Genomic DNA, 115,343 nt, shown 5'->3' with positions numbered 1-115,343 from the left:
GGTTTTTTGCACCAAAACCACGTATTCTGCTATTAAATTTTGCTCTAATTTTAATATAGATTATAAAATGAACAATATCAGATGAATTTTTGTAAATAAATTATAAAATAATCATCAAAAAATAAAATTATTATTTGAATTTTCAATATACAATGAATGTTAAATAACGAGGAGGTCCATCAAAATGAAAGCGGATACAATAAATAGAATAATGATTTTATAAAGGAACAGGATTGCATACAAAAGACAGTACTTCCCATATTAATGAAAAATCGGAATATAGCTGAGCCCCAGATGGAGGGTATATGGCGGGATTGGAAAGCGGCACATAACTGGGAGTGTTTTGCTTCGAATCCTCAATAAGAGCTGGAAGAGGGTGAAAGCTCTGGGGAATCCTAACGATGCACCACGGGCAATGGCATTTGTGAAACAGGATTGGCCCAATAATAAATAAAGTTCCAAGGCTTTTCTTCCCGTATTCTGCTGGTTAGGCTAGGGGGCGTGCCGAATTTTAATTTTAAACGATATGGCGGCAAGCGGAGAACTAAAAGCCCTATCGTAATCGAACTTTGTATTCTGGTCCTGTTGCCTTACCAAATCGTGAGACAGGAGCGATGAGAGGATCGGATGTGGGTATGACGCCAAGAATTTACCCAGCATGCAATTATATAATAGGGGGAATAATTATGGGATCACCAAATGTGGCGACAAATACGAAACAAGAGAAGCCGCAAATTCAATCAACTACTAATATACTGAAGTTTATCATATATAGTTTAATAGGAAGTTTTATGTTTTTTATTCCTATTACCATAAATGGTGTTTCAAGCATACCAATTGATCATATAGTAACATGGATCAAAGTAACCTTGCCGTCAGCCGTTCCTATTTATGCTCTTATTGTCATTCTATTAGGAGCTGTCTATCCATTTATTTCAAAAAGTTGGAGCAAGGATAAGGTATCAATAGTTTTTTCTTTCTTAAAAGTAATAGGTGCTGTTGTTGCGATCTTAATATATTTCAAGATTGGGCCCGAATGGTTAATGGCCCCAAGTATGGGTCCTTTCCTCTTCGAAAAACTTGTCATACCTGTAGGACTTGTCGTTCCTTTTGGTGCTCTATTTTTGGCGCTTCTCATTGGATACGGGCTTCTTGAATTTTTGGGTGTACTGATGCAGCCAATCATGAGGCCGATATTTAAAACGCCGGGGCGTTCAGCAGTTGATATGGTCGCTGATTTAGCAGGAAGCTACTCCATTGGTATGCTTATTACGAATCGACTATATAAAGAAGGAAAATATACGCTTAAAGAAGCCGCTATTATTGCAACTGGTTTTTCAACCGTTTCAGCAACGTTCATGATTGTTGTAGCAAAGACTCTCGGGCTTATGGACATATGGTCCCTTTTCTTTTGGGTTTCTTTAGGGATAACGTACCTTGTCACTGCCATTACCGTACGTATTTGGCCATTAAATAAAATGAGCGACGATTATTATTCGGATAATGCCGATCCAGAAGAGGTTATCAAAGAAGGACTTCTCAAAAACGCCTGGTATAGTGCGATGGTGGGAGCAAACAATTCGGTAAGTCTTGGCAGAAATTTATGGGATAACTTAAAGGACGGTTTTCTTATGACAATGAGCATTCTGCCGTCCATTTTATCCGTTGGTCTCATTAGCCTTGTGTTAGCGGAGTATACTCCAGTATTTAATTTACTTGGCTATCTTTTTTACCCATTTACTTGGGCATTGCAAATACCTGAACCATTTTTGGCTGCAAAAGCTTCAGCTATAGGAATTGCAGAAATGTTCCTGCCGGCGCTTCTCGTAGTTGATGCACCTCTGGTAACTAAGTTCATTATTGCCGTGGTATCTGTATCATCCATATTGTTCTTTTCAGCGACGATACCTTGTATCCTATCAACCGAAATCCCAATCAGCATTACGAAGTTGATTGTAATCTGGTTTGAACGGACGCTCATCACGTTAATTATTACTGCACCTATCGCAATATTGCTGCTTTAGTACGAATCAACGAATCTTAATTCGATCACAAATCGTACGGGTGCGTTCGTATTATAAGGTCGACCAGTAAAATTACTGGTTGACCTTTTTTAATAGAATCTTTTATATCAGTAGGCATGGTAGAACGTACAGGTGCGCGGGGCATTTGAAGGCTTGTAGGGACGTAGAATAAATTATTTGGAACAGCATCATCAAAGAAAAGGATGTTGAGTTAATATGTTTCTAACAAAACAAATTTATATCTTTCGAGAATTTCGACATTATATTGACAATAATATAGTTACTCATTAGAATTGATAAAGATTCTCAATATGGTACTGGGAGGCACCAATGTCATGTCAAAAAGAAGAAACAGCAAACAAGTGTTATTTATATCCGCAATCGTTTTAATTTTATCAACGCTTTTACTTGGATGTACAAATGAATCAAAAGAAAATTCAACTTCAAATAAAGACAGTAAAGACATGCTTACTATGGCTTGGCCGAGGGATATAGGTGAAATGAATCCGCATGTCTATAATCCTTCTCAATTATTCGCTACATCAATGATATATGAGCCTTTGGTCAGCTACCAAGATGGAGGCGAGCTGAAACCGCATTTAGCTGAATCTTGGGAAATTTCCAAGGATGGGAAGGAATATACGTTCAACCTCCGTCATGATGTGAAATTTTCTGACGGTACGAGCTTTAATGCTGAAATTGTGAAAAAGAACTTTGATACAATATTGAAAAATGTTGATTTACATAGTTGGTTGGGCTTTATTCCGAAAGTGGATCAAACGGAAGTAATTGACCAATACACATTTAAACTAACATTAAAGGAGCCGTATTATCCTACTATTCAAGAGTTAGCCGTCGTTCGTCCAGTCCGATTCTTAGGTGATGCTGGATTCCCTAAAGATGGTGACACTTCAAAAGGTGTTACAAAACCAGTCGGTACAGGCCCATGGGTTTTGGAAGAACATAAAGCAGATGAATATGCTATTTTCAAACGCAATGAAAATTATTGGGGTGAACTCCCTAAAGTAAAGAAAATCAAAGTCAAGATCATTCCTGATGCGGAAACCCGTGTTCTTGCTTTTGAAAAAGGTGACCTAGACCTAATTTATGGTGAAGGTGCTATCAGTCTGGATGCTTTCAAACAATTAGAAACAACAGGTAACTATGAGACTAGTATTTCTGATCCGGTTGCGACAAGACAACTAGTTATGAATACGAAGAAAGAACAACTTTCAGATTTACGTGTTCGTCAAGCATTACAATATGGATTTAATAAAAAAGCAATGGTTGACGGAGTTACTTCTGGGTTGGAAGAGAAGGCAGATTTCATTTTACCCACAAACTTCCCGTATACTTCAGACATTGATGTAAAAGCGATTGATTATAATGTCGAAAAAGCAAAAGCTTTATTAGATGAAGCAGGATGGAAGCTTCCAAAAGGAAAAAACGTTCGTGAGAAAGACGGAAAGCCGCTTGAAATCGAGTTAATGTACGACTCTGCAGAATCGATTCAAAAAGCAATGGCCGAAACATTACAATCTGAGTGGGCGGCACTAGGTGTTAAATTAAATATCGTTGGAGTTGAGCTTACGGTACAAATTGAAAGATTCAAAGCTAATGATTTTGAATTGAATTTCTTTAGTAACTATGGCGCTCCATATGATCCACATACTTTCGTAAATGTCGTTGGTTCAGAAGGATTTGGTTTTAACGAAGCCATTTCATCTTATCCGAACAGAGATGAGTTGTTAAAACAAATTGCAGATGTTCCTGGAACAACAGATGAAAAAGAACGTCAAGAACTTTACTCATCTATTTTGGAATCACTGCAAGACCAAGGAGCGATTGTGCCTATTTCTTATATTAAGAAAATAGCTGTTTACCAAAAAGATGTATCTAATTTTACATTCCCTGCTAACCGGGATGAACATCCATTCACAGGAATTAGCATCGAGAAGTAAGTTACAGGAGGGTTTTCATGGGCACTTATATCTTGAAACGAATTATGGCCATTATTCCTATCTTTCTTTTGGCCACTCTTCTAACGTTTGGAATGATTCACCTTTCACCCGTGGACCCAGCTGAGGCATATTTATCTGCAGCACATATCCAATCTACAGATGAGATATTGGCTCAGAAAAGACATGAGTTCGGCTTAGATCAACCCCTCCATGTTCAATATGTAAATTCTATTATTAAGATATGCCAATTTGATTTTGGCATATCTTATCTTTCGAATAAACCTGTTTGGGAAGAGGTTACCTATCGAATGCCAGCGACCATTCAGTTAGCTTTAGGTAGCATCATATTAGCTATCCTGGTCAGTGTCCCTCTTGGGTTTTTGGCAGGCATAAAGAAAAACAGTGGTATTGACCATTTTAGTCGCCTTCTCTCTTTTTTCGGGGCGTCCATCCCTTCTTTTTGGCTTGGTTATTTATTGATTTTTTTCTTTTCTGTTAAACTCGACCTATTTCCTGTCGAAGGAATCGGGACTTGGCAACATCTGGTTCTTCCTTCCGTTACTTTAGCTTTGCCATTAATAGCTTTGTATACTCGACTATTACGTGCTAGCGTTCTTGAAAATTTACAGGAACCTTATGTCCTTTTTGCACGCACAAGAGGGATTCATAAAAAAGTCATTATGGGAAAACATGTATTGAGAATAGCCATATCCCCTATGATTACTGGACTGGGGATGAATTTAGGAAAGCTGCTGACTGGAACCATTATCGTCGAAGCGGTTTTTTCCTGGCCAGGATTTGGTCGTTATTTCATTGAAGCTATTTTTAATCGGGATGTTCCTGTCATTCAATGCTATGTGCTTTTAGCTGCGGGACTATTCATTTTTAGCAACTTGATTGTTGACCTAATCCAAATGTGTATCGACCCACGCATCTCCAGAAAAGGAGGGCAACGTCAATGATAACAAGTCTTCGTATTATGATGAGAAGTCAGAAAGTGATTGTCCTTTGTTCAATAATATTATGCTTCCTATTTATCATCACCATCTTGGCTCCATGGATTGCACCTAATGATCCTATTGCTGTCAATTTAGCTAATAAACTACAGCCATCTTCCTTTGAGTATCCATTGGGAACGGATCATTTAGGACGATGTACATTATCACGCATCTTATATGGAGCTCGCATTTCGTTAGGATTTGCTACATTAATCTTTATTTCATCTTTAGGCATAGGTTTGATTGTCGGAACCATTGCTGGTTATAAAGGTGGATGGGTGGACCAGGTGCTAATGAGACTGTGTGATGGTGTTATGGCATTTCCGAATCTTTTGCTCATTCTTGGCCTTGTTGGTATATTGGGACCTGGCCTTAAACAGGTCATCATAGCATTGATGCTTGTGCAATGGGTGTATTATGCAAGAATTTTCCGAGGAATGGTGCTTAGTCTAAAAGAACAAAACTATATAGCGGCAGCTAAAATAAGCGGTTCTTCTCAATGGAAGATAATAAAGAAACATATTGTTCCAAATGTTCTTCCTCCGCTCGCTGTTATGGGTACATTAGAAATGGGTTGGGCAATCATGGATATATCGGCCATGTCGTTTCTAGGTTTGGGCGTGCAACCCCCTACACCAGAATGGGGAGCAATGATTCATGAAGGGAAATCCTATATTCGGACGAATCCAGAATTAATGCTATATCCAGGTTTGATGATTATGCTTGTTGTCGTCACCTTCAATTTATTAGGCGAAGCGCTATCAGAACGTTTTGGAGTCAAACGTCGTTAATAAAAAGGAATGAGAAGATTGAGAACAGAAAGGTCGAATGTATTAACAGTGAGCGATCTACATGTACAGGTACAAACAAAGGAAGGTGCTTCCACCCTCGTTCAGGATATTAATTTTGAACTGGAAAAAGGGAAGGTATTGGGTCTTGTTGGGGAAAGTGGGAGTGGTAAAACAGTTACGAGTATGTCCATTCTACAGCTTCTTGACCGGAAAACAACGACAATTAAAGGCAGCATTACCCTCCAAGGACGAGAATTGAATGGTTTGGACGATAAAGAAATACGTGAAATCCGTGGCAAGGATATTGCCTTTATTATGCAAAATCCGATGAATGCATTTACGCCTGTTTTTACAATTGGCAATCAATTTATCGAAACGATTAGGTCTCATACCTCATTGAATAAAAAACAAGCAAAAGAGCTTGCCATCGATGCGATGCAAAATGTAAACCTGCCAGATCCCGCGAAACTATTAAAAAGCTATCCTTTTCAATTGAGTGGAGGTATGCTTCAACGCGTGATGATTGCGATGGCCGCATGTTTAAATCCTACCGTTATTATTGCTGATGAGCCGACAACTGCACTCGACGTTCATAACCAATTACAAGTACTTCGCCACTTGGATAAAATTCGTTCTGAATATGGAACATCCATTTTACTCATTTCTCATGATTTAGGAGTAATTTCTGAAATGGCAGATGATGTAGTCGTTATGCAACATGGCAGAATTGTAGAAACTGCAAATGTATTTGAATTATTTGATAATCCGCAGCATGAGTATACCAAGAAACTGCTAAATGCCCGCCTTAGCATTAAACATGAAGAACCTATCACCCATATGTTGTGATATATGGACTGCATTCTTTTGGGGGGTGAATAAATGAGTTTATTACAAGTAAAAGCAGTAACTCATAGCTATAATTCTCATACGTTTTTAAAATGGAAAGAGCATTCTAAAAAAGTACTCACTGACATTTCCCTCTCTATAGACGAAGGAACATGTTTAGGGCTACTTGGCACGAGTGGAGCTGGAAAAAGTACATTAGGAAAAGTGATCCTTGGCTTAGAACGTCCACAGCAAGGACAGGTTCTGTTTCAAGGGCATGATATCTATACTGCTGATAAGCTTACCCGACAAAAGATACGCCGAGATCTACAAGTCGTCTTTCAGGATTCATATTCAGCTGTCAATCCACGAATGACAGCCGAAAGTATTATAGGCGAGCCATTAGAAAACTATGAAAAACTAACCGTAGCCGAACAAAAAAGAACGGTTATTGAGTTATTGGAAAGAGTGGGCCTAAGTGAGAAGGATTTGAAAAAATACCCACACCAATTTAGCGGTGGACAATTGCAAAGGATTAATATTGCTAGAGCAATCTCTCTTAAGCCACTGCTAATCGTCTTGGACGAATCCGTAAGCAGTCTGGATATGGTTAATCAAACACTGATTTTAGAATTATTAAGTGAGTTGAAAAAAGACTTCGGCTTATCTTATCTATTTATTACACATGATATTAAAGCGGCTTATTCAATCTCTGATACTTTGGGTGTACTGGAAAAAGGAGAATTAATCGAGCATTACAATTCTAAAGATCAGTTTTTTTCGTCAGAACATCCTGTCGTTAAACAGATGAGAAGTTCTATACTCGCTGAGCATCCGCGTTTTCGTTCTCTTCCGACGAGGACTAACTAGACTTAGTCTAGAAGGATATTTATTGATTAGAAGGCCTCGATTTCAGTTTGATAATCGGGGCTCTTGTTTATATTGCTTCTGAAGCACATATTGTAGGGCATAAAAGGAACCATAATGGTTCCTTTTATTTGTTGCATCGATAATCAATCTTCCAATGATCTTAAATGGGTGTCTCCTATTAGGGATTTCAAAAACTGACCTGGTAAACCATATCCTTTTTCTATTTTCCATAACTGAAACAATATTAGGAAAAACATCCATAAAAATTATTTGGAGAAAATAATATTTATTCTAAAAATTCATATTATAATACTTTATTCTTATGCTATATTATAGGGAGAATTATTTATTATCACGTATAATTTAAGAATTGGAGTGATTTGAATGAAGAAACTTGGTTTACTTAGTATGTTTTTGATTCTAACTATCTTTATCTCGGCTTGTGGAACCAATGAAGAAAAAAATGCAGGTGAGGAAAAGAAACCTGAAAAGGTATATAAAGTTGGTGTGGATACGACTTATCCTCCTTTTGAATTTAAAGAGGGGAACGACTATAAAGGTATTGATATTGAATTAATCAATGCAATCGCAAAAGACCAGGATTTTAAAATCAAATTGTCTCCAATGGATTTCGGTGGAATCATCCCGGCTATGCAAGCCAATCAGCTTGATGTGGCCATTGCGGGAATGAGCATTACAGAGGAAAGAAAAAAGGTAGTGGATTTCTCGACTCCGTATTTTGATGCAGGATTAACGATTGTTGTTAAAAAAGAGAATACAAGCACTAAAACTGTTAAAGATCTTAAAGGAAAAACCATTGCAGTGAAAAAAGGAACAACAGGTGCTAAATATGCACAGGATAATGCTACGAAACTAGGAATTAAAGTTGTTCAATTCAATGATAGTCCAGCGATGTTCCAGGAAGTGGCCAACGGCAACGCAGATGCCCTTATAGAAGATTACCCGGTAATCTCCTATGCGATCGCCCAAAAAGATCTTGGGTTGAAAATCGTAGGTGACCGTTTGAATGGTGACCAATATGGAATTGCTGTATTGAAAGGGCAAAACGAGGATCTATTGAAGAAAATAAATGATGGACTTGCCAATCTTAAAAAAGACGGCACGTATGATGAAATAATAAAAACGTATCTTGGTGAATAAACAATAGATTAAAGCTCAATAAGCGCGCTTATGGCGCGCTTTCTTTTTCAAAGGGGTGAAAGAAATGGATATAATTGTTGCGGCATTGCCTATTTTATTAAAAGGACTTCAGGTGACACTTTATATCTTTGTGATTGCCATTATCCTAGGTTTTTTGATTGGTTTACTTGTCGCGTTGCTGCGACTTGCCCCCATCAAAATCTTGAACTGGATTGCAAAGGTTTATGTGGATGCGATACGAGGGACACCGTTCATCGTTCAGTTATTTTTTATCTATTTTGGTGTGAATTCACTGAATTTGATTTCTTTGGACAGTACAACAGCTGGTATAATTACCGTTGCAATCAATGCAGGGGCATATTTTGCTGAAATAATAAGGGCTGGGATACAATCCATCGATAAAGGACAAACGGAAGCGGCAAGATCCATCGGGTTCACTGGAACTCAAACAATGAGATATGTCGTGCTTCCGCAAGCCTTCAGAAGGATGCTCCCTACCATTACGAACCAATCGATCATCAGCTTGAAAGACACTTCTCTATTATCCGTCATTGGTATAGCCGATTTAACCCAGCAAGGTCAGATTCAAGCTTCGGCAACCTTTGAAGCGTTCAAGATTTGGCTGGCCGTTGGTGTGATTTACTTTATCATCATCTATTTGTTAACCCTAATTGCTAATTTCATAGAAAGGAGGGTACAAGTTCGATGAGCATCATTACTGTAAAAAACCTGAGAAAATCATTTGGAACTGTCGAGGTTTTAAAAGATATCAACGCAGAAGTGCAGGAAAAGGAAGTAATTTGCGTAATAGGCCCTTCTGGATCTGGAAAGAGTACCTTCCTGCGTTGCCTGAATCTCCTTGAGGAAGTTACGGGCGGTGAGGTGGTCATTAACGGACATGATATAACCGATCCTAAAAGGAAAATCAATATAAACAAAGTCCGGCAAGAGGTTGGAATGGTTTTTCAACATTTCAATCTATTTCCCCATAAAACCGTTTTGGAGAACATAACCTTGGGTCCTATTAAAATTCGTGCCACCGATAAAGCGGAAGCGAGAAGGTTAGCGCTTGAGTTATTGGATAAGGTTGGTCTAAAGGAAAAAGCAAATAGCTATCCAGGGGAACTTTCCGGCGGACAAAAACAGCGGGTCGCGATCGCAAGGGCATTGGCGATGAATCCGAAGATCATGCTATTTGATGAACCGACTTCGGCCCTTGACCCTGAAATGGTCGGCGATGTTTTGGAGGTAATGAAACAACTTGCAAAAGAAGGCATGACAATGGTCGTTGTTACGCATGAAATGGGCTTTGCCCGGGAAGTCGGGGACAGGGTGATATTCATGGATGGAGGGTATATCGTGGAAGAAAATGAGCCGAATGAATTATTCGGTAACCCTCAGCACGAAAGAACGAAAGCATTCTTGAGCAAAGTGCTTTAACGGAAAGCACTATAAGAGATGATGTAAATCATGAATGAAGTTGTGCATGAAGTGTGGACAAAGGAATGCGGGAAATGAGGGGAAACCCAAACGCATGGAGCCTTTCCTTCATCTTTGTGCATAACTTTTTTTGTTTTTAGAGCAGGAATCAGTGAGGCGATGGCTTCAATTGGTAAACATCAAAAAAAGAAAAACCTATGCATTCGACACATGCATAGGTTTCTTCTTTTTTTACTTGGCACCATAACTAATCAAGTTCGTCATGATTCGATATCCGCCTGGAACTTGGCCTTGAATTTGCCTATATAGCACAAGGTTGGTGTAGAGGTAGGTGCCATTACCGTATTTAGCCATGAGAATTCCGCCATCAAATGGTTCTTCATTTGGATCAGCCATGGAAATGAATGTTTCATATCGTTCATCCCATTCCATTGGGAAATACAATCCTCTTTCTTGGACCCAATTGCTCCAGTCATCACTTGTTATTTTATTTGGATAGTTAAAAAGCGCTGATTCTGGCTTCGACACGTTTACCGTGGCTTTTTCATCGGTTACCCGCCAGCGAATGGAAGGATTCCCGAGGGTAAGAGGATATGGAGCAGTCTTCATTGCATCCCATCCATCACCCGGTTTATGGTATTGCACGACGAGATGGCCGCCATTTTCCACATATTCAAGTAAGCGCGCGTTATTTGCCTTTAAATCTTCCCTCGATAGATAGGCACGGATGCCTGTAACGATCGTGTCATATTGACTTAAATCACCTTCAGCTAAATCAGCTGCAGTTAACTTCGTAATGTTCAGACCTGCATTGCTTAAGTAATCTGCCACTTTATCGAATCCGCTTTCAATGTACCCCACTTTTAATGAAGCTGGCTTCAAAAGCTCAAATGCAACGGTATTGATAGCTGCTGGGTATTGGTAATAGAATGTTCCGATATGGTCATAGGAAATTTCCTGAATGGTCGAATCAAAGGTTTTCCCATTGACAGTAGCAGCTGCCTTCACCTGATATTCGCCATTTTGTATTGCCTTAGGCGGTCTTAGGGTGAACTTCACTTGTCTTTCTTCTGATTTTTCTTTAAATGATACAGTGGCATTTTTGGGATGAACTCCCCAATTTTCAGGGACTTTTAAAGCGACCTTTGCCGATGCTTTTCCTTCTGTATAGTTTTTCAAGGTTACCGTCACTGGGACTTCCTCTTTTACATCTGCTGTATTTACGACGATATCTTCGGGAGATAGGGTAAGGCCAACGTCGGGAAGGACAGCGATCGTTCCATCCACTTCCTCCTTGATGGAAGTTTTTGTGCTGCCGTATTTATAAGAAATGCTGGTCGTAATGGTTGATTCATCATAGGCATGGTAATAGGCTGCATCTTCAGGGACTTCAACCAGATAGGTCATTGTCGCTGATTTATTTGGTGCTAGATTGACATCTTTAGCTTTAGTTTTGATCTTCCATCCTTTAGGTAAGTTCAATGCAGCAGCGACTTTTTTCAAGGTTTGTTTCCCGTTATTCTTCACGGTTACGGTTACGTACGTTTTTTGGCCTTTCGTCAGGATCTTTGAAGCTGCTTTAGCTTGAACTTCGAGTCCTGAGGAGACATAACTGACGTTTTGCAATTGCTCTTCTTTTAATGAGAGCTTATGAAGCAAGTCGTTCTTAATGGCAGGGCTTAGCTTTGCCTTTTTGACTTGCGCAGTAATTGACCGAACATTTGAAAGAGCATTTTGGGATATTGAAAAAACACGTTTTTCATTGGGATAAGCCGTAATAACAGCGTCCAAATTCCGTTGCAGGTATTTAAATTCACCTTTTAATTTTGAAGCTGAGCGGGGGAGTTTTTCTGCCCATTCAGTAAAATTGTAAGGTACACCTGCAAAAAGGTCCGACTGGTTTTTTGTATCAACGGCGCTTTGCTTCAAATCCAGATGGATCTGGCGGGGTGCTGCCGGGATATCAGAACCCATGCCTTGGCTTTTATGCAGATAGCGGGATTGTTCTCCCAGCTGTGGATAAGTCATATTGTATATTGGGTCATATTTACCGATTTCAATCGAAGTGGTTGCTTGATCTGCCGATGAAACGGGCAAATATAACTTTTTCACTTGCCATACCGATAGCCCTTGTTTCAATTGTTGCGGAAACACAGTTGGGTCGGACGCATCCTTAAAGGCACGTTCACTTAAGATTGTCATTGTTCGATGATGTCCATGCTGGGTATCATCATTTTGAAAGGATGGCATCAATATATCCGGCTGATAGGTCCGAATAAAGCGGATAAGCCGTTCATAGGTGAGTTCTTCGCCCCACTTTTCTAATGTTTCCTCTGGTGTTTTAGAGAAGCCGAAATCATAAATGGGATCTGAGGTAGTTTCACTTAGATGATAGGCCTTAACCCCGGTTATTTTCGCAGCTTCAATCATTTCCCTCGAACGGATGATTCCAAGAGCATTGTCCAGTTCATCCCCAATTTCATTTTGTCCTCCTTCACCATGGTTTGCAATCAGGCTGGATGTCTTTACCCCTAACCCTCTCGATAGATAAGCGAGAAAGTCACTGCGTTCATCATCTGGATGGGCACCGCTGTTCAAGAATGTCACGGTCGTCTCGAGCGGCTTGACCGCATTCCATAACTCAACGTTGGCTTCCTCAGGATTTGCAGCGCTGCCTCCAAGTGGCAATAATGCAAGAACCAACAAAAGGGAAAGCAGCGATAACAGAGCTTTTTTCATTAATCTTTTAACCCCCTTCAACTTTTTAAGACACCTAAAAAAAATGTAGGTTAGTAATATTTTCTAACTAACCAGATGGAAAAAACTTATCTAATAAATAGCATTAATGGTTATAAATGTAAATGATTCGAAGTAACTATTAAAAGTTGAACATTTTAAATGTTCAGAAAAATAACTTGTGTACTGAATTTATTTAAGTTATATTTTTACTTAATTAGGAAGATTTACTAACTAAATGATGTAAGGCCGTGATGTGATGAGTTTTAAAAGACCACCCAGTCATCAAAAATATGTCAATAAAAAAAGAATCATTCAATGCATCCAGGAATGCTCGCCCATTTCAAGAGCTGAAATCGCCGTTAAGCTTCAGCTAAGTAAACCAACTGTTTCTCTGGCTGTGGATGAACTTATACAGGAGAAATGGGTATTTGAGAAAGGAATAGGAGAATCCTCCTCTCAAGGCGGGAGAAGGCCCATCCAGCTCTTTTTTAATGAAAAGGCAGCCTATATCATTGGGGTCGATATAGGCGGGACGAAAGTGAAAATCGTTTTAAGTGATTTAAGCGGCAACATCCTTGCCGACACTAGCTTTTCAACCAACACCTATTTAAAATCAGGGCTTCTTAAACAAATGGCGATTGAAACGGAACGGTTAATTGCCAAGAATCAGATTGCGAAGGGCAGGATATTGGGGATGGGAGTCGGGATCCCTGGTATAACGCAAACGGCAAGCGGATTAGTAATAGAGGCACCGAGTTTAGGCTGGGTACAATATCCGTTCATAGCCGAAGCGAAGCGGTATTTTGATTTCCCCATTTTTCTGGATAATGATGTAAACGCGGCTGCACTAGGTGAACAGTGGCTGGGTAATGCACAAAATAAGCGGAATTTGCTGTTCATTGCGGTTGGCACGGGGATAGGAAGCGGAATCATCTTGAACAACCAGTTATACAGAGGGGCTTCCAGTGCAGCTGGGGAAATGGGATATATGGTAACGGACAAAGAGGATATGAAGCGTGAATTCAAGCCGATTTTCCATAGATACGGCTATTTGGAAAGTGTCGCAGGAGGAAAGTCGATAGGCAGCCATTTTACCAGGGAGGTCCTCAAGGATCCTCATCATCTTTTATTCGAACGGGCCAAATCTTCCGAACTATCGGGGGAGGATGCCTTTTTGTCAGCAAAAAAAGGAGACACGACTGCAATGGCCGTCATAAATGAAGCCATCGAACATTTAGCGTGCGGAATTGTCAATGCGGCCAGTTTGCTGAATCCAGAAGTAATCATTTTAGGAGGTGGTGTATTAAATTCATCTGAATACATTTTACCTAGAATTCGGGAGATCGTTGATCGATATCTTCCTAGTTTAGTAGAAATGAAAACTTCACAATTGGGAGAAAACGCAGGAGTACTAGGCGCGGTTTCCTTATTCTTAAGGGAGCATGATGGCATTTTGAATTTTCGGGATGAGGGGGAGTATTAATGAAAAGTAGGAAAAAGTCGTTTGTTTCAGTAATGGCCTTATCGGCAGCACTATTGATTTCAGGATGTAACGGTACAGATACGAAAACGAATTCGGATGCTGGCGGTGCCAACGGAAAAAAGGGTGAGCTGGAAGATAAGATCGTTGTTTATTCACCGCATGGCAAAGATATTTTATCAAAATTCGAAAAGCAGTTCGAAGATGAGTATGGTATTGATGTTGAGTGGCTTGATATGGGGTCCCAGGAAATCCTTGACCGCGTTCGATCAGAGAAAAGTAATCCGCAGGCAGACGTTTGGTGGGGGGCACCTTCCACGAACTTCAATCAAGCGAAGGCTGATGGGCTGCTGGCTGCTTATAAGCCTAGCTATTCCGATAGTCTTGATGAAGGATTCCACGATCCGGAATGGTATTGGACGGGAACGAGCCAGACACCGGAAGTCATCATGTACAACAGCAAAGAACTATCGAAGGATGAGGTACCGAAAGATTGGGATGAGCTGCTTGATCCGAAGTGGAAAGACGAAATCATCATCCGCTATCCGTTAGCCTCCGGAACGATGAGGACAATTTTTTCTGCGATGATCTATCGTACGTATAAGGATACAAATGATCCAAAAGAAGGGTATGACTGGTTAAAGAAGCTCGATCAAAACACAAAGGAATATTCAGCAAACCCGGAAATGATGTATAACAAGGTAGCCAAAGGAGAGGGCTCACTTTCCGTTTGGGCAATGCCGGATGTTGTCATGCTGAAGGAAAATAAAAATTATCCGTTCGAGTTTGTCATTCCGAAGAGCGGAACACCTGTATTGACAGAAGGTATCGCCATCGTTGAAGGTGCCAAGCATCCAAAAGCGGCTGAAGCCTTTTATGAGTTCGTGAATTCACCTGAAGCCGCAAAAACTTTGGCAGAGGAGTTTTACAGGATTCCGACCAGAAGTGATGTGAAGGATTTACCTGAATGGATCACGGAAACGGAAATTAAAGCGATGGATATTGATTGGAATGCATTCGAGGAAAAAGGTGACGAGTGGATGAAATATTGGGACGAAAATATTAAAAGTGGAGATAAAGAAATTAAAGAATAAGGAAGTGTCGTTGGGATGGCGTCAATAAAAATAGAGAATGTCCAAAAAGCCTTCGGGAAAACGATAGCTGTTGACCATTTAAATCTGGACATCAAAGAAGGTGAGTTTTTTACCTTTCTTGGTCCAAGCGGCTGCGGTAAAACGACAACGCTTCGGATGATTGCCGGTTTTTATTATCCAACAAAAGGTGTCGTCCGATTTGGCGACAAAGATATGACGCGTGTACCTCCGGAGAAAAGAAATACAGGCATGGTTTTTCAAAACTATGCCCTCTTTCCCCACATGACTGTTTTTGAAAATGTAGCGTTTGGCTTGCGTGTGAGAAAGGTTTCTTCTGTTGACTTAAAGAGGAGAGTGCTGGATGCCCTCCAAAAGGTAAGGCTGGAGAGCTACTCGAATCGTCAAGTGAGCCAGTTAAGCGGAGGGCAGCAGCAGCGGGTGGCCCTTGCGAGAGCACTGGTCATTGAACCGGAGATATTACTGCTGGATGAACCATTAAGTAATCTGGATGCCAAGCTTCGTGATGAAATGAGAGTGGAAATCTTAAGGCTGCAGCGTGACTATAAGATTACCACCATATATGTCACACATGATCAGGCTGAGGCTTTATCCATGAGTGATCGGATCGCTGTGTTCAATTATGGTGTATGTCACCAGGTCGGGACGCCGGCAGAAATTTATAATCGGCCGGCCAATGATTTTGTGGCGAGTTTTATAGGCGAGATTAATCTATTGCCCGTTCAAGTTGAAAAAGTTCAACAAGATAATATAGAGGTTACCCTTAAGAATAGTGAAAAACCGATTAAATTGAAGGTGGAAAATCAAGCTAGGGACGGAATTTCAATCATACAGAGTGATGTTGACCTTGCTGTTTCGATACGTCCTGAAGCAATCAGAATTCTGGATGTAATCGAGGAAGGAAAGAATATCTTTAAAGGTAAAATAAATTCCGTCCAATTCTTTGGATCTGTTGTGAATGTCATGGTGGATGTTCAAGACGTGTTACTAAGGGCCGACGTATTTAACACTTATGATTTTGGATACTTTTATCAAGGAAAGGAAGTGTATGTCCAGCTTCCTGAAAAACAGCTGCGTCTTATTCCCATCATAAGTGGTGATGCTCCATGATTAAAAATCGTGATACGAGATTGACGGTTTGGCTCCTTATACCAGTTTTATTGGTGCTAGTAGCTTATGTACTCTACCCATCGTTGAGGACCTTTATAGAAAGTCTGCAAAAAGACGGAACGATATCCCTTGGAAATTATCAGGACTTCTTCGTACAGGAATCGAAAACGAACTTAGAGGCTCTATGGAATTCTGTTTATATATCCTTATTGAGTGTATTGGTCAGTGCCTTGATTGGCATTCCGCTCGCATTCATTTTTAACCGTTACGATTTTCCCTGCAGAAGCTTCTTTTCATCAGCAGCGATTTTGCCGATTGTCCTTCCATCATTGGTAGGGGTCATGGCCTTTATGTTTTTATATGGAGAATCGGGATTGATTCCAAATGCCATCAAGGACCTGTTTGGTCTCGAGAAGGTTCCATTCAAGATTGGCGGGGTATCGGGAATCCTTATCGTGCATGCCTATACGATGTATGTTTATTTTTATATGACCGTATCCGCTGCAATCAACAAAATAGATCCTTCCCTTGAAGAAGCGGCTTATAACTTAGGGGCAAATAAAATCAAGGTTTTTTGGAAGGTGACATTTCCATTATTGACACCTGCCATCGTAGCCGCTTCTCTACTTGTTTTCATGATATCGATGGCTTCTTTCAGTGCCCCGTTTTTATTAGCTGGCGGATATAGGGTGTTGAGCCTGCAAATTTATTTTTCAAAAATTAATGGTGATATGGAAATTGCCGCTACTCAATCCGTCATTCTATCCATCGTTTCGATTTCATTTCTATTATTCATGCGTTGGTATCAAAATAGGAAGGATTATCGCATGGCTTCGAAAGGAATTGGCGCACACAGGAGTGAAGTGAGAAACCCGCTTATGAAATGGGTGATGGTCTTAACGGGTATCATCGGCGTAATTATTCTGCTATTACCGCACTTTACGATTCTATTGCTTTCACTTGTGCCGGATGGAACCTGGACATTTCAAACATATCCAACAGTATTTAATATGGAAAATTACCGGCTTTTGTTTGAAGACCCTAATATCTTCAAACCGTTACGAAATAGTTTACTGATGGCGGTTATTGCTACGTTGGCAAATCTGGTGTTTGGGGTCATAGCGTCCTATGTACTTGTCAAACGGAAATTCGTCGGGAAAAGCTTTGTCGATATTCTAGTCATGATTCCTTGGGCGTTGCCTGCAACGGTCATAGGGATGAACTTGATATTCGCATTCAATGAACCTAGCGTTTTTTCCTTTGGTCAAATTTTGGTAGGAACATTTTGGATTTTGCCGCTTGCATATTTCATCAGGCATATTCCGCTCGTTGTCCGTTCGACTAACGCCGTTCTGGAGCAGCTGGATGACTCGATTGAAGAAGCAGCCAGAAACTTGGGGGCAAAGTGGTTTTATACCTTCAGAAAAGTCATATTTCCGATTATTATGCCTGGTGTTTTATCAGGGACATTATTGGCATTTATCGAATCTGTGGGGGAATTCCCGACGTCGGTCCTGTTGTACACAATTTCTAACAGGCCCATATCCATTGAAATCATGAATCAGCTTCGGATGTTCAATATGGGGCAGGCAGCTGCCTATGGGATGATTCAAATCACGCTGATTGTAATCGTTCTCTTTATTTCGAACAAGTTTTTTGGAATCAAAGCGGAAAGAGCTTTATAAATCGGAGGTTAAAAGATGAGCAGGCTTGAAGAATTTATCAAAAATGAAGGTAGTGCCTTTCCCGGAAAAACATATGCTAGAGAGCTTCTGATGCCTGTTTTTAATGATCAAAGAGATTACTTATTTCATGCAATGTTCGATATTCATCGGGCACATGTCATCATGCTTTCGGAACAAAAGATCATTAAAGAAGAAGAGGCGAAGACCATGCTTGATGGGATTCGGAAAGTGGCTCAAACTGATCTAGCGCAGTTGACCTATCAGCCCCAGTTCGAAGACTTATTTTTCATGATGGAGGCAAAGATCGGTGAGGAAATCGGTCATGAACTTGCAGGGAAGGTTCATATCGGCCGCAGTCGTAATGATATGGGAGTCGCCATGTACCGGCTTGTTTTAAGAGGTCATCTACTCCAATTGATCGGCAATGCAAACCAATTGAGTGAAGCATTCTTGGTGCAGGCTGAAAAACATACAGAAACCTATATAACTGGTTACACGCATACCCAACCGGCTCAGCCGACTACGATAGGACATTACTTTTTGGCAATATATGATGTGCTTCAAAGGGATATTGGCCGGTTATGGGCAGCCTATGAAACGGTTAACCAATCCCCTTTGGGCGCGGCCGCGTTAACGACCACCGGTTTTCCGATCAGCCGGAACCGTACGGCTGAACTGCTTGGATTTGATTCGGTGATTGAGAATTCCTATGACTCGATTGGCGGGGCGGATTATTTATTGGAAACCGCAACTGCCATCATGACGTGCATGGTCAATACAGGAAGATGGATTCAAGACTTCCTGCAGCATGTGACAAGGGAGTTTGGAACCTTTCATGTGGCGGACCCTTATGTTCAAGTGAGCAGCATCATGCCGCAAAAAAGAAATCCAGTCTCCATTGAACATTCCCGTTCGATTGCAAGCAGTGCGTATGGTGATGCACTTGCTGCAATGAATATGATCCACAATACACCATTTGGTGATATCGTCGATACGGAAGATGATTTACAGCCGCATTTATATCGGGCTTTTTCGAATGCAGGACGTGTCATGAAACTAATGTATGCCGTCATGTCAACCTTGAAAGTAAATGAAGAACACACAAAGAAAATGGCCGCGAAATCCAGTATAACGGTTACTGAATTAGCGGATACCCTATCAAGAGATTACGACATATCCTTTAGAAAAGCCCACTCCATAGCCAGTCATATTGCAAAACGGTCAATTAGTGAAGGGAAAGAGCTATATGATTGGGACACAAAAGAAATCAACAAGATCATCAATGAATTCATTTCAGTGAACATAGCAGAAGATGAATGGAAAAAAATAATCTCTCCCGAATATTTTGTGGAAATCAGAAGCATTCAAGGCGGGCCCTCCCCAAAAGAGGTTACGAGAATGATTGTAAATAGAAAACAAAAACTGGAACAAGATTTGCAGGAATATAAGGAAATGGTCAAAGCATTGAATGATGGCAGGAAGGCTTTAGTGGATTACTAAAGGTATGTTGTTAAAGGGAAATGAGTCTTGACGCGCATGAAACTCACGAGTAAAAGCATGAACCTTCTGAAGAGAGTATTTTTTGTTGGCTCGGAAGCAATACGATGCATTTTACTGAGAAAGCTTCATATTTTATGATATATAGTCATTCTTTATCAGGGTGGCTATTTATTTTGGATTTTTATTGCAACTGAGATATCCCTAGTGACAATGAATGTAGATTATTCCTAAAAACAATGCTATTATTTGGAAAATATATAATATAAGGCGGAATGTTAATGTCAAATAGATCTCAGTTCGGTGTTATCCTGATTTTAATAGCTTTCGTAATATCGATTACTTTTTGTTTGAATCCGGAAGTTTTATTAAGAGGTGGATATGATTTAGCTATTGATGGTCTGGTAGTATCCAGAACCTTGATGATTATTTTTTCGTTGTATTTATTAGTTAAAATAGGGGATTTGTTTATAAACAGAAAAGATTAATAGTCTAAAATGAGGTTTCCTATAAACAATATTGAGAAAAAGGACAATATGCTTGGATGCCGATAATAAGGAAGGCTCAGTCTTTTGACTGAGCCTTCCGATGTTTATTTATCCAAAATAACCGGTTTCAAAGTTGCTTCATATTTCGTTAACGGATTTAGGTTCCAACTGAATCGCTTGCTTTCTGAAAGCCAGACTTACTGCGATCATCACAATGAAATTGACTGCCAATGCAATGATTCCCACATTCAAATCTTTCGCTGCTTGCGGCAAGGATGGAAACAAGGTCCCTATTGTCGAATGGCTGAGTGTAATGCAAATTACGATGGCCAATCCTGAAATGATGCCGGAGATTGCGCCAAATTTATTGATCGGATTATTCCTTTTCAGACTAAAGAGCAGGGACGGGAAAAGCTGTGTGATTAGACTGTATCCCATAAGAATTAATGCTGACATCGTTTCGCCGCCGTTTAAGGTGAAGTAGACGGCTATAAGGGCGATGACTGGAACAAGGAACTTTGCCAATCGTACAACATGGCGATCGGATACTGCAGGTGCAAATTCCTTATAGACGTTTTTCGCGAGCAGTGTAGCGACGCTCATCAAAAGCATGGATCCCGGCACCAATGCAGTCAATAATCCAGCTCCGCCGATTATGCCTATAAACCATGGATCAAAGGTCTCGATCGAAAGGCGCAGCAATGACAGGTCTGCATCTGCCCCAACGAGTCCGGGCACTTTCAATATTGCTGTAAACCCAACGAAAAAGACGAATAACAGCATGAGTGTATATAAAGGGCTGATGATTGCATTTTTTCGAAATACCTTGCCGCTGCGTGCTGAATAAACAGCGCTGAAAACTTGTGGCCACATATAGAAACCGAATACGAGCAATATTACCGTGGAGATGAACCATGATACGCTAAGTCCCTGATCTGGGAACTTAAGAAAACCAGGCTTGGCCGCATCAATCGCTTCAAACATCGGCTGAAATCCGCCAAAGTAATGAATCGGCAGATAAATCCCCAAAAATCCTATTATGGCGACCATCATGATATCTTTAATGACCGCTGTCCAAACTGAACCGTGTATACCTGAGATCATCACATAAATGGTAAGGCTGATCGCCCCCATCCAAACTGCCTCAGACATAGAGATGGCACCATAAGATGCTTCTGAGACAATGATCCCCAATCCTTTCAGCTGCACTACGATCACTGGAATCATCGACACCACACCGACAAGCGCAGCCAAAATTCCTAAACCGGGACTCTTATATTTGCTTACAAAGAAATCGGATTGAGACATCAGTTTATTTTCCTTGGCATATCTCCATATTTCCGGTAGGAGCCAATAGGATAATACGTAAGACAAAGTAATGTAAATTAGAACATATAGTGCGGGTGCGCCCTTGCCATAAGCCCAGCCGCTGCCGCCAAGGAAGGAGAAGGTCGTATAGATTTCCCCGGCCATCAGCAGAAAGACGAATATCGCACCAAAACCGCGTCCGCCAACCGTCCATTGCTCCAAGTCCATATCTTTTCCTTTTGAAGAGCGTATGCCTAAAAATATCGATAGAAGTAAAAATGCTAAAATGATTAAGAGAGCAATATTCATTCCTGGTCACCTTCCCGATTCCTGGGATCCAGCTTATACATGATGCCCAGTATGGCAGAGGTAAGGACCACCCACATAGCCATCCAGAACATATTGAAAGGCATCCCTAATACATATGGTTCTATTTTATTAACAAAAGGCAGAAATCCTAGTATGCCTATAAAAGGAACTAGAGTAAGAATATATATAATCTTCATAAACAAACCCCTCCGTTTTAATAAAGTGAAACGCCCACCAATGGGGTTTATTCTTCAATGCCACTGATGGATGGGTGAACCAAACCGGGATGAAAAATTCATTCATGACGGAAAAGGTCCGATAATATATATTAGCTTACACTATTTTGATATAAAATTTAATGCAGTTGCCTGATATATTTGAGCAACTGTGCGCAGACAGCCGAACAATGATATGTTCATAAAACAGATAAAGCCTTGAATTCATAGTGAGTTCAAGGCTTTATTTCCTTTAGCTATATTTTTTCCGAGAATTATATAGTATTACCAAAAGTATGAACCAGATTGGGGTCAAGAGCAGTGATAGTCGTGTAGCTTCAGCGAATAGCATAACAATAAGGATGAACAGGAATAATCCTAATATGGCGTAATTGACAAAGGGTGTAAAAGGAGCCTTGAAAGTCGATTTCGCTCTTAGGTCAGGCCTTGTTTTCGAATATTTGATATGGGAAATCAAGATAATGCTCCATACCCATATGAAACAGATGGCACTGATGGTCGTCACGACGGTAAATGCCTGTTCAGGTATCAGTTTGCTTAATAATGCCCCTATTGATACAACGATTGTGGATGTTAATAAGGCATTGCTCGGAACAGCCTGTTTATTTAATTTTTCCAGTTTAGCAGGTGCTTCGCCATTCCTGCTTAACGTATAAAGTATTCGGCTCGTTGAAAATAAACCGCTGTTGCATGCAGAAGCAGCGGATGTCAAAACGACGAAGTTGATGATCCCTGCAGCGACAGGAATGCCGATTAACGCAAAGACCTCTACAAATGGGCTGCTCGTGGCATCCAGTTGTGTCCATGGGTTGACGCAGAGAATGACGAATAGTGCACCAACATAGAAAAGTAAAATCCGGACAGGGATTTTATTGATGGCAGATGGAATGTTCTTTCTCGGGTTTGCCGTTTCTGCTGCGGAAACCCCGACCAATTCGACACCGACAAATGAGAAGACGACCAGCTGTAAAGATAATAGGAATCCAGAAATGCCATTAGGGAACATGCCCCCATGATTCCATAGGTTCGTTAGGGAAACCGTTCCGCTATTGGTATTGAAGCCGATGATCAAAAGGATGATCCCCACGACGATCAAGGCGATGATCGTGATTACTTTAATGATGGCAAACCAGAATTCCAATTCACCAAATAACTTAACGGTCAAAAGGTTCAATCCTAACAGAATGACTAGGCATATTAGAGCCGGAATCCATTGAGGGATATCGAACCAATATTGCATATAGACGCCGACAGCTATGATATCGGCCATTGCGGTCATGATCCAACAGAACCAATATGTCCACCCTGTCACGAAGCCGGCCCATGGACCGACATATTCGGTTGCAAATTCAGTGAATGATGTATACCCTGCATTGGATAAGAGCAATTCCCCTAGTGCCCTCATCACAAAAAACAAGGCAATCCCTATTATCAGATAGGAAAATAAAATGGAAGGTCCTGCTAATTGTATGGCTTTTCCGGAACCTAAAAATAATCCGGTGCCAATGGTTCCTCCTATTGCGATCAGTTGTACATGTCTATTTTTTAAATCTCTTTTTAATTCTTGTTTTGCCAATTCTTACGCCCCCGTCTTTTTATAGTCTTGGTAGTGAATGAATTTACCTGAATGGTCTTGGAGAGAGGGACTGATTTTTTCGTCCAGCTTGCCTTTCCCATTGGTTTTAAAGCTGTTGTTTTTAGTCCAACCACAAAATGGACAATAAAAAAAGAGATTGGATAATACCAATCTCTTAAAGGGTTCAGAATAACAATTTTATCATTCGTTACTCTTCTGTCCTTTTGCCTGAGATTGTGAATCCTTCGGCGCTGCACCTTGTACAGTCTCTCCAGAAGCTGCTCCTGCTATAGTGTCATCCATAGCATTCATCGCTTGCTTGTATGCGGTTGTGAATAAATGTTGTCAGTGATAATCTACCACTGCTGAATCATTCATTATGCTTATAAAATAATATTGGAATTCTATCATCTATTTTTCGGAAGGTCAACAAGTTTTTTTTGAAGTGAAAACGGCAATAGCTGTAGTTTTATAGTGGTCTTAATTTTTATTAAGGTACTTGAAAAATTTGTTTTTTGGATGATCATTATTATGAAATATTGAACATCATTTTTTTGAAATGATATTTTTAGATAAGGGGAATTGCCAAGATATATTTGGTAACTGTTTATTTCAAAAATACAATTGTATTTTTACAGAATATTTACTATTATAAGATAAGAAAACATAATTGAAGTGTTATTGATATTTTTTTCGATAAAGCATTTCTAACCGCAATAATTAATAGAGAGTCGTTCGTGTTAAGGATGGAAAAGCATTACCGATATTGCATCTGGGGGAGTTAAACATGTCGAACAAGGAATTAAAGAGAGGGCTGGAAGCACGTCACATTCAAATGATAGCTTTGGGCGGAACCATCGGTGTCGGGTTATTCATGGGATCGGCGAGCACGATCAAATGGACCGGGCCCTCTGTAATGCTTGCTTATGCCATCGCAGGTATTTTTATATTTTTCATCATGCGTTCCATGGGTGAGATGCTCTATTTAGAACCGACTACAGGTTCTTTTGCAACCTTTGCGAGCAGCTATATACATCCTTTGGCAGGTTATATGACTGCTTGGAGCAATTGGTTTCAATGGGTAATCGTCGGAATGTCCGAAATCATCGCGGTTGGGTTGTACATGCAATATTGGTTCCCGGATTTACCGGCTTGGATACCAGGTGTGGTCGCCATGATCATCTTGGGGGCGGCCAACCTCATTTCAGTTAAATCCTTCGGGGAATTTGAATTCTGGTTTGCGCTTATAAAAATCATAACGATCATATTGATGATCGTTGCCGGCCTAGGCCTTATCTTCTTTGGAATAGGGAATGGCGGGGATGCGATTGGATTATCGAATCTATGGGAAAATGGCGGCTTCTTTACGGGAGGCTGGACAGGATTCTTCTTTGCGCTTTCCCTTGTCGTGGCATCCTATCAAGGCGTTGAGCTTATCGGCATCACAGCCGGAGAAGCGAAAGATCCAAGGAAGACCGTAACAAAAGCTATCCAGTCAATCATATGGCGTATATTAATTTTCTATATTGGTGCCATATTTGTCATCGTGACAGTCTTCCCTTGGGATCAACTGGATGACTTAGGAAGCCCATTCGTTTCAACCTTTGCTAAAATAGGTATCACAGCAGCAGCAGGAATCATCAATTTTGTCGTAATCACAGCGGCAATGTCTGGATGCAACAGTGGGATATTCAGTGCAGGGCGTATGCTGTACACACTTGCATTGAATGGCCAAGCTCCAAAAGTCTTTGCTAAAGTATCTAAAAATGGAGTGCCGGCATACTGCACGATCGCTGTACTATTAGGATTGGGCATCGGGGTTATCCTGAATTACCTTGCACCGCCGCAATTATTCCTTTATGTGTACAGTGCGAGTGTATTACCCGGGATGATTCCATGGTTTGTCTTACTTATCAGTGAGCTTAAATTCAGAAAGGTAAATGCCGCTGAAATGGAGAAACATCCGTTCAAGATGCCGTTGGCCCCTTACAGTAACTATGCGACAATTGCCTTCTTACTGATGGTGCTGGTCGGTATGTGGATCAATCCTAGTACCCGGATTTCCTTGGTTGTCGGGATCGTTTTCCTAGCCTTGGTCGTAGCAAGTTATTACATGCTGAAAATGGATAAACGAACACCATTGGATGTTAAATCCGATGATGAAATTTCGGGATAAGAAACTCTATCGGAAAGCCCTTCTCTTAATTCGAGAAGGGCTTTTTTGTCTTTGGTGATTGTTGGAATTCAGGAGTGAAGTGGTGGAATTCACGAGTAAAATGGCGAAACTCACGAGTGAAGCTGAGAAACTCGAGTAAAACAGCGGAATTCAAGAGTAAATCAGCGAAACTCACGAGTAAAGCTAATTAGTCCCCGTAACAAGGGATGACAGCAGTGGGACGCTTATGAAATGTGTCTTCCTGACAGACTTTTTCATAGGATGTAACATCATCTTTACCCGAGGAAGGGGTTATATTTTGGAAAGAACAAAGCTTACCGGGCGGGTCGTTACACCTAATGATGCTGAGTATGAGCAGGCCAGGATAAATAATAACTTAAGTTTTTCTAAATTTCCAAAGGTCATTGTGTTTTGCCAGAATTCCAATGATGTATTGAATTCATTGAAGTGGGCCCGGGAAAATCATACACCTTTCCGGGTTAGGAGCGGCAGGCATAGTTATGAAAATTTTTCATTAGTGAATGGCGGTCTAATCATTGATATAAGTGAAATGTACAATATCAAGGTCAACCGTGAAAAAATGATTGCAAAAATCGAAGCCGGAGCTGATTTAGGTCAAGTATATAATACGCTATGGAAGTATGGCACGACGATTCCGGCTGGGACCGAAAGCGGTGTTGGTCTTGTAGGCCTTACGCTCGGCGGTGGAATAGGCATGTTATCGAGACGCTTTGGACTTACTTGTGACAATTTGCTTGAAATAGAAATGGTAAGGGCGTGCGGAAAGAGGGGCGCCAAACTTATTAAAGCAAATAGGAAAATTAATAGTGATTTATTTTGGGCATGCTGCGGGGGAGGAGGGGGAAACTTTGGTATAGTCACTTCTCTTACCTTTCGGGTACACCCCGTATCAAGGGTATCGATTTTCTCCGTCACATGGGGATGGGAAGATTTTGAAGCAGTGTTTGAAGCCTGGCAGGATTGGGCCCCTCAAGTTGAAGAGTGTTTAACTTCAGAAATCGAGTTCAAGTCAAAGGAAGTAAACCAAATTATCGCTCAAGGTGAATTTGTTGGGCCATCATATAGGTTGCAGCAGCTTCTAAAGCCTTTGACTAGAGCGGGTTTTCCAACAAATATCATGATAAAGGAAGTCCCGTATATTGATGCTGTGCAATTCTTTAATGATCCAAGTGGAAATCGACCGGCCCATCGCAAGCGGTCGGGGTCCTTCATTGAAAAACATTTTCAACTGCAAGCAATCTTGACGATGAAGCATTTTCTGGAAAACGCGCCAAATGAAAATGCAGCCATTTGGCACCAATCCCTAGGAGGGGCAGTTGGCCGTGTGTCCCCAAATGAAACGGCTTTTTATTATCGGGATGCCATCATCGCCCAGGAGTATCTGGCTACATGGACGAATCCAGAAGAAGAGCGGCAAAACATCCAGTGGATCAAAGAACTTAAATGCGCATTGTCACCATATACTACAGGTGACTACGTGAATTGGCCGGATATCCTCATCGAAGATTGGCCAACTGCGTACTATGGAGAAAATTTCAAGCGGCTTCGGGAAGTTAAAACGAGATATGATCCATACAATACGTTTAAATTCCCTCAAAGTATACCGCCTTTTAAGAAGTGGGTCTGAAAAAGCTTGGATGAACCAAAAACATTCGTTATTAAAAGGCCTATTCCTCAATTGGGATAGGCCTCTTTTATTTTCATCTTCCCAAAATCATTCTGCTTGCTGAGCTTGAACTGCACTGTAAACCTGATTTACGGAAGACTGGGCTTGTGCGATTTCTTGAGCTGCTTGTTTAATGGCTTCTTGTGCCAAAGTTGGATCAGAGGAAGATTTTTCAATTGCTTGTGAAAGTAAGGTTTGTGTTAGGGTAACGTTTGCTTTTGCTTGGTTTAATTGATTGATATCAATTTGTTGTTGAGGCATGTAGCTTCTCTCCTTATGTCATTATTGGAATTACTCCATTAGGATGACCTTTCTTTTCTTTTTTATAAGGAGAAAAAATATATGACGCAGACAGGATGGGTAGCTTGGGGAAATTTTGAAACAAGCAAAAAAGCCATTTAAATAAACGATGCCAAATTTATGGACAATCCAAATTCGTGTAAAAGGTACATCTTTAAGATTTAAAAACGGGCAGAAAGAGAATGGAATCATTAGGGGTATTTACTTAGAATCCTTAAATTTTCATCTGCATAAATAGTATTACGTTCCTTGAATACAATGTAATATCTTTGATCTTTCTTCACGAAGTCCCTACAAAGTATAGAAGGAACCGGATGAGCTCTGCTCTTCCGGTTCTTTGTGTATCAGTTAGCTGCTGGAATCAATCCTTTATGAATGGAGACTTCCTTAATGGCACGGTAGACGGTTTGGACCATGAAATCGAGTTCCTTTTCTGACATGGAAAGGATCGGCATCATCGTGATGACTGGACCAAGTTCCCGAATGATCAGGCCATTTTCCCGTGCTGTATGGATGATTCCGGAAACGACATTCTCTTGGAGGGTGAACGTTTCTTTTGTTTGGCGGTCTTTAACGATTTCCACTCCAATCATGAAGCCGCGCTGGCGGATATCGCCGACTATCGGGAGTTCGTATAGCGTTTGCAGTCTTTGTGATAGATATTTAGATTTTTTCTGGATGTCTTTAATGAGATTACGGCTTTCCATTAGCTCGATATTCTTCAGGGCCAGTGCACAGGCTAGCTGATTTCCTGTATAGGTGTGGCCGTGATAGAAGGTTTTATGTTCTTCTCTTTCCCCCAAAAAGGAATGAAAGATCTGCTCGGTCATGATGGTTGCTGCGAGTGGCATATATCCCCCAGTGATCCCTTTACCCATACACATGATATCAGGGACGACATCCTCCTGTTCGCAGGCAAACATTGTACCGGTGCGACCGAATCCTACGGCCACCTCGTCACAAATTAAGAGGATATTGTACTTTTTGCATAATTGTTCGACCTCTTTCAAAAAGCCTTGGGGATGGGTTATGATGCCTGCTGCTCCCTGCACAAGCGGCTCGATGATCAATCCTGCAATTTCCTCTGATTGTTTCTCCAGTAACTGCTCCAGTTCCTTCAAACAATGGTTTTTCACGGCTTCTTGATCTCCATACTCAGTCATGTGATAGGCATATGGTGAAGGGGCGGAAATCCGTTGAAATAAGAGGGGCTTAAAGATTCTATGGTATAAATCCATTCCGCCCACACTCACAGCTCCGACAGTATCGCCATGGTATGCTTCGTCAAGTGAGACGAATTTGTTTTTATTCTGATGCTTGACGGGATCGATATTTTGCCAATATTGATATGCGACTTTAAGGGCGATTTCAACAGCGGCAGATCCCGTGTCAGAGTAGAAGACTTTCGATAAAGAACCAGGAGTGATCTCGGCCAGTTTTTTTGCCAGTAGAATCGATGGTACATTCGCAGATCCCAGCAGCGTGGAGTGCGCGACTTTATTCACTTGTTCAATTAGGGCGCCGTTTAATTCCGGCTCGTTATGCCCGTGCACGTTCACCCATAATGAAGCATAGCCGTCGAGGTAGCGTTTGCCATCCACATCAATCAGGTAGCTGCCTTCGCCGCGCTCGATGATCAGCGGTTTGCTTTCCCGATACGTTTTCATTTGTGTGAACGGATGCCATACATATTCCTTATCCCATTGTTCTAAATCCTGACTGTTCATGCTTTGAACACCTCTTTCAGTTGGTGGGTATAATCTTGATCACTAAGTAAATCAAGGATACAGATTCTCAAGTCTTTTCTAACATCGGCCAGTGTTGGGATGCAGGCGAGGCCATTCAGCCCAGTCAGCTTTTCAATGGTTTCGATATTGTCTTTATGAATCCGATCTTCCGGCCGGAAATGATTATACAAAATGGTTTTCACGTTTATATCATGGACTTGGGCATAAGAATGGGTGGTCACGACATCATGAATCGCCCCTAAACCGCTTGTGGATACGAAGAGGACAGGCATGCCGCAATCCTTTATGAAATCCGCCGTCATATAGAAACCTTCCGTTCGTTCAATAAGCGGCACAGCCAATCCGCCAGCGCCCTCTACTAATACGATGTCATACATTTCCTCAAGTTCGTGAACCCTTTCCACGACTTTCTTCTCATCGATAAGACTACCGGTTAATTTAATCGCCAAATGTGGGGAGGTTTCCGGTTTCAGTGTGTAAAACCCTGAATCCTTTACACCGAGTTCCTGCTCAAACCAAGATATATCCGGGTATGTATGATTTTCTTCATTGATTCCCGTTTGGAATGGCTTGAATATCGTGACGCTTTTTCCCAATGTTTGAAGAGACAGATAGAGTGCACTCGTGACGATGGTCTTTCCAATATCCGTGCCAGTTCCGGTTATAAAGTAGGCTTGGCCCATGGATGATTCAGCTCCTTTACGTTTATATATCTTGCAATGCGCGGACGTACTTGTTGAATGATGACAGCACATAGAATGCATAGCATAAGATCACCGGGTACAGGTAACAAGAAGCCGTAAAGAATCGTCTGGTTGATGGTAAGCGGCGTTTCAACAATCCACTTCATTGCACCATACAGCCAAATGCAGCCAAAAAGGTAAACTGTCAGCAAAGAGGCGGCATTAGCAAAGAATATGGAACGAATCGTGGAGAGGGAAAACCGGTTGATCAGCCATCCATTTACATAGGCTCCCAGTATATATCCGAGCAAATAGCCGAATGTAGGTTTGAAAATATAGCCGAATCCCCCGCCTTCAGCAAACACGGGCACTCCGATAAGTCCGATCAAGACGTAGCATAACTGACTGAGCATTCCAAGCCGGGGCCCCAATAATGCGCCTGCCAAATAGACTGCCAGAATTTGCAGTGTGAATGGTATGTAAGGTATAGGTATCTTAATAAAGGCGCCAATGGCAGTTAACGCGGTAAAAAGGGCCACATAGGAAATCGTCCTTGCTTTCAAGTTTTTAACCTCCTTTTTTGAAAGTGCTGGCAAAATGCCCACTATTAGTTTGCCTGATTTCTATTTTATATGTCAACTAATTTATTATTTAGTTAACATATAAATAGCCATCTTTATCGGGATTTAAAGGAGATACTAGGAAAATATTGAAAAAAGACCATTGAATAATATTTTGTTAGTATGTTATTATTCTATCGATATGTTAACTTAAAATATTTAAAGTTAACAAATTTACCTAAATCGCCAGGCAGTATTGATACTGCTAAATGTTAAGTGCTGCCCATTGTGGTTGGATGGTGCACATGCGACCACTTGGTTTGAAGGGAAAGTGGATTGGAGATGGAGGCATTCGCGGTTGGAGCATCAGGTAGATATTGCAGGCAGTTGGTCTTTATTTACCAGACCGAGTTATGCTCCTTTTCTAGGAATTGCATAGTCAAGGAATCCATAAACCAGCGATTCGGCACACAATAAAGAAAAGAGGGATAGGTTTGGAAACAATGTTAAGGGACTGGAAGATGTTAGCGGAGAACGTTATCAAAGGATATAAAGTGACGGAGGAAGAGGCATTATCCATCGTACAAGCCCCAGACGAAGAGGTTTTGGAAATTTTGAATGCGGCCTACCTCATACGCAAGCATCATTATGGGAAAAAAGTTAAATTGAATATGATCATCAATACGAAATCAGGATTATGTCCCGAAGATTGCGGCTACTGCTCGCAGTCGATCGTATCGGAAGCCCCAATCGATAAATATGCTTGGTTGACGAAAGAAAAGATTGTCGAGGGAGCGCAAGAATCAATTCGTCGCAAAGCGGGTACTTACTGCATCGTTGCGTCTGGCCGTCGTCCGACCAACAGGGAAATCGATCATGTCATTGAAGCAGTAAAAGAAATCCGCGAAACGACGGATCTTAAAATCTGCTGTTGTTTAGGTTTCCTGAATGAGGAACATGCTGGCAAACTTGCGGAAGCAGGCGTTCATCGCTACAACCACAATTTGAATACATCACAGGAAAACTACAGTAAAATTACATCGACACATACATATGAAGACCGGGTAGATACAGTCGAAGCTGTAAAAGAAGCCGGAATGTCCCCATGTTCTGGTGCCATTTTCGGTATGGGGGAATCTGAGTCGGAAGCGGTGGAAATCGCACTATCCCTACGCAGCCTTGATGCAGATTCCATTCCTTGTAATTTTCTCAATGCAATTGACGGAACGCCGCTTGAGGGAACTTCCGAGTTGACCCCTACTAAATGCCTGAAATTGATTTCGATGATGAGATTCGTTAATCCGAGTAAAGAAATCCGTCTGGCCGGCGGTCGTGAGGTCAATCTCCGTTCCATGCAGCCCATGGCACTTTATGCAGCCAATTCCATCTTCGTCGGCGATTATTTAACGACAGCTGGTCAAGAACCCACAGCAGATTGGGGAATCATCGAAGACCTGGGATTTGAAATTGAAGAATGTGCTCTTTGATAAAGAGGATTATTGGAAAACAATATGGATTTAAAAAAACACCCTTAGGGTGTTTTTTTCAGTTTGTCGGCAAAAGGAAGACCCAATTAGGGTCGGAAAAAGTGCATGGAGGGTCGAATAAATTCGAGAACGGTCGAATAAAGAGTTAGGAGGGTCGAATAAATTCGAGAACGGTCGAATAAAGAGTTAGGAAGGTCGAATAAATCCGAGAACGGTCGAATAAGGTGCGTGGACGGCCGCAAAAAGAGCGTTGATGGATGAAAAAATCGTGAACGGCAAAAAATGCTCCGGATGATAACAATTGGAACGTTTTTAAATGAAAAAAATGCAGGCAAACTGCTCTAATTCTAATTTCTTTATAGGTGTTTTATTACTTTGCAGTAAGCAGGCTAGTGGTCAGTAAAATTTTACAAAAATAAAAAAATGATTGATAAGTGAAAATAATGAAAAAAAAATGCTAAATTGTAAGAAGAGGTTTTTTTAATGAATTACCTGAATACAATAAAATTTGCTGCATTGTGGTAAATGAATATGATATAGGGAAAGAATCACTATTGGTAATATAAATAATGAGAGGATAGTTTTGTGTGATGCATATATGGCTGATTAGTTTTATTATTTTATTATTGCTATTAATATTTTATACTATTATCCCAACGGTGCTTATTCGTGTATGCAGTCTGGGAATAACAAAAAAAATCAATTTGAATAATGGGATTGCGCTAACTTTCGATGATGGCCCAAACCCAGAATATACAATAAAATTACTTGATCTTTTAAAAGAGTATAAGATAAAGGCCACATTTTTTGTTGTTGGCAGTAAGGTGAAAAGAAATCCTGAGATTATTAAAAGAATGCATGAAGAGGGACATACTATAGGGATCCACCATTATCATCATGTTTCAAGCTGGGTGCTATCACCAATCCATTTACGGAAACAGTTGGAAATGACTGAAAAGGCGATAAATGAAGTTACGAATGAAAAGGTTGTTTTTTATAGACCGCCATGGGGCCATTTTAATATGTTCACACCACTTTTCAGTAAGAAATATAGAGTGGTGATGTGGTCCGGCATCTTCGGGGATTGGAAAGTCGAAAATTGCAGAAATACTTTGCTTGATCAACTGCGAAGCACTTCGACAGAAGGTTCCATCCTGTTGCTTCATGACTGTGGTGAAACATTGGGAGCGGATAAAGAAGCACCAGGCTATATGATTGAAATGTTAAAAATTTACCTACAGGAGAGTAAGGAAAAAGGAATTTACTTTATTACTTTAAAAGACTTATAAATAATTCTGGGGGTATTATGAATATAGATACGCTTTTACATTTTATTGATTCATATGGATACCTGATCATTTTTCTTTTTTTATTCTTCGGCATTGTGGGAGTGCCTGCTCCTGAAGAATCACTTCTATTTCTGATTGGGGTGTTGGTAGCACAAGGTAAGCTCTCACTGGGTTTGGCAATGCTGTGTGCAATTCTCGGCGCCTTTATCGGAATGCTTGCAGCTTATGCATGCGGAAAATATGTGGGGTATCCATTTATAAATAAATTTGGAAGATTCATTGGGATTACGACTGAACGCTGGGAGAAAGCAAAGAAAAACTATACGGATAATGCACAAAAAACCTTAGTCTTTGGATTTTATATTCCGGGAATAAGACAAATTAGTCCATATTTCGCAGGAATCTCTTCTATACCTTTTCGGAAATACTTCCTATTTTCCCTATTTGGCACTATTCTATGGACCGTCCCTTTTATAGTGGCCGGTTATTATATCGGGGATGCTTTTAATGTTAATCCTAAATATGTTCCATATTTAGGGCTTGTATTTTTAGTTATTTTTGCACTTTATGTTTCTATCAAATACATTAAAAAGAGAAAACAAATGTCCAAAGGTTGAGTCGGCTCCTTATTATAAAATTGGAAATTTATTATAAGAAGAAGATATCATGAACTATATATTTTGTATTTTCAGAATGATTTCTTAGGAGATGACACATATATGAAGAAGAAAATTTTGTTTTTACCTCTCTTTCGAATGCAGTCGGGACATCATCAAGTTGCAGAGGCATTAATGGATATGTTAAAAAAGCATTCAAATGGGATTACTTATAAGAAAATCGATCTAATCAGCTATACCAATACCTCTCTAGAAAAAATCATTGTAAATAGTTATCTTACATGGATCCGTTATGCGCCGGAAACCTATAATCTTGCCTATAAGAATCTGTTTTATGTGCACACGCCAAAGGAACGGATATTTAAGTGGTATCAGCAACTATTCATGAATAAATTGGAACAATTGATAGCAGAAGAAAAGCCTGATTTAATTGTGTGTACACACGGTTTTCCTTCCTATCTTTTAAGTCAGCTAAAGATGAAAGGGAAGTGCAGCACACCGGTTATAAATGTGTACACGGACTACTTTATTAATAATGTGTGGGGAAGCGAAGGGATAGATGCCCATTTTCTTCCTAGTCAAGAAGTAAAAGAAAAGCTGATGAGTAAGCGTCAAATACCAAAACAAACGATGATGGTCACTGGAATTCCCGTGCACGAGGAAATCACTAAAAATGCCCGTGTCCAAAGAAACACAGCACGGCCAAAAATTTTGATATCCGGAGGAAATAGCGGTCTTGGAGGGATTTTGAACTTAGGTGATGAGTTAAAGAATTCAACCGACTTTGATTATTTAGTCCTTTGCGGAAATAACAGCAAGCTTTATGAAGAAATCGAAACATGGAATTTACCACATATCAAACCATTGCCTTATATCTCATCAAGGTCTGAAATGAATAAGCTTTATGAAGAAGTTGACGCAATCGTTACGAAACCGGGCGGTGTCACGATTAGCGAAGCATTGCGAAAAAGGCTTCCCATTTTTGTTCATTCGAGGCTTCCCGGGCAGGAGGAAATTAATCTGCAATATTTAAAACAACAAGGACTTGTATTTAAACTTAATCAGAAAAAGCCTTTTGAAAAACAATTGCTGGGTATATTGAAGGATCAGAAAAAAATGAAAAAGTGGAACACATCCATAGAAGCTTATCATAAGGAAATAGAGTTGGAGAAACCTGAGGGAATAGTGGAGGTCATGAAATTGATCCTTAGTCTTAATCAAAATGGTACACCTTCCTATCTAGCCCGACAGCCCAAACTTCTTTATAGCTGAGATGCATGGTGTTCGGAATCTAAATGAAAGAATGAATACGGAAGGCTGCTGAATTAGCAGCCAACCTAAAATGAAAGGTCGGAAGAAGAGTGACTTTGAAAAAAACATACCTTATGATTTTTTCGATTATGCTGCTTGCGGCAGCGATCGCAGGTTGTTCAAATGATCAAGCGGAAAAAACGGAAATGAAGGCGCAAGCCGGAGGTAAAGTGGAATTGACGGTTTCCGCGGCTGTAAGTTTGCAAGATGCCTTAAATGATATAAAGATGTCTTTTGAAAAAGAGAATGCAAATGTAGAAGTTCATTATAACTTTGGAGCCTCTGGAGCTCTTCAGCAGCAGATATCCCAAGGCGCGCCTGTTGACCTGTTTTTCTCAGCTGCAGAAGATAAATTTGATAAATTAGTAGCGGAAGATCTTATTGAAGAGAAAAACGGAATCGATTTAGTCGGCAATGATCTGGTGCTGGTGGTGCCAAAGGATTCCAAAAAGGAAATCGGATCGCTGGAAGACCTTACAAAGGCAGAAAAAATTTCGATTGGCACTCCAGAGTCTGTACCGGCAGGGCAATATGCGAAACAAACTTTGGAAAACATGAACCTCTTTAAAGAGGTTGAAGATCGATTGGTATATGCAAAGGATGTCCGGCAAGTGCTTACATATGTGGAAACGGGAAACGTGGACGCAGGCCTCGTCTATAAAACGGATGCGCTCAACTCATCGAAAATTGAAATCATTGCAGCAGCCCAGGCAGATTTACACGACCCGATCATATATCCCGTCGGAATGATCAATGACTTGGATCATGATAAGGAAGCCAAGCTATTCTATGATTATCTCCAAACGGAAGACTCCATGAAAATCTTTGAAAAATACGGATTTAAAAATTTGAAATAACCACCAATCTGGTGGTCTTTTTTTTATGCATCTACAGTAATATTAGGTAAATTTTCCTTTATATTGAAACCTTGTCTCGCTTTAAACGTAAGAATAAGGACATGAAATTTCAACCTACACGTCAATAATTCGGCTGCGGCGTGAAAGTAACTTGTGACAAAAGAAGGACAGCAAATTACTGTCCTTGGGCCTGACTGTGAATGGTTCCATTCTTTTTGAAAACTGTGTAAAACAGCTTAATCGGCAGGTATCCTATAGTCCCGCCAAGAGTATTCAGGATCATATCATCGGTATCAAAACTTCCTAATTCAAATAAAAGCTGAAGAACCTCATAGGTGAAGCTAAAACAGAATGTTGCAATCAAGATCGATCTGAGTTGGGAAAATCTTTTTGATATTAATGGAAGCATCAAGCCAAATGGTACAAAACCGATGATATTCCCCGCTATGTTCTCAATCCGGATGGATGTATTTACATCCGCTAAGAACAGGTAATGGAAAATGGTTTTAAAAGGGATGAAGTTATGGGACCCCCAATATCGGCCATTGAAGGTAAAAATAATATGACCATTCATTTCGGTTATCGAGAGGGTTTTAAATAAAATGAGCTTTGTAAGGATTAATAGATAAAGAACCATAAATAACGATAATACAATTTTCACAAAAATTTTCATGATACAACTCCAATATTAAAGTAGGAAATATTTATCATTTTATCATAAATGGTATATGATGAGTTTAATGTAATATTTTACAAGTTTTTTAGGGCAAGGAGGGGTAAAAGTGGAGGAAGCAATAATTGATTTTCTCATTGCAGTCATGTTAATTATTGGTTTCACATACGGCCTCATTAGGCAATTTAGACATTGTGTCAGTATCAGGAACGGAAATAAGTCGGAGTATGTTCATTACAAGAGGGTATTGATTGGAAACTACCTGATTTGCCTATCCTATTCGGGTTTTCTTTTTTCTTATATTTTGAATTCATTACTCTCATCTCGTATTATACCGGCTTCATTTATTACAAGTGATAATACTAGTTTTTGCTGTTTTGGTTTTCTTGCCATTCTATTAATCGCTAAATTTGGAATTATTCCAAAGGAAAATGAACAAGTTGGATTACAAGAATACATAGTTGAGAAAGAGGAAATATGAAGAAAATTTCGCTTACTTTATTAATCGTATGTATATCGATCACTTTTCTATTGAATTTTGCCATGCCTGAATTTGCTGGCAAAATGAAAGACAATATAAGTTCCATGAATATCCTGTATTCATACAGTGTCACAAAATCATTCTCGGAACAAACCCAAGAAACGATCGAAATGGCATCCGTGCCTTTAGGGAAAGCCGAGACTAGGAGCGCCGATTTCCGGAGTGATGTTAAGCTTGAGGGAACTCCGCTGAATATTAGAAGTGTAGTGAAAGAGAGCTTGAACAAGCCGGAAGCGTATAAAACTAAAGAGAAATTAACCGGCCCCGAAAAAGGGTTTTCTTACCGGAAATATTATCTTACCAAAAATTATGATAAAGGAAGATATACAGTCATCCGAACGAATAAAATAACCGGGAAAGAAAAGGTGTATGTCGGAACTTACTATGAGCCGAGTACGCAAGATCCGATCGTCAAATGGTCACGTGATGAGAAATAATGGCTGATAATATCTTTTACCTGAAAAGTTGAGTGATTATATGGAGAAAACAGTAAAGATCGAGGATTATAACCCTGATTGGGTTAATGAATTTCAACAGGAAAAAGCGAGGATAATGGGGGTTTTAAAGAACTCTTGCCTTTGTGTTGAGCATATTGGAAGTACATCTGTCATAGGGTTGGGGGCAAAACCGATTTTGGACATCATGGTTGGCGTCCGGCATTTAGATGTAGCAGACACATTCATTGAGCCCTTGAAATCGATTGGATATGAATTTGTCCCGCATCAGGAATTTCCCGAAAGGCGTTTTTTTAGAAAAGGCCAATGGAGAGCGGGGACACATCATTTGCATATCTATAAATTCGGAAGTGGACAATGGAAGAATCAACTTTCGTTCAGGGACTATCTAAGAAGCCATCCTGACGTACGGAAACAATATCAGGAATTAAAATTATCCTTAGCTCAAAAGCATCCTGGGGATATAGTGGGGTACACGAAAGCAAAAGCTCCATTTATCCAAAATGTCATAGAGTCAGCAAGATGATAGTTCTTGCCATGTTTCTTAACTGAAAGAAAATGAAACACCAAAGGTTAGCTTTTCTTAGGACAAGAGGTAACGGCAGTCAATTTAAACTGCCGTTTTTGTATGATCAATTAGCATGAACTCCGAACAATTAGTTCAGGGGCAAACCGGTAAGTAATGTACGGAGTCTGATCTGAATTGGTTATCCGGTTCAATAATAACTCTGCTGTTTTAATGCCCATTTGTTGTATTGGTTGTCCGATTGTTGTAATGGAGGGTTCATAAAACTCCGTATAAGCGACATCATCAATGCTGACAATGGCCACTTCCCCAGGGATCGAGATTTTTTGCTTTTTCAAATAGCTAAGGATTTCACGTAACACTAAATCATTTCCTGCCACTATGGCTGTTGGAGGTTTTTCTGCATCGAATATCTGGGCCAATTTTTCTTGAATTCGATTTCTTGGTAAAGAATGAATATCATCCTCCCTGACTTCCAATTTATGAGATGCCATCGCTTTTTTGAATCCTTCGATTCTCTCCAATCTTGGTGTGATCGGGATATCAATCGGTAAGGTTAAAAAAGCAATATTTTCGTGTCCTTTTTCAGCCAGCATGGAAACAGCTAAAAAGATTGCAGCATGATTGTCCAAAAGAACGGAATCGGATGTAACTCCATCTACTAACCGATCAACGAAAACCATTGGAATTGAATGATCGATCAAGTAATTATAGACTTTAAAATCATTTCCAACCGGAAAAATGATGATTCCATCTACTTGCGTGGAAACCAGCAAATCAAGGTATTCTTTTTCTTTCTCTGGGTCATCGGCTGAGTCACATATGAATACCTTCATGCCATGCTGCTGAAGCTGTTCTTCTACGGTACGAATGATTTCGGTGGATAAAGTATGTAAAATATTTGCTACGAGTATGCCTATGACTTTTGTTTTTTTCACTTTTAAATTCCTGGCATTATCATTGGGGCGAAAATCAAGTTCTTGGATGACTTGCTCGATTCTGTTTTTTGTTTCAGCACTCATATAACGAAAACGTTGGTTAATATATTGAGAAACCGTACTTTTGGAAACACCGGCCTTCTCAGCAACATCTGATATGGTTGTTTTCTTTTTTTTCATGATGTTCTCCTAAAGGATATTATTTCTTGAAATAGAACGGGTTACCTTCATCATAACAAAGGAGCATTACGATTCCAACGCCAGTTAGCAGGTTTTGTTAAACATTGGATGTAAGAAACACCCTAAGCACTTTGGCTAAGGGTGTTAACCATAAACATATTCATTTGCAAACCTTAATCATTAACGAACGAGCCAGCCTCCATCGACAGCGAGAATATGGCCATTCATATAGTCAGAGGCCTTGCTTGCAAGAAAAACGACGGTTCCCATGACATCAAATGGTGTTCCCCATTTTTCAGCCGGGATCCTTGAGAGAATGTCCTTGTTTCTTGACTCATCTGCACGTAGCGCGGCAGTATTGGCCGTTTCAATATATCCTGGGGCAATCGCGTTTATTTGAATGTTTTTAGACGCCAATTCATTAGCGAATGCTTTAGTCAGCCCGGCAACGCCATGTTTACTCGCTGTATATGCCGGAACGAACTTCCCTCCTTGGAAGGTTAGCATCGAAGCGATATTTATGATTTTTCCGCTGCCTTGTTCAACCATTTCTTTGGCAACTAACTGACTAAGAAAATACAGGGAATTTAGGTTAATGTCCATTACTGCATTCCAATCTTCGTCTTTATATTCCAATAAAGGAGCCCGGCGAATCGTTCCTGCATTATTAACAAGGATATCGATTTTCCCGTATGCATCAAGACAGCCTTTTACAACACCTTTAAGGCTGTCTTTATTCGTAAGTTCTGCTTGATAAAAGACTGCTTTTTGGCCGGTCGTTTCGATTAAATCCTTTGTTTCCTGCCAATTGTCACCATGGGCAACGATAAAAACATCTGCACCTGCTTTTGCTAAAGCAACCGCATATCCTTGTCCTAATCCCGTATTTCCTCCTGTTACGATGGCAACTTTCCCTTTTAAGCTGAAAAAGTCCATTGAAAAATCCAGTAAACTCATCTTGTTTCCTCCATCCCCATATGGATTAGTAAACCATTCTTAGCATGTTACTTCATTTCTGAAATAGGAAAGTTATCCATATCCTCATATGTATAATTCTCTCCGGCCATTGCCCAAATAAATGTGTAGTTGCTTGTAGCGGAACCACTATGTATGGACCATGGAGGTGAAATGACAGCTTGTTCATTTTTCATTACAATATGCCTTGTTTCATCGGGTTCCCCCATCATGTGGAACAAAATGGCATCTTCTGCTAAGTCAAAATACATATAAACTTCCACTCTGCGGTCATGAACATGAGGAGGCATGGAGTTCCAGACATTTCCTGGGGCCAATTCAGTCATTCCCATACACAGTTGGCAGCTTTGGATCCCTTTTTCATGAATCATTCTGCGAATCGTCCGCTTATTTGCCGTTTCCTGTGATCCCATTTCATCACCTTGCACTTCCTTGAATGCTACGTGTTGAATGGGGTAATTTTTATGTGCTGGAGCAGAGGCTAAATAAAATTTAGCAGGTTCGGAGTCTGAATCACTACTGAAAATCAGCTCTTTACAACCTAATCCTATATAAAGACAATCACGATTTTGAAGGGGATATACTTCTCCATCAACTGAGATCCTTCCTGATCCCCCTATATTAAATACACCTAATTCTCTTCGTTGAAGAAAATAATCAGCTTTTATGAAATCATGGCCCTCAAGCTTGACCTCTTTAGAAACGGGTTTGATTCCTCCTATGATGATCCTGTCATCAAGGGAATAGCATAAAGAAACGTCATCATCGAGAAATAAATTTTCCACTAAAAAGTTTTTGCGGATTTCACTTGTATCAAAGTGTTTGGCTTGTGACGGATGTATGGAATAACGTTTTTCCATATGCATATAAATAACCTCCTATTTAGTAAAACGGTTTATCGTGAATATTCAAAATGTTAGCGCTACCAATATTAAAAATATATATAATATTTTCCAAATAGTCAATGATAATAGAAAATTTTAGTAGATTAATCAGTATAAAAGAAGAAATAAATGATTAAAACTATGTTTTTATGCAAAATAAAAATATGAAGATTAGTATTGTTAAAAACTGGTTTATATGGTAATCTGACTTTAATAAAAAGAAAGCGCTTTCTTACGGTTCGGGTTTACTAAACCGTAATACACCTTTTTCAGGGGGAATTAGGAATGAAAGAATTAGATGTGATCACTTTTGGGGAACCGATGACCATGTTCTATGCAAATGAAGCAGAACCTTTACACGAAGTTAAATCCTTTTCCCGAGCGATTGCGGGAGCCGAATCAAACGTAGCTTGCGGATTGGCGCGTCTTGATTTAGATGTTGCTTATATGACGAAACTTGGCAACGACAGTTTCGGTAAGTTCATCATCGGAGAATTGAATAAAGAAAAAGTCGACACGACAGGTATCCTTTTTACAAGTGATCACCCGACAGGAATGCTAATCAAATCTAAAGTGCTGGATGGAGACCCAGAAGTGGAATATTTCAGAAAAAATTCAGCAGCTTCTACTCTGGAAATTGACGACTTCTCGGAAGAATATTTTCTGCAGGCTAAACATCTGCATGCAACAGGTATCCCATCCGCATTATCTGAAAGCTGCCATGAATTTACCGTTGCTGCCATGAAATTTATGAGGAATCAAGGAAAAACCGTTTCATTTGATCCAAATTTACGGCCTAACCTATGGCCGGATAAACAAAAAATGGTGGATTGCATTAATCAGCTAGCTTACATTTGTGATTTCTTTCTTCCAGGCATGTCTGAAGCGGAAGTTTTAACAGGACTCCAAACACCTGAGGAGGTGGCCGAATTTTATTTGAACAAAGGAGTTAAAATGATTGTCATCAAGCTTGGAGCAGAGGGAGCCTATTATAAAAATGCGAATGAAGAAGGGTATATTAAAGGATTTGTACCCGAAAAAGTCGTTGATACAGTAGGGGCCGGCGATGGTTTTGCCGTCGGGGTGATCAGCGGCTTGCTTGAAGGTATATCCACGATGGAAGCCGTTACTCGGGGTAATGCGATTGGCGCACTGCAAGTCATGTCTCCTGGTGATATGGATGGTATGCCCAGCCGGAAAAAATTACAGGACTTTATTGAAAGCCAGAACAAACTATTAAACGTTGATTGATCGATAACTGCAACCAGTTAACTCCACAACTAGACTTCCAATTACAAATAATCATAAATTTGATAATGAAGTGGAGAGATTGTGATGAGAATAAAAGCCGCAATAGAAAAAATCCCTGGTGGCATGATGGTTGTCCCGTTGTTCATAGGTGCTTTGATACATACTATTTTTCCTGACACAGCAACCTTCTTTGGTGGATTTACAGGTGCGATGCTAACGGGTACCGCATCGATACTAGCCGTCTTTTTCTTTTGTGTCGGAGCTACGATAGATGTTAAGCAATCCGGGTATATTGCAAGAAAAGGATTTACGTTGCTTATCGGTAAAGTCGTTTTTGCGGCATTATTAGGATATGGTGCAGCTTTGCTTCTTCCAGAGAATGGGATTCAAACTGGTCTCTTTTCCGGTCTTTCAGTTTTAGTGCTGATAGCGGCTTTTAATGAAACGAACGGTGGTCTTTATACCGCACTCATGACAAAATTGGGCAGAACGGAAGATGCTGCGGCATTCCCGTTCATCAGTATTGAAAGCGGACCGTTCTTCACGATGATCATCCTCGGTGTTGGAGGCCTTGCAACCTTCCCATGGCAAACAATTGTCTCTACATTGATTCCATTTGCAGTCGGGATGATTGTAGGGAATATCGATAAAGAGTGCCGGGAATTCTTTGGACAGGCAGTACCGGTCCTTATCCCGTTCTTCGCATTGGCTCTAGGATTCGGGTTGGATTTTGGCATGATCTTAAAATCCGGATTCATGGGTATTTTAATGGGTGTTGCCGTCGTCTTCCTTTCCGGAGGTGTCTTATATCTGCTGGACCGTTACGTTACTGGCTCCGATGGTGTTGCTGGGGTCGCGGCTTCTTCAACAGCGGGTGCCGCAGTTGCTGTACCTTTCATCATTGCCGAGTTAAACCCGCAATTTGCTCCTGTAGCAGAATCGGCAACAGCAATCATTGCGACAAGTGTATTGGTGACAGCAATCCTAACACCAATGCTGACGATGTGGGTTGCCAAGAAACAAGAAGAAAGAGGGATTCCGCAGCGAAGAAGCATGAAACCAACTATTTTGAAAGATCCGAATGTGACTTCCATACAAAAAGCGAAGTAAAAGTAAAATGTAAGCGTTATCCAAAAAGCAACCGGGGTTATTATCCCGGCTGCTTTTTTGTGATATATGCACACTGGTGTTAAAATAAGGAAATAATTAAAAGGAATGTAAATGCCAATTCCTATCAAGGAGGCTTACATGAGAAAGGTCGAGGTTGTTCTATATAAGAAAGAATGGTCAAAGCTATTTCATGATGAATGCCAAAAATTAGAGGATATTTTCGGGCCTGAAATGATAGAGTTATACCATATTGGCAGTACGGCCATACCGGCCATCCATGCCAAGCCAGTAATAGATATTTTGGCAGTGGTTAAAGATGTGGAATGTGTGGCTGATTTTAATAAAGAGATGGAAGAGATAGGGTATGATGCCAGGGGCGAGAACGGAATTGCCGGACGACGGTTTTTTCGTAAAGGCGGGGATGATAGGACGCACCATATTCACATGTTTGAAAAAGGACATAAGGAAATAGCCAGACACCTCGCTTTTCGGGATTATTTGCTATCACACCCTGATGAAGCACAAAAATATAGTAGGCTGAAGCAGCGCTTGGCAGCGGAATTCCCAGATGATATTAAAGGATATGTTAACGGGAAAAATGATTTTATCAAAAAGGTTGATGAAAAAGCGAAACATTGGGCGAAGCGTGGTGATCATCATGTTAATGAAGTGGATTAAATGCCAAGTGAATGAGGAAAACAAGCGTTCATTTTCAAATGCACAAGAGGGATGGGGAGAATTGCGTCATTGTGCTGGTTTCATGGGTCAAATCGGAGGGTGGAATAGATATGGACCCTTTGAAGCAGGCATTCTCTCCGTTTGGAAAAATCTCCATGCCTATCAAAGTTTCATGCAGCATGAGCATGATGCAATATTCGGGAAGAGTGACCAGGGAAGTACTTATACAAATATTTCTGTCGATATATTCGAGAGTATTTTCAATATAGGAACAACAGACATTACAGCTTTTTTTGGCAAGGGGAAATTACTGCGAGTGGCTGACTGTTCTGTTGAAAAGGATAAACGAGCCCGTTTTGAGCAGGTGCTAAAAGAAGTAGGGAGCAAGGGCATACTGTCTGGCGCATTCGGTAGAAAAAGGCAAAACGGCAGATACCTTGTCGCCTAAATATGGGACAGTGAATTTTCACATCAAAGGTATGCGGATAAGGAATTGCCTGCCCTGATAAACGAATCGGGAGTGAACGTTTCAACCCATCGCATTACAGGAAGTTTAATTGAATTGCATCCAAAGTGGGTGGTCATTTAGAATCGAACATTATCAATCTATCAATTGAGCCTATGGCGTCTTGAATTTGAACGTTAAGGACATATCAGAGCTCTAAATATATTCTACAGAAGGTGATTACAAATGAAACTAGATTATGATTCACAGTACATCAGGGGCATCTACCTGAATAGAGATCGAATATCTTCGTATGACCATTTCCCACTTGATCTGCCGGTTATCAAGCACCTTCAGGAAGTTGCTTTTCATCCCAGTGTTACCTATGTCATCGGGGAAAATGGAATGGGGAAGTCCACCTTGCTTGAAGGTATTGCGATTGCGTATGGCTTCAATCCGGAAGGCGGAACGTTAAATTTCAATTTCTCCAATTATGATTCACATTCCAATTTGGACGAATACCTCCGTTTGAAAAAAGGCGTATACAAACCGAAGGATCATTTTTTCTTTAGGGCGGAAACCTTTTATAATTTAGCTACGAATATAGAGGAATTGGACAAGGAGTCATCGTTTGGGTCGAAAATCATCGATTCCTTCGGTGGAAAATCGCTACACCAGCAATCTCATGGGGAATCGTTTTTTTCTGCTTTTGTAGAACGATTTCAAGGCGATGGATTGTATATCCTCGATGAGCCTGAAGCTGCTTTGTCGCCATTGAGACAAATATCGATGCTAGCCAGGATAAATGAGCTTGTTCAACAAGGTTCCCAATTCATCATTTCCACCCATTCCCCGATCATCATGGCCTACCCGGATGCTAAAATCCTCCAAATTTCAGATGAGGGAATGAGTGAGGTGACGTTAGAGGAGTCCAATCACTATTTGTTAATGAAACAGTTTTTTGAAGATAAAGATCGTCTGCTTCATCATCTATTTCAATGAGATTTTAGCATCTCCATTAAAAGCAACTAATGAAAACCCCGACTGCACTGCGCATTCGGGGTTTTCATTTTTTTGGAATTGGTTGTTGACAGCTAGGTGTATTACGGGTATAGTACATCCATAAGGTGTATGAACCACTTAGTACATACACAGATATCAGACTTTTTTAAATAAATAGGGGGTGGTTTTAATGAACGTAAATACCCGGGAACCGGTATATCTGCAAGTCGTTAGGCATTTTAAAGAACAAATAGCCATTGGTAATTTCGTGGCTGGGCAGGAAATTCCCTCTCGAAGAGAACTGGCGGCTTCACTTAATATAAATCCCAATACCGCTCAAAAAGCGTATAAAGAAATGGAGGAACAGGGCTTGATTCATACAGAACGAAATTTCCCCAGTCAAATCACGACGAATGAAACGATTTTACAGGCTGTAAGGCAGGAACTGATTTTGGCAGCCGTCGATACGTTTGTCGATGCGATTCGTCCGATTAATGTACCGGTTGATGAACTGCTTCGTGTGGTTAAAGAAAAATACTCGGAAGAAATAAGGGAGGAGGAAGAACAATGATTGAAGTAAAAAAGATCTCCAAGAATTATGGACGGAAAAAGATCTTGGATGATGTTTCATTTACAGCCAATAAAGGGGAAGTCACTTGTCTGATCGGGATAAATGGTGTCGGTAAAACGACTACACTCAAAGCGATCATGGGATTGACGCCATATAAAGGTGAAATCCTGATCGATGATCAAAAGATGACAAAGGACAGTTATGAAAAAATCACCTTCATACCGGACGCACCAACCATGCTTCCGCAAATGACCATTAAACAGGCAATGGTTTTCATGTCGGATTTCTATACGTCCTGGAATCCGGAAAGAGCTAACCAGCTAATGGGGTTTTTCAAGCTTAAAGAGGAGAATCGCATTTCGGAATTGTCAAAAGGGAATACAGCTAAGCTCAACCTGATGCTTGGTTTGTCCCTTGACGTCGATTATGTACTGATGGACGAACCATTTTCGGGAATCGATATGTTTAGCCGCGAGCAAATTGCCGATGTCTTTGCGAGCCACCTGATTGAAGATAGAGGAGTCATCATCACGACCCATGAAATCGGTGATATTGAACATTTGATAGATAAGGTCATTTTATTGGATAACGGTTCGGTGCTTAAAGAGTTCAATACAGAAGAAATGCGGGAAGAGGAAGGGAAATCGGTAGTCGATGTAATGAGAGAGGTGTATCAATCATGATGCGATATTTAAAATTAGTGAACTTTGAAATCAACCGTTTCAGTAAAATCTATCTTAGCTTAATGTTGATCACCTTGGTTTCGCAATTTGCCGGAGTGATCATCGTAACGAAAAGCCTTCTTAAAGATGCCAGGGATATCATGAAAGAAGAAAGACTATCTGAAGCAGCTTATATTACCAATTATGGAGGCATTGATTTTAGCCATATCGCCCATGCCCTCTTGTTTGTAGGACCGATAGCGCTGAGTGCGGTTGCCCTTATTTTTTACATTTTCCTTATTTGGTATCGTGATTGGTTTGGAAAGAATACGTTCATTTATCGTCTATTGATGTTACCAACATCCAGATTATCGATCTACCTTTCAAAAGCTACGGCCATCTTCCTGATGGTATTAGGGTTGATTGCTTTCCAGATCATCATTTTACCAATGGAAAATGCCCTATTTAATTCAAATGTGCCACAAGCGCTCTTGAATGAAATGTCAACTTACAGCATTACGAAACTCATTCCGATTTTGTCATTGATCATCCCAAGCACGTTCACGCAATTCCTGCTTTCCTATGGCATAGGACTTATGATCATGTCGATATTATTCACGGCGATCATGTTTGAAAGAAGTTTCCGCATAAAAGGAATCATAATGGGCTTGTTATATTGCGGAATCGCTGCGGTGTTGTTTTTAGCCCCAGTTTTAATGGAAATCGGGAATTTCTATTTCTATCCTAATGAATTATTTGGCCTGATGCTCGCAATAGGGATCATTTTGACAGGATTATCGGTTTGGCTTGGTGCTTGGTTATTGAAAAATCGCGTTACCGTATAACAACTTTAAAGGAGAGTGAACAAGGTGAAACGTTATTTATGCAGCATCATTATTGGAATGGTTGTCATCTTAAGCATCGGGACCTATTATGTCAAAGTAGCTTCCTCCGCTTCCAGCCTTCCAAAGTATACGTTCAAGACACTGGAAGGCAGCGATAAAGAGCTTGATCCGGTGATCATACATGCTACGCTTCAAAATGGCAGTACATTTTATGAACCATTAACAATTGAATCCAATACAACGACATATGCCAGCGAAAGGTCTTACTTGGAGAACTTAACTGGAAGACAAGATCATATAATTGAAAGATTGGTAAAAGAACATCGTTCATTTATGCGTGGCAAGGATTACATTAGTTCTTTATATGAAGACGATGATTTTCTCGCTTACGCTTGGGTGAATAGCAAATATACAAAGAGCGGGAATATGGAAGCAAAGTTTGATATCGGTTTACTGGAGAAGAAGGACGAAGAGGAAACTTCATTCCAAATTGAACTTCCGAATCAAGGGAGAATCATGAATGCTGATGTCAGGGATGTGCAGTTGGTCCATTCAAAACTACAGGTTTTAACGATGAATGATGTGAATTCCAACAATGAAAAGCAGACAAAAGAGGTTCATTTGTATACGATCGATGTAGCCAATAAAAAAGTCTTGAGCGATAAAACCCTTGTATCTGAAACCTTTACTGACCCAGAACAAGTTGATTTTCAGATGCCAATCGATCTTGCTCCCTCCCAGCCAAACAACATGGTATTCATTTCGTTAATTAAAGGGGTAAATCATGAGGATGGCTTTAAGGAAAAACTAAAGGAAAGCAAGCTTTTATCTTATAATTATGAAACGGAAAAAGTAGAAACGGTTAAAAAAGAATCACTTAGCCTGGACATGGCTAGATCAGGATATACAGACGGAAAAAACCTTTATGTAGTTGACATGAAATCAGGTAAATACCGCATTAAAACGTTTGACCTCAGCAGTCAAACGTTAACGAATGACACGGAGCTGGATATAGCTGCTAATAAAATGGAACAATACTTCGCTGCCATTAAGAACGGGCGTGTGTACTTCCTATTGAACGGAATGAATCAGGATGGCTTATTAACATACAAACCTGCCAAACTTCTGATTGCAGATATAAAGACTGGAAAGACTTTATATAAAGGTGAAACAATCATAAATAAAAAGAACAGCAAAGGTTTTGAACTTTATATCGATGACCTGGAAATAAAATAAGGACCTAATATAGCTAGAAGCTGTTTCAAAAAGCTTTAAAATAAAAAGGGATATCCCCCAATGGGATATCCCTTTTTATTTTAAATGGAAGCCAAGTTCGTTCTGGCTGTACGTTCCTTCTTGCCGTGCAAGAAGTAGTAAAGGACGGAGGTTGCGATGACCAAAACTCCCAGGATGACATAAAGTGTGCTGTAACCTGTTACCGGAATGATGAATCCCAGAATATAAGGGCCGAATCCAAGTCCTGCATCAAGCATGATAAAGAAGGTGGACGTTGCCATCCCCATTCGGTGAGGCGGTGTCAGTTTAACGGCAATCGCCTGCGAGCTGGATTGCATATTACCGAATCCAAGGCCAATGAGGAAACCTGCTGCCAGTAAAGTGAAACTATTGGTTGTCATACTTAGAAGGAGCAATCCGATTCCGAAAATAATGAAAGCCGGATACATAATGAAGTTCGATCCTTTCCGGTCCATCAATGGTCCTGAAAAAGGACGTGATAACAATACGGCTACTGCGTAAACTACAAAGAAGAAGCTTGCCGTATTGACCAGATCGATTTCAATGGCATAAAAACTGATGAAAGAAAGGACACTGGAATAACAGAATGCCAATAACAAAGTGATGATTGAGATGGGCAGTGCCTTAGGTTCAATGAAATTGGAAAGCTTGAATCCTTTGCTTTCCGTAACTTTGGCCGTCACTTTCAATGCCGGGACATACAAGAAGAATGCTGTAATCAGGGAGATTACCCCTAAAGCCAGGCAGAAACTGAAAATGACTTGGAAGCTTGTATGTTGAGCCATATACAGACCGATGAAAGGACCGATTGCCGTCGCAAGCGTTGCACTCATGCTGTAATAGCCGATGCCCTCTCCCTTTCGAGTTGCCGGGATGATCTGGGCGACGATCGTGCCTGTCGCAGTACTAGCCATCCCCATCGCCATCCCATGAATCAGGCGGTTAACAAGCAGGAAGCCAATTCCAAGGTCCACAAAATAAAGAAGTGTTGTCAAAGTGAAAAAGATCAAGCCTATGAATAATGTTTTCTTCCGGCCGATTGAATCAATGAAACGGCCGATGAACAGACGTCCGATTAACGTCCCGATAATAAAAATACCCGATATGAGTCCGGCTTCACTTGTAGAAGCATCCAATTCATTAACAGCATAGATGGCAAGTGTCACCATCAGTAAATAAAAGATTAATGTGATGAAAAAATTGATGGACGAAACGATGACAAAGTCCTTCGTCCACAGTCTGGTTCTGGATTGATCCATGTTATTATCTCCTTACTTTATAATGTTATTTCTTATTTCGCCCATGATGCGTATGGCAGCGAGTTGTTCCTCTTCCGTGATCCCTTTCAAGATTTCCTGTTCATATTGATCGATTGTCACGCGGACTTCGCTGTAGACCTGTTTGCCAAGCTCCGTAAGCCGCATCCTTTTCTCGCGTTTATCTTTGCTTGGCACATGCTCGACATACCCCAGCTCTTCCAAGCGGGCAATGGTCCTCGTAATCGTGGGTTTCTCCACGCTTTGGTAATTGGCAAGCTCTACAAGCGTCGCCGAACCATTATTGATTAAGAAATGTAAAATGGACCATTGCGCCCTGTGTAAATCATGCTTGTTCAGCTGGATATTAAGATTATTTTCAAACGGCCGGTACAGCAGCAATAATTGCTGAAAGAATTTTTGGAAAGTCTTTATCAGAAACACCTCTTATCAATATATAGTTATCGTGAGTAATTGTTATCCTGGGTAACTATAATACCAAAATAAATCCATTCTGTCCACTCGGGTTTGTGTTGTTTAGTTAAATCAGGTTTTTAGTTAAAATGAATGGGAATATAGGAATAGGAGATGATGTGAAGCATGAATAAATCTATGATCGCGTTAATTGCCGCAGCAACAATGCTAACTGCTTGCAATAATGACAAAGCGGATGAAAACGGGGAAAAATCAGTCCAAACAACGGATGAAAATCAAACCCAAACTGAAAATGAACAACAAAAACAACCCTCGAAAACAGAAACTCAAACAAGTCCTAAACATGAGAAGTGGTCTTCTTTGCCCGAATATGACAAAATCATCGAGCAAATCGGCAACGAAGACTATACTTTCAATAAGGAAACGGATAACGATGGTAAGCGAGTATTCCTTATTGAATTGAACGGTGAAAAACAATATAAAACCGTTTTCGTCAAAAATACCAATCGCCTGAAAATTATCAAAATAAATGGTGGCGGAGAGGTTTATGACGGAATCTTAAAATAAGTGGACCTGCGTAAGTGTTGGTTTTGATAAAGGGGTCGGGGGGAAAGGGCTGTAAACCTTTAAGGTTATCGCATTCCCTATCATAGAGGGCGAGCGAGTGGGTCTGCTGCTTCCCGGCATCATGTTGATGAGATCACTAGAAAGTTAATGGGCAGAGGATTTGCCATCCTTTATGCCGACAAACATTAATTGCCGGTGGGAAGGATCATTATGCTGTATATTTCGAAGATCCCGATCGGAGGAAGAACGAACTCACGGCCCCTTAATCATACGCAATAGTTGGCATAGCTATAATGGCCGTTATGTCCATCTTTCCCTTTCTCTGGTTCGGGTTCTGGGCCAAGTGAAAAGGCCTCGATCAATATAAATGCACCGAAAACTTGGGTCCAGCTGCCTAGTAAAAGAATTTGTTCTCCCATCCGTCGTTTTTCGTTCAAAATGAAGATATTTCCGACCGATTCCAAAAAAGAACCGGCTGCAATGAGTCCATTTCCCTTGATCTCAAAAGAGCGTGAAATGGACTCCTCCGTCAATGATGCCCCGAATGCTTCAAATGCGGCACCTAGTCCTTGGATTCCACTGCCAAGTGCATCGGTTCTGGTGCCCTCTTCCTCTGAACCACTCAACTGCATATCTATTCCAACTGCATTTGCGATATTGCCAATAGCCTCAAGCCAAGCACCGAATATGAAATAGGTTTCCGATCGTTCATTATCCGAGTTCAGCATTTTCGAACGGCCGATTGCTTGCAGCGAATTTCCAACGGCCTCAATGCCATTCCCTTTGAGGACAAGATCTTTTCCGAGGTTAGTCCCCGTTAAAGTTTGCCGGGTTTGCCCGATTGCACCTACAAGTGTGCCGATGCCAAGTAACCATGCTCCTGAAATAAGGAGGTCATCTCCATGAGTGATCATATCTCAAACGCTCCTTAAAAGTGGTTAGATTATATTATTCAGGAAACAGTGTTTGTTTACATATTGCTTTAACACCATAAGCTCGGGTTGAAAATTAACCATTTATTGGTATAATGACAGCTGGAGGAGATGATATTGACATTTAGCGATTTTTTACAAATGATTATCACTGCACTTTTCTTTATCGTTTTTATGTTTTGTACCTGGTACGAAGGCAGTGAAATCCTGGATAGACCTTGGGAATGGAAGTATTCCACCCATTTCACACAAGTTAATGATGATCAGAGGATGGAAGCAGATGATATTTCGAGTTTTGATTATTTCGTGTATGCCGCAAAATTCAAGCCGCTATTTCCACTTCTTATGGTCTTAGCCGCATCGTACTTTATCATACTTACGGGATATATCCTATTCAAAAGAAGAATTAAAAAAATGGCACTATTCTTCTTTGGATTGGGTATCCTTTTTCTGCTTTCAAGTGGTTTTGTATCCAATTCCCCGACTGTTGGAGGAAATATCTTTCAAGCACTTTTTCTGATAGGCGGAATGATAGCCATATTTAGTGGAGTTCTATATTATTTCCGGATGCCAAGAGGATTCAATACGTTCATGAAGTAAGCAAGGCTGCCAATGAGGCAGCTTTTTTTTTTGGAAAGATGACACAAAATAACGAAAAATAATAGTCATTTCCGCGAAATTCTTAGATTGAACTTCACTGAAATGTAGTTTATAGTTAAGTCGAAATTTAGTAGACCAGTTGCTATATTACCGGCGATGAACCCTTATCGGTTGGATATAGGGTTATCCAGTGATTGAAGAATAAAGCGAAAAGGTGATAATATGTCAGGCAAAATAAAAATTGAACAGCCAAAGATTCCCCATGACTTACCCCAAGCGAACTTTCAGGAAATATATTATCAAGATGAGCCTTATCTTGAGTCCTGTATCATAACTAATTGCACGATCGATAGAGAAAATATGGAAAAAATCGTATTATCACAGATTGTTTTTAAAAATGTGACATTCAGCGATGTATCATTCAGGAATATTGAGCTGACGGATGTCATTTTTGATCATTGCGATTTGACGAATGCCGATTTCATGGGCGGCTCGATTCATCGGGTGGAATTCAAAGAGTCCAAACTTTTAGGCATTAACCTGTCTGACGCAAGTTTAGGGAATGTCTCCTTTGAGAATTGCAACCTTAATTTAAGTGCTTTTGGTTATTCCAGTTTAAAGCAAGTGAAGTTCGATCATTGCTCATTGGAAAGTGCTGATTATTATGAATGTAAATTCATTAAAGTGAAGTTTGAAACATGCAGATTAAATGAAGTGAACTTTTCCCGGACACCGCTCAAAGGAATTGATATTAGCAGTTCTACATTTCAAAGGCTTACCGTATCCCCGGAGGATTTAAAGGGATGCGAAGTTTCCCCGGACCAAGCTATAGTCTTTGCAGCCATGCTTGGACTGAAAATTAAAGAGTGAACCTTTTTAAGATGTAAATTGAGCTAATGGAGAGTTAACTGCGAGATCTTCAATGAAGCTGAAGCGAGGACCACCGATTTGGTGGTCCTTTTTGAGTTGGCTTGTCGCTAATTCATTGGATATTTATGGTGAAAAAAGGGAGGGTGAATAGAATTATATAGATTTTGAATAGTACGGAATGTTTGCATAAATGCAGGATATCTTTACAATATTTGTTAAATGGAGGGGGATTGAACGTTGATTATCAATAAGGTCACTTTGTACAGTCATGTCTGGGATGAAATGCGGAGTTTTTATGTTGATGTGTTAGGATTTGAGTTTTTATCGCAAACTGATGATGGTTTTGTAATAAAGGCAGGGGAAAGTGTGCTTGAAATTAAAAAATATCATCACAAAGGAAAGCCTTTTTACCATTTTGCCATGAACATACCGACCAATTTATTTACTTCGGCAAAAGCATGGGCGAAATCAAAAGTGAAATTGACTAGAGAAGATGATGATGACGAAGTTTATTTCAGCTTTTCAGACGCACATTCTTTTTATTTTTTAGACCCTTCAGGCAACATTGTCGAGTTCATATCGAGATATTCCGTATCACCCGAATCCGAGGCTGAGTCTTTTTCAGCACAAAACGTCCTGTGCATCAGTGAAATAAACATTACGACAGATGAAGTCAGGGCTTTGGGAAATCAGTTGATCAGTAATGGTGTACCTGTAAGGAAGGGTGAGGCGATAAGTGAAGATGGATTGAATTTCATGGGGGAACATGAAGCAGGTTCATTTTTACTTTTAGGTCCAAGGAAACGGCGTTGGATATTCTCGGATAAAGAGTCGGAAATCTTTCCGCTTTCGCTAGTCATAAATCAGCAACTGGATATTTCATTGGATGGCAAAGGATTTATGAAATTAAAACCAGTCAAGTATAATCAGCCAAATAGTTGAAAGAATTGCTGTTAAGATAACGGAGGTTAGGCATTACCCCTATATATCTTTGGCTCATTAAGTTTAACTATAGCATTGAACGAGACTTTAAAATAACATGTATCAAATGTTTCCCCACTTTTAGCCTCAGAAATATGATCTAGGAACAGTACATAGAATAGTATAGAAATACTGCGGCTAATGCTGGACATGGAGGGGATGAATTTATATGAGTACCAGAATAATCCGGCAGCTGATAAGGTCAAGGCAACAGGAATTAGTCGAACTTGCTGCTTCATTTATTCGAATTCCATCTGAAAACCCATCGCCCGAGTTTAAGAAGCGGTCAGCAGAAATGGGACGCCATATTAGCCGATACCTAGCAGCAAAAGGGTTCTTGATTACCGAGCACCGCCGTAGCGAAAATTCGTTGGTTACCGTGGTCTGTGATGCTCCCTTAACCAGGGTACCTGGTCCACGGCTCCTATTTTGTGGACATACAGATGTCGTACCTGCTGGCGATTGTTCACATTGGACCTTCGATCCTTTCTCTGGAGAAGTCAGAGCGGGTATGCTTTTGGGTAGGGGAGCCTCCGATATGAAAGGAGGCTTGGCATCACTGGTTTTTGTGGCTGGGCTACTTCAGGAGTTCTCCCCCGCTCTTAATTTGAAAGGTAGCCTAGGAGTTATTGCCTCTCCGGATGAAGAGACTGGCGGCATTGAGGTGGCCTCGCTCCTGGAACAAGGATTGATTAAAGGTGATGCTTGTCTGATTGGTGAACCAACGGACCCCCACCATCCGAATGCCGGCGAAAAGGGCAAGGCATGGATGCAGGTGTTCATACCAGGTCAGGCAGATCATGGCAGCCTACAACCGCTTTATGGAATCTCCGCCATACGAAGAGGGGCAGCCGCGGTCGAAGCACTAACCAAGCTATGGGAGCTCAAGGCAACGCCTCCGGCAGAGCCTTGTCAACTTTTGTACAATACTGAGTGGCTCCTATCTCAGTATCCAGGAAATCCCTTATTGTCACAGTTACTTTATCGTCCCTCTTACAATCCAGGTGTAATCCAGGGCGGAACAAATGTGAACGTCGTCGCAGACAAGTGTATCATTAAAGTGGATACCCGGGTTCCATTCGGTATGAAGTCCGAGTTTGTACTTGATGTCGCTAGGAATCTTGTTAGTGCTGTAGCGCCAGGTGCGATTGTAGAGCCTATAGTACCCTGTACTAACCCGAACTGGACCTTAGAGAATCGTCCAATTGTAAGGGCCATAGAACTGGGAATTCAGCGTGTCCTTGGAATGGAGGAACCCGTCTTCAGCTTACTTTTGCTTGGTTCAAGTGATGCCAGTCACTTCCGGCGCCATGGCATTGACACCGTCCTTTATGGTCCTGGGCTGGAACAAACTATCCATGGGTACGATGAGCGGGTTTCAGTGGAGAGCTTAGTGGAATCTGCCGAGATATATGCTGAGACGGCAGTGAAGTATCTTAGATCATTTTAAACCTATTTTCATTAAACTTTATGCAGGTTAACGATGCAGGGTATACTGCACGTGCTACTGCTAATGTTCTCTTTCAAGGTGTATATGGTGGTGGTTATTGGTGGGATTATTTATATACTCGATGGTATTAATTCTTTAGCTAAACTAAATATTTATAGTGTGTTTTGATCAAACTTTGTTTTACATTTACATGAAGACCAAAAGCTAAAAAAAGCTTGGAGCAGAAAACCGCTTCAGGCTTTTTCAGTTTTGTGGCCAAAGAGGTTCGTAAGTGACACCCCGAACCATGAGGAGCGGACGGGTAGAAAAAAGTGCGATAACGAATGAAAAAACTTAAACAAGACCTGGTTGTACTGCCAAGTCATATTTTCGGAGAAGAGGCGTTGGTGAAAATAGAGGAAACCGGGACGGATGATCAAAGAAGGATGGCAAGACTTCTATTTGAGGGGACTATGGAAAAACAGCAAATGGCTGAATTCAGTATAGTCATGGAACCGCTCTATTTTTATTCATCAAGGGGAAAAGTAAGATCTGAAGCGGAAAAAGAGATAATGAGAAAGAAGAAATCGAATTTTAATTTGGAAGCGGCTAATGAAGGGGTCAAATTTTTAAAAACATTTGACTTAGTGGACCAGTTGAATCAAATAGAGTGTCCAACATTAGTGGCAGGAGGCCGTCACGATTGGATCACTCCTGTAGAGGCATCGATTCTCATCGCCGAAAAGATACCTGACAGTGAATTGATCATTTTTGAAAAAAGCTGCCACTATCTTTTCATCGATGAAAATAGGGAATTCATTTCGAGGATTTCTTCTTTCATAAACGAGAGATTTGGACACAAAGAAAAGGTGGCATCGCGCAAAGCATAACCGGGCAAGAGTTAGATACTTTTAGGATAAACCGTTTGTACTGTGAAGGAATTAATTATATATTAATCCTTGAGTACATTAATTCATGGATTAAAGTATGATGATAAGAAAAGCCCGGAGGAGACAATCATGAAAAATATCAATACAGAACAAGAATATCGTGAACAAATCAACCAAGAGGGACTGACGGTCGGGATTTTTACGACTACATGGTGCCCGGACTGCAAACGTTTAGACATGTTCATCGATGAGATCACTCAAGAACATCAAGACAAACAGTGGTTTACGATCGATCGTGACGAGTTCCCTGAGATTTCCGAAGAGCAAACGGTAATGGGAATCCCATCACTTTTAGTATTTAAAAATGGGGAAAAGGTTGCTCACCTGCACAGTGCAAATGCTAAAACTCCAGAGGCGGTCAATGAATTTTTAAAAGACCTATAAAAGAAAAGGTGAACCCCATGGTGCTGTAATGAGGGGTTCATCTTTTTTTTTTTTAGAAATTTTTTCTAGAAATGACTTGATTTCTAAGGTGAAACGGGTTTTAATTATAGATACCGAATATCCATTATGGATATATGATATCCACATACATACTAAAAGAGGTGAACTGATTTGCAATTAACAAAAGGGGTAGAGCAAGCTATATGCATCATCGTAATACTCTCTACCCAGGATAAAAATATTCCGCTTTCGTCTAATGAGATCAGCAGGCGATTAGAGGTGTCTCCTTCTTATTTGAAAAAAATCATAAGGAAATTGGTCGTAAAGCAGATAATCACTTCCGTTCCTGGTAATAACGGCGGCCTTACTCTTGCCAAAAGCGTAGATAAGATTAAAAACCTTGAAATAATTGAGGCGATGGAAGGTCCCATTTCGATGTTTCCGGATACAGGACTTATAGAAAAAGCGTTTAAAGATGGAGAGTATGCAGAGAAGGGAATGGATGTCCTTCGTCGGATGTTTTCTCGGGCGGATCAACTTTTAATAGAGTTCTTTTCCAGTCAGACAGTGGCGGATTTGCTTAAAGAAAGCTTTGGCACCACGGACATACCGACTCTTAATTGGAATACCGCGTCATTGAGTGATGTACTGCGTGAAAAGAAAGGTGAAAAGAAGTGAACATGCTTAAACAAGAATGGAAGCTTTTCCTTACAAATCGAAAACTGGTCGGTGTGGCAATCGTTTTACTGTTCGTTCCGATTATTTATGGGGGGTTATTCCTTAGTTCTGCCTGGAATCCATACGGAAATACAGGCAAATTACCTGTTGCGGTCGTGAATAAGGATGTGAAGGCGGAATATGAGGGGAAAACCTTAACAGTCGGTAATGAGCTAATCGAGCAATTAAAGGACAATGATGATTTAGAATGGCATTTCGTAACGGAAAAAGCGGCGAAAAAAGGATTCGATGATGGTACATATTATATGGTCGTCACCATTCCGGAAGACTTTTCAAAAAATGCTTCAACCGTCATGGATGATAAGCCAAAAAGAATGAATTTAACGTATGACGTGAATCCTGGACGCAGTTTCGTTTCTGAAACGGTCGGAAAACAGGCAACGAATAATTTGAAAACGGAAATTGCCGAAAGTGTCACAAAAGAATATGCGGAAGCGATCTTCTCACAACTGGATCAAATCGGAGAAGGATTCGGCGATGCAGCAGATGGGGCATCAAAACTGGATGACGGTGCTGAAAAACTGCATGATGGAAACAAAGAAGTGACAGAAAATCTGAATAAATTAGCTTCCAGCACATTAACCTTTAAAGATGGAGCGAATAAACTTCAAGTTGGCGTTGGCGAGTTTTTGGAAGGAACCAATAAGCTTGAAAGTGGCGCGTCGGAATTAAATAAGGGAATTTCACAATACACTTCCGGTGTCGGTGAGTTGCAAAAGGGTGCGGACGAACTCGCATCAGGCACAGGGGAATTAAGTAATAATAGTGAAGCACTTATACAAGGTTCTTCCCAACTGTCCACTGGGCTGGCCAAAGTGGTTCCAGGAGCGCAAACTTTAAATACTGGATTGGCACAAGCGCAAACAGGCAGTGCGAATTTGAATGATGGGTTGAATCAATTATCACAAAATGCAAGCCAGCTGACAGACCAATCGACTGGAATTCCAAAATTGGCAGCAGGTCAGCAGAGTTTAAATGAGGGAATCAATAAACTGGCAGAAGGAGGCCAGGCGTTAAATGACGGCCTGAAAAAAATGGATGGCCAATTACCCGCAGAAGAACAGTTGAATCAGCTTAAGCAAGGACTGACAAGCATTCAAAGCGGTGTTAATCAATTGCAAGAAGCGGTTCCCGCAGGAAGCAGCGCGTCCGGTACCGTATCCCGCATTACCGAAGACCTCAATAACAGTCAAGCGGCGTTGACGGAACTTCAATCAACGATTGCAAATAATGGCCAGAGCACGATCAATGCCGTTCAAAACACGGAAGCCTTCAAAAGCATGACCAGTGAGCAACAATCCGAATTAATCGGAGCGGTTCAAAATGAACTTCAAAGCCAGGCGGAAGCACAAAAACAAATCGCAGCGACTCTTGCTGCAAGTGTATCCGACTTATCAACGCAATTAAAGGATAAAGTAATGCCTGTATTGAATGGATTGGGCCAGCTTCCGGAACAAGTGGCCAATTTAAATAATGCGGTGAATAAAGTCAATCCAAACGCCGTTTCTGCGTTAAGCGGATATACGGCAATAAGGAATGCGCTGGAAGAACAATTGATTCCTGGTGCGACCCAATTAAATGGCGGCATGAATGAAGCTGTTGAAGGAAGCAATCAATTAACGGCGGCAACACAAAGTTTAAATGAACGGACACCAGAATTAGTGAAGGGGATCAACCAGTTAGCTCAAGGCGGTTCCTCGTTAAATAATGGCCTTTCAAAACTAACTGAGGGATCTGGTCAATTGGTTGATGGAGTTTCACAACTGCAAGCAGGGTCATCCTCCTTTGGAAATGGTCTTGAGAAGTACGCATTTGGTGTTAGCCAAGTTGGCGAAGGGGCAAGCAAACTTGCTAATGGTGCCAATCAACTGGATGCCAACTCAGCGGCATTGAACGAGGGCTCATCAGCACTTGTTAAAGGCACTGAACAATTGGCAAGCAATCTGCCTACTTTGAGCAATGGAGTCATCCAGCTTGCTGATGGCGCAGGTAAGATCAATGAAGGTTCATCAGCACTTGCTGAAGGTTCCGGTAAATTGGGTGATGGAATCTCCTCACTTAAAGATGGAACGGTCGAGCTTTCGGAAAAACTCAGTGATGGTGCAGAAGAAATAAGTGAAAATAAAACAACCGATGATAATTACAGCATGATTGCTGAACCGACACAGGTTAAAGAACAAAAAAGCAGTGACGTGCCGAATTATGGTCATGCACTGGCTCCTTATGTATTGTCTCTTGGGTTATTTGTTGGAGCCATTGCCTTCAATATGGGATTCCCGACAGGCTTGCCTTCTACTAGGCCTACATCAGGATTTGCATGGTGGTTCAGTAAATTTACGGTCCTATTCATCCAAGCGACGCTTTCTGCATTAGTGTTGGATGCGATCATGATTTGGGGAATGGATTTACAGGTCGAGAATATGGGGCAATTCATTGGGGTTTCCATACTGACTTCCCTTACCTTCATGTTCATCGTTACCTTCTTGACCGTAGGGTTTGGAAATCCAGGTCGCTTATTGGCGATGATATTCCTTGTACTACAGCTAGGTGCAAGCGGAGGGATGTTCCCTGTGGAACTGACCAATAACTTCTTCAGTCATGTTCACCCGTTCATACCGATGACATACTCTGTCATGGGCTTCCGTCAGGCGATGAGTACGAGCCTTGGAGCGGAGGCATTGACAACTAGTATAGTGTTCCTTACTGGATGCATCATTGTCTTTAATCTGCTGCTATTGCTGACGATGGTCATCAAGAAGCGCAAAGTACACAATATTGAGATGGATGCATAAACAAATGAAGAAAACCCCCAGTGCAATGCGCCGGGGGTTTTCTTCATTATGATGGTTTATCCTTGTCCTTTTCTTTTTCGATGACTTTCAATCCATTTTCCCCTGAATTTTCAATCACATGTTTAAGGATGGATAATTTGTTATCCCAGAATTGATCGTAAAATGAAAGCCACTGTTTCAATTCTGCTAAAGGTTCTGGCTGAAGTCGAAAGCGTTTCTCTCTTCCTACCTTCCGGCCACTTACCAATTCAGCTTCAGAAAGGATATGAAGATGCTTGGCAATCGCCGTACGGCTCATGGAAAAGTGAGAAGTGATTTCTGAAATGGGTAAATCCCCTTCAGCAAGCAACTGCAGGACCTTTCGGCGGGTCGGGTCTGCGATAGCCTGAAATACATCATGTTTTTCTGTTGCAGACACTTAGCCCTCAACAACCTTTTTAAGTTTTTGGTTAACGATCTGTTCCCAGCCATGATTCATTCTATCGCGAATTACTGAGCTTTTTTCGTTCGGTTTCGGAAGAATCGTTTCCGGCTCTTTCCAACCGCCATGAATAAGGGTGAACTCCGTTTTGCCGTCCAGTTCTTTTAAAATGAATGAAATGAACCAACCGTCCGTATCCCAACTGAATGAAAGGCGATAAGGGGCATCTAACTCCATTACCTTACAAGGAGATGGACCGAAGGGTGATTGCATATGGAATTCATCTCCCACTTTTGGTTGAAAATCATTTGGCATGAACCATGAAGCTATGCCCTCTGCAGTTGAAACTGTATCCCAAACTTTTTGGATAGGTGCTTCAAGAATAATCGTCTTCTTGATATCCTGTAATGTATTTTCCATACTGATTCTCCTTTTTAAGTGAAAATATGAAACCAATTGGTTTTGCTTTGTTGATTATATAAAACCTTTTGGTTTCATGTCAATAATTTGTTTCAAGCGATCTCTTTTTATTCATTGAAGAATGTTTAATTTCCCAACTCTTCAATTTGTTTTGCCAATCCTGTTATATTATCGATTGATTTCATTATCTCTGAATCTTCCAATGCTTTAGGATCAATTTGGCCATTCTCAATATTATTCAGATATAATTCAATGCCATCTGAAAGCTGTTGATTTGAGCTGACGATCTTTTCATGGATGCCTTCAGCTATTTTTGGTGGTTCGGTTGCATTGAATTCTTCAATCTCCGTTTTCATCAATTCCAATTCTTTTTCAAGATTTGCTCTTGCTTCGTCATTCGTGACGGCGTCCTGTGACAATGCGGGCACCTCATTGGAAAAATCCTTAACGGTATTTACATATTCCGTCGCATTATCTGCATACTCCAATGATGAATTGACTTCTTCTAAAGCTGAGCATCCGCTTAATGTAAGGATGGACAGTAGGGCAATGGTCATTATTTTTTTCATATGTGCCTCCAATGTGATTTTTTTATAGTAAGGATCAGATGGGCAGAAATCTCTTTTTATAAATCGCTGCAATGGAATTCAGTATGAAGCTGGGGATCTTCTTCGGAAAAAATGACTTCGAATAGAAAAGGTGAAATGCACTTTTCAAGTCGTGCCACTGATTGCAGGATTTCACTTGCTTAAACCTTGCAACGTCAATGATCTTCACCTTTTTTTCAGAAGTGATGAAGATGTTTCGTAAATGGATATCCGAAGGATTCAATCCTTCTTTCCTTGCCAATTGCAGGGCATGGTCTATCTCCGCAATGTTTTCTTCCGTTATCGGGATTCCCAATGTTAAACATTCAAAAAGAGTATTGCCTTCAATGTGATCTATAACCAGGTAATTTACCCCCGCATCATATAGGGTTGGATAGTATTCGATGGATTGGACGGTTTTGTATATTTCAGCTTCAACTTTAGCTGTGTGTGTATGATCCGGGAAAAACACTTTTAGTGCCTTATTGGTGGAATGTATTCGGAATACATATGCGCTTCGGCCTTTTCCGATCAGTGATAAAGATGGGGCGGCATCAAGCAATATATGCTTTTTATCATCGGAAATCTTAACGCTTTGAGCTAATTCATTATAGTTCTGCATACTTTTCACCTCTATTGTGCGATTTTTCGAATCAAAAAAGACGGTATAACCGATTAGTGGTTATACCGTCTTTTAAAAATTAAAAGACCTCACCAAATAATCGGCAAGGTCTTGCAAACAACTAAAATCAGTTGCCAATAAAGCCGAGGATTCAATCCTGTACTGACGACTTTATTGAATAGCTACTCCCCTTAACAGAAGGATTCTTATAAGTTATATACAGTAATTATATAGGTTATTGCATCAATCCGTCAAATATAAGATCGATGCTTACCCTATATATATATTCGATTTAGGCAGAAAGATGCTCGTCTCATCCTTATTTATTTGAGTGATAAGTAATTATATCAATATACTTTATATCCATCATTTGCCTGTCGCGTAAGTTTCTTTGCGAATATTTCTATTAAATTACTTAAATGTCTATTAGTTTACTATTATGTTACAATCCAGTTTATCTCCCTGTAGATCTAAAGGGATATGATATATTTTAAACGAATAAGTATATTTACCTATATTATCATACTAATTTTAACCGATATTTAAATAAATGTTAAAAAAATAATTCTTTAGTAGGGAGAATGAGATGAAGAAATTAATTATACCAACTTTCTGTTTTGCAGTGTTGTCGACAGTTGCTTTCGAAGAAAAAATATCTGCAGCTCCACTACATGCGGAACAGGCCAATATTGAAGACGTCATGTTTGTACAGGTAAATTCCGGATCGCTCAATATGAGAAAAACCGGGGCGGAAGGTGCAAGCATAGTTGCAAAGCTGGCAAATGGCACACAGGTAACGGTGTATGCGGAATCCAAAGGCTGGGCGAAGATCAAAGCCAATGGGAAAGAAGGATATGTCAGTACCAAGTATTTATCGGCAAAAAAGCCGGGGACTTTATCGAAAACTGCAATAACCATTAAAACGACATCGAAATATGTGAATGTGAGCACAGGTTCACTAAATATGCGAAAAAGCGGCAGTGATAGTGCCAGCATAGTCACGAAGCTGACAAGGGGCACACAGGTGACGGTGTATTCGGAATCCAAAGGCTGGGCGAAGATCAAAGCCAATGGAAAAGAAGGTTATGTCAGTGCCAAGTATCTATCGGCAACGAAGTCTGGAACGGTAACCAAAGCTGCGGCAACCGTTAAAACGACAACAAAATATGTGAATGTGAGCACAGGTTCACTTAATATGCGAAAAAGCGGTAGTGATAGTGCTGGCCTGGTCGCGAAGTTGACAAGAGGAACACAGGTAACGGTGTATTCGGAATCGAAAGACTGGGCGAAAATCAAAGCCAATGGAAAAGAAGGATATGTCAGTACCAAGTATCTATCGGCAACGAAGCCCGGAACGGTAACCAAAGCTGGGGCAACGGTTAAAACGACAACGAAATATGTGAATGTGAGCACGGGCTCACTTAATATGCGGAAAAGTGGAAAAGCTACCGCAAGCATTGTAGCAATACTTTCAAAAGGAACGAAAGTGACGGTGTATTCGGAATCGAAAGGCTGGGCGAAAATCAAAGCCAATGGAAAGGACGGATATGTCAGCACCAAGTATCTGTCTGCTACAAAGCCAGGATCGGGATCAACGGCAGCCACACCTGCTAAAACGACGACGAAATATGTGAATGTGAGCACGGGTTCACTCAATATGCGAAAAAGTGGGAAAGCCACCGCAAGCATAGTCGCAATACTTTCAAAAGGAACGAAAGTGACGGTATATTCGGAATCCAATGGCTGGGCGAAAGTCAAAGCCAATGGAAAGGACGGATATGTCAATACCAAATATCTATCTGCTGCAAAGCCAGGATCGGGATCAACGGCTGTCACACCTGAAAAAACGACGACAAAATATGTAAACGTAACCTCTGGAACGCTCAATATGAGAAAAAGCGGTTCGGAAAGCGCCAGCTTAGTCGCGAGGCTTTCAAAAGGAACGAGAGTGACGGTCTATTCGGAATCCAATGGCTGGGCGAAAGTCAAAGCCAATGGAAAAGACGGACATGTCAGTGCCAAATATCTATCGACAACAAAACCAGGTACGACCGTAACACCTGAAAAAACGACGACGAAATATGTAAACGTAAGCTCTGGAACACTCAATATGAGAAAAAGCGGTTCGGAAAGTGCGAGCATAGTCGCAAAGCTCTCAAGAGGAACTGAAGTGACGGTGTATTCGGAATCAAAAGGTTGGGCGAAAATCAAGGCAAATGGGAAGGATGGGTATGTCAGTACTAACTATCTTTCGACGACAAAGCCTGGAACGGAATCCAAACCATCCATACCTGAAAAAACGACCACGAAATATGTAAATGTCAGCACGGGTTCACTGAATATGCGGAATAAGCCATCAGAAAGTGCTTCCGTCATTGTGAAATTGGCAAGAGGTGTAGAGGTAGATGTCATCTCGGAATCAAATGGCTGGTCAAAAATTAAAGCGTATGGCGGAGAGGGCTATGTCAATACGCAATATCTATCAGCAACGAAGCCTGGTCCTTTACCGGGGTTGAATCCAGACGAAGAAGGAAACACGTCAGTTAAATATGTAAATGTGAATGATGGCTCCAGTCTGAATATGCGGTCTGCTGCATCAGCTACCGCTTCAATTATAGCCAAGCTTGTAAACAATACGGCCGTAACGGTTTATTCAGAGTCCAATGGCTGGTCAAGAGTCACGGCCAATGGAAAAACCGGATATGTCAGTACGCAATATTTAACGGCCAAAGCACCGGAAGGTCCCGGTAGTTCGAATGGATCGATAATCAGGATTGATAAAGAGTATAACCTTACGATGGAAAAGATGGTTGAAATTCAAATGGCCGTAAATGGTCAAACGGATAAAAAGTATAAAACCTACATACGTGAAGATGGATTAACTTTGATCAGTTCATCCAAAGGTACGGTTAAAGGAACCGGATGGCGTGTCAGGGGCGGAGCTGGTTCTAATTATTGGGTAGTCGGTCCTGTCAGCAATAATCAATCATTGAATATTAAATCGAAAGTAAAGGGCTCTGATGGGTACTATTGGTATGAGGTGGACTATAACAAGACATGGGTAAATGCCAGTCCGGAAGATATAGAATATAATCTTAACCCAAATAACTTTGTGAATGATCCAGTCAATTCATTCCAATTCGTAAAGCTTTCCGAAGTCACCAATATGAACGTTTCAGAAGTGAATAATCGAATCCTTTCAGGCAAAGGGATTTTACAAGGCCAAGCTGCAACCTTCACTGCGGCAGGTGAAAAATATGGGGTCAATGAAATCTACCTGATATCACATGCTTTGCTGGAGACCGGGAATGGCACATCACCGTTAGCGACTGGCGTAAAGGTGAACGGGAAAACGGTCTATAATATGTATGGAGTGGGAGCATTTGACGGAACGGCACTAAGCAGCGGCGCTCAATACGCCTATAATGCAGGCTGGTTCACTCCAGAAGCGGCCATCATCGGCGGTGCCGAATTCATCGCCAAAGGATATATCTCCGCTGGACAGGACACGCTTTACAAAATGAGATGGAATCCTACAGCTGCAGAGAAATATGGATATGCTTCACACCAGTATGCCACTGATATTGGCTGGGCAACAAAACAAGTGAAACAGATTTATAATTTGTATAGTTTACTAGATTCCTATAAATTGACGATTGAAGTTCCTAAGTATAAATAGAAAACAGGAAAAAACACATGAGTCCGACTCATGTGTTTTTTTGCAAATTAGTTTTATCCTTTTCCAGAATACCCTTGACGACATCCTCGATCGTCACCACTCCCAATGCCTTTTCCAAGGCAAGTTCAGCAACTGAAAAGATAGGCTCTATTGCATCTTGTATATTTCTTCCAACAGTGCATGCTGGATTAGGATTTTCATGGATTCCAAATAATTCTTTATCGGAGACAACGTTGACAGCTTGATAAACATCGAGCAAAGTGATATCCGATAATTCCTTGGCCAATGTCGCTCCGGCGATACCCGGCCGAACATTCACTAAACCAGCATTCTTCAGCATGCCGGTGATTTTTCTGATTAAGGCTGGGTTGGTGTTTACACTTTTTGCTATAAAATCAGAAGTGTTAACGCCTTCTTTGTTTATTTCTAAAAGAGATAATATATGGATTCCTACGGAAAAGCGGGTACTGATGGACATCTCTTTTTTCTCTCCTTTAAAATCTCTATTCTTATATAGTATAAATTATTTAACATGTAATTCAAGTGGTTACAAGTTATAATGGCCTGCAAGAATAATATTTATCCATTAACCGTTTCCTTGTCAAGTCACGCCGTTTCTGCAAAGGCAAAAATAAAAGGTATGTGTAATTGACAAACCAGCATGGTGAAACTTATATTATAACGTGTAAATGAATCAGTTACAGGTGAAAGGTGCAGGAAGGGGGAACTTGAAATCTGCCGCTATGGCTGGATAATGAATATGACACAACTACAAGTTATGGAGGTATATGATGGCTAATAAAAAAAAGGGTAATCAAAAACAATCTTCTGCATTCACGTTTTGGATCATCGGGTTAATCGCTGTAATCATTATTGGCTTTATATTTTTGGCAAATGGGAAGGACGAAGATACTGCCGTTAATGAAATCGATTATAAAGCACAGCCTTATTTGGGAGAGAAATCGGCTCCTGTGCAAATTGTGGAATTTGGGGATTATAAATGTCCAGTCTGTAAGACATTCGAGGAGCAATTCTTTCCTTCTATACAAAGTGAATTGATTGATACAGGAAAAGCGCAATTTTATTTCATGAATTATTCGTTCATTAACGTCGATTCAACCAGATCCGCTAAATTCGCGGAAAGTGTTTATCAGGAATTAGGAAATGAGACCTTTTGGGAATTTCATGAACTTTTGTTCGATAAACAGCCAGCTGACCTGAAATATGAAAAGGAAGATGTGTTTACGGACAAGTTCTTAGAAGAAACATTGAAAGAAATTGCAAATGACAAAGATGTGAAAAAGGTCGTTACCTCTTTTAAAGCCGAAAAGTCCGAGGACCGATGGAACAAGGATATGGAGATGGCCGACGAATTGGGCGTTACTGGAACTCCTTCCTTATTTGTCAATGGCAAGAAATTTGAAGGAAATACAATCGATGATTTAGTGAAAATGGTTGATGATGCAGCGAAGGAGAAATAGTGATGAACAAGCCACTATTATTTTCTTGGATCCTATCCATCATCGCCACTGCCGGAAGTCTCTACTTTAGTGAGATTCTCCATTATGTACCCTGCACCTTTTGTTGGTATCAAAGGATTCTGATGTACCCGCTCGTTATCTTATTGGGCCGGGCCTTTTATGAACAGGACCTGAAAATCTATCGATACATCCTCCCATTATCGATTTTGGGCATGGTGGTGTCAGGGTATCACTATAGTCTGCAAAAAATTCCAGCACTACAGCATTTCGAAATGTGCCAAAGCGGTGTTCCCTGCTCAGGTGAGTATATAAATTGGCTAGGATTCATCACGATCCCGTTTTTGGCCTTTATCGCTTTTACGCTCATCACAATCTGCATGGCACTGCTAATGAAAAAGAAAAAAAACATGTAATTTAAGCGCACCATTCTAAAAGGAATGGTGCTTTTTTTATATATATCGACGAAAATCCGGTTATATCATCGAAAATTGAATTATATCGACTGAAAACTGGATATATCTCCGAAACTTGCAATATATCGACGAAAACTCCAATATATCTCCGAAACTCCCCAAAATAAAAATATTGACAAGATGCAACCTGTAACTTATATTATTACATGTAATCTATTTAGTTACAATTAAAGTTTCTATAACTATATATAGGAGGAATTTAATATGAAAATCGCTATTATTGGTGCAAGCGGAAAAGCTGGAAGTCTGATTTTAAACGAAGCATTGACTAGGGGACATGAAGTTACGGCTATTGTAAGGGATGAAGCCAAAGTCCAAATCCAAGGATCATCCGTACTGGAAAAAGACGTATTCGATCTGAAAGCAGAGGATCTTAAAGAATTCGATGTGGTTGTGAATGCCTTTGGCGCTGCTCCGGGGAAGGAACATCTGCATGTCGATGCAGGAAAAATCCTGATTGACGCAATGAAAGGGGCGCCTCAAACTAGACTGATCGTTGTTGGCGGAGCTGGAAGCCTTTTCGTTGACGAGGCAAAAACGATCCGTGTACTGGATACGCCTGAGTTCCCTAAAGAATACTTTGCAACAGCCTTTAATCAATCAAAGAACCTTGGAGATCTGCAAAATGCGACTGGCATCCAATGGACGTTCATCAGTCCTTCCGCCTTCTTTGATCCACAAGGAAATAGAACAGGTGGGTATAAACTGGGGAAAGATAACCTTCTTGTAAATTCAAAGGGTGAAAGCTATGTAAGTTATGCTGATTTTGCCCTTGCAGTACTTGATGAAATTGAAATTCCAAAGCACATCAACCAACGCTTTACCGTTGTTGCCGAAGCTGAATAATTAAGTGGACGTCGCCCCTTATGGTGACGTCCATTTTTTTCTATTATGTATAACAAATTTTTGCCAAAAATATTGACTGATGTCCATTTTTTGCAGATAATATAGCGATAAAGTCCTATAGAGGCTTTTTTTTATTAATTTTTATTGTTAGATTTTAGTAGAAACATTTAGAATTCCCAACAAAGAAAGAAGGACTATTAGAAGATGAATTGGAAATGTTCTTACGACTCATGGGTGAACTTCGAAGCCCTTGATAATGAAATGAAATCATTACTTAACGAGATGCAAGATGATGAAAAGAATATAGAAGATGCGTTTTATAAGAACTTGGAATTCGGCACAGGCGGTATGCGCGGGGAAATTGGGGCAGGTACGAATCGGATGAATCTATATACAGTCCGTAAAGCAACATTGGGATTAGCCCATTATCTGCAATCGATGGGTGATGAAGCAAAACGCAGAGGTGTCGCGATTGCCTACGATTCACGTTTTAAATCGCCTGAATTTGCCTTGGAAGCAGCCAAAACCCTGGCTACAGAAGGAATCAAGGCTTATCTATTCGATGAGTTGAGGCCAACGCCGGAGTTATCCTTTGCCGTTCGTGAACTGAATGCCTATGCTGGGATCGTTATTACAGCAAGTCATAATCCCCCTGAATATAATGGCTATAAAGTGTACGGGCCAGATGGTGCACAGCTTCCTCCGGCAACGGCTGATGTAGTGATAGAATTCGTGAATGCGATTGAAAACGAACTTGCCATTTCGGTAAAAGATGAAGAGACATTGAAAGCGCAAGGCCTCATTGAGATTGTCGGAGAGGATATCGATACCGCTTATAATGATAAATTGCTTACTGTGCCCGAAAACAAAGATTTAAGTGAAGAGGTGGATGTGACAGTTGTATTCACACCGCTTCATGGCACGGCAAATAAGTCTGTCAGACGTGCTTTACAAGATCTGGGATACGACAAGGTACACGTTGTAAAAGAGCAGGAATTGCCTGATCCCAATTTTTCGACAGTTCAATCCCCGAACCCGGAAGAGCATGCAGCTTTTGAAATGGCCATTGAATTAGGAAATGAAGTATCTGCAGACCTTTTGATCGCAACAGATCCGGATGCAGATCGACTCGGTATCGCCGTTAAAAATAAAGATGGCGAATATGTGGTGCTTACAGGTAATCAAACAGGTGCACTAATATTGGATTATCTTTTAAAAGAAAAGAAAGCGAAAGGCACTTTACCTTCCAATGGAGTTGTCTTAAAAACGATAGTAACTTCTGAAATTGGGCGCAGAATCGCTAAGGAATATGGTTTAGGGACCGTTGATGTATTAACGGGTTTTAAATTCATCGCTGAAAAGATCAATGAATATGAGGATAGCGGCAAGCACACGTTCTTATTCGGATATGAAGAAAGTTATGGCTATTTAATCAAGGATTTTGCCCGTGATAAAGATGCGATCCAAGCGGCCATTCTTGCGGTGGAGGTTTGTGCCCACTATAAAAAACAGGGCATGGATCTATATGAAGGATTGCTTACCATCTTTGAAAAGTACGGGTATTATCTGGAGGGACTTCAGTCATTGACCTTAAAGGGGATTGAAGGCGCCGGGCAGATTCAAGGGATACTGAATCAGTTCCGTGAGGCTCCTCCAAAGCAAATTGCCGGAAAAGCTGTAACGATCCAGGAGGATTATCAAAGCGGTGTGAAGCTGACGGTGGGCACAAATAAGGAAGAAGTCATTGATTTACCTAAATCAAATGTAATTAAGTACTTCCTTGAGGATGGCACATGGGTATGCTTGCGGCCATCTGGTACAGAACCTAAAATCAAATTCTATTTTGGGATCCAAAGTGAAACGATGGAAGAAGCCGAGTTGAAATTGAAGCAGGTCATGAATGCTTTCATGGAAAATATTCATGGTATGATCAATAGTGCTAAATAAATAATCCTGAGCCCTTGGACCTATCAGTCATATAATTAAGAAAAATAAGGCCTTTTCCTGAAATATCAGGGATAGGCCTTATTTTTTTCAAGAAGAAAGCGGGCTATTGCATTACTTGGAAGTTTAATTTATGGATGCGTTTACAAAAGAAGGAATTTTTCTGTTAAGATATTTACAAAAAACGAGTCTATGTTACTATGAAAAGGATGATTCAGAAAAAAATGGGGTTTTTTGTAGATTTATCTTAATATGAAGGAGTTACAAAGGATGAAAAAAGTTAAAAAGGCCATTATACCTGCAGCGGGACTAGGCACTAGATTCTTGCCCGCAACGAAGGCTATGCCTAAAGAAATGCTGCCAATAGTCGATAAACCAACTATACAATATATTATAGAAGAAGCCGTGAAAGCGGGAATCGAAGATATAATCATTGTCACTGGAAAGAATAAACGAGCAATAGAAGATCATTTTGATAATGCTTACGAACTAGAGAATAACTTGAGTGAAAAAGGGAAATTCGATTTATTGGAGAAGGTGCGATACCCATCCAATTTAGCTAATATCCATTACATTAGGCAAAAAGAACCGAGAGGCCTCGGACATGCTGTATGGTGTGCACGTAACTTTATTGGTGATGAGCCATTTGCCGTCCTTTTAGGCGATGATATCGTTGAAAGCGATGTTCCTTCACTACGCCAATTAATCAACGAATATGATGCGACAGGTTCGTCCATCATTGGGGTGCAGCCGGTAAATGAGAGCGAAACGCATAGATATGGCATCATTGACCCGCTTACGCAAGAAGGCAGAAGATACGAAGTGAACCGTTTCGTCGAAAAACCAAAACAAGGAACGGCACCATCCAATCTAGCCATCATGGGAAGATACATACTGACTCCGGAAATATTCGATTTCCTGGCCAAGCAGGAAACAGGGGCCGGCGGTGAAATCCAGTTAACGGATGCCATCCAAAAACTGAATGAAATCCAAAAAGTCTTCGCTTACGATTTTGAAGGAAAACGCTATGATGTCGGTGTTGTCGATGGCTTTGTGAAAACGACAATTGAATTTGCCCTGCAACGACCCGATTTAAGAGACGACATCATAAAAATAATGGAAAATATCCTCGAAATGCATAAGGCAGTGGACAAATAAACTCTTACTGCCATTCATAATTTTTTAATTTAATGTAGTAATCATCTTTAGAAAATCTCCAACTATTGATCATTCATAGTTGTTATTTTTGGTTATTGAAAGGCAAACATAATTTTGAATGGTGAATATAAATCCATAAAAGGGGATGCCTATTTAGTGAATAAGAAGGTAATAAAAAGAAAAGTCGATTTCCTTAAACAACCTATCGCTAATTTCCTATTAAAGGAAAATCATAAGCGCGTAAATAAATATGCAAAGTATTATGAGAAATTAAGCGTGCAAAAAAACACGATTCTATATGAGAGTCGTGATGGAAACAGTATGACTGACAGTCCATACGCGATGTTTAAATATATGCTGGAAAATCAAGACTATCAAGATTTTATGCACATTTGGTCCATCCAGGATTTCAGTGTCCTCTCAGGTGTAATGGCGAAGTATAAGGATATGCCGAATGTTCAATTCGTTCAGCGTAATTCAAAGGAATATTTAAAATGGTTGGCAACAAGTGAGTATTTAATCAATAACTCCACATTCCAGTCTTTCTTCATCCCTAAAAGCGATCAAATTTACATCAATACCTGGCATGGAACGCCCCTTAAGAATATGGGCTTTGATATACCGGGTAATCCTTCGGTCTCTCAAAACGTTGTCAGGAACTTTTTGAGTGCAGATTTCATTTTGAGCCCTAATGCCCATACTACCAACATATTTACACATAGCTATAAGTTAAATGGATTGTATAAAGGTGAAATTATAGAAGAAGGATATCCGAGGATCGATTTGACGCTGAATACGAATCCAGGTGAGTATAAGGATTATCTAAGGACTCTAGGTTTGAAAATCAGTGATGCTAAAGAAAATATTTTATATGCCCCGACTTGGAAGGGGACGAACCTTGCCAAAGTGGATAACGATCTTCTTCAAATCATTGCGGATATTAACTATTTACAAAGTCAAATCGGTGAACAATATAACCTATTTATTAAGGTGCATCCATTTCTATATAAAGAAGCGGCCAAGCACTCGGAAATCAAGGATGTGCTAATACCTGACTATGTGGATACAAATGAATTGCTTGCTGCAGTTGATTTGCTTATCACGGATTATTCCAGCATATTCTTTGATTACCTTGTTACCGATAAGCCAATTCTATTTTACACTTGGGATACGGACGTTTATGCAGAGCAAAGGGGACAATATCTCCAAAATGACGAACTTCCGGGACCGCTGCTTTTTAACTCAAAAGAACTGGCACTAGCCATTAAAGATATTAAAAATGTGGAATTGAGATATTCCGATAAATATAAAAAAATGCAGGGAAAATTCACGAACCATGAGGATGGAAAAGTAACAGAAAGAATAGTCAATAATATTTTCAATAAGTCTACGAAACAACTAAATACAATTACCGGGCTGGATTCCACAAAGGAAAAAATATTGATTTATCCGGGCGGATTGAGGGATAACGGAATTACATCCTCATTCCTTAACTTAATGAATAATATTGATTATGATAAATATGATGTCAGCTGTTTTACTGCCACCCCTCACTCGTACGAGGTTTTGAAAAATATGGGCAAGGTCAATAAGAATGTGCGTTTTCTATTCAAACCTGGCTTGCCTGTGTATAAATTTTTGGAAGTCTACAAAGACAAATTCATCCATAACAGAGGGGAAAGAGGTTTCTTAGGGAAGAAGCTTTACCCGGAAAATGCTTATATTAGGGAGCATGCACGTTTATTCGGTAAAACAAAGTTTGATTTTGTTATCGATTTTAGCGGTTATAGTCATTATTGGGCTAAATATCTGCTGGCGGCAGATGCAAAAAAGAAAGTTTGTTATATGCATAATGATTTGCTTTCTGATAGTGAGCGCATCATTAATGGAAAGAGACCTCACCGTATCAATCTAAGAGGGATTTTTTCGGTATACAATCGATTTGATAAGCTAGTAAGTGTTTCTAAGGGAACGATGGAATTAAACCGAAAGAATCTATTGGAGTATGCAGACTTCGATAAATTTGATTATGTAATGAATTCTATCAACCCGGATAAAATCCTTCAAATCGAGTCAAATGAATCTGAAGCTATCGAGCATGATGAAAAGGCAATGATCACAGAAAACTTCAAAGCAAGGGCGATATTAACCGATGTCAAGGATAATCAAGTTTGGAATACCCTTCCTGGAATCCCGAATTCAATCCAATTTCGACTGGAAGAACGATTTGAAGGTGCTGAAATCGTCATTTCGAGAAAAGCCCATGCTGATCAAAAGACATTTTACAAATTCAGTCATGACAATCAAATAATAGGCTGGATTAGTGAAGAAGCTGTGGAGCTGTTGCCAGACAGCATCATTTATGAAAAAGAAGTGGATAAAATTGCAAGGTTAGTAAGACCTCGATCGAACTATATTTGGTCCTTGCCGTATAAAGTCGAAGGAACGTACAAAGTTTCCGGCAGTCATGATTTTAAAGGAATCATTGTAAAAGTCGATAGGGAAGCAAAAACCCAGCATTCGATTTATAGCAGAATATCTGTAAAAAACAAGATAATAGGCTGGATAGATAATTCAGCTTTATCCATGCTTGAACATTGTACAATCAATGAAGATATGAGCTTTAATGACAAGCTGCAAATCATGATGAAAAGAAAGTATATAATATCCAGAAACTATAAAAACAATAAAAAGTTCATTGATAAGATTGAGAATAGAACGCTGAAGGAAATAAACACCGGTAATCAGAAGTACGGTAAAATAACTAACCCGGAAGACCATACAATCTGGACGAAGGCATATCCGAACTACAAGGCTAAAAGAGTGAGCAAGGCAATCGATTTTGAAGGGCAAATCGTCAGAATCGTAAAGTATAACAGAACCAACAAAGGCGGCTATTACCTTTTCGAAATCGATAATAAGAGAATAGGCTGGTTAAATACGGGGGCATTCGAAATCATAGAAGAGCCAATCCTGTTAAAAGAACGGGAAGTGCGCGGCACTGCCGAAATTAACTTAGGCGATTACCATATTTGGGATAAGCCTTATGGGCTGCAAGATGCCATGGTCTTGGAAAATGGACCAACCTTTAATGGCCGGATCGTGGAATTCGATAAAGAAGCGGTTACTCAACTTGGTACTTATGCCCATATATTATTGGACGGGATATCTATTGGTTGGATCGATAAACAGGCGTTAATCGTACAAGAGGTGCATGGATTGGAAGTGAATGATCAATTCGTTCCATATCCTGATAAAAATGATTTTAACTTTGTCAATATGGGAAGATTATCCCCAGAAAAAGGGCAAGATAATTTGATTCGTGCATTCGCAGGCTTTCATGAAAAACACAAAAATAGTAAACTATATATTTTAGGACAAGGACCTTTAAAGGAAGATTTGCAGGCAATCATTGATGAGCTGGGCTTAAATCATTCCATTCATCTTTTAGGCCAGCTTGAAAATCCATTTTCGTTCATGGAAAAATGTGACTGCTTCGTTCTTTCCTCACATTATGAAGGGCAGCCTATGGTATTATTGGAAGCAATGACTTTAGGAATGAAAATCATGGCTACTGATATAGTGGCTAACCGAACCGTTTTGGAAAACGGTAAATATGGTTTACTTGTCGAAAATAGCGTAGATGGACTGGAAAAGGGCTTATCTACTATGGTAAATAATGATAATCCTGAACTAGCGAAGTTTGATTACACCCAATATAATGGATTGGCCATGGAAACCTTCAATAAATGCTTATAAAATGATGGGTTCTTTATAATTAGTAGAGCCTCACATATATAGGTTGCGAGGTTTGGCAATGATTCATTTAAGCTTACAGTAAAAGGAGAAATTCTATATGATTTTGGTCGTTGGCGGTGCAGGATATATTGGAAGTCATCTTGTAAAAGAGTTAGTGAATACTGAAGAGGTAGTCATTCTGGATAATCTCTCAACCGGTTTTCGTTCGCTGGTTGATTCGAAGGCCATCTTGGTGGAAGGGAATTTAGGGGACGAGGAAGTTTTGAATGAAATATTCCTTAAGTATCCCATTAAAGCTGTTATGCACTTTGCCGCTAATAGCTTGGTTGGGGAGTCTGTTCAAGATCCTTATAAATACTATGATAATAATGTAGGTGCAACTCTTACATTATTGAATACCATGCTCAAGCATGATGTTAAGAATTTCATTTTCTCATCAACGGCAGCTACGTACGGGATACCAAATGTTGATATGATAGATGAAGATCAGCCAACCAATCCGATTAATCCATATGGCCGCTCGAAATTGATGGTAGAGCAGATCTTAGGGGACTTTGCAAATGCATATGGACTTCATTATGTCGTCTTGCGTTACTTTAATGCGGCTGGAGCACATGCGTCGGCAGAAATCGGTGAAAGTCATGATCCGGAAACACACCTGATTCCTATTATTTTACAGCATTTATTAGGTCAACGTGAGAAGATTTCCGTGTTTGGAACGGACTATGACACAGAAGATGGCACTTGCATTCGTGACTATATCCATGTAACGGATTTAGCACAAGCTCATATAATCGCCCTTCAAGCCCTATTATCCAGGAAGAAGGATACGGCTACCTACAATCTTGGGAATGGAAAAGGATTTTCGGTTAAGGATGTAATCGACACTTGTGAAAAGGTCACAGGAGTAAAACCGACCATAGAGTATGCAGAACGTCGCCCTGGAGATCCAGCCCGTCTGGTTGCTTCGGCAAATAAGATATATGAAGAGCTTGGATGGAAAGCATCGATAGATTTGGAAGAAATCATTGAAAGTGCGTGGAAATGGCATAAATCTCAAATGAATTAATGGTCCCTTGGGACGCGAAAATCGTTTCAGACTGCAGGCAAACTCGAAGAAAAGCGAGTTTGCCTGCAGTTTTTTTATGTAAAGAATGTTGCAGCTAATTTCAGAAATCCGCGCCCTTTCTGCCGACTGTCTGAGGAAGCCTTGTTTTAAAATCCTGGTACGCACTTTATTCGACCTACGGCGCCCTGTAATCGACCGTTTCCGCCAGTTATTCGACCTACGGCGCCCTGTAATCGACCGTTCCCGCAGTTATTCGACCTACCGCGCCCTGTAATCGACCGTTCCCGCAGTTATTCGACCTACCGCGTTCTGTAATCGACCGTTCCCGCAGTTATTCGACCTACCGCGCCCTGTAACCGACCGTTTCCGCCAGTCATTCGACCTACGGCGCCCTGTAATCGACCGTTTCCGCCAGTTATTCGACCTATCGCGCCCTGTAATCGGCCGTTCCCGCAGTTATTCGACCTATCGCACCCTGTAATCGGCCGTTCCCGCAGTTATTCGACCTACGGCGCCCTGTAATCGGCCGTTCCCGCCAGTCATTCGACCTACCGAGCCCTGTAACCGACCGTTCCCGCAGTTATTCGACCTATCGCGCCCTGTAATCGACCGTTCCCGCAGTTATTCGACCTACGGCGCCCTGTATTCGACCGTTTCCGCCAGTCATTCGACCTACCGAGCCCTGTAATCGACCGTTCCCGCAGTTATTCGACCTACCGCACCCTGTAATCGACCGTTCCCGCAGTTATTCGACCTACGGCGCCCTGTAATCGGCCGTTCCCGCCAGTCATTCGACCGTCCGCGCACTTTATTCAACCTACACCACACTTAATTCCGTCCACGAATTTTTTCATTCTAAGCCTGAAGAGCTTTTTGGATTGATTTTTTCATGGCTTCTACAAAATTCTGACGTGTTTCATTCGTTAATTCCAGCAGGGACAGATAGGGGTTTAAATCCTCCAGTTCTACTAATAAAAGTTCACCTTGCTCATTCCGGCAGGCATCAACGCGTTGGATTCCCCAATCAAGATTGTTCCATTGTATAAATCGTTTAGCAAAGGCCAGATCTGCTTCAGTAGGTGCATATTCTTTTAATTCCCACCTTTTCTCTTTATCAGGGGCATAAAGGGCATACTGAAATTCCTTATCGATAAAATAAAAAGAGACTTCATACTCAAAGTTGATAAATGGCTGTACCAATTTGTTCTTTGATTCTGCATCCATTTTATCTCCCAATTCTTCTTTCGTGGCAAATTCCAAACCAATGGAATCCGCGCCATCTTTCGGCTTCACTATATACGTTTCCACATTGGGAAGTTTATTTAAAGATTCAAGTGAATCGATGGTCGGAATGACAGGGAATTGGGCATTCGTCAGTTCAATTAAGTATTCCTTCCCGTTCATATCAGCCTTTCCAACAAATGAATTGTACGTTTTCAAATAACCAGCAGCCACTCTATTACGGAATGCTAGATACTTATCTTTAAAATTGGCTACTGGACCGGCATTTCGAAAGACGATCAAGTCAAAATCCTTTTCAAACGTTTCAATGTCTTCAGGATGGCAAAGTACTAACTGAAAATCTTCTCTAAGCTTCGAGGTAAGGTACAAATCCTCCTCATAATAATTTCTTCCTTTTGCTTCATAGTATAAATCCGTTACGAATAATAGTTTCTGCATGACTCCTGCACCTGCTTTCCCGTTATTTTCATTGATTAGGTTAAAAACAAAAAATCCCGTCTCTTTAAGAGACGAGATTTGAACTCGCGGCACCACTCTTGTTTAATAACAAACGCACATTAATGCGTTGTCCCATTTAACGGGGGAAACCGGTAAAGCTTACTGAAGCTTCAGCTTTACTTCTCGGGGATGATCTTCGGTCAGATTCTGGACACTGGCTTTCAGCAAAGCACCAGCTCTCTTTGGAACAGAACGATAACGTACTCCTTCCCTTCATGGAATTTTACATTTGATGAATTTGAGTAATTGTATAATATTCAGAAAATAAAATCAATGGTGGTTTCACTTACTATAGGACGAAAAAGGGATATGTATAGAGATATAGAATTACTATTCAAGAGAAGCACCATTCATTTAATAGGAGATGTTAGATTTGAAAACGGTAAGGGTTTTTCATTACGATGCGTTCAGCAGTAAACCGAATAAAGGAAATCCGGCAGGTGTGGTTTTAGATGCGGATGGACTGACCGAAAAGGAAATGCAGGATATAGCGATGAAGGTGGGGTTCAATGAAACCTCTTTTCCGATGGAGTCCGATATTGCCGATCTTAGAATCCGTTATTTTACACCGGGACACGAAATGAATCTATGCGGACACGCGACAATGGCTACCATCCATGCACTGAAGACCAGGGGATTATTGAATAAAGATGAGCTGATGATTGAAACAGGAGCGGGTATATTGCCAATCAAGATCCATACGACGGCGGATCAAGATATATATATTACGATGAAGCAGACCGCGCCGCAGTTTGAAGCGTTTAACGGAGATAAGGGTGGATTAGCCAGTTCCCTCGGCCTTGATATAGAAGATCTGGAAAGTGAATTGCCTATTGTTTATGGAAGTACAGGTTTATGGACTTTACTAGTACCAGTAAAAGAAAGAAATTCATTTATAAGGATGAAGGCGAACAATAGCCTGTTTCCGCAAATATTAAAGGAAATGCCAAGAGCTTCCGTTCATCCCTTTTGCATGGAAACGTACGATAGTGATGCCCATATGCATGCCCGGCATTTTTCCTCGCCATTTTCAGGTACGGTTGAAGACCCGGTTACAGGAACGGCTTCAGGTGTAATGGGCGCTTATTATGCAAAATACATAAAGGATGATCTTGAAGATGAGGTGCATCTGTTAATCGAACAGGGGCATGAAATCGGAAAGGATGGCAGGGTTCGCGTTACAGCTACCAAAAACGGTGGCACATACGATGTTGAAATCACCGGGAATGCTGTCTATGTTAAAGAACTTGAAGTGGAAGTCTAAGGTTCATGCAGAAGGCGATGGGCGGTTGAATGATTAGCATATCCGAAAAGGTATAGTGAACACGTAAAAACCCTGTGCTAAGACGTTTCATGTCTTAGCACAGGGTTCTTGATGAATCATTCTCCCATGCTCATTCCTTTTAAAACTACTGCAGTCAGAAACACGGTCACGCAAATGATTGAGGTGGATACGACAATCGCTATCGGTAAAGTCATTGGAAATTCTTCCTTAGATGATGGTCACGCCGCTAAGATCAACCTTTGCTCCATGTAAAAAGTTGTAAGTGAGTTTATCCATCGAAGCTCCAGTAAAGTCGATTTTCTTTAAATCGGACATCCGAAATTGAACATTGATGAGGGTGGTATCGCGGAATGATGCCTTTCTCAATGAAGAGCCTTCGAAAATGGTTTGTTTGAAAATTTCCCCATCAAATATAAGACCAGATAAATTACAGCTTTTAAAATGGGTTTTATTATAAATGCTGTTCTTGAAAGTTACGCCTTTTAAATTTGCACTTTTAAATAAGGTACCAGTTAAATTGGCGTTTTCAAAGATGCAATGATCTAAGTTACTGTTTTTAAATGTGCTGTTCGTCAGGTCGGAATGGCTGAAGTCAGAACGGCTTAAATCGCAGGAATTAAACTTGCCATCATGCACCGAAACCGAGCGGAAGTCGGAATCCAATAGGCGATGCCTGGAATAGTCCATGTTTATCGCCTGCTCAAGCACATTGTATTGTAGATTGAGTGAATCCATGAGCTCTGATACTTCCCCAATCGAATCCACAGTCAGCTTATACGCTTCCTGCTCACTGGCACCATTCCTTCTATGGTCATTGTACTTTTCCAGTAAGTTTTGCAGCAGTTCTTCTTCCAATTCCTTTGCAGTTTTTGCACTTTTGTACGGGGCAAAAATGCTATGAACATGTGCATTCAGTTTATCAATCACATTTCATCTTCCTTTCTTAGAGGAGTCGCTCAAGTATTCGCTTGGCCTGCTCCCAGTCATTTTTATTTTGGGTATATGTGTCTTCCCCAATCGGGGTGATTTTGTAATATTTCCTTCTTCCGCCTTGTGTGGCATCTCCCCAATAAGAGATGATGCATCCGTCCTTCTCCAGCCTTTTTAGGCTGGAATACATCGTCGCTTCCTTAATTTCATATTGTTCATTGGAATTCGTATATATCAATTTGCTGATTTCATAACCATATTTATCGCCACTTTGCAGGAGTTTTAGAATCATCGTATCTACATGTCCGCGAAGCAAGTCAGAGGATAGTTGTCGTTGAACCAAATCCTCACCTCCTTTGGTATATCTTATAGTGTATTACTATGACAGTCAAGGTAATTTGGTTACTATGGATTATGCAGGTTTGGAGGGTTTATGAAAAGAAACCTGCCCGATTTCGTGAATCACCGCATCTCATACTTTTTAATTAATTGTACTAATTTGACACATATAATATCCGCTTGGAAGGGATTTATCATGCTTCATGGAAGTAGTATGTAAGGGGGTGGGGATGTTGAATAATTCGTGGAATAAAGTGATTTATAAATTTTGGTCGCCAATTTATGACAAAATCTTCAACTCTCATCTCTTTTTAGATGCCAGGAAAAGAATGTTTGAAGAGATGCATTTTCATGAAAATGCAAAGGTTCTGTTTGTGGGCGTAGGTACGGGGGCCGATTTGGAGCTGATCAAGAACCTTGACCTTGAGATAACGGCGATAGACCTGTCAGCCGATATGCTAAAAAAAGCGAAGGGGAAATTTGATGATGCATCGATCAATTTCCTAGAGATGGATGCACAGCATATGGAATTCGATAATGAATCGTTTGACTATATAGTTGGAAGTTTGGTTCTTTCGGTCGTACCTGATGCCAATGAATGCCTTCGGGAAATGATCAGGGTTGTAAAAGGCGAGGGGAAAATAATACTATTCGATAAGTTTATTTCTAAAGATGAAGTGCTTTCACTACCCAAAAAGCTTCTGAGGCCCATCATTCGATTTTTAGGAACGGATATTGGCTTGAGGTTTGAAGACTTGTTCAGTAGGCATGTTAAGAATATGAAAATTGAAGAAGATCGACCGATCATGCTGAATGGAATGTATAGAAAGATAATCATCAGTAAACGGATGTGACAAGCGGAGAGATGTTTCAGAATGGATTGGGAGTCGGATTCTAAGACATCTGGATACATCATAGAGCTGAGTTTTGTTGTTTGGAAGCTAAACCTGATTTACTGAATAATATTTGACATGCTTATATAAAACCCATGTCCTTTCTAACATGGATAATGAGCCGATAATCGGGTTATTAAGTGAGAATGTATCATACTATAAGAACATATTTTGAACACATCTTTGATACCTTTAAATTCAGTGACCATCATATAAACAACAGTGTCCAATAGTGTTTGAACGTCCTTTGTCACGCATTTTTGATGAAGCTGTTACATAGGCACTGGCCGAAATCAGTATAATTAAATGGTGGAATACAATGGGAAGAGGTGATGGTTTTGTCCGAGACGATAACAACCCATGAAGATCTATTGAATATGCTCGACTCGTTATTGCGTGAGCCAACTGGATTCTGGAATGGTTTTTATGAAGACCGCTCAAAGGGGGTACCCTTTTTCGGAAATCTCCCTGATGAAAATTTGGTTACATATTTTGATTGTGGGTTAATCCGGCCGGGAAAGGTTCTTGAGCTTGGATGCGGACCTGGAAGAAATGCCATTTACCTTGCTCAAAAGGGCTTTACCGTTGATGCGGTGGACCTTTCGAAGGAAGCCCTTGAATGGGGAAAAGAACGAGCGTCAGATAAAAATGTCCATGTGAACTTCATTCAAAGGAATATATTTGATTTGGACATTGAGGAAGGGCAATATGACTTCGTCTTTGATTCAGGTTGTTTTCACCATATTGCTCCACATAGAAGGATCAATTATTTGGACACGGTGAAAAAGGCGTTAAGGCCTAAGGGATTGTATTCGATTACCTGTTTTGTCGAGGGCGGCATATTGGGTGGTGCCGATATTTCAGATTGGGAAGTATATAGGCAAAGAAGCCTTAAAGGCGGATTAGGTTTTACGGAAGAAAAACTCAGAAAGATCTTCAAGGATTTTGAAGTGGTGGAAATACGGAAGATGAGGAAAATGGAAAAATCGGATCAAACCTTTGGGGTTCAAGGTTTATGGACGGCCTTATTTATGAAAAAGTAATTCTAAAGTCGAAATGGGGTTTAAACGGAGGATCTGGAATCAGGTCCTTTTTTTGTTATAAGAAAAGGGATAATTTGTTAACAATATTTTAAAATGGTAAACTATAACAATAGATAAACCAGAATAGTAGATGAAGGTTTTACTGAATTTTTTTTTGAAAAACAGTGGTTGTATGGTTTCAAAAACAGCTGGGAAGGTATATGGAAAGAGGGGCCATTGGGTTTTTAGATCATAAGAATTTTTAAGTATGGAAGAGGTTTTCTTCGATGCTTACTTTGTTGATAATTTTTCAATACCCTGACAATGCTGATTTCAGGGTAAGATTCAACTGCTTTTTATAAAAAACTAGGAGGAGTTTATGCACAGAAATAAAGAATTATATTCCTTTTTATTGGGTGTGGCAGCACAATTGACTGAGGAATGGTACGCAACATTGAATAAAAACGATAAGGCGGGGGTTTACAGCTCACCCGATCCCAATGTGATTAAAAAACTTAAGCAGCAAAATAATGAATTCCATTTACGTTTCTTTCAGGTCTTTGATACAGAGGAGAGGGAATTCTTTGAGCAGCTTGGTGAGTGGATTGAAGATATCGGTCAGGATGAGCAGCATTTAAACACACCCATCTATTTTATATTGAGGGAGTTTTCTCGAACGCAAGAGCAATACCTGGATTATATTGACCGGTTTGTGGGATTGCATGGAGAAAACTATACGCAGGCGGAAATAAATTCCTGGTATCGGATAGTGGTGAAGGTGTTCAGCGAAGTGATGGAGAAGTTTACGGAAGCGAATCATAGGTATGCCAATAAAATCATGAAAGCCCAACAGGCAACGATCGATGAATTGAGCACTCCCATCATTTCGCTTAAAGATAATACGGCGTTACTTCCCCTGATAGGCGATATTGATACGGCGAGGGGCATGTCCTTGCTTGAAAACACCTTACAAAAGTGCGCTGAAAAAAATGTCACCAGGCTTTTCATTGACCTCTCGGGCGTTCATGCAATTGATAGTGCATCCGCCCACCAGCTGTCACAATTGATTGAATCCTTACATTTGATCGGAATTCAAACAACCCTTTCAGGACTTCGGCCGGAAATAGCCATGACTGCCGTTAAGCTTCAACTGCCTTTTGATAAAGTGACGATAAAGTCCACTCTTGCCCAAGCGATCAGTACGATAAAATAATACATACATATCCAGGGCATGGGAATACTCGTTATAAATTTCATCGAGAAGACCTCCATATGGTGATCTTCTCGTGTGTATAATGCTTGTTGCATTCAAAAATAAGGTATCGAGCTCAATGAAGAAAGAGCTGGCACCTGCCAGTTATTCAATATTGGCAAAGTAGGCTAGATCTTCTTTATTGCCAACCACTAAAAGCATATCTTTTTCATGGATATCCTGATCCGGTGAGGGTGCTATGATAATTTCCCCATTACTCACGATGGCAATGACGCTGATATTATATTTTGCCCGTAAATCAAGCTCCCTGAGGCTTTTTCCCTTCATGCTCATGGGGAGGATGATTTCCTCGATATTGTATTCTTTGGAGAGCTCTATATAGTTCAGCATGTTAGGGGAAAGAAGCTGATTCGCGACCCGTTCCCCCATATCCCTCTCAGGATAGATCACCCAGTCGGCACCGATCTTAGTAAGCACCTGACCGTGATTTTTATTAAGTGCTTTGGCAATGACCTTTTTGACCCCAAGCTCTTTTAAAAGCAAGGTAGTTAAAATGCTCGATTGCATGTCATTTCCGATGGCTACGATGACACAATCGAAATTACGGATTCCGATTGCTTTCAATGTCTCTTCTTCGGTCGTATCCGCCATCACTGCATGGGTAACGTTCAGTTCCGCATTCTCGACTCTTTCCTCGTTCACATCAATACCCAAAACCTCTTGGCCTGCCGTATATAATCTATGGGCCACACTGGTTCCAAATCTGCCTAAACCTATCACGGCGTATTGTCGTTTTCCCATCTTTTTACGCTCCTTCATTCATTATTAACCAATCATGATTTTCCCTTTTGGACGTCGGAATGGATCTGGCTTGCGCCTCATGGCGATAGCAAAGGCAAAAGTCAAAGGACCAACACGTCCTGCAAACATCGTGAAAATGATGAGCATCCGGCCGACCGGTGATAATTCCGGGGTCAAACCCATTGAAAGTCCCACGGTGGCGAAAGCTGAAGTGGCTTCGAACAAAATCATCAAAAAGTCAGTTCCGCTTTCAGTGATGGTCAGCAGAATGGAGATGATGGAAACCACGAATACACCAATGAATGTGACGGATAATGCTTTAAAAATAGTTTCACTCACAATGCGGTGACGGAATAATACCACATCACCCTTTCCTTTAATCTGTGACCAAACGGTACCGACAAGCGTCGCCAATGTAGTCGTTTTAATCCCGCCGCCAGTCGATCCGGGTGATGCCCCGACGAACATCAGAAAAATGATGAGCAGTAATGTTGGTTGAGTTAAATCAGGGATATTCAGCGTATTGGAGCCTGCCGTCCTTGGTGATACCGATTGAAATAATGATGACAGCGTTTTACCCATGAAAGATAAAGGCTGCAATGTCTTGGCATTGCCGAACTCGAATAGAAAGATTAAAATTGCTCCGGCAATCGTAAGGGTTAAGCTAGTCGCCAGAACGATCTTCGTATGTACTGATAAACGATGGGTATTCCGATATTCATATAGTTCATTCATTACGATAAAACCTATTCCTCCAAACGTGATGAGGAAGGCGACGGTAAGGGTTACGAATGGATCCGATACATATGGGGTCAAACTCCTGAATTCCCCCATTAAATCGAAGCCGGCATTATTGAAATTCGATATGGAATGAAAAACCCCGTAATAGACCGCTTTAACGATTGGCATGTCAAAAGAAAAGCGAATTGATAAGATAAGTGCACCCATGCCTTCAATGATGGCCGTGAAAATTAAAAGCCGTTTCACCAATCTGACTACACCCGCCATGGATAGATTATTTAACGACTCCTGCAGAATTAACCTGCCTTTTAAAGAAATCTTTTTGCCTAATAATAAAAAGAAAAATGTCGCAAATGTCATGAACCCTAAGCCGCCTATCTGAATCAGTGTTAAGATGACCAACTCACCAAAAGTGGTGAAGGTCGATCCCGTATCCACAACGACCAGTCCTGTTACACATGTAGCGGAAGTCGAGGTGAATAAAGCATCCAGAAAAGAAAGACCATGGCCATTTTCTGTGGAAATCGGCAGGGTCAATAAATAGGCCCCGATAAGTATCAGGATGGCAAAGCCAAGTACAAGTATTTTTGGCGGATCCAATTTTGTCATTCTCAAATGATCATCCCTACTGTATGACTTTTAATCATCAATCTGCTTTTCGAATCTTTTTAAAGGCATAATAAAAAGACCTGCGAAAACATCGAATAGCTGTATTGCCACAAAAAGCGTGCAAAAAAAGCTCCCGAAATAGGCGGTCTTATGACCTCCTTCGCTTTAGCCGACGAAGTTAGCTGACGGGTAGGATGGCGAAAGAGCTGATCTCATCCCTTCTGCAAGGCAGAATTAACCCCAAATGATTGGGTCCTCCGTACTCAATTTCCATGAGTTTTGGCCGAAATGCATTAAATTGATAAACGTATTCTACTCCCATCATTTAGCAGTTGTAAACCCCTAAATCGTAAAAAAATATTTCTTTAACAAAACTGAAAATTTACGTTTTATTTACATTTAGAAAACGTATTGACAAATATTAGTTAGCACATTATGATAGGTTCGATTAATCCAATTATGATAACCGGCATCGATGTACTTTATTCAATAATTTCAAGCAGAACATGCGATGCCAATCAAAATTTTCTAACATATATTTTATGTTTCTTTTGTAAATGATAAAGAAAAAAGCATTGCATTTGTATTTAAAGATTCAAGACATTTTATTAAAAAGGCGGGCAATTATGGAGAAGACGTTCAATAGATATGTTATTAATGCTACAGGCAAGGGTGGCCAGACATATTTAACACAATGCCAGGATAAAGATGCACTAAGGAAATGGATAGCCGATCATGAGGATCAAATCATCATGGATGAGTTAAGGATAACGGATAAGAAAAAGAATCCGTTCTTAAAATTGTTTTCCCTAAGGTAAATCAACTGCATCCAACATTCATTAGCGGTATTCAATTATTTATTCCCTGTGTTCTATCCGGAATGCTGAGCGAAAAATCCATATCTTGTTTTGCTTTGAAACTCATTTATTTTGAATGAGTTTTTTTGCGTTGGTTATTTAGAGGCAAAAGCGGAGGAAAAAATGTAATCCGATTTAAAGGCATGTTGATGGAACATGCCTTTGATGAATCGTTCATTGGATGAATGTGCGCAATTGGCTGATGAAGTTCAAGATTTGAAAATGGATTTTCGCCATTTGTTCCGCCGTTTGTTCTTCACAATTCTCTAGCCACTCCTGAATCACCCCTAAAATCGCCGATGTCAGGAATGCGTGCATATACATGCGGAATGCTTCATCTTTAGCTGCTGGATGCAGGCTGATCAAACGCTCCAACAGTATTTCACCGAATACTCGCTTTATTTTTTTGGCAAAAGAGGGATCGCCCTGATCACCAAGAATGGCCCTTAATGCGTTGGCATGTTCACTGATGAATTGAAAAATAGCTACGAAAGGCGGGTAAAGTTGCTGTTGATGAAGAGCCAAAAAAGCTTCTTTCGGCAAAATGGCAGTAATGCGGGTTTGAAGTTCATGTAACAATTCCTGCTGTAAGTGATCCATCAATTCATATTTATCTGTGTAATGCAAATAGAATGTGCCCCGATTAATGTTGGCACGCTCTGCAATTTTCTTCACTGATACATGTGAGAACCCCTCTGCTTCAACAAGTGCAATAAAATGATGTTGTATCTGCTTTTTCGTCTTTTGTACCATATCCTCATGAATCGATGCCATGGAATGTCTCCTTCACTAAACATTTTTCCAAATGTGTTGATTGTATTAGTACGAATGCTACCTTAGAATGATGATACACTCAACACCGTGTTAATTAAAGAGGGAGGATGTGTGTGCATGAAAAATGCGATTTCCATTGAAGGGATTGCTAAGGGTTTTCATCAGAAAAAGGTCATTCAGCCATTAAGCCTGAATATTGAAAAAAGCGGAATTTTTGGCTTATTAGGTCCATCCGGATGCGGAAAGACCACCTTGATTAAAATGATTGTCGGATTGATTAAGCCTGATGCGGGTAAAGTCACGGTTCTGGATCATGAAGTGCCAAATGAAGCACTGTTAATGGATGTCGGCTATATGGCACAGTCCGATGCTTTATATACAGAACTGACGGGAGCTGAAAATCTCGAATTTTTTGCGAAACTATACCGTTTTTCGAAAAAGGAACGAAGGGAACGCATTCAATATGCAGCTGAAATCGTACAGCTGACGAATGATTTGAACGTTCGGGTTGCGTATTATTCCGGGGGAATGAAACGCCGTCTGTCACTGGCGGTTGCACTCATCCAAAATCCGGAGATTCTCATTTTGGATGAACCGACAGTAGGAATAGACCCTTTGCTGAAACAATCGATTTGGGAGGAACTTGAGCGTTTAAGAAATGAAGATGATAAGACGATCATCATCACGACGCATGTGATGGATGAAGCGGAACGATGCGATAAACTGGCGATGCTGCGTGAAGGTGAAATCATCGCGGCAGGAACCCCTGCTGCTTTAAAAACACAATTTGCCGTGGAAACGCTTGATGATGTTTTTTTAAGGATTGGAGGCGGCTTAAAATGAGAATTGCCTCTCTTGTTACTCGAATTACTCAGCAGATGCGCCGGGATCGAAGGACGCTTGCTTTATTCTTCCTAGCTCCTTTGCTCATTTTAACGCTCATGTATTTTATTTTCGATACAGAAGCAAGTGATTTGAAAATCGTTGTTACAGGCAGTGATGAAACGATCGTTAAAGCATTGAAAAAAGCGGATTTTCAAGTGTCGGCTGCTGAGGAATTCTCACAGGAAAAGATGATTGAAAAGAATACGGATGGCTGGCTGCATGTTGAAAATGGGAAAATGAAACTCACACTTTTGAACGACGAACCGACCCGTGCAAAAGCCGTTCAAATGCAAATGATGCAAGGCTTGCAAGGGAATGAAAAAAACACTCCTTCAATTGAGGAGAAATATGTTTACGGAGATGCCAACACAAAGGGTTTTGATACCTTCAGTCCGATGCTCGTCAGCTTTTTCGTTTTCTTCTTTGTATTTTTAATAGCGGGGATTGCGCTTTTGAAGGAGCGTACAAGTGGTACTTTGGAACGGCTGCTTGCCACCCCGATTAAAAGATACGAAATCGTAGCGGGCTATGTGATCGGATATGGCTTATTTGCTCTAATTCAAACCATAATTGTCGTACTATATGCTGTCAATGTATTGGATATCGTCCTTGTTGGCTCCATTTGGCTCGTTTTACTGACGAATATACTGGTCGCGCTCGTTGCATTATCGCTTGGTACATTGCTATCGAGTTTCGCGACATCTGAATTCCAAATGGTACAATTCATTCCGCTGGTCATCGTGCCTCAAGTCTTCTTTACAGGGATTTTCCCATTGGATGGCATGTCAGACTGGCTCCAAAAAATCGGCAAGATCATGCCTCTCTATTACGCTTCTGATGCCATGAACGGCATTATGTACAAAGGCTTCACGTTCAATGAGATTTCAATGGATCTGCTCATTCTCCTGGCCTTTGCCGTCGTCTTTATCACCATCAATATCATTAGTTTTAAAAAATACCGAGCACTATAAAATCAACAACTTAACAAAAGAAGCCGGATTCCTGGAAAGTGAGGAAGCGGCTTTTTGTTTTACTGGAAGAAGATCGAATTATTCCACACAACAGTCGAATTATCCGGGTGTAGGTCGAATAAACCCACACATCGGTCGAATTATCCGGATGTAGGTCGAATAAACCCACACATCGGTCGAATTATCCGGAGTAAGGTCGAATAAATCCGCACATCGGTCGAGTTATCCGGGCGTAGGTCGAATAAACCCACACATCGGTCGAATTATCCGGATGTAGGTCGAATAAACCCACACATCGGTCGAATTATCCGGATGTAGGTCGAATAAACCCACACATCGGTCGAATTATCGGGGATGAAGGACGAAATATCCTTCCCATCGGTTGAATCATTCTAAAATGCTTCCCTTTGAAGTAGTTTGTTGACGGGCTGTTAAAGTTGTCCTAGGATATAAGGATATGAATTGATTTGGAAAGAAATAGAAAGGGGGAGTTATATGTCTCTAAAATCGGTCATGCTTTCCCTTTTGCTGTCGCAAGCAATGTTTTTGTGCGGTTTACCTTTTTTTCTTCAGCTTCTATTATATTTGAATCCTTTGGTAATCATGGTTGTCTGGTGTTGTATACTTCTTTTCGTTTCGTTTGCGGTTCTTTATTTTCGAGGTGAAACGGTCAGAATTCCGCGCTCTTTATGGCAGTCAGCATTGTTTAGTTACAGTTTATCATTATTGGTTTTGCTGTTCTTTCGGCCGGAAGGGCAGGTATATTCGTATAATTGGATTCCTTTTTCTACGATTCTTTCATATTTATCGAACGAAATGAACTGGCTTGTGTCATTTTATAACCTTAGCGCCAATGTAGGGCTGTTCATTCCATTCGGCCTGTATTTGTTGTCAAGGGAAGGGAAAGAGCCCTCAGCTAAAAGGAAATTTCTATATCCATTACTTTCGATTTCAATCATCGAAATCTGTCAGTTTGTTTTTCGGCGCGGAAGTTTGGATGTCGATGACCTGATCCTGAATATGATTGGTGTTTACCTGGGGTACATTCTGCATCCTTTGTTCAAGAAAGTCGTAGTGCTCCGTTCTGGAAAAGTAAAAGCATGAGAGGCAATGCAATTATGTTAAATGAAAGGGTGTATTTTCATGTATAGCACGTTAGAAGAATTATCGAGCCATCCTGTGTTTCATTATTTTGCAGCGATTTCCAAAATCCCGAGAGGATCGGCTAACGAAAAAGCGATCAGTGACTATTTGGTTCGCTTCGCTAAGGATAGGAACCTGGAGGTGATCCAGGATGAGGCGCTGAATGTGATTATCAAAAAGCCTGCCACAACTGGATATGAAAATGCACCTACCGTCATTATCCAGGGGCATATGGATATGGTTTGCGAAAAGAACAAGGGAACGCTTCATGATTTTGAGAAGGATCCGCTTCAATTAAGGATTGTGGGAGACATGTTGTATGCAACGGATACAACATTGGGGGCGGATAATGGAATTGCCGTTGCTTATGCTTTGGCATTATTGGATGCGAATGATATTCCGCATCCCTCTCTTGAAATAGTCATAACGACTGAAGAAGAAACGACAATGAACGGTGCACTTGCCGTGGATCCGGCTCACTTCAAGGGAAAATTGATGATCAATATTGATTCGGAGGAAGATGGAAAGCTGCTGGTTAGCTCTGCTGGAGGAATACGAGTTCGGCAAATCCTGCAAATCGGATGGGAATCGGCTTCAATTGTTGAAGCTGTATCTTATAATATCAGGATTAAGGGGTTGAAGGGCGGACACTCCGGTATGTCCATCCATAAGGAAAGAGGGAACTCCAATAAACTTTTGGGCAGAGTATTACATGAATTAACGACAGACTTTCCTTGCTTCATACAGCAAATGAACGGGGGCTTGAAAGGGAATGCGATTCCTCGTGAAGCGGAGGCGACTGTACTGATTTCTGTAGAAGATGTTCAGAAGATAACGGAGAGACTCCAGAAATGGGAGGATACTTTTAAAAATGAACTGCAATCTTCTGACCCTGAGGTATCGATTAGATTTGAAAAGATCGAAACGATTTCTTCAAACGTTTTTTCCAAAGAGACGGTGACTAAAGCCATTACCTCCTTACTGGTAATCCCGCATGGCGTTCAAGGTATGAGTATGGGAATAGAAGGATTAGTGGAAAGTTCGACGAATCTAGGGGTCGTTACAACAAATGAAGCGGAAATGATATTCGAAAGTGAAATCAGGAGTTCGGTCAAAAGCATCAAATATAATATGGTCACGCAGGCAAAGGTGATTGCCGACATGCTTGGGTGCAAGCTATTGATTGATGCGGATTATCCGGAATGGCCCTATAATCCTGATTCGAAACTCAAGAAATTATTTGAAGAGACATACAAAGAAAAATATCATGAGGATATTGAAATCATCGCTGTGCATGCAGGGATCGAGTGTGGGGTATTCATAGATAAGATACCAGGGCTGGATACTGTTTCAATCGGACCGGATATGTTTTCCGTACATACACCTGAAGAACACTTAAGCATCCCTTCGACCATAAACAACTGGGAATATTTTGTTTACACATTAGAACGGATGAAAGATCTATAAACAATGTTTGGGCAACGGCAATATGGCATTCAATAGATTTGGAGACATCCTATCGTTAATCGATTGGATGTCTCTTTTTTTGAGGGCAGCAGCCGGCGGCAAGGGAGTGGGGCTCTGAAATCAGCTGGAACGTTTTTGAGGGTTAGTAAATCTGATCGTTGATTTCCACTCCAGGCACTCGCTTTCCGCGGGCGGTCCAGGAGCCTCCTCTCGGCGTCGCCTGCGGGGGCTCCCTTGGCCACGCTTTTCCCGCAGGAGTCTCGTACCTTACGTTCCGATCAACTGGAACTTTTTTAAGAAAAAAACCGCAGGCAAATGCGATTCTTCGAATTTGTCTAAAAACAAAACTAGTTTATCCTTTAAGTTTTTTTTTCTGTAATCCTTATTGGTTTGAAGAAATTTGCGACACTCATGCCGAATAACTTGCTAGCCGAGACTCCGCAGACGCTTGCGTCGAGGAGGCTTGGCAGGCAGTCGGCGGAAAGGGAGCGGATTTCTGAAAACAACTCGAATCTTTTTTTAGAAAAAACTCCAGGTAAACTGGCTTTTCATCGAATTTTTGTCTACATTCTGAAAGAAACAGAGGTTTCTTTACAATCGTTATAAAATAAACTATTGTAAAGAAAACCTATCATTAATTATTGTTCGAAATCATTATGTATAGAGGAAGGTATATGGAAATATGGGTGTAAAGTATAGAATGGTCGTAGAACAAATGGAGAAAGAAATATTAGAAGGAAAATATACATTAAATACAAAGTTACCTACTGAAGAAGAGTTGATGAAGAAGTTCGATGTCAGCAGGAATACCATAAGAAAAGCAATCAACATATTGGGTGAGCAGGGTTATATCTATCAAGTGCAAGGAAGCGGCATATTCCTAAGGGAATTTTCCAGACCGGGCTGCATTTCGATGAGGGATATGGGTGGCTTAACCAAAGTGTTTCCAAATGATGAAATGAAAAGTAAAGTGTTGAAGTTAGAATTAATTGAAGCCGATGAAAAATTGGCCAAGCAAATGAAATGCAATGTGAAAACCAAAATCTATAACCTCAAACGGGTTAGATATTTAAATGGTGAACCCATTGTAATAGAAGAGTCCTTTTTCAATAAAGATATCATTCCAATCATAAATAAAGAAATCGCAAATGGTTCCATTTATGAATATATAGTCGAGGATCTGAAGTTGAATATTGGTTTTGCAGATAAAATCATTTCATGTGAAAAACTAAATGACGATGATGCCAAGCTTTTGGACTTGCAGCCAGGTGATCCGACATTAATAGTTGAAAGTACGGTCTTTTTAAAAGCGGGAGCCGTTTTTGATTTATCAATCGAGAAATATAATTACACTTCAGCCAAATTATTAACATTGACTTAATGAGGGCAGGAAATTGAAATTCTTTCAGGATATTAAAAGATTCCGGAGATATGATCGATTAACGATAACAGATTATAATATCAAATAATATTCAAACAAAGAGCGACTGCATTAATTAGCAATCGCTCTTATTATTTATTTTAGTTTTACTTGATCTATTATTAGTGATACATATATTCCTGCCCAAGTACCGGAAATTTCATTAAGCAGAACAGAACTTATAGCGGAATTAATGAAACGGAAAACTTTGTTTTTCGTATATTAAATATATGGGGTTAAAATTCAAGAAGAAAAGATTAATAGATTGAGGACATTTGCATTCTTATCAATCAATGTATTGGAAATGGGGAATCTTATGCAAAAAAGGGTGAAAAGAAAATTATTTCATTTATATACAGGAGAATTGATGGCAACTGTGATTTTTGCTGTACTGTGGGTTTCGTTTCTGGTGCAGCATGATTGGACTGATTCCTACTTAACTTCATTTTCATCTGTGTATGCGTTCGTCCTACTGGAATTTATTTTACTTCAAGGAAGTTTATATTGGTTTCTTAAATGGAAACGCGCTAAAGAAAACCATTACGCCCATTTACCTTATACGCAATTACGGATTTTTCTATTCTTTAAAAGATTAAACCTTTTCCTTATTGCCCTAGGAATAGCAGCCTTTTTTTATCAATTAAATGCATTTGAATCAGGAGTATTTTGGTTTTCGTTTCTTTATGTTTTCGCCATCATCGAGCATATTAATTATTATCACTTCAGGCTTTCCTATCAAAGTCCAGAGGAAATGAGAGAATTCATTCGTCAAAGAGGTTTAAGGAAATCCATTTTGGCAAAGGAATTGAATGAGCTTAAATAAGATTTATTCGGTGTGAATGGGAGATATCGATTCACACCGTTTTTTCTTAAATCATTTCTCTTTTTCCCCAACGATCCCATAAAACAAAATCTTCATAATATCCTCAGTCAAAGGCAGGATGCTTTGATAAACCTCTTCCCGTTGGATATATTCATTCATTGCTTTTATATAAAATAAAATCGCTTCATTAGATAAGTTCGGATCAACATATCCTTGTTCCTTCCCCTGGTTAAACAGATCGATAAAGCGGGGCAGGGCCTTTTCTGTATATATTTTTTCCATATAATTGATTCCGGAAGTATATTCCTTCATTAAATATTGATAAAAATCTTCATGAATTTGTTTGGCTGTTTCATTCTTAGTGAACATGAGCTGCTTTATTTTTTCAGGAAAGGCCATGTTGCTGGCCAGTATTTGTTCAAATTCATCCAATGCCTTATCTGTATAATAAACAAAAACCTCATGAATTAGATTATGTTTGCTTTCGAAGTAATTATATATCGTAACTTGAGATACATTTGCTTTTTTGGCTATTTCCCCAATCGAAATCTTTTGGACACCATACTCCATGAACAAAGCTAAGGCAGCCTCTAGTATATTCAATTTCTTTTGTTCCCTGCGGCGTTGAAATCCGTCCATTTATTTCACCTCAACCTTAGTTTAATTAAAAATATGTAATAGAACAATAAAATAAGTTCATAAACTATTGTCAGGAATTATTATTTTATATATTATGAACTAAATTAATAAAAATATTTCATAATTTCTTTTCAGAGGAAGAGGTGGATGAGGGATGTCAGTATTGAAAACAACGAATTTAACGAAAAAGTTTGGAAGGTTTACAGCTTTAAATGGTGTGAACATTGAAGTGAATGAAGGTGAGGTATTTGGATTCATCGGTCCTAATGGTGCTGGAAAATCGACAACGATCCGTGTGCTGCTCGGGATTTTAAAAGCGACGGATGGAGAAGCGAAGATTTTTGGCAAGGATGCATGGAAAGATGCGGTTGAAATTCACAAGCGAATTGCGTATGTTCCGGGAGATGTGAACCTATGGCCCAACTTAACAGGCGGAGAAGTTATTGATCTATTTGTTGAATTACGCGGGGCGAACAATAAAAGCAGACGCGAAGAACTAATAAAAAAATTCGATTTGGATCCTTCCAAGAAATGTGGAACATATTCAAAGGGGAATCGGCAAAAGGTTGCTTTGATTGCTGCTTTCTCATCTGATGCCGACCTTTATATCTTGGATGAACCAACATCAGGTCTAGATCCATTGATGGAAAGGGTTTTCCAGGAATGTGTGATGGAAGCGAAAAATGAAGGAAAAAGCATTTTACTTTCCAGTCACATTCTTTCTGAAGTGGAAAGGTTATGCGATAAAGTGGGTATCATTCGTCAAGGGCAAATAATTGAAACGGGAACATTGGATGAGCTGCGTCATTTGACGAGAACAAGCTTGCTTGTCGAAACGAAGCAGCCTATTCCTGCTTTATTGAGTGTAAAAGGTGTTCGGGATATCGTGAAGAAAGACGAAGCACTTTCATTCCAAGTGGATACAGATGAATTGGATAATGTTATGAGGTATATATGCCAATTTGGAATTGTGAAATTGGAAAGCGCGCCGCCTACATTGGAAGATTTATTCATGAGCCATTATGAAGGTGAAAGGAAGACTTCTGATTCTGGGGCGGGAGGTGCGTTATAATGGCAAACCAGTCCTATCATAATACAGGAAGACTCTCCCGATTAATCGTACGGCAAGATCGGATTCGGATTCCTGTTTGGATAATTTCCCTATCTGTCCTTACATTTATGGTTGCAATGGCATTCACCGATCTGTACCCGACTGGACTAGAAAGGCAAACCATTGCAGAAACAATGAGGAATCCTGCAATGACAGCGATGGTGGGGAAAGGTTACGGCCTGGATGACTATACAAACGGAGCGATGATGGCGCATCAAATGTTACTGTTAACCGCTATGGCCGTGGGGATAATGAGTATTTTACTTGTTACGCGCCATACACGCGCAGATGAAGAGGACGGCCGTATCGAGGTGATCCGTTCATTGCCGGCTGGCCGGTTGGCTAATTTATATGCAACCATTTCCGTATCGTTTGGTACGAATGCATTGATCGCGTTAATAACGGGTTTCGGATTGTATGCTCTGGGAATTGAAAGTATGGATTTGGAAGGTTCCCTTATGTATGGAGCTGCGTTAGGGGCAACCGGTATTTTCTTCTCGGCGATAACGGCATTATTTGCCCAGCTTACGGTGAGTGCGCGAGGTACGATTGGTTACTCCATCACTGTTTTGCTTCTTTCCTATCTTATTCGGGCGATAGGGGATGTCAGCAATGAAACACTTTCCTGGTTTTCACCTTTGGGTTGGGTTTTAGGTTCAGAGGTATATGTGAATAATTATTGGTGGCCAATCATCCTTACGATCGGTGCGGCAATCATTTTGGTTGTACTATCTCTATATTTGAATGCCATCCGTGATTTGGAAGCTGGATTCATACCGGCTAAGCTTGGCAGAAAATATGCTTCATCCTTTTTAAAAAGTCCGCTTGGTCTCGCGCTAAGGCTTCAGCGCACAGGATTGATTGCCTGGGCAGCCGGGATGTTCATTTTAGGCACATCTTACGGTTCCGTTTTAGGTGATTTAGAATCCTTTTTTGCAAAAAATGAAATGATGGCCGAACTATTGACGCCAGTTGAGGGCTATTCGCTGACGGAACAATTCTTGACAATGTTGATGTCAGTCATCTCAATGATATGCACCATCCCGCCTCTAATGGCGATGTTAAAGCTTAAAGGGGAAGAAAAAAGGAACTATACTGAACATTTACTGAGCCGCGCTGTATCACGCACAAGGCTTATGGGCAGCTATCTTATCATCTCCGTTATTAGCGGTTTTCTCATGCTTGCGATTGCTGACATCGGCCTTTGGGCAGTCGGGAATTCAGTGATGGATGAAGGGGTTGCTTTCGGCACTATATTTAGTGCAGCAATGGTTTACCTGCCTGCGATGTGGATCATGATTGGCATTGCCGTGCTGTTCATTGGCTTTGTACCAAAATTATCTGGCTTGACTTGGCTTTACTTGACATACTCAATCTTGGTCGTTTATTTAGGGGGAATGCTTCAATTCCCTGAATGGATGAGTAAACTAACGCCATTTGGCCATATTCCGAAACTTCCTGTTGAAGATATCGACTTCATGAAAGTATCCATGCTTACCATCATAGCCATAGTATTACTGGCTATTGGCTTTACCGGATATAACAAACGGGATATCCGAGGTTGACGATTCAACTATGATTCTATTATTCCTGAAAAAAGCCTGATTTCTCATTGTTTCAATGAGAAATCAGGCTTTTGGTTATCAGTCATGGGAAATTAATAATAGTACACCTAGCGCAATGATGATAAAGAATAAATAGCTTTCGAATTTTTTCGCAGGAATCCGCTTATTCATGAAGATTCCGAGACCAGTCGCAAGTAATATAGCTGGAATGGAATAAGCGTAAAGAATAAGTGAATCGGCTGTCCAAAGTCCGCCTAGCGCATGACCCGTCACGACCAGGATTCCGGAAATTAGGAAATGGGCTTGCAATGTTCCGCGGAATCGATCTGGATTCCACCTTCGTAAAGTTCCATAGACGACGACCGGCACCCCATTAAAGTTATAGGCGCTGCCAAGGGCTCCCGACGCAAAACCGAACGGCCACACCCAGCCCTTCGAGTTAAGTAATGGTTTTTCCACAGCCTGAAAAAGTCTTTGCTTTAGAAGAGAATAACCCCCATATGCAACCAAAAAAACACCCAGTGCAGAAGTGATGATCATAGAAGGTGCGTAATGGAGCAAAGCCAGGCCAGCTGGTATGCCGATCACCGTTGAAGTCGCCAGCCTGATTAATACCGCGCGTTCGATATGCCGCCATCCGCTAACGACGGTTAGCGAGGCGACGGTAAGACCGGCCAATCCAATCAAGGAAACCGAAGTATTAAGCGGAATGTGAAGTAAGGCAAGCAAAGGCATGCTGACAATCGCTTCACCGAACCCGAACATCGTCCGCATCAAGGCGCCGATAAACACTGCCGCCACCACCAATATGATGCTGCTGATCGTCATTCTTTCACCTCCTAAAAGCACAATAACCCTTCTATAATTATACCATACCAACTCGGTTTTGGATTGAGGGAACGACACTTTAAAACGGGTTATTTAAGACCTTTCACGTTCTTTATAAGACGTTTGATTAATTATTTAATGGAGAGGTACACACCCTTTGTTTTTGTTTCTTAGGAGTCAAAAACGAGGCTGGAAAAGCGCAATACCTTTAAGTTATGACACTTTCCATTTAGATAAATCAAATAATTATTTTCCTGCATAAGAAAAGGCTGAAGTGGAAATACTTCAGCCTAAAAAAACCTATATATATATTTTAGAAGAATATCCTTTAGCATTTACGAATCAATCTCAGGTCTTTTTTTCATTCAGTTAGTGAATTAATCATAAAAGATTAAATGCATATCACTGTTAGTCCTTGATTTCGCAAAAAATTCTGCTTCATTTCCTCCATCAACAAAGTTACCTATACCCCGGAAAATACCACATTGGCCTCGATCTAAATATCTTACCCCTACATAATCATTATAACTGTCAGGATCATACTCCCATAATTCAACTTTTAACTTACCAGCTGGACCCACGTAAGAATCCCGACAAATCTTATAATCACCACCAGTAGAGGCAAACTGATCACTTTCAGCACCATTAGAATAAAGAGATTGTTCTCCTAAGTAATCCCAGCCACTTGCAAATGTAGAAGAAGGGAACAACAACGCAGCTAACAATGTCACAGCACTCATTTTAAACATTTTCATGCTCATTCCTCCTCACCCGTTTTGATTTATTATTCTCCATATAATTCTAATCAATATTTTTTATATTATCATCTATCCAAAGATTCACTTTTTCATGAAGCGTTTTTGTAGTATCCACTACTTCATGCCCAATATATGGAATTAGAGAAAAAAGTGAAATGTGCTCGTCATTCAGTTTTGAAATGTACTCCTGAATCATCTTTAAACTTTTAAGCCTTCCCGGATCAAGTAAACTAATTACCTGTGAATCCACCATTTGTGTAAAGACGTCTCGATTTCTAATACCAGCAATCAGCAGCATAGTTGCTGCTAAACTAACACTGCAATCCATGGAATAGGCCTATGCTGAAATTCTTTCATGCTCATAAGCTTTGAATCTTAAATGAATCCTTTCCTTCTGAATAATAGTTCTCTTCTGGATTACTTCGGCTTCAAAATCCCCTCTAAAAATCGTATTATCATGCCTGTAGTCTCTTTTAAAATACATGGACAAGCCCTCAATACATTCCCTGGAATTGATAGCTGCCATTATTATTTTTTCCCCTATATCCTTCACAGGCTTATGAACACATTCATTTAATGAGTGTTGAACGCAAAAAAACATATTAGGGCTATCCAGGGAATAAAATGAAAGGAATATTTTGAAGGAAAGCGGGGCTGTGCATGTGAAAATCCATGTGGTGAATAGGGGGGATTCTTTGTGGGGAATTTCCCAGCAATATGGTGTCAGTATCAACCGGATTGTTCGGATCAATGGCCTTGAAAATCCAGATAAGCTGGTGATTGGCCTAGCTCTTTTGATTCCTGAACCTTATCTTCAGTACAGGGTTCAGCAAGGGGATACTCTAGATAAAATCGCAAATCAGTTTGGAATTACGGTACAGGAAATCATGCAATCGAATCGCATCACGAATCCTTCTGCTATTTATCCAGGACAGCGACTAACCATCCCGGTTATTTATCATACCGTAATGGAGCGAGATACCCTTTATGATATAGCAAGACGTTATGGAACGACAGTTCAAGCCATTATGCAAACGAATCGGATTACAGATCCGTCCAATATTCATATCGGGAGGATAATAAGGATTCCCCAGAAACCAAAACCCATCATTGATGTAAATGGTTTTACAAACGTTTACGGGCAAGTAGGTGCGGAGCAGGTACGTGATGTAGCCTACGATTTGACCTACGTAAGTCCATTCGGTTATAGAATGAGGAAAGATGGCAGCTTAGAAGTCATAGATGACACCCCGACGATACGGGCGGCACAGTCAACTGGCGTCATACCCATGATGTGCATAACGAATTTTTCCGCAACGGAAGCGGGAACACAGCTTGCACATACGATACTTTCCAATTTAAGTTTAGTGGAAACATTATTAACCAACGTCATAAAAACGATGAAAAATAAAGGGTACCGTGGATTGAATATCGATTTTGAAAGTGTAGCACCAGAGGACCGTGATTTCTATAATCGCTTTCTCCAAAGAGCAGTGGATCGATTGCATCCTGAGGGTTACTTTGTGTCATCCTCCCTTGCCCCAAAAACTAGCGCCAATCAAAAGGGGCCATTAGTTGAGGCACATGATTATCCAGTTCACGGACGGCTGCTCGACTTCGTGGTGCTGATGACATATGAATGGGGTTACCGAAAGGGGCCGCCGCAGGCAATCTCTCCCATTAATGAAATAAAGCGTGTCCTTGACTATGCCGTAACGGTGATACCAACAAATAAAATCTTCATAGGATTTCAAATTTATGCACGGGACTGGCTTATTCCTCATGAAGAGGGACAGGAAGCAGAGACTTTCGACATGCAGGAAGCCATCAGACGCGCCGTCCAATATAATGCAGAAATAAAATATGACGAGACAGCCCAATCCCCTTATTATAGGTACAAAGATAATCAGGGACGCACACATGAAGTTTGGTTTGAGGACGCACGCAGTGCCAAAGCCAAATTCGACTTGGTGAAAATTTACAGGTCAAGGGGTCTCAGTTATTGGGTACTTGGTTATCCTTTTCCACAGAATTGGGAACTGCTTGGGGATACATTTATTGTACGGAAACTGTAGGGTGTTTTGTTACAGCAAGGTGTATCAAACATTATTAATATATGATGGGCAGCTTATTATAAAGCTGTCTATTTTAGTGATTTCGAAATGCATTTCAAGAATTGGATTTTTATAACAACGTTAAAAATCGTTTGGAATCTGAGTCGATAAAGGGACTTAATCGAGGACGCCATATGGTGGTCCTTTTCATTTTAATGAGAACTCTTTAAAAAACAAAGGAATGGTCATTCAAAAAAGGAAAAGGGCTCCTCATTGTGGAATTAGGAGACTAGAATATTACTTACCGGAGGAACATTTAATGGAATTAACCATCATTAATACGTTTACAGATCAACTTTTTAAAGGAAACCCTGCTGCAGTCTGCCTTCTTACCGGGGAAAGTAACAGCGAGTGGATGCAGCGAATAGCTAAAGAGATTAATATGCCTGTTACTGCTTTTATTCAACCTCATAATGGTGAATGGAAGCTGCGATGGTTCACACCTTTCATTGAAATCCCGATTTGTGGACATGGGACGCTGGCAAGCTCTTTCTTTTTATGGGATAAAGGATACGTGCCAAGGAATCAGCCGATTGCCTATCAGACGAAAAGCGGGCTTCTCACTGCAAAATTCGTTGAAGGAATGGTTCAGTTGGAATTTCCGTCATTAAGGGAGAGGGAGACCGCTGCCCCTGATTTACTGATAAAGGCTTTAGGTGTTGAGCCTGAGTATGTTGGGCAAAACAAATGGGATCTTCTAGTCGAAGTTCAATCAGAGGAAATCGTAAGGAATTTAAAGCCGGATATAGATTCCATTGCCCAATTGCCGGTTCGGGGCGTCATTGTAACGAGTCAATCGGATAGCAGTGAATATGATTTCGTTTCACGTTTCTTCTCCCCTGCCCAAGGCCTTGACGAAGATCAAGTAACGGGCTCGGCCCATTGCTGTCTGGGACCATATTGGAAAAGAAAGCTGGACAAAAGTATTTTTATAGCCTATCAGGCATCGGAAAGAGGAGGTCTATTGAAGGTTGAAGTAACGGAAGACACAGTTAAACTTTCCGGACATGCCGTCACAATATTCGAAGGGAACTTAACCATTTAATGCAGGGGGAAGATTTGAGTGGTTCCATCTAAATTTTTAAAAAAGTTGATTGGAGCCGGTTTTCGAGACTCCGCGGGAAAGGTGCGTCCAAGGGGGTTCCCACAGGCACAAAGGCGCCGAGGGCGGACCGCCCGCGGAAAGCGAGTGCCTGGTGTGGAAATGAACGTTCGAAATTTACAACTCGGCAATCCTTCTTAATGAAGGTTTGTGCCCTTTACCTTTTTTTAGTGTGCAAGAATCGAAATGGCACTATACACTAATAACAAAGCCATGATTACATTAAACTGACTTCTATACTTTGATAAAAACGTTTGAAAAACAGAACCGAACATACTCCAGCAGAACGTACTCATAAAACCAACAAAAGCCAGAAATAATGAAAAGAATAGTAAGCTGAAATTTGAAGAGTGATAAGGTAGGATGAAGGTCGATATTGCCGTGATGCCATATAAGATTCCTTTTGGATTTATGAATTGTAAAAGCATCCCTGCTATAAAACTGTTGTTCCTGTCATCATTATCGTCCTTCGCTTTATTTGAACTGGAAATGATTTTTATGGCCAGATACAGCATGTAAATTGCCCCAAGGATCGTCATGATAAATTCAATCTTTGGTATGGAATTTTCAAGCAAAACATTAAAATAACTGCACAATAGCATGATTACAAAAAAACCGGCACCTACTCCGAAACAAAATTTAATCGTCTTTTTTAACCCGTACTTGTTCGCAAATAACATGGCCATGATGTTATTTGGACCCGGAGTGAAACTGGTAACAAAAACAAACAGCAAAAAAGATAGTAATGGCATGGTTGATTCCCCTTTGTATGCTATAATGACCAAAATTGACATTATAACGATTTCCTTTTTATTGTACAATGCCGACGTTATATTGTAAATAAGGAGCATTTTTATGGAAGAAATAAATTTTATTATTGCTAACAATTTAAAAGCCATCAGGGAAAGCAAGAAATTAAGTCTTGAAAAGGTTGCCGAATTAACTGGAGTAAGCAAAACGATGATCGGACAAATAGAAAGGGGAGGATCGAGCCCTACGATTACGACAATTTGGAAAATAGCCAATGGATTAAAGATTTCATTTTCTTCATTGATAAATAGTCCGCAGCCGGATACAAAAATTGTTTTAAAAAGTGAAATTCAATCATTATCTGAAGATAACGGCAAATATCGAGTTTATCCCCACTTTCCCTTTGAGGATGAGAAGCGCTTTGAAGTATATTCAGTCGAGATAGAAAAAGGTGGATTCCTAAGTTCCGATTCGCATAGGGAAGGGACGGAAGAGTACATAACTGTTTTTGAAGGGGAAGTGACTGTACGTGTAAATAACGAAGAATTTACAATAAGGAATGGTGATTCTATCAGGTTCAAGGCTGACAGACCGCATGCCTACCATAATTCAGGGAATACATTAACTCGATTAAGCATGATCTTATATTATCCAACTTAAAAAATGGAGTAATGTAGTTCTGTTAATATATCTTAGCAAAGTGAATATCCCCTATGGATTGACTGGTGGTATGGTCTGCCTGTTGGGGATACTGCTTCAAAAAGTCAAAGGCCCAACGATTTGACTTGTCATCAAATTACTAGTAAACTGATGGTGCATCAAAGATGGGAGGCAGGCTTTACATGGATAGACGGGGATTTTCGGATGAGAACAAATTGAGTTTGCTGATTTGGCTGCGAATGGTTCGTTTTTATCAAAGAAGCAATCAGCTTTCGAATGAACACTTACAGCATTTCGGCGTCACCGCTGCCCAATTCGATATGTTGGCACAAGTACTTATCCATCAGCCTGTTTCACAAATCGAATTAGCGGAGCACCTAACGATAAGCCGTGGAGGCGTATCACATATGCTGACAAGGCTGGAAAAAGAGAACTTGATCGTCCGTAATCAACAATGGAAGGTTAAATATATTTCATTAACGGAAAAAGGGAAAAAGTTAATGGAAACGGTCATGCCTATTCAATCCGATTTCCAAGCTTCATTATTCGATATATTGGATGATGAAGAAAAGAAGCGCATGCATGAGATGATGATAAAGATTCATAGACATAGTTTACAGATTGAAGTGCCTAATGCCAGCAAGGAGGAATCCTAAGACTGGATCAGGCAGCCATAATGATAGCATTTTTATCAGTTTACTAGTAACTTAAGGGAGGAATGGAGTAATGAAAAGTGAAAATCATTTTAAACGAGATATTGTCGAAGTGAAAGATGTGAAGCTTCAAAGGTATAGTCCGATTCATACGGCCGGACCAGTCATAGAACCAGGAAACTGGGAAAAGAGTGATCCGTTCCTTTTAATGATGGAGGATAAATTTCAAAAGGGATCATTCGATATCCACCCGCACAGGGGAATCGAAACCGTTACATTCGTCATTGACGGAACGATCGAGCACTATGACAGTCATACCGGGGATGGAGGGATACTTGGACCTGGTGATGTCCAATGGATGACAGCGGGAAGCGGCGTCGTGCATAATGAGGTGCCTTCCGAAGGTGTGACTGCCCATTCCCTTCAACTTTGGGTCAACCTTCCCCGGAGTGAAAAGATGACGACACCAAGATATCAAAACTTAATGGCAAAAGATATGCCGGTCAGAAAAGAAGAAGGAGCACTGATCCGTGTCTTTTCCGGATCATCCAAGGATGTTATCTCGACAACGAAAAACCATGTTCCCGTGACGATGGTGGAGATGGTCCTGGAGCCTGGAGCATCGGTCACGCAGAATTTACCAGGAAGCTACAACGGAATCATCTATCTAATAGAAGGAAGCGGAATCTTCGGTAACAACGAAGTGAGAGCCTCAAAGGGACAGGTATTATGGCTGGGTGCTTGTAAAGAATCAGGGGAAAGTGAAGTTGATATAACGGCAACTGAACCTTTAAGACTTGTTCTATATGCAGGAGAACCTTTAATGGAGCCTGTTGTTGCCCGCGGACCGTTTGTCATGAATACTGAAGAGGAAATCGATCAGGCATACCTTGAGTATCGGCAAGGCACTTTCTTGAAGCATTAAGATGGAAAAAGGGCATCGTAATTGATGCTCTTTTTTTTGAATCTTCCCATATTGGTGTGGGCGGGGATAGTGATTATAAGGGAGAGCATTTCTGAAATTAACTGGACTTTTTTTAAGAAAAAACTGGATGCTAACTAGTCTTAGGCGTCATTATCTGCAGTTTGGGAGAGATTTAAATCTCTCCCTTTTTTGCTTTTCAGCAATTAGGTATAAAGACTAAGTTTAGAATTAGATAGAACTGATTCTATTTTACCATTAAATAATTTTCTTGATATATCATCAATTAGCCACTAGGTATTTTGGAGTGATTATAATGATAATATTCTGTTAATATTCGATGTTGTATTGTAAATTTGTTTTAAAATTGGATTATTTTGTTGTAATATAGGAGATACACGGATCTTTAGAGGAAAAAAGTAGGGTGGATTTGTGTATGGGTAAGTCATTTTGCCGGAATTAAATTTTTGGAAAAGCGCGTCAATTCTATGGATAAGTTTGCTGGATGTTATGTCAGTATAGAACTTATGGGGGGGTTAACTATAATGGGGAAAAAGAAAATCGTAAAAATTGCATCAGCTAGCATAATGGCTGCGACAACGATCGTAGCGGTAGCACCTGCACCTTCGGATGCTGCCACTAGCCTGAATAGTAAAATCAAAACGGCCAAGGCAGCAATCAAAAAACCATTCGACACCTATTTCTACACTTCTAAACTCGCTTCAGTATCCACTGTTGAAAAACAAATCAAGTCTGCAAAACAAGCAAAAAAAGACATCAACTCTACCATTAAAAAATCAATGCTAAGCAAAAAAGAAAAAGATGCCAAATACAAAGAAATCGAAGCTTATGATAAGTACATCACTCGTTCAGAAGGTTATGTAAAAGGATATAAAGCGGCGGAGAAAGCAAAAGCTTCACATGGTAAATCAATTAGCGCCCTTACGAATTCAATACTTGCCAAGAAATCAATAGATATCAGGAATAAATACGAAGCACTGGATAAGGCCGTGAAAAAGGCAGATAAAGATATTAAAGATACGGTTTACGGTGCGAAAATCGAAAAGCTCCTATACGATAAATTCACTGTATCGACCAAAACAGCTTTGAACGGTGACCTGAAAGTTCCGTACTACTATGAAAAAGCTGCATACTGGGTGAAGAAGGGTGATTTAAAGACCGCGGACAAGCGGATGCAAACCGTTTCGTCACAGTTGAAAAAAGTCAGCAAAACATCCAAGCTCGGAAAAGCCATACACGCCTATGTGAAAGAAGTGAAAGGTAAGTATGATGATGCGGTATATGCAGAAAAGAAAAAGGAAGTGGCCAAACGGGTCAATGCCTATGTAGCACTTGCCAATGGGGAACTTAAAACGAAAGAACAGATAAACGCGGCTAAAAAGGCGAAAGCAGCCATTAATTTAAATGGAATCAAGGAGTCGGACCGAAAGGAATTCCTGACGAAAATAGCATTGGCGGATAATAAAGTCGCTGCCGCTGAAGAAGCCTTGAAAAATCCAGCGAAGGCGATCACGCTTTCCTTGATGCATACGAATGACACGCATGCCCACTTGGACAATGTGGCCAAAAGGGTGACGGCTGTTAAGGAAGTGCGTAAGAGTAAGCCGCAAGCTCTTTTGGTGGATGCTGGTGACGTATTCTCGGGAACCCTCTATTTTAATGAATTCAAAGGGCAAGCGGATCTTCGCTTCATGAATTTAATGAAATATGATGTCATGACATTCGGGAATCATGAGTTTGATTTGGGATCAAGCGCCGAAGGGCATCAAGCTTTGGCTGACTTCATTAAAGGGGCACAGTTCCCATTTGTCAGTTCGAATGTGGACTTCTCCAAAGATGATAAATTCAAGGGACTATTCTCGGATTTAATTTCAAGTAAGCCGGAGCAAGGGAAGATATACAATGGAATCGTAAAACAAGTGGATGGCCAAAAGGTAGGGTTCTTCGGGCTTACAACTGAAGAGACGAAAGACATTTCAAGTCCAGGAAGTATAAAATTTGAAAACTATCTTGAAGAAGCCGAAAAAGCGGTCAAGGCGTTCAAAGGCATGGGTGTCAATAAGATAGTTGCCGTATCCCATATTGGTTATGATGACAATGCGGCTTATGACAATGATTTAACATTGGCTGCCAAGGTCAAGGGCATCGACGTGATTGTGGGCGGACATAGCCATACGCAGTTAGACGCCCCCGTTGTTGTTGACAAAGATGATAAAGGGAAAACGAAAGAGCCGACTGTCATCGTTCAAGGGTATCAATATAGCGACTATTTAGGAACGATCGATGTGAACTTCGATAAGGAAGGCAAGATTGTCGGACAAGCCGGTAAGCTGATTAAGCTTTCTGAAAAACAGGATGATGCTGAAGCGGCAAAAGTGCTCGAAACATACTCCTCGAAGATTAAGGAGCTGAAGGATACGCAGACTGGTGCATCTGCTGTGAAGGCGTTGGAAACACCGCGTGATGCAGGAGATGAAACAAAGCCGAGTGTTCGCAAAAATGAAACGGAACTGGGTAATTTAATTACGGATGGAATGCTTTCTAAAGCGAAGGAATTCAATAAGGATACGGTCATAGCATTCCAAAATGGCGGGGGCATCCGCGCTGGCATCGATCAAGGTGAGATCACCTTAGGGGAAATCCTAACCGTTTTACCGTTTGGGAATACGTTAGCGACGATGAAGCTTACGGGTGCAGAAATCAATGAAGCATTAGAGCATAGTGTAAGCCTCGCTCCTAAGGAAAATGGCGGCTTCCTGCATGTTTCCGGAATGAAATTCAGCTACGACAGTTCGAAGGAAGCAGGCAATCGTGTCACAAAGGCTGAAGTACTTGGACAAGATGGAACATATTCCGTATTGGATGCAGCGAAGGAATATGTCGTGGCGACCAATGCTTTTACAGCCAAGGGCGGAGATGGATTCACCGTTTTCAAGAAGGCTTATGAAGAAGGAAGAGTGACGGATATCGGACTCGCTGATTGGGAGAATTTACGGGATTATGTAAGCGGGCTGAAAACTGTCGATCCAAGCATCGAAGGACGCATCAAGGATGTTGCCGGAAGCAATACAGACCCGACTGTGGTATTGGCCAAAGACTTTGGCGGAACGGCTGATGCGCCAAAAACACATGAAGGTAATGTAGTTGTTGATATTACTGATGTTGCTTCATTGGAAAATGCAGTGGTTAAAGGGAATCTTACATTAACAGGAACTCCTCCGGATGACTTTACTTTTTCGCAAGTTACAGTCGAGGGTAATTTGGATTTATCGGGACTTAACGGTAAGACCGTGAGCATGAGCGGTGTCACGGTGAATGGCGAAACCATTCTTTAAGCGGTATTCAAATGACTGCTGAGCCTACGAAAAAAAGTTGAAGGGGTTGAGATCTTGAAGAAGAACGGGATAAGCAAGCTTTTCTTTGCCATACTGATCGTGCTGTCAACGGTTTTGCCATATGCAGCCGCTGCAAAAGCGGAAGGGACAATATCGGTAACGGAAGCGATTAATAATAACAGCGGTACGGCGACGGTGAAGGGATACATTGTCGGTACAGCTAAAAGCGGTACAAGCTATCAACAAACATCGCCTTTTACTGAAGGTACGAATATAGGTATTGCGGATAGACCGGATGAAACGGATGTTAAGAAAATCATGCCTGTTCAGCTTCCAGCCGGAAATATCCGAACTGCTTTGAATTTGGTCGAACATCCGGAATTACTCAATGCGCAGGTGACGATTACGGGGAAGCTTGAAAAGTACTTTTCAGTACCCGGCCTGAAATCCGCGACGGATTACAAAATTATCACTGATGGAGGAACGACTCCAGAACAGCCTGATGTAAAGGTACTGGACTCCATTGCCGAAGCACGCACGAATACTGAAGATGTCGTGCAGGTCGATGGGGTGGTCACCACGGGCCTTGGTTATTGGGGAGGAAAGGGTTTTTATATCCAGGATGAAACGGCTGGGCTATATGTTTATGGTTCTTCGTGGCCTGCGGATGTAAAGCTAGGGGATAAAGTTACTTTAATCGGACAAGTATCCGCTTATAATAATGAATTACAAATTCAACCAACCTCCCTTAATGTGGTTTCCTCCGGGAATGAACTTCCTGATATCCAAAAAATTGATGCATCTGGCGTAAATGAGGAAACACAAGGTGAGCTGGTTACCATTGAGAAAGCAACCATTACAGAATTGGCTGCATCGGGAACATACGGAACATTCGAATTCAAGGCGGAAGATACTGAAGGGAAATCTGTTGTCGTTCGCCATGATAACCGGACCGGTTCAAGTTATGAAGATTTCGTGAAGAGCTTTAAAGCAGGGGATGTCATTTCTGTAACCGGAATCGGATCGAGGTTCAATGACACGTATCAGTTGAAGCCGCGTGGTATTGAAGATTATGAACTGGTGAACAAACCAGCCGTTTACACGGATATTTTCCCTGGTACGGTTAGTGAAAATACAAAGGTATCACTTGAATCTGGTTGGGAAGCAGCGAAAATCCATTATACGCTGGATGGATCCGCACCGACGTCTTCAAGTGCTGTGTACACAGAACCTATCATTTTAACGAAAGATACGGTCATCAAGGCAATCGCTGTCAATGACAAGACATCGGAAGTTTTCACATTTGCCTATACCGTTACCAAAACCAATGAAGTGAAGATTCGTGACATTCAAGGGATGAATCATTTTTCATCATATGAAACTCAACTCGTCTCAGGTGTGGAAGGTGTCGTCACGTATGTAAAAGATGCGAATAACTTTTACATGCAAGATCCCAACCCGGATAAGGACCTGAAGACATCCGAGGGAATACTTGTGTACAACAAAGCACATGGCCTGAAAGCGGGAGATCATGTCAAAGTGGCAGGTAAAGTTGCCGAATGGTATATCGAAGGATACGCTGAAATGAAAACGACGGATCTGCCAACAACTGAATTGACCAATACGATGATTGAAAAGCTTGGCACTGCAGCTATGCCAGAACCGATCATCATTGGAAAAGATGTCATTCCACCGTCTGAGAACATCGATGATGATAGATTGACAGACTTTAACCCAAGTGAAGACGGCATTGATTTCTACGAGAGTTTGGAAGGCATGCTCGTAGAAGTATATAACCCGAAAGTGGTAGCTCCTCAAGACTATGGTGAATTGGTCGTGATTCCGGGGAATATGGAAACGACGACTGCAGTTGGAGGCGTCAAAATAACGGAAACGGATTTCAATCCTGAAAGAATTACCTTGGATATAAATGATGAGTCATTTACAGCTAAAACCGGTGATTACTTTGAAGGCTCGGTTAAGGGTGTCATCAGCTATGGATATAGCAACTATAGGGTACTGACGGATAAAGCTCAGCTGCCGGCATTAAAGGATGGCGGTACGGCTCGGGAAGTGACATCCTTAGAGAAGGATGCTGATAAGCTATCGATCGCTTCCTATAATATCGAGAATTTCTCGACTCAAACCGCTAATTCGAAAGTTGAAACGATCGCAACATCCATCATTACCAATCTAAAACAACCCGATATCATCGGCGTAACGGAAATGCAAGATAATGATGGGGCAACAGATAGCGAGACAACGGATTCTGCTCAAAGTGCCAAGAAGTTAACTGACAAAATAAAAGAGCTGGGCGGACCTCAATATCAATACATCGATATCGCTCCAGAAGATAAACTTGATGGCGGGGCACCCGGCGGAAATATCCGGGTAGGCTTTTTATATAATGTCGACCGTGTCAAATTAACTGAAGGAACGAAAGGAACGGCAATACAGTCCGTGGCCTTCAAAGATGGAAAACTTACCTTGAACCCTGGACGAATCGAGCCTGCCGATCCCGCCTTCACTTCAAGCAGGAAGCCTTTGGCTGCTCAATTCGAATTTAAAGGTGAAAGCGTAGTGGTGGTAGCCAATCATTTTAATTCCAAGGGCGGTGACCAGCCGTTATTCGGCAAAAACCAGCCTCCTGTCCTTTCAAGTGAAACGCAAAGGCTTCAAATTGCCTCCATCGTCAATCGGTTTGTCAGTGATATCAAGTCACAGGATGCCAAAGCGAATATTGTCCTGCTTGGAGACTTTAATGATTTTGAATTTTCCGCACCGCTTAAAACATTAAAGGGCAAAGACCTAACCAATATGATCGAAAAAGTTCCATTTGAAAAACGTTATTCTTACACATATCAAGGCAATTCACAAGTACTGGACCATATCCTTGTTTCGAATAATATGGCCGCGGCAACGAAAGTCGATATTATCCATATTAACTCATCCTTCATGGAAGTTCACGGAAGGGCTAGCGATCATGACCCTGTATTGATTTCAACCTCTTTATCTGAATCTGGTGGAGTCGAAACTCCTGCACCAGAAAAAACGTATAATTTAACAAACGTTAAAACAAAAAAACTTACGATCGCTTCACCTAGTGTTTTGATCGATCTTGACGAAACATCGAACATTGAAGAAGGTATCTGGTTAAAAGGTTCATATGCTGTACTCAAAGGCCTTGGGCTGAAGAATACTGCTGTGACGATAAAACCGGATAAGGAAGGCGCAATCATTGATTTTGGAGGCATGGCGGTGAAGGAAGTCATCATTGATAACGCTAATGTAAAAGAAATCAGGGGCGCTGAAAATGTTCAGAAATGGTCGGTAACAGATGGCGTAGACACATCGAATATCAAGTTTGTCGATTCGAAGGGGGAAGCGATTGCTTCCCCTTTTGACCCTAAAGAAAATCATGCGCCCGTCGTGACGAAAAACCTGGAAAATCTTGAAGTGAAAGCAGGCTCCAAGGTCACCATCGATTTGAGTGAGCACTTCTCAGATCCAGATGGAGATGAACTTACCTATTCATCGACTATCGGTACGGTCACCGGTCAGACATTAATCCTTCCTGCAAATGAAGCTGGAACATACCTTGTCGCAGTCAAGGCCGAGGACCAGCAATCGGAAGTTGTTGCCCGTTTCACGTTGACCATATCGAATGATAAGCCGCTTGAAGTTTATTACGAAACGGCTGCAGGAAAAACGGGAACGGAATTGAAATCGGTTTTGCACTCGATTATTAAGGGTCACACGATGTTATCTTATGATCAAGTGTGGAATGCCCTTAAGGAAACGGATGAAGACCCTGTGAACAAACAGAATGTCATCTTGCTTTACTCTGGAAAATCCATCTCTGAGAACGCGAATGGGGGCAATGCCGGACAATGGAACCGTGAACATGTTTGGGCAAAGTCCCACGGTGATTTTGGGACAAGCAAAGGTCCCGGAACAGACCTTCATCACCTCCGTCCCGCTGATGTGACAGTGAATGGGAAAAGGGGCCACCTTGATTTCGACGAGGGCGGTCAAACATATAGTGGATGTGAATGTAAGTTTGATTCAGATTCATGGGAGCCGCCAGATCATGTTAAAGGCGATATAGCAAGGATGTTATTTTACATGGCCGTCCGATATGAAGGAGACGGCGAGTTGGATCTTGAATTATCCGATACAGTCAATACGTATCCGAAGCCGCTTCATGGAAAGCTATCGACACTATTGAAATGGAATGAACTCGATCCAGTAGACGATTTCGAGAGCCATCGAAATGATGTCATTCATGACTGGCAAAATAACCGCAATCCATTCATCGACCATCCTGAATGGGCAGCCGAAATTTGGGGTGCCGCTAAATCCATCGATGAGAAAAAGGCAAGTTAAAATCGGAGATAGAAGGGAAAGCAGCCTGATGGCTGCTTTTTTAGTTTGCTGACACAAGGGGGACGAAAGTGCAACCATGATGTTAAGAGGAGACTTGGTTTAACTGGCTAGCGGAGACCCTGTTAAATGAGTGCGTCGCTTGGCATTTAATGCGTGGACCGCAAAATAATGAAAAAAATTGTTAAAGGTCGAATAAAGGGCGGTTTAGGTCGAATCGAGCGGGTGGAAGGTCGAATAAAGTACGTGAATTGGTCGAATCGAGAGGGTGGAAGGTCGAATAAAGTAGGTGAACGGTCGAATCGAGAGGGTGGAAGGTCGAATAAAGTCCGTGAACGGTCGAATCGAGAGGGTGGAAGGTCGAATAAAGTAGGTGAACGGTTGAATCGAGAGGGTGAAAGGTCGAATAAAGTGGGTGAACGGTCGAATCGAGAGGGTGGTAGACCGAATAACTGCGTGAACGGTCGAGGAAATGACCTTCTTATTCAATAAAGGGGCCCTTTAATGGATGAATTGAGTCGCTACTATTAGCTGGTTTGCTTAAAAAGAAAAAGTCGTGACTATGCAAGTGCTCACGATTTTTTGTATACAAACTGAAAGTGGCCACAAGGCTGCTTTTTTTCATGCTTTTATATAAAGTTAATCATTGATAGTTAATTATCTTAAAATACTGAAAAATCAAACGTTTATTTTGCATTAAATAGTAAATATTTTGGTAGGTATGTTATGTAATATATGTTAATATGGGATATGCAATGAAAGGGTTTTCATTGCAGGAATGACAAAAATATTTTAATATAGTAATTATGCCGCTTTTTAATCTTCATTCATCCTTAAAAGACGGTTAAAAAATATATTGCCAGAAATGGGGCATTTCA

At 40.7% G+C, this 115,343-nt stretch carries 105 protein-coding genes, 2 riboswitches and 1 other annotated feature; of the genes, 73 read left to right on the top strand and 32 right to left on the bottom strand.

Features of this window, described 5'->3' with window-relative positions; all coding sequences use genetic code 11:
- Window positions 1–686 precede the first annotated feature (686 nt).
- From ACSR9O_RS18150 to ACSR9O_RS18110, 9 genes are all read left to right on the top strand, one after another.
- Window positions 687–2,024 carry a YjiH family protein gene (locus ACSR9O_RS18150; protein ID WP_230177831.1) on the top strand — a complete coding sequence of 446 codons (1,338 nt, stop codon included), beginning with the start codon at window positions 687–689 and terminating at the stop codon, window positions 2,022–2,024.
- A gap of 335 nt (window positions 2,025–2,359) precedes the next feature.
- On the top strand, window positions 2,360–3,985 hold the full coding sequence (gene nikA, locus ACSR9O_RS18145) for a nickel ABC transporter substrate-binding protein (RefSeq protein ID WP_260356547.1): 1,626 nt from the start codon (window positions 2,360–2,362) through the stop codon (window positions 3,983–3,985).
- A gap of 17 nt (window positions 3,986–4,002) precedes the next feature.
- The gene (gene nikB, locus ACSR9O_RS18140) at window positions 4,003–4,947 is read left to right on the top strand and encodes a nickel ABC transporter permease subunit NikB (RefSeq protein WP_101224856.1); all 945 of its coding nucleotides are present in this window, start codon (window positions 4,003–4,005) and stop codon (window positions 4,945–4,947) included.
- Window positions 4,944–5,774 (top strand): nickel ABC transporter permease subunit NikC, encoded by an 831-nt coding sequence (nikC, locus tag ACSR9O_RS18135; RefSeq protein ID WP_101224855.1) that lies wholly within the window; start codon window positions 4,944–4,946, stop codon window positions 5,772–5,774. Before nikB ends, nikC begins: the two co-directional genes overlap by 4 nt.
- Window positions 5,775–5,792: 18 nt before the next feature.
- Window positions 5,793–6,620 carry a nickel import ATP-binding protein NikD gene (nikD, locus tag ACSR9O_RS18130; RefSeq protein WP_230177829.1) on the top strand — a complete coding sequence of 276 codons (828 nt, stop codon included), beginning with the start codon at window positions 5,793–5,795 and terminating at the stop codon, window positions 6,618–6,620.
- Between the two features lie 33 nt (window positions 6,621–6,653).
- A complete protein-coding gene (gene nikE / locus ACSR9O_RS18125) occupies window positions 6,654–7,469 on the top strand; it encodes a nickel import ATP-binding protein NikE (RefSeq protein WP_260356548.1) in 816 nt (271 codons plus the stop codon).
- 384 nt (window positions 7,470–7,853) lie between these two features.
- The gene (locus tag ACSR9O_RS18120) at window positions 7,854–8,630 is read left to right on the top strand and encodes a transporter substrate-binding domain-containing protein (RefSeq protein WP_260356549.1); all 777 of its coding nucleotides are present in this window, start codon (window positions 7,854–7,856) and stop codon (window positions 8,628–8,630) included.
- Window positions 8,631–8,694: 64 nt separating this feature from the next.
- Complete coding sequence (locus ACSR9O_RS18115; protein WP_076370951.1) at window positions 8,695–9,339, top strand: amino acid ABC transporter permease; 645 nt, start codon at window positions 8,695–8,697, stop codon at window positions 9,337–9,339.
- Window positions 9,336–10,070, top strand: coding sequence for an amino acid ABC transporter ATP-binding protein (locus ACSR9O_RS18110; RefSeq protein WP_101224851.1), 735 nt, complete (start codon window positions 9,336–9,338; stop codon window positions 10,068–10,070). Before ACSR9O_RS18115 ends, ACSR9O_RS18110 begins: the two co-directional genes overlap by 4 nt.
- A gap of 231 nt (window positions 10,071–10,301) precedes the next feature.
- Here the strand turns inward: ACSR9O_RS18110 and ACSR9O_RS18105 are convergent, their stop codons facing one another.
- The gene (locus tag ACSR9O_RS18105; protein WP_491724869.1) at window positions 10,302–12,809 is read right to left on the bottom strand and encodes an NEW3 domain-containing protein; all 2,508 of its coding nucleotides are present in this window, start codon (window positions 12,807–12,809) and stop codon (window positions 10,302–10,304) included.
- Window positions 12,810–13,065: 256 nt separating this feature from the next.
- Between ACSR9O_RS18105 and ACSR9O_RS18100 the strand changes: the two genes are divergently transcribed.
- The 6 genes from ACSR9O_RS18100 to ACSR9O_RS18075 all read left to right on the top strand — a co-directional run bounded on the left by ACSR9O_RS18100 (window position 13,066) and on the right by ACSR9O_RS18075 (window position 20,181).
- On the top strand, window positions 13,066–14,292 hold the full coding sequence (locus tag ACSR9O_RS18100; RefSeq protein ID WP_230177824.1) for an ROK family transcriptional regulator: 1,227 nt from the start codon (window positions 13,066–13,068) through the stop codon (window positions 14,290–14,292).
- Window positions 14,292–15,383 (top strand): extracellular solute-binding protein, encoded by a 1,092-nt coding sequence (locus tag ACSR9O_RS18095; protein ID WP_101224848.1) that lies wholly within the window; start codon window positions 14,292–14,294, stop codon window positions 15,381–15,383. Before ACSR9O_RS18100 ends, ACSR9O_RS18095 begins: the two co-directional genes overlap by 1 nt.
- Window positions 15,384–15,398: 15 nt before the next feature.
- Window positions 15,399–16,511 (top strand): ABC transporter ATP-binding protein, encoded by a 1,113-nt coding sequence (locus ACSR9O_RS18090; protein ID WP_491724868.1) that lies wholly within the window; start codon window positions 15,399–15,401, stop codon window positions 16,509–16,511.
- The gene (locus tag ACSR9O_RS18085; protein WP_491724867.1) at window positions 16,508–18,196 is read left to right on the top strand and encodes an ABC transporter permease; all 1,689 of its coding nucleotides are present in this window, start codon (window positions 16,508–16,510) and stop codon (window positions 18,194–18,196) included. The genes ACSR9O_RS18090 and ACSR9O_RS18085 overlap by 4 nt, the downstream gene beginning before the upstream one ends.
- Before the next feature lie 15 nt (window positions 18,197–18,211).
- Window positions 18,212–19,696 (top strand): argininosuccinate lyase, encoded by a 1,485-nt coding sequence (gene argH, locus ACSR9O_RS18080; protein WP_491724866.1) that lies wholly within the window; start codon window positions 18,212–18,214, stop codon window positions 19,694–19,696.
- A gap of 278 nt (window positions 19,697–19,974) precedes the next feature.
- Window positions 19,975–20,181, top strand: coding sequence for a hypothetical protein (locus ACSR9O_RS18075; protein WP_057278651.1), 207 nt, complete (start codon window positions 19,975–19,977; stop codon window positions 20,179–20,181).
- A 138-nt stretch (window positions 20,182–20,319) separates the two neighbouring features.
- On the opposite strand, the gene ACSR9O_RS18070 is transcribed toward ACSR9O_RS18075, so the two are convergent.
- The 3 genes from ACSR9O_RS18070 to ACSR9O_RS18060 all read right to left on the bottom strand — a co-directional run bounded on the left by ACSR9O_RS18070 (window position 20,320) and on the right by ACSR9O_RS18060 (window position 23,610).
- On the bottom strand, window positions 20,320–21,798 hold the full coding sequence (locus ACSR9O_RS18070; RefSeq protein ID WP_101224844.1) for a sodium:solute symporter family protein: 1,479 nt from the start codon (window positions 21,796–21,798) through the stop codon (window positions 20,320–20,322).
- Window positions 21,795–21,995 carry a DUF3311 domain-containing protein gene (locus ACSR9O_RS18065; protein ID WP_048685209.1) on the bottom strand — a complete coding sequence of 67 codons (201 nt, stop codon included), beginning with the start codon at window positions 21,993–21,995 and terminating at the stop codon, window positions 21,795–21,797. The genes ACSR9O_RS18070 and ACSR9O_RS18065 overlap by 4 nt, the downstream gene beginning before the upstream one ends.
- 271 nt (window positions 21,996–22,266) lie before the next feature.
- A complete protein-coding gene (locus ACSR9O_RS18060) occupies window positions 22,267–23,610 on the bottom strand; it encodes an amino acid permease (protein WP_230177817.1) in 1,344 nt (447 codons plus the stop codon).
- Window positions 23,611–23,816: 206 nt separating this feature from the next.
- A riboswitch (glycine riboswitch) is annotated at window positions 23,817–23,895 on the bottom strand.
- A 502-nt stretch (window positions 23,896–24,397) separates the two neighbouring features.
- On the opposite strand from ACSR9O_RS18060, the gene ACSR9O_RS18055 reads away from it, so the two are divergent.
- Complete coding sequence (locus tag ACSR9O_RS18055; protein WP_101224842.1) at window positions 24,398–25,786, top strand: amino acid permease; 1,389 nt, start codon at window positions 24,398–24,400, stop codon at window positions 25,784–25,786.
- A gap of 298 nt (window positions 25,787–26,084) precedes the next feature.
- Window positions 26,085–27,434 (top strand): FAD-binding oxidoreductase, encoded by a 1,350-nt coding sequence (locus ACSR9O_RS18050; RefSeq protein ID WP_491724865.1) that lies wholly within the window; start codon window positions 26,085–26,087, stop codon window positions 27,432–27,434.
- Window positions 27,435–27,521: 87 nt separating this feature from the next.
- On the opposite strand, the gene ACSR9O_RS18045 is transcribed toward ACSR9O_RS18050, so the two are convergent.
- The 4 genes from ACSR9O_RS18045 to ACSR9O_RS18030 form a co-directional block, all read right to left on the bottom strand.
- The gene (locus ACSR9O_RS18045) at window positions 27,522–27,734 is read right to left on the bottom strand and encodes a hypothetical protein (protein WP_101224840.1); all 213 of its coding nucleotides are present in this window, start codon (window positions 27,732–27,734) and stop codon (window positions 27,522–27,524) included.
- Window positions 27,735–28,117: 383 nt separating this feature from the next.
- Window positions 28,118–29,500: an adenosylmethionine--8-amino-7-oxononanoate transaminase gene (gene bioA, locus ACSR9O_RS18040; protein WP_230177812.1), complete on the bottom strand. Its 1,383-nt coding sequence runs from the start codon at window positions 29,498–29,500 to the stop codon at window positions 28,118–28,120.
- Window positions 29,497–30,204: a dethiobiotin synthase gene (bioD, locus tag ACSR9O_RS18035; protein WP_491724864.1), complete on the bottom strand. Its 708-nt coding sequence runs from the start codon at window positions 30,202–30,204 to the stop codon at window positions 29,497–29,499. The genes bioA and bioD overlap by 4 nt, the downstream gene beginning before the upstream one ends.
- Window positions 30,183–30,767 (bottom strand): biotin transporter BioY, encoded by a 585-nt coding sequence (locus ACSR9O_RS18030; RefSeq protein ID WP_101224837.1) that lies wholly within the window; start codon window positions 30,765–30,767, stop codon window positions 30,183–30,185. Before ACSR9O_RS18030 ends, bioD begins: the two co-directional genes overlap by 22 nt.
- Before the next feature lie 500 nt (window positions 30,768–31,267).
- On the opposite strand from ACSR9O_RS18030, the gene bioB reads away from it, so the two are divergent.
- From bioB to modA, 5 genes are all read left to right on the top strand, one after another.
- Complete coding sequence (gene bioB / locus ACSR9O_RS18025; protein WP_101225033.1) at window positions 31,268–32,251, top strand: biotin synthase BioB; 984 nt, start codon at window positions 31,268–31,270, stop codon at window positions 32,249–32,251.
- Window positions 32,252–32,910: 659 nt separating this feature from the next.
- Complete coding sequence (locus tag ACSR9O_RS18020) at window positions 32,911–33,540, top strand: polysaccharide deacetylase family protein (protein WP_491724863.1); 630 nt, start codon at window positions 32,911–32,913, stop codon at window positions 33,538–33,540.
- Between the two features lie 17 nt (window positions 33,541–33,557).
- Window positions 33,558–34,157, top strand: a complete 600-nt coding sequence (locus tag ACSR9O_RS18015; protein WP_101224834.1) for a DedA family protein — start codon at window positions 33,558–33,560, stop codon at window positions 34,155–34,157.
- A gap of 102 nt (window positions 34,158–34,259) precedes the next feature.
- The gene (locus tag ACSR9O_RS18010) at window positions 34,260–35,429 is read left to right on the top strand and encodes an MGDG synthase family glycosyltransferase (protein ID WP_402944310.1); all 1,170 of its coding nucleotides are present in this window, start codon (window positions 34,260–34,262) and stop codon (window positions 35,427–35,429) included.
- Between the two features lie 95 nt (window positions 35,430–35,524).
- Window positions 35,525–36,325 (top strand): molybdate ABC transporter substrate-binding protein, encoded by an 801-nt coding sequence (modA, locus tag ACSR9O_RS18005; protein ID WP_230177810.1) that lies wholly within the window; start codon window positions 35,525–35,527, stop codon window positions 36,323–36,325.
- Window positions 36,326–36,500: 175 nt separating this feature from the next.
- Here modA and ACSR9O_RS18000 read toward each other — a convergent pair whose 3' ends face one another.
- A complete protein-coding gene (locus tag ACSR9O_RS18000) occupies window positions 36,501–36,998 on the bottom strand; it encodes a VanZ family protein (RefSeq protein WP_101224831.1) in 498 nt (165 codons plus the stop codon).
- 109 nt (window positions 36,999–37,107) lie between these two features.
- Here ACSR9O_RS18000 and ACSR9O_RS17995 point away from each other — a divergent pair, with 109 nt between their 5' ends.
- Genes ACSR9O_RS17995 through ACSR9O_RS17985 form a run of 3 tightly spaced genes read left to right on the top strand, consistent with a single transcriptional unit; the run spans window position 37,108 to window position 38,520 of the window.
- Window positions 37,108–37,479, top strand: coding sequence for a hypothetical protein (locus ACSR9O_RS17995; protein WP_260356559.1), 372 nt, complete (start codon window positions 37,108–37,110; stop codon window positions 37,477–37,479).
- On the top strand, window positions 37,476–37,976 hold the full coding sequence (locus tag ACSR9O_RS17990; protein WP_101224830.1) for a hypothetical protein: 501 nt from the start codon (window positions 37,476–37,478) through the stop codon (window positions 37,974–37,976). The genes ACSR9O_RS17995 and ACSR9O_RS17990 overlap by 4 nt, the downstream gene beginning before the upstream one ends.
- Before the next feature lie 40 nt (window positions 37,977–38,016).
- Window positions 38,017–38,520 carry a GrpB family protein gene (locus ACSR9O_RS17985; protein ID WP_491724862.1) on the top strand — a complete coding sequence of 168 codons (504 nt, stop codon included), beginning with the start codon at window positions 38,017–38,019 and terminating at the stop codon, window positions 38,518–38,520.
- A 110-nt stretch (window positions 38,521–38,630) separates the two neighbouring features.
- Here ACSR9O_RS17985 and ACSR9O_RS17980 read toward each other — a convergent pair whose 3' ends face one another.
- The 3 genes from ACSR9O_RS17980 to kduI all read right to left on the bottom strand — a co-directional run bounded on the left by ACSR9O_RS17980 (window position 38,631) and on the right by kduI (window position 41,473).
- Entirely contained in the window at window positions 38,631–39,638 is a 1,008-nt protein-coding gene (locus ACSR9O_RS17980; RefSeq protein ID WP_101224829.1) for a LacI family DNA-binding transcriptional regulator, read from the bottom strand.
- 180 nt (window positions 39,639–39,818) lie between these two features.
- A complete protein-coding gene (kduD, locus tag ACSR9O_RS17975; RefSeq protein ID WP_101224828.1) occupies window positions 39,819–40,595 on the bottom strand; it encodes a 2-dehydro-3-deoxy-D-gluconate 5-dehydrogenase KduD in 777 nt (258 codons plus the stop codon).
- 47 nt (window positions 40,596–40,642) lie between these two features.
- Window positions 40,643–41,473 carry a 5-dehydro-4-deoxy-D-glucuronate isomerase gene (gene kduI / locus ACSR9O_RS17970; RefSeq protein ID WP_101225031.1) on the bottom strand — a complete coding sequence of 277 codons (831 nt, stop codon included), beginning with the start codon at window positions 41,471–41,473 and terminating at the stop codon, window positions 40,643–40,645.
- Between the two features lie 309 nt (window positions 41,474–41,782).
- Here kduI and ACSR9O_RS17965 point away from each other — a divergent pair, with 309 nt between their 5' ends.
- The 9 genes from ACSR9O_RS17965 (at window position 41,783) to ACSR9O_RS17925 (ending at window position 49,297) form a co-directional block, all read left to right on the top strand.
- The gene (locus ACSR9O_RS17965) at window positions 41,783–42,748 is read left to right on the top strand and encodes a sugar kinase (protein ID WP_101224827.1); all 966 of its coding nucleotides are present in this window, start codon (window positions 41,783–41,785) and stop codon (window positions 42,746–42,748) included.
- 84 nt (window positions 42,749–42,832) lie between these two features.
- A complete protein-coding gene (locus ACSR9O_RS17960; protein WP_101224826.1) occupies window positions 42,833–43,858 on the top strand; it encodes a 2-keto-3-deoxygluconate permease in 1,026 nt (341 codons plus the stop codon).
- A 138-nt stretch (window positions 43,859–43,996) separates the two neighbouring features.
- Window positions 43,997–44,536 carry a GrpB family protein gene (locus tag ACSR9O_RS17955; RefSeq protein ID WP_101224825.1) on the top strand — a complete coding sequence of 180 codons (540 nt, stop codon included), beginning with the start codon at window positions 43,997–43,999 and terminating at the stop codon, window positions 44,534–44,536.
- The gene (locus ACSR9O_RS17950; protein ID WP_157831121.1) at window positions 44,523–44,984 is read left to right on the top strand and encodes a YdbC family protein; all 462 of its coding nucleotides are present in this window, start codon (window positions 44,523–44,525) and stop codon (window positions 44,982–44,984) included. Before ACSR9O_RS17955 ends, ACSR9O_RS17950 begins: the two co-directional genes overlap by 14 nt.
- A gap of 243 nt (window positions 44,985–45,227) precedes the next feature.
- The gene (locus tag ACSR9O_RS17945) at window positions 45,228–45,983 is read left to right on the top strand and encodes an AAA family ATPase (protein WP_101224823.1); all 756 of its coding nucleotides are present in this window, start codon (window positions 45,228–45,230) and stop codon (window positions 45,981–45,983) included.
- A gap of 190 nt (window positions 45,984–46,173) precedes the next feature.
- The gene (locus ACSR9O_RS17940; protein WP_048686641.1) at window positions 46,174–46,554 is read left to right on the top strand and encodes a GntR family transcriptional regulator; all 381 of its coding nucleotides are present in this window, start codon (window positions 46,174–46,176) and stop codon (window positions 46,552–46,554) included.
- Entirely contained in the window at window positions 46,551–47,237 is a 687-nt protein-coding gene (locus tag ACSR9O_RS17935; protein ID WP_057279131.1) for an ABC transporter ATP-binding protein, read from the top strand. The genes ACSR9O_RS17940 and ACSR9O_RS17935 overlap by 4 nt, the downstream gene beginning before the upstream one ends.
- Entirely contained in the window at window positions 47,234–48,061 is an 828-nt protein-coding gene (locus ACSR9O_RS17930; RefSeq protein ID WP_101224822.1) for a hypothetical protein, read from the top strand. Before ACSR9O_RS17935 ends, ACSR9O_RS17930 begins: the two co-directional genes overlap by 4 nt.
- Before the next feature lie 24 nt (window positions 48,062–48,085).
- Window positions 48,086–49,297, top strand: coding sequence for a hypothetical protein (locus tag ACSR9O_RS17925; protein WP_491724861.1), 1,212 nt, complete (start codon window positions 48,086–48,088; stop codon window positions 49,295–49,297).
- An 80-nt stretch (window positions 49,298–49,377) separates the two neighbouring features.
- On the opposite strand, the gene ACSR9O_RS17920 is transcribed toward ACSR9O_RS17925, so the two are convergent.
- Both ACSR9O_RS17920 and ACSR9O_RS17915 read right to left on the bottom strand, forming a co-directional pair.
- Window positions 49,378–50,577 (bottom strand): MFS transporter, encoded by a 1,200-nt coding sequence (locus tag ACSR9O_RS17920; RefSeq protein ID WP_491724860.1) that lies wholly within the window; start codon window positions 50,575–50,577, stop codon window positions 49,378–49,380.
- Between the two features lie 12 nt (window positions 50,578–50,589).
- Complete coding sequence (locus ACSR9O_RS17915) at window positions 50,590–51,009, bottom strand: MarR family winged helix-turn-helix transcriptional regulator (RefSeq protein ID WP_101225030.1); 420 nt, start codon at window positions 51,007–51,009, stop codon at window positions 50,590–50,592.
- A gap of 165 nt (window positions 51,010–51,174) precedes the next feature.
- Here ACSR9O_RS17915 and ACSR9O_RS17910 point away from each other — a divergent pair, with 165 nt between their 5' ends.
- On the top strand, window positions 51,175–51,576 hold the full coding sequence (locus tag ACSR9O_RS17910) for a hypothetical protein (protein WP_101224819.1): 402 nt from the start codon (window positions 51,175–51,177) through the stop codon (window positions 51,574–51,576).
- A 266-nt stretch (window positions 51,577–51,842) separates the two neighbouring features.
- Here the strand turns inward: ACSR9O_RS17910 and ACSR9O_RS17905 are convergent, their stop codons facing one another.
- On the bottom strand, window positions 51,843–52,490 hold the full coding sequence (locus ACSR9O_RS17905) for a DUF6944 family repetitive protein (RefSeq protein ID WP_101224818.1): 648 nt from the start codon (window positions 52,488–52,490) through the stop codon (window positions 51,843–51,845).
- Between the two features lie 135 nt (window positions 52,491–52,625).
- On the opposite strand from ACSR9O_RS17905, the gene ACSR9O_RS17900 reads away from it, so the two are divergent.
- From ACSR9O_RS17900 to ACSR9O_RS17865, 8 genes are all read left to right on the top strand, one after another.
- Window positions 52,626–53,108 carry a DUF4306 domain-containing protein gene (locus tag ACSR9O_RS17900; protein ID WP_491724859.1) on the top strand — a complete coding sequence of 161 codons (483 nt, stop codon included), beginning with the start codon at window positions 52,626–52,628 and terminating at the stop codon, window positions 53,106–53,108.
- A 360-nt stretch (window positions 53,109–53,468) separates the two neighbouring features.
- On the top strand, window positions 53,469–53,978 hold the full coding sequence (locus ACSR9O_RS17895; protein WP_491724858.1) for a pentapeptide repeat-containing protein: 510 nt from the start codon (window positions 53,469–53,471) through the stop codon (window positions 53,976–53,978).
- A gap of 237 nt (window positions 53,979–54,215) precedes the next feature.
- Window positions 54,216–54,920 (top strand): VOC family protein, encoded by a 705-nt coding sequence (locus ACSR9O_RS17890; protein ID WP_491724857.1) that lies wholly within the window; start codon window positions 54,216–54,218, stop codon window positions 54,918–54,920.
- 208 nt (window positions 54,921–55,128) lie between these two features.
- Complete coding sequence (locus ACSR9O_RS17885; protein ID WP_491724856.1) at window positions 55,129–56,409, top strand: M20 family metallopeptidase; 1,281 nt, start codon at window positions 55,129–55,131, stop codon at window positions 56,407–56,409.
- Between the two features lie 323 nt (window positions 56,410–56,732).
- The gene (locus ACSR9O_RS17880) at window positions 56,733–57,278 is read left to right on the top strand and encodes an alpha/beta fold hydrolase (protein ID WP_491724855.1); all 546 of its coding nucleotides are present in this window, start codon (window positions 56,733–56,735) and stop codon (window positions 57,276–57,278) included.
- 69 nt (window positions 57,279–57,347) lie between these two features.
- On the top strand, window positions 57,348–57,722 hold the full coding sequence (locus tag ACSR9O_RS17875) for a thioredoxin family protein (RefSeq protein WP_272492803.1): 375 nt from the start codon (window positions 57,348–57,350) through the stop codon (window positions 57,720–57,722).
- Window positions 57,723–57,893: 171 nt separating this feature from the next.
- Complete coding sequence (locus ACSR9O_RS17870; protein WP_101224812.1) at window positions 57,894–58,400, top strand: Rrf2 family transcriptional regulator; 507 nt, start codon at window positions 57,894–57,896, stop codon at window positions 58,398–58,400.
- 2 nt (window positions 58,401–58,402) lie between these two features.
- Entirely contained in the window at window positions 58,403–61,252 is a 2,850-nt protein-coding gene (locus ACSR9O_RS17865) for a YhgE/Pip family protein (protein ID WP_491725489.1), read from the top strand.
- A 46-nt stretch (window positions 61,253–61,298) separates the two neighbouring features.
- Here the strand turns inward: ACSR9O_RS17865 and ACSR9O_RS17860 are convergent, their stop codons facing one another.
- The 4 genes from ACSR9O_RS17860 to ACSR9O_RS17845 form a co-directional block, all read right to left on the bottom strand.
- Window positions 61,299–61,670: an ArsR/SmtB family transcription factor gene (locus tag ACSR9O_RS17860; RefSeq protein WP_101224810.1), complete on the bottom strand. Its 372-nt coding sequence runs from the start codon at window positions 61,668–61,670 to the stop codon at window positions 61,299–61,301.
- Complete coding sequence (locus ACSR9O_RS17855) at window positions 61,671–62,099, bottom strand: SRPBCC family protein (protein ID WP_491725488.1); 429 nt, start codon at window positions 62,097–62,099, stop codon at window positions 61,671–61,673.
- 119 nt (window positions 62,100–62,218) lie between these two features.
- A complete protein-coding gene (locus ACSR9O_RS17850) occupies window positions 62,219–62,662 on the bottom strand; it encodes a DUF6376 family protein (RefSeq protein ID WP_101224809.1) in 444 nt (147 codons plus the stop codon).
- A gap of 34 nt (window positions 62,663–62,696) precedes the next feature.
- Window positions 62,697–63,302, bottom strand: coding sequence for a protein kinase family protein (locus tag ACSR9O_RS17845; protein WP_241589945.1), 606 nt, complete (start codon window positions 63,300–63,302; stop codon window positions 62,697–62,699).
- A 586-nt stretch (window positions 63,303–63,888) separates the two neighbouring features.
- Between ACSR9O_RS17845 and ACSR9O_RS17840 the strand changes: the two genes are divergently transcribed.
- Complete coding sequence (locus ACSR9O_RS17840; RefSeq protein WP_491724854.1) at window positions 63,889–66,981, top strand: SH3 domain-containing protein; 3,093 nt, start codon at window positions 63,889–63,891, stop codon at window positions 66,979–66,981.
- Between the two features lie 28 nt (window positions 66,982–67,009).
- Here ACSR9O_RS17840 and ACSR9O_RS17835 read toward each other — a convergent pair whose 3' ends face one another.
- On the bottom strand, window positions 67,010–67,459 hold the full coding sequence (locus ACSR9O_RS17835; RefSeq protein WP_491724853.1) for an Rrf2 family transcriptional regulator: 450 nt from the start codon (window positions 67,457–67,459) through the stop codon (window positions 67,010–67,012).
- A gap of 313 nt (window positions 67,460–67,772) precedes the next feature.
- Between ACSR9O_RS17835 and ACSR9O_RS17830 the strand changes: the two genes are divergently transcribed.
- The 7 genes from ACSR9O_RS17830 (at window position 67,773) to galE (ending at window position 77,711) form a co-directional block, all read left to right on the top strand.
- A complete protein-coding gene (locus ACSR9O_RS17830) occupies window positions 67,773–68,462 on the top strand; it encodes a DsbA family protein (RefSeq protein ID WP_491724852.1) in 690 nt (229 codons plus the stop codon).
- A 2-nt stretch (window positions 68,463–68,464) separates the two neighbouring features.
- Window positions 68,465–68,875: a disulfide oxidoreductase gene (locus tag ACSR9O_RS17825; protein WP_230177787.1), complete on the top strand. Its 411-nt coding sequence runs from the start codon at window positions 68,465–68,467 to the stop codon at window positions 68,873–68,875.
- A gap of 264 nt (window positions 68,876–69,139) precedes the next feature.
- On the top strand, window positions 69,140–69,781 hold the full coding sequence (locus ACSR9O_RS17820; protein WP_260356576.1) for an NAD(P)-dependent oxidoreductase: 642 nt from the start codon (window positions 69,140–69,142) through the stop codon (window positions 69,779–69,781).
- Between the two features lie 204 nt (window positions 69,782–69,985).
- A complete protein-coding gene (locus ACSR9O_RS17815; RefSeq protein ID WP_402944228.1) occupies window positions 69,986–71,728 on the top strand; it encodes a phospho-sugar mutase in 1,743 nt (580 codons plus the stop codon).
- Window positions 71,729–71,995: 267 nt separating this feature from the next.
- Entirely contained in the window at window positions 71,996–72,883 is an 888-nt protein-coding gene (gene galU / locus ACSR9O_RS17810) for a UTP--glucose-1-phosphate uridylyltransferase GalU (RefSeq protein ID WP_260356578.1), read from the top strand.
- A 156-nt stretch (window positions 72,884–73,039) separates the two neighbouring features.
- On the top strand, window positions 73,040–76,642 hold the full coding sequence (locus ACSR9O_RS17805) for a CDP-glycerol glycerophosphotransferase family protein (protein WP_491724851.1): 3,603 nt from the start codon (window positions 73,040–73,042) through the stop codon (window positions 76,640–76,642).
- A 97-nt stretch (window positions 76,643–76,739) separates the two neighbouring features.
- Window positions 76,740–77,711, top strand: a complete 972-nt coding sequence (gene galE, locus ACSR9O_RS17800) for a UDP-glucose 4-epimerase GalE (RefSeq protein ID WP_427574716.1) — start codon at window positions 76,740–76,742, stop codon at window positions 77,709–77,711.
- A gap of 855 nt (window positions 77,712–78,566) precedes the next feature.
- Here galE and ACSR9O_RS17795 read toward each other — a convergent pair.
- A complete protein-coding gene (locus ACSR9O_RS17795) occupies window positions 78,567–79,391 on the bottom strand; it encodes an ATP-grasp domain-containing protein (RefSeq protein WP_491725487.1) in 825 nt (274 codons plus the stop codon).
- Window positions 79,392–79,455: 64 nt separating this feature from the next.
- Window positions 79,456–79,677 (bottom strand) — a binding site (T-box leader).
- 147 nt (window positions 79,678–79,824) lie between these two features.
- Between ACSR9O_RS17795 and ACSR9O_RS17790 the strand changes: the two genes are divergently transcribed.
- Complete coding sequence (locus ACSR9O_RS17790) at window positions 79,825–80,715, top strand: PhzF family phenazine biosynthesis protein (protein ID WP_491724850.1); 891 nt, start codon at window positions 79,825–79,827, stop codon at window positions 80,713–80,715.
- Window positions 80,716–80,943: 228 nt separating this feature from the next.
- On the opposite strand, the gene ACSR9O_RS17785 is transcribed toward ACSR9O_RS17790, so the two are convergent.
- Window positions 80,944–81,663, bottom strand: coding sequence for a pentapeptide repeat-containing protein (locus tag ACSR9O_RS17785; RefSeq protein WP_491724849.1), 720 nt, complete (start codon window positions 81,661–81,663; stop codon window positions 80,944–80,946).
- A gap of 16 nt (window positions 81,664–81,679) precedes the next feature.
- Window positions 81,680–81,958: a PadR family transcriptional regulator gene (locus ACSR9O_RS17780; protein WP_373459010.1), complete on the bottom strand. Its 279-nt coding sequence runs from the start codon at window positions 81,956–81,958 to the stop codon at window positions 81,680–81,682.
- A gap of 280 nt (window positions 81,959–82,238) precedes the next feature.
- Between ACSR9O_RS17780 and ACSR9O_RS17775 the strand changes: the two genes are divergently transcribed.
- From ACSR9O_RS17775 to ACSR9O_RS17765, 3 genes are all read left to right on the top strand, one after another.
- Window positions 82,239–82,859 (top strand): class I SAM-dependent methyltransferase, encoded by a 621-nt coding sequence (locus ACSR9O_RS17775; RefSeq protein ID WP_452445021.1) that lies wholly within the window; start codon window positions 82,239–82,241, stop codon window positions 82,857–82,859.
- 377 nt (window positions 82,860–83,236) lie between these two features.
- On the top strand, window positions 83,237–83,941 hold the full coding sequence (locus ACSR9O_RS17770; RefSeq protein ID WP_434168496.1) for a class I SAM-dependent methyltransferase: 705 nt from the start codon (window positions 83,237–83,239) through the stop codon (window positions 83,939–83,941).
- Between the two features lie 358 nt (window positions 83,942–84,299).
- Entirely contained in the window at window positions 84,300–85,133 is an 834-nt protein-coding gene (locus ACSR9O_RS17765; protein WP_101224794.1) for an STAS domain-containing protein, read from the top strand.
- Between the two features lie 144 nt (window positions 85,134–85,277).
- On the opposite strand, the gene ACSR9O_RS17760 is transcribed toward ACSR9O_RS17765, so the two are convergent.
- Both ACSR9O_RS17760 and ACSR9O_RS17755 read right to left on the bottom strand, forming a co-directional pair.
- A complete protein-coding gene (locus ACSR9O_RS17760) occupies window positions 85,278–85,934 on the bottom strand; it encodes a potassium channel family protein (protein WP_101224793.1) in 657 nt (218 codons plus the stop codon).
- 24 nt (window positions 85,935–85,958) lie between these two features.
- Window positions 85,959–87,284 (bottom strand): TrkH family potassium uptake protein, encoded by a 1,326-nt coding sequence (locus tag ACSR9O_RS17755; protein WP_491724848.1) that lies wholly within the window; start codon window positions 87,282–87,284, stop codon window positions 85,959–85,961.
- Between the two features lie 152 nt (window positions 87,285–87,436).
- Window positions 87,437–87,579, bottom strand: a riboswitch (cyclic di-AMP (ydaO/yuaA leader).
- Between the two features lie 262 nt (window positions 87,580–87,841).
- On the opposite strand from ACSR9O_RS17755, the gene ACSR9O_RS17750 reads away from it, so the two are divergent.
- A complete protein-coding gene (locus tag ACSR9O_RS17750) occupies window positions 87,842–88,102 on the top strand; it encodes a hypothetical protein (RefSeq protein ID WP_491724847.1) in 261 nt (86 codons plus the stop codon).
- 213 nt (window positions 88,103–88,315) lie between these two features.
- On the opposite strand, the gene ACSR9O_RS17745 is transcribed toward ACSR9O_RS17750, so the two are convergent.
- Window positions 88,316–88,915: a TetR/AcrR family transcriptional regulator gene (locus ACSR9O_RS17745; protein ID WP_491724846.1), complete on the bottom strand. Its 600-nt coding sequence runs from the start codon at window positions 88,913–88,915 to the stop codon at window positions 88,316–88,318.
- A gap of 117 nt (window positions 88,916–89,032) precedes the next feature.
- Between ACSR9O_RS17745 and ACSR9O_RS17740 the strand changes: the two genes are divergently transcribed.
- The 7 genes from ACSR9O_RS17740 to ACSR9O_RS17710 all read left to right on the top strand — a co-directional run bounded on the left by ACSR9O_RS17740 (window position 89,033) and on the right by ACSR9O_RS17710 (window position 95,624).
- On the top strand, window positions 89,033–89,758 hold the full coding sequence (locus ACSR9O_RS17740; RefSeq protein ID WP_491724845.1) for an ABC transporter ATP-binding protein: 726 nt from the start codon (window positions 89,033–89,035) through the stop codon (window positions 89,756–89,758).
- Entirely contained in the window at window positions 89,755–90,771 is a 1,017-nt protein-coding gene (locus ACSR9O_RS17735) for an ABC transporter permease (RefSeq protein ID WP_491724844.1), read from the top strand. Before ACSR9O_RS17740 ends, ACSR9O_RS17735 begins: the two co-directional genes overlap by 4 nt.
- A 495-nt stretch (window positions 90,772–91,266) precedes the next feature.
- Window positions 91,267–91,875 (top strand): VanZ family protein, encoded by a 609-nt coding sequence (locus ACSR9O_RS17730; RefSeq protein WP_260356594.1) that lies wholly within the window; start codon window positions 91,267–91,269, stop codon window positions 91,873–91,875.
- 39 nt (window positions 91,876–91,914) lie between these two features.
- On the top strand, window positions 91,915–93,381 hold the full coding sequence (locus ACSR9O_RS17725) for an aminoacyl-histidine dipeptidase (protein ID WP_101224787.1): 1,467 nt from the start codon (window positions 91,915–91,917) through the stop codon (window positions 93,379–93,381).
- A 390-nt stretch (window positions 93,382–93,771) separates the two neighbouring features.
- The gene (locus tag ACSR9O_RS17720; RefSeq protein WP_491724843.1) at window positions 93,772–93,987 is read left to right on the top strand and encodes a hypothetical protein; all 216 of its coding nucleotides are present in this window, start codon (window positions 93,772–93,774) and stop codon (window positions 93,985–93,987) included.
- Between the two features lie 76 nt (window positions 93,988–94,063).
- Window positions 94,064–94,762 (top strand): GntR family transcriptional regulator, encoded by a 699-nt coding sequence (locus tag ACSR9O_RS17715; protein ID WP_491724842.1) that lies wholly within the window; start codon window positions 94,064–94,066, stop codon window positions 94,760–94,762.
- A gap of 355 nt (window positions 94,763–95,117) precedes the next feature.
- Window positions 95,118–95,624, top strand: coding sequence for a hypothetical protein (locus tag ACSR9O_RS17710; RefSeq protein ID WP_101224785.1), 507 nt, complete (start codon window positions 95,118–95,120; stop codon window positions 95,622–95,624).
- A 51-nt stretch (window positions 95,625–95,675) separates the two neighbouring features.
- On the opposite strand, the gene ACSR9O_RS17705 is transcribed toward ACSR9O_RS17710, so the two are convergent.
- Window positions 95,676–96,263 (bottom strand): TetR/AcrR family transcriptional regulator, encoded by a 588-nt coding sequence (locus ACSR9O_RS17705; RefSeq protein WP_063596019.1) that lies wholly within the window; start codon window positions 96,261–96,263, stop codon window positions 95,676–95,678.
- Window positions 96,264–96,417: 154 nt separating this feature from the next.
- On the opposite strand from ACSR9O_RS17705, the gene ACSR9O_RS17700 reads away from it, so the two are divergent.
- Both ACSR9O_RS17700 and ACSR9O_RS17695 read left to right on the top strand, forming a co-directional pair.
- Complete coding sequence (locus tag ACSR9O_RS17700; RefSeq protein WP_260356599.1) at window positions 96,418–97,335, top strand: ABC transporter ATP-binding protein; 918 nt, start codon at window positions 96,418–96,420, stop codon at window positions 97,333–97,335.
- On the top strand, window positions 97,335–98,939 hold the full coding sequence (locus ACSR9O_RS17695) for an ABC transporter permease (protein WP_491724841.1): 1,605 nt from the start codon (window positions 97,335–97,337) through the stop codon (window positions 98,937–98,939). Before ACSR9O_RS17700 ends, ACSR9O_RS17695 begins: the two co-directional genes overlap by 1 nt.
- A gap of 78 nt (window positions 98,940–99,017) precedes the next feature.
- On the opposite strand, the gene ACSR9O_RS17690 is transcribed toward ACSR9O_RS17695, so the two are convergent.
- The 4 genes from ACSR9O_RS17690 to ACSR9O_RS17675 form a co-directional block, all read right to left on the bottom strand.
- Window positions 99,018–99,767, bottom strand: a complete 750-nt coding sequence (locus ACSR9O_RS17690; RefSeq protein WP_491724840.1) for a sulfite exporter TauE/SafE family protein — start codon at window positions 99,765–99,767, stop codon at window positions 99,018–99,020.
- 377 nt (window positions 99,768–100,144) lie between these two features.
- Window positions 100,145–100,522 (bottom strand): YndA family protein, encoded by a 378-nt coding sequence (locus ACSR9O_RS17685; RefSeq protein WP_260356600.1) that lies wholly within the window; start codon window positions 100,520–100,522, stop codon window positions 100,145–100,147.
- Between the two features lie 46 nt (window positions 100,523–100,568).
- Window positions 100,569–100,853 carry a hypothetical protein gene (locus ACSR9O_RS17680; RefSeq protein ID WP_491724839.1) on the bottom strand — a complete coding sequence of 95 codons (285 nt, stop codon included), beginning with the start codon at window positions 100,851–100,853 and terminating at the stop codon, window positions 100,569–100,571.
- Window positions 100,854–100,862: 9 nt separating this feature from the next.
- Window positions 100,863–101,051 carry a hypothetical protein gene (locus ACSR9O_RS17675; protein ID WP_491724838.1) on the bottom strand — a complete coding sequence of 63 codons (189 nt, stop codon included), beginning with the start codon at window positions 101,049–101,051 and terminating at the stop codon, window positions 100,863–100,865.
- Window positions 101,052–101,187: 136 nt separating this feature from the next.
- On the opposite strand from ACSR9O_RS17675, the gene ACSR9O_RS17670 reads away from it, so the two are divergent.
- On the top strand, window positions 101,188–102,600 hold the full coding sequence (locus ACSR9O_RS17670; RefSeq protein WP_260356602.1) for a LysM peptidoglycan-binding domain-containing protein: 1,413 nt from the start codon (window positions 101,188–101,190) through the stop codon (window positions 102,598–102,600).
- Between the two features lie 298 nt (window positions 102,601–102,898).
- The gene (locus ACSR9O_RS17665) at window positions 102,899–103,684 is read left to right on the top strand and encodes a PhzF family phenazine biosynthesis protein (protein ID WP_491724837.1); all 786 of its coding nucleotides are present in this window, start codon (window positions 102,899–102,901) and stop codon (window positions 103,682–103,684) included.
- Window positions 103,685–103,908: 224 nt separating this feature from the next.
- Here the strand turns inward: ACSR9O_RS17665 and ACSR9O_RS17660 are convergent, their stop codons facing one another.
- A complete protein-coding gene (locus tag ACSR9O_RS17660; protein ID WP_230177769.1) occupies window positions 103,909–104,493 on the bottom strand; it encodes a LysE family transporter in 585 nt (194 codons plus the stop codon).
- Window positions 104,494–104,596: 103 nt separating this feature from the next.
- Here ACSR9O_RS17660 and ACSR9O_RS17655 point away from each other — a divergent pair, with 103 nt between their 5' ends.
- The 6 genes from ACSR9O_RS17655 (at window position 104,597) to ACSR9O_RS17630 (ending at window position 114,957) form a co-directional block, all read left to right on the top strand.
- Window positions 104,597–105,151 (top strand): helix-turn-helix domain-containing protein, encoded by a 555-nt coding sequence (locus ACSR9O_RS17655; protein WP_260356605.1) that lies wholly within the window; start codon window positions 104,597–104,599, stop codon window positions 105,149–105,151.
- Window positions 105,152–105,333: 182 nt separating this feature from the next.
- On the top strand, window positions 105,334–105,807 hold the full coding sequence (locus ACSR9O_RS17650; protein ID WP_402944150.1) for a MarR family winged helix-turn-helix transcriptional regulator: 474 nt from the start codon (window positions 105,334–105,336) through the stop codon (window positions 105,805–105,807).
- Between the two features lie 70 nt (window positions 105,808–105,877).
- Window positions 105,878–106,729: a pirin family protein gene (locus ACSR9O_RS17645; RefSeq protein ID WP_402944147.1), complete on the top strand. Its 852-nt coding sequence runs from the start codon at window positions 105,878–105,880 to the stop codon at window positions 106,727–106,729.
- A 542-nt stretch (window positions 106,730–107,271) separates the two neighbouring features.
- Complete coding sequence (locus ACSR9O_RS17640; protein ID WP_491724836.1) at window positions 107,272–110,082, top strand: bifunctional metallophosphatase/5'-nucleotidase; 2,811 nt, start codon at window positions 107,272–107,274, stop codon at window positions 110,080–110,082.
- 54 nt (window positions 110,083–110,136) lie between these two features.
- Window positions 110,137–114,468, top strand: a complete 4,332-nt coding sequence (locus ACSR9O_RS17635; RefSeq protein WP_491724835.1) for an endonuclease — start codon at window positions 110,137–110,139, stop codon at window positions 114,466–114,468.
- A 168-nt stretch (window positions 114,469–114,636) separates the two neighbouring features.
- Entirely contained in the window at window positions 114,637–114,957 is a 321-nt protein-coding gene (locus ACSR9O_RS17630) for a hypothetical protein (protein WP_491724834.1), read from the top strand.
- Window positions 114,958–115,343: the final 386 nt, after the last annotated feature.

The sequence above is a fragment of the Peribacillus sp. B65 genome (assembly GCF_058513295.1).
This window is presented reverse-complemented; position numbering and strand designations above follow the sequence as displayed.

Coding starts and splice junctions, on each gene's coding strand:
- ACSR9O_RS17760 (WP_101224793.1), bottom strand. CDS start 85,934: ATGGGAAAACGACAATACGCCGTGATAGGTTTAGGCAGATTTGGAACC.
- nikA (WP_260356547.1), top strand. CDS start 2,360: ATGTCAAAAAGAAGAAACAGCAAACAAGTGTTATTTATATCCGCAATC.
- ACSR9O_RS17935 (WP_057279131.1), top strand. CDS start 46,551: ATGATTGAAGTAAAAAAGATCTCCAAGAATTATGGACGGAAAAAGATC.
- ACSR9O_RS17750 (WP_491724847.1), top strand. CDS start 87,842: ATGATAAAGAAAAAAGCATTGCATTTGTATTTAAAGATTCAAGACATT.
- ACSR9O_RS17905 (WP_101224818.1), bottom strand. CDS start 52,490: ATGATCACTCATGGAGATGACCTCCTTATTTCAGGAGCATGGTTACTT.
- ACSR9O_RS18045 (WP_101224840.1), bottom strand. CDS start 27,734: ATGCCTCAACAACAAATTGATATCAATCAATTAAACCAAGCAAAAGCA.
- ACSR9O_RS17630 (WP_491724834.1), top strand. CDS start 114,637: ATGAAAAAAATTGTTAAAGGTCGAATAAAGGGCGGTTTAGGTCGAATC.
- ACSR9O_RS17950 (WP_157831121.1), top strand. CDS start 44,523: ATGAAGTGGATTAAATGCCAAGTGAATGAGGAAAACAAGCGTTCATTT.
- ACSR9O_RS17990 (WP_101224830.1), top strand. CDS start 37,476: ATGAAGAAAATTTCGCTTACTTTATTAATCGTATGTATATCGATCACT.
- ACSR9O_RS17765 (WP_101224794.1), top strand. CDS start 84,300: ATGCACAGAAATAAAGAATTATATTCCTTTTTATTGGGTGTGGCAGCA.
- ACSR9O_RS17735 (WP_491724844.1), top strand. CDS start 89,755: ATGAGAATTGCCTCTCTTGTTACTCGAATTACTCAGCAGATGCGCCGG.
- ACSR9O_RS17745 (WP_491724846.1), bottom strand. CDS start 88,915: ATGGCATCGATTCATGAGGATATGGTACAAAAGACGAAAAAGCAGATA.
- ACSR9O_RS18095 (WP_101224848.1), top strand. CDS start 14,292: ATGAAAAGTAGGAAAAAGTCGTTTGTTTCAGTAATGGCCTTATCGGCA.
- ACSR9O_RS17700 (WP_260356599.1), top strand. CDS start 96,418: ATGTCAGTATTGAAAACAACGAATTTAACGAAAAAGTTTGGAAGGTTT.
- ACSR9O_RS18110 (WP_101224851.1), top strand. CDS start 9,336: ATGAGCATCATTACTGTAAAAAACCTGAGAAAATCATTTGGAACTGTC.
- kduD (WP_101224828.1), bottom strand. CDS start 40,595: ATGAGTTTACTGGATTTTTCAATGGACTTTTTCAGCTTAAAAGGGAAA.
- ACSR9O_RS17940 (WP_048686641.1), top strand. CDS start 46,174: ATGAACGTAAATACCCGGGAACCGGTATATCTGCAAGTCGTTAGGCAT.
- ACSR9O_RS17835 (WP_491724853.1), bottom strand. CDS start 67,459: ATGTCCATCAGTACCCGCTTTTCCGTAGGAATCCATATATTATCTCTT.
- ACSR9O_RS17895 (WP_491724858.1), top strand. CDS start 53,469: ATGGAAAAAATCGTATTATCACAGATTGTTTTTAAAAATGTGACATTC.
- ACSR9O_RS18075 (WP_057278651.1), top strand. CDS start 19,975: ATGTCAAATAGATCTCAGTTCGGTGTTATCCTGATTTTAATAGCTTTC.
- ACSR9O_RS18055 (WP_101224842.1), top strand. CDS start 24,398: ATGTCGAACAAGGAATTAAAGAGAGGGCTGGAAGCACGTCACATTCAA.
- ACSR9O_RS17865 (WP_491725489.1), top strand. CDS start 58,403: ATGCTTAAACAAGAATGGAAGCTTTTCCTTACAAATCGAAAACTGGTC.
- ACSR9O_RS17885 (WP_491724856.1), top strand. CDS start 55,129: ATGAGTACCAGAATAATCCGGCAGCTGATAAGGTCAAGGCAACAGGAA.
- ACSR9O_RS18105 (WP_491724869.1), bottom strand. CDS start 12,809: ATGAAAAAAGCTCTGTTATCGCTGCTTTCCCTTTTGTTGGTTCTTGCA.
- ACSR9O_RS18150 (WP_230177831.1), top strand. CDS start 687: ATGGGATCACCAAATGTGGCGACAAATACGAAACAAGAGAAGCCGCAA.
- ACSR9O_RS17880 (WP_491724855.1), top strand. CDS start 56,733: ATGAAAAAACTTAAACAAGACCTGGTTGTACTGCCAAGTCATATTTTC.
- ACSR9O_RS18015 (WP_101224834.1), top strand. CDS start 33,558: ATGAATATAGATACGCTTTTACATTTTATTGATTCATATGGATACCTG.
- galU (WP_260356578.1), top strand. CDS start 71,996: ATGAAAAAAGTTAAAAAGGCCATTATACCTGCAGCGGGACTAGGCACT.
- ACSR9O_RS17830 (WP_491724852.1), top strand. CDS start 67,773: ATGGCTAATAAAAAAAAGGGTAATCAAAAACAATCTTCTGCATTCACG.
- ACSR9O_RS17740 (WP_491724845.1), top strand. CDS start 89,033: ATGAAAAATGCGATTTCCATTGAAGGGATTGCTAAGGGTTTTCATCAG.
- ACSR9O_RS17755 (WP_491724848.1), bottom strand. CDS start 87,284: ATGACAAAATTGGATCCGCCAAAAATACTTGTACTTGGCTTTGCCATC.
- ACSR9O_RS17930 (WP_101224822.1), top strand. CDS start 47,234: ATGATGCGATATTTAAAATTAGTGAACTTTGAAATCAACCGTTTCAGT.
- ACSR9O_RS17780 (WP_373459010.1), bottom strand. CDS start 81,958: ATGATTCTAAAACTCCTGCAAAGTGGCGATAAATATGGTTATGAAATC.
- ACSR9O_RS18085 (WP_491724867.1), top strand. CDS start 16,508: ATGATTAAAAATCGTGATACGAGATTGACGGTTTGGCTCCTTATACCA.
- ACSR9O_RS17985 (WP_491724862.1), top strand. CDS start 38,017: ATGGAGAAAACAGTAAAGATCGAGGATTATAACCCTGATTGGGTTAAT.
- ACSR9O_RS17730 (WP_260356594.1), top strand. CDS start 91,267: ATGTCTCTAAAATCGGTCATGCTTTCCCTTTTGCTGTCGCAAGCAATG.
- ACSR9O_RS17685 (WP_260356600.1), bottom strand. CDS start 100,522: ATGAAAATGTTTAAAATGAGTGCTGTGACATTGTTAGCTGCGTTGTTG.
- ACSR9O_RS18000 (WP_101224831.1), bottom strand. CDS start 36,998: ATGAAAATTTTTGTGAAAATTGTATTATCGTTATTTATGGTTCTTTAT.
- ACSR9O_RS17945 (WP_101224823.1), top strand. CDS start 45,228: ATGAAACTAGATTATGATTCACAGTACATCAGGGGCATCTACCTGAAT.
- ACSR9O_RS17815 (WP_402944228.1), top strand. CDS start 69,986: ATGAATTGGAAATGTTCTTACGACTCATGGGTGAACTTCGAAGCCCTT.
- bioD (WP_491724864.1), bottom strand. CDS start 30,204: ATGGGCCAAGCCTACTTTATAACCGGAACTGGCACGGATATTGGAAAG.
- ACSR9O_RS18120 (WP_260356549.1), top strand. CDS start 7,854: ATGAAGAAACTTGGTTTACTTAGTATGTTTTTGATTCTAACTATCTTT.
- ACSR9O_RS17955 (WP_101224825.1), top strand. CDS start 43,997: ATGAGAAAGGTCGAGGTTGTTCTATATAAGAAAGAATGGTCAAAGCTA.
- ACSR9O_RS17825 (WP_230177787.1), top strand. CDS start 68,465: ATGAACAAGCCACTATTATTTTCTTGGATCCTATCCATCATCGCCACT.
- ACSR9O_RS18115 (WP_076370951.1), top strand. CDS start 8,695: ATGGATATAATTGTTGCGGCATTGCCTATTTTATTAAAAGGACTTCAG.
- ACSR9O_RS17645 (WP_402944147.1), top strand. CDS start 105,878: ATGAAAAGTGAAAATCATTTTAAACGAGATATTGTCGAAGTGAAAGAT.
- ACSR9O_RS17820 (WP_260356576.1), top strand. CDS start 69,140: ATGAAAATCGCTATTATTGGTGCAAGCGGAAAAGCTGGAAGTCTGATT.
- ACSR9O_RS17705 (WP_063596019.1), bottom strand. CDS start 96,263: ATGGACGGATTTCAACGCCGCAGGGAACAAAAGAAATTGAATATACTA.
- ACSR9O_RS17690 (WP_491724840.1), bottom strand. CDS start 99,767: ATGACGATCAGCAGCATCATATTGGTGGTGGCGGCAGTGTTTATCGGC.
- kduI (WP_101225031.1), bottom strand. CDS start 41,473: ATGGAAAAACGTTATTCCATACATCCGTCACAAGCCAAACACTTTGAT.
- ACSR9O_RS17920 (WP_491724860.1), bottom strand. CDS start 50,577: ATGGATCAATCCAGAACCAGACTGTGGACGAAGGACTTTGTCATCGTT.
- ACSR9O_RS17640 (WP_491724836.1), top strand. CDS start 107,272: ATGGGGAAAAAGAAAATCGTAAAAATTGCATCAGCTAGCATAATGGCT.
- ACSR9O_RS17715 (WP_491724842.1), top strand. CDS start 94,064: ATGGGTGTAAAGTATAGAATGGTCGTAGAACAAATGGAGAAAGAAATA.
- nikB (WP_101224856.1), top strand. CDS start 4,003: ATGGGCACTTATATCTTGAAACGAATTATGGCCATTATTCCTATCTTT.
- ACSR9O_RS17840 (WP_491724854.1), top strand. CDS start 63,889: ATGAAGAAATTAATTATACCAACTTTCTGTTTTGCAGTGTTGTCGACA.
- ACSR9O_RS18090 (WP_491724868.1), top strand. CDS start 15,399: ATGGCGTCAATAAAAATAGAGAATGTCCAAAAAGCCTTCGGGAAAACG.
- ACSR9O_RS17960 (WP_101224826.1), top strand. CDS start 42,833: ATGAGAATAAAAGCCGCAATAGAAAAAATCCCTGGTGGCATGATGGTT.
- ACSR9O_RS18100 (WP_230177824.1), top strand. CDS start 13,066: ATGAGTTTTAAAAGACCACCCAGTCATCAAAAATATGTCAATAAAAAA.
- ACSR9O_RS17980 (WP_101224829.1), bottom strand. CDS start 39,638: ATGAAAAAAAAGAAAACAACCATATCAGATGTTGCTGAGAAGGCCGGT.
- ACSR9O_RS18070 (WP_101224844.1), bottom strand. CDS start 21,798: ATGAATATTGCTCTCTTAATCATTTTAGCATTTTTACTTCTATCGATA.
- ACSR9O_RS17650 (WP_402944150.1), top strand. CDS start 105,334: ATGGATAGACGGGGATTTTCGGATGAGAACAAATTGAGTTTGCTGATT.
- bioA (WP_230177812.1), bottom strand. CDS start 29,500: ATGAACAGTCAGGATTTAGAACAATGGGATAAGGAATATGTATGGCAT.
- ACSR9O_RS17680 (WP_491724839.1), bottom strand. CDS start 100,853: ATGGATTGCAGTGTTAGTTTAGCAGCAACTATGCTGCTGATTGCTGGT.
- nikE (WP_260356548.1), top strand. CDS start 6,654: ATGAGTTTATTACAAGTAAAAGCAGTAACTCATAGCTATAATTCTCAT.
- ACSR9O_RS18065 (WP_048685209.1), bottom strand. CDS start 21,995: ATGAAGATTATATATATTCTTACTCTAGTTCCTTTTATAGGCATACTA.
- ACSR9O_RS17675 (WP_491724838.1), bottom strand. CDS start 101,051: ATGGCAGCTATCAATTCCAGGGAATGTATTGAGGGCTTGTCCATGTAT.
- ACSR9O_RS17845 (WP_241589945.1), bottom strand. CDS start 63,302: ATGCAGAACTATAATGAATTAGCTCAAAGCGTTAAGATTTCCGATGAT.
- ACSR9O_RS18010 (WP_402944310.1), top strand. CDS start 34,260: ATGAAGAAGAAAATTTTGTTTTTACCTCTCTTTCGAATGCAGTCGGGA.
- ACSR9O_RS17665 (WP_491724837.1), top strand. CDS start 102,899: ATGGAATTAACCATCATTAATACGTTTACAGATCAACTTTTTAAAGGA.
- ACSR9O_RS17660 (WP_230177769.1), bottom strand. CDS start 104,493: ATGCCATTACTATCTTTTTTGCTGTTTGTTTTTGTTACCAGTTTCACT.
- ACSR9O_RS17910 (WP_101224819.1), top strand. CDS start 51,175: ATGAATAAATCTATGATCGCGTTAATTGCCGCAGCAACAATGCTAACT.
- nikC (WP_101224855.1), top strand. CDS start 4,944: ATGATAACAAGTCTTCGTATTATGATGAGAAGTCAGAAAGTGATTGTC.
- argH (WP_491724866.1), top strand. CDS start 18,212: ATGAGCAGGCTTGAAGAATTTATCAAAAATGAAGGTAGTGCCTTTCCC.
- ACSR9O_RS17725 (WP_101224787.1), top strand. CDS start 91,915: ATGTATAGCACGTTAGAAGAATTATCGAGCCATCCTGTGTTTCATTAT.
- ACSR9O_RS17850 (WP_101224809.1), bottom strand. CDS start 62,662: ATGAAAAAAATAATGACCATTGCCCTACTGTCCATCCTTACATTAAGC.
- galE (WP_427574716.1), top strand. CDS start 76,740: ATGATTTTGGTCGTTGGCGGTGCAGGATATATTGGAAGTCATCTTGTA.
- ACSR9O_RS17655 (WP_260356605.1), top strand. CDS start 104,597: ATGGAAGAAATAAATTTTATTATTGCTAACAATTTAAAAGCCATCAGG.
- ACSR9O_RS17695 (WP_491724841.1), top strand. CDS start 97,335: ATGGCAAACCAGTCCTATCATAATACAGGAAGACTCTCCCGATTAATC.
- bioB (WP_101225033.1), top strand. CDS start 31,268: ATGTTAAGGGACTGGAAGATGTTAGCGGAGAACGTTATCAAAGGATAT.
- ACSR9O_RS17965 (WP_101224827.1), top strand. CDS start 41,783: ATGAAAGAATTAGATGTGATCACTTTTGGGGAACCGATGACCATGTTC.
- ACSR9O_RS17710 (WP_101224785.1), top strand. CDS start 95,118: ATGCAAAAAAGGGTGAAAAGAAAATTATTTCATTTATATACAGGAGAA.
- ACSR9O_RS17795 (WP_491725487.1), bottom strand. CDS start 79,391: ATGCAGAAACTATTATTCGTAACGGATTTATACTATGAAGCAAAAGGA.